Source organism: Pseudomonas halotolerans, assembly GCF_039581215.1.
GTDB lineage: Bacteria > Pseudomonadota > Gammaproteobacteria > Pseudomonadales > Pseudomonadaceae > Aquipseudomonas > Aquipseudomonas tehranensis.
Window position 1 is genome coordinate 113,631 of sequence record NZ_JBCNTJ010000010.1, and the last position, 96,415, is coordinate 210,045.

69 protein-coding genes and 2 pseudogenes are annotated in these 96,415 nt (G+C 60.5%); 20 read left to right on the top strand and 51 right to left on the bottom strand.

Annotated features, from left to right (window positions below):
• Positions 1-105: 105 nt before the first annotated feature.
• The 41 genes and pseudogenes from AAIS01_RS15485 to AAIS01_RS15685 form a co-directional block, all read right to left on the bottom strand.
• On the bottom strand, positions 106-1,479 hold the full coding sequence (locus AAIS01_RS15485) for a flagellar hook-length control protein FliK (protein WP_343469655.1): 1,374 nt from the start codon (positions 1,477-1,479) through the stop codon (positions 106-108).
• An 88-nt stretch (positions 1,480-1,567) separates the two neighbouring features.
• Positions 1,568-1,912, bottom strand: coding sequence for an Hpt domain-containing protein (locus tag AAIS01_RS15490; RefSeq protein WP_092458410.1), 345 nt, complete (start codon positions 1,910-1,912; stop codon positions 1,568-1,570).
• 31 nt (positions 1,913-1,943) lie between these two features.
• Positions 1,944-3,650 carry an ATP-binding SpoIIE family protein phosphatase gene (locus tag AAIS01_RS15495; protein WP_343469656.1) on the bottom strand — a complete coding sequence of 569 codons (1,707 nt, stop codon included), beginning with the start codon at positions 3,648-3,650 and terminating at the stop codon, positions 1,944-1,946.
• A 105-nt stretch (positions 3,651-3,755) separates the two neighbouring features.
• Positions 3,756-4,055, bottom strand: a pseudogene (locus tag AAIS01_RS15500) (STAS domain-containing protein); the annotation flags it as partial.
• 103 nt (positions 4,056-4,158) lie between these two features.
• A complete protein-coding gene (gene fliJ, locus AAIS01_RS15505) occupies positions 4,159-4,608 on the bottom strand; it encodes a flagellar export protein FliJ (protein WP_047226250.1) in 450 nt (149 codons plus the stop codon).
• Between the two features lie 6 nt (positions 4,609-4,614).
• Positions 4,615-5,973, bottom strand: a complete 1,359-nt coding sequence (gene fliI / locus AAIS01_RS15510; protein WP_256232217.1) for a flagellar protein export ATPase FliI — start codon at positions 5,971-5,973, stop codon at positions 4,615-4,617.
• On the bottom strand, positions 5,963-6,808 hold the full coding sequence (gene fliH / locus AAIS01_RS15515; RefSeq protein ID WP_343469657.1) for a flagellar assembly protein FliH: 846 nt from the start codon (positions 6,806-6,808) through the stop codon (positions 5,963-5,965). The genes fliI and fliH overlap by 11 nt, the downstream gene beginning before the upstream one ends.
• Before the next feature lie 7 nt (positions 6,809-6,815).
• A complete protein-coding gene (gene fliG / locus AAIS01_RS15520) occupies positions 6,816-7,835 on the bottom strand; it encodes a flagellar motor switch protein FliG (RefSeq protein ID WP_003199086.1) in 1,020 nt (339 codons plus the stop codon).
• On the bottom strand, positions 7,828-9,612 hold the full coding sequence (gene fliF, locus AAIS01_RS15525; protein WP_343469658.1) for a flagellar basal-body MS-ring/collar protein FliF: 1,785 nt from the start codon (positions 9,610-9,612) through the stop codon (positions 7,828-7,830). The genes fliG and fliF overlap by 8 nt, the downstream gene beginning before the upstream one ends.
• Positions 9,613-9,627: 15 nt before the next feature.
• Positions 9,628-9,954, bottom strand: a complete 327-nt coding sequence (gene fliE / locus AAIS01_RS15530) for a flagellar hook-basal body complex protein FliE (RefSeq protein ID WP_047226246.1) — start codon at positions 9,952-9,954, stop codon at positions 9,628-9,630.
• Between the two features lie 214 nt (positions 9,955-10,168).
• Positions 10,169-11,557: a sigma-54-dependent transcriptional regulator gene (locus AAIS01_RS15535; protein WP_343469659.1), complete on the bottom strand. Its 1,389-nt coding sequence runs from the start codon at positions 11,555-11,557 to the stop codon at positions 10,169-10,171.
• A gap of 5 nt (positions 11,558-11,562) precedes the next feature.
• A complete protein-coding gene (locus AAIS01_RS15540) occupies positions 11,563-12,771 on the bottom strand; it encodes a sensor histidine kinase (RefSeq protein ID WP_343469660.1) in 1,209 nt (402 codons plus the stop codon).
• 110 nt (positions 12,772-12,881) lie between these two features.
• Positions 12,882-14,357, bottom strand: coding sequence for a sigma-54 dependent transcriptional regulator (locus tag AAIS01_RS15545; RefSeq protein ID WP_047226243.1), 1,476 nt, complete (start codon positions 14,355-14,357; stop codon positions 12,882-12,884).
• 169 nt (positions 14,358-14,526) lie between these two features.
• A complete protein-coding gene (fliT, locus tag AAIS01_RS15550; RefSeq protein WP_047226242.1) occupies positions 14,527-14,823 on the bottom strand; it encodes a flagellar protein FliT in 297 nt (98 codons plus the stop codon).
• Between the two features lie 11 nt (positions 14,824-14,834).
• Positions 14,835-15,230, bottom strand: coding sequence for a flagellar export chaperone FliS (gene fliS / locus AAIS01_RS15555; protein WP_186654022.1), 396 nt, complete (start codon positions 15,228-15,230; stop codon positions 14,835-14,837).
• 133 nt (positions 15,231-15,363) lie between these two features.
• On the bottom strand, positions 15,364-16,797 hold the full coding sequence (gene fliD / locus AAIS01_RS15560) for a flagellar filament capping protein FliD (RefSeq protein WP_343469661.1): 1,434 nt from the start codon (positions 16,795-16,797) through the stop codon (positions 15,364-15,366).
• 82 nt (positions 16,798-16,879) lie between these two features.
• Positions 16,880-17,245 carry a flagellar protein FlaG gene (locus tag AAIS01_RS15565; RefSeq protein ID WP_343469662.1) on the bottom strand — a complete coding sequence of 122 codons (366 nt, stop codon included), beginning with the start codon at positions 17,243-17,245 and terminating at the stop codon, positions 16,880-16,882.
• 72 nt (positions 17,246-17,317) lie between these two features.
• On the bottom strand, positions 17,318-18,169 hold the full coding sequence (locus AAIS01_RS15570) for a flagellin domain-containing protein (RefSeq protein ID WP_343469663.1): 852 nt from the start codon (positions 18,167-18,169) through the stop codon (positions 17,318-17,320).
• A 254-nt stretch (positions 18,170-18,423) separates the two neighbouring features.
• Positions 18,424-18,693: a hypothetical protein gene (locus tag AAIS01_RS15575; protein ID WP_343469664.1), complete on the bottom strand. Its 270-nt coding sequence runs from the start codon at positions 18,691-18,693 to the stop codon at positions 18,424-18,426.
• Positions 18,690-19,982 (bottom strand): motility associated factor glycosyltransferase family protein, encoded by a 1,293-nt coding sequence (locus AAIS01_RS15580; protein ID WP_343469665.1) that lies wholly within the window; start codon positions 19,980-19,982, stop codon positions 18,690-18,692. The genes AAIS01_RS15575 and AAIS01_RS15580 overlap by 4 nt, the downstream gene beginning before the upstream one ends.
• An 83-nt stretch (positions 19,983-20,065) precedes the next feature.
• Entirely contained in the window at positions 20,066-20,992 is a 927-nt protein-coding gene (locus AAIS01_RS15585; RefSeq protein WP_343469666.1) for a ketoacyl-ACP synthase III, read from the bottom strand.
• A 231-nt stretch (positions 20,993-21,223) separates the two neighbouring features.
• Positions 21,224-24,157 (bottom strand): TIGR00180 family glycosyltransferase, encoded by a 2,934-nt coding sequence (locus AAIS01_RS15590; protein ID WP_343469667.1) that lies wholly within the window; start codon positions 24,155-24,157, stop codon positions 21,224-21,226.
• A gap of 50 nt (positions 24,158-24,207) precedes the next feature.
• Complete coding sequence (locus AAIS01_RS15595) at positions 24,208-24,945, bottom strand: cephalosporin hydroxylase family protein (RefSeq protein ID WP_343469668.1); 738 nt, start codon at positions 24,943-24,945, stop codon at positions 24,208-24,210.
• Between the two features lie 15 nt (positions 24,946-24,960).
• Positions 24,961-26,031 (bottom strand): class I SAM-dependent methyltransferase, encoded by a 1,071-nt coding sequence (locus AAIS01_RS15600; RefSeq protein WP_343469669.1) that lies wholly within the window; start codon positions 26,029-26,031, stop codon positions 24,961-24,963.
• On the bottom strand, positions 26,021-26,878 hold the full coding sequence (locus tag AAIS01_RS15605; protein WP_343469670.1) for an NAD-dependent epimerase/dehydratase family protein: 858 nt from the start codon (positions 26,876-26,878) through the stop codon (positions 26,021-26,023). Before AAIS01_RS15605 ends, AAIS01_RS15600 begins: the two co-directional genes overlap by 11 nt.
• Positions 26,875-28,101, bottom strand: a complete 1,227-nt coding sequence (locus AAIS01_RS15610) for a methyltransferase domain-containing protein (protein WP_343469671.1) — start codon at positions 28,099-28,101, stop codon at positions 26,875-26,877. Before AAIS01_RS15610 ends, AAIS01_RS15605 begins: the two co-directional genes overlap by 4 nt.
• The gene (locus AAIS01_RS15615) at positions 28,098-28,658 is read right to left on the bottom strand and encodes a dTDP-4-dehydrorhamnose 3,5-epimerase family protein (protein WP_214913130.1); all 561 of its coding nucleotides are present in this window, start codon (positions 28,656-28,658) and stop codon (positions 28,098-28,100) included. The genes AAIS01_RS15610 and AAIS01_RS15615 overlap by 4 nt, the downstream gene beginning before the upstream one ends.
• Positions 28,655-29,737: a CDP-glucose 4,6-dehydratase gene (rfbG, locus tag AAIS01_RS15620; protein ID WP_343469672.1), complete on the bottom strand. Its 1,083-nt coding sequence runs from the start codon at positions 29,735-29,737 to the stop codon at positions 28,655-28,657. Before rfbG ends, AAIS01_RS15615 begins: the two co-directional genes overlap by 4 nt.
• Positions 29,719-30,492 carry a glucose-1-phosphate cytidylyltransferase gene (gene rfbF / locus AAIS01_RS15625; RefSeq protein ID WP_076385852.1) on the bottom strand — a complete coding sequence of 258 codons (774 nt, stop codon included), beginning with the start codon at positions 30,490-30,492 and terminating at the stop codon, positions 29,719-29,721. Before rfbF ends, rfbG begins: the two co-directional genes overlap by 19 nt.
• 214 nt (positions 30,493-30,706) lie before the next feature.
• A complete protein-coding gene (locus AAIS01_RS15630; protein WP_343469673.1) occupies positions 30,707-32,017 on the bottom strand; it encodes an HlyD family type I secretion periplasmic adaptor subunit in 1,311 nt (436 codons plus the stop codon).
• Positions 32,017-33,756, bottom strand: coding sequence for a type I secretion system permease/ATPase (locus AAIS01_RS15635; RefSeq protein WP_343469674.1), 1,740 nt, complete (start codon positions 33,754-33,756; stop codon positions 32,017-32,019). Before AAIS01_RS15635 ends, AAIS01_RS15630 begins: the two co-directional genes overlap by 1 nt.
• A gap of 275 nt (positions 33,757-34,031) precedes the next feature.
• On the bottom strand, positions 34,032-38,888 hold the full coding sequence (locus tag AAIS01_RS15640) for a beta strand repeat-containing protein (RefSeq protein WP_343469675.1): 4,857 nt from the start codon (positions 38,886-38,888) through the stop codon (positions 34,032-34,034).
• Positions 38,889-39,053: 165 nt separating this feature from the next.
• Positions 39,054-42,620 (bottom strand): glycosyltransferase, encoded by a 3,567-nt coding sequence (locus AAIS01_RS15645; RefSeq protein WP_343469676.1) that lies wholly within the window; start codon positions 42,618-42,620, stop codon positions 39,054-39,056.
• Between the two features lie 93 nt (positions 42,621-42,713).
• Positions 42,714-44,279: a flagellar hook-associated protein 3 gene (locus AAIS01_RS15650; RefSeq protein WP_343469677.1), complete on the bottom strand. Its 1,566-nt coding sequence runs from the start codon at positions 44,277-44,279 to the stop codon at positions 42,714-42,716.
• Positions 44,280-44,292: 13 nt separating this feature from the next.
• Complete coding sequence (gene flgK / locus AAIS01_RS15655; RefSeq protein ID WP_343469678.1) at positions 44,293-46,359, bottom strand: flagellar hook-associated protein FlgK; 2,067 nt, start codon at positions 46,357-46,359, stop codon at positions 44,293-44,295.
• Positions 46,360-46,369: 10 nt separating this feature from the next.
• Positions 46,370-47,686: a flagellar assembly peptidoglycan hydrolase FlgJ gene (flgJ, locus tag AAIS01_RS15660; protein ID WP_343469679.1), complete on the bottom strand. Its 1,317-nt coding sequence runs from the start codon at positions 47,684-47,686 to the stop codon at positions 46,370-46,372.
• A 10-nt stretch (positions 47,687-47,696) separates the two neighbouring features.
• On the bottom strand, positions 47,697-48,782 hold the full coding sequence (locus tag AAIS01_RS15665) for a flagellar basal body P-ring protein FlgI (protein WP_177193342.1): 1,086 nt from the start codon (positions 48,780-48,782) through the stop codon (positions 47,697-47,699).
• Positions 48,783-48,827: 45 nt separating this feature from the next.
• Positions 48,828-49,523, bottom strand: coding sequence for a flagellar basal body L-ring protein FlgH (gene flgH / locus AAIS01_RS15670; protein WP_186654079.1), 696 nt, complete (start codon positions 49,521-49,523; stop codon positions 48,828-48,830).
• 51 nt (positions 49,524-49,574) lie between these two features.
• Positions 49,575-50,360, bottom strand: a complete 786-nt coding sequence (gene flgG, locus AAIS01_RS15675; RefSeq protein ID WP_024617478.1) for a flagellar basal-body rod protein FlgG — start codon at positions 50,358-50,360, stop codon at positions 49,575-49,577.
• 49 nt (positions 50,361-50,409) lie between these two features.
• The gene (locus AAIS01_RS15680; protein WP_047226216.1) at positions 50,410-51,147 is read right to left on the bottom strand and encodes a flagellar basal body rod protein FlgF; all 738 of its coding nucleotides are present in this window, start codon (positions 51,145-51,147) and stop codon (positions 50,410-50,412) included.
• Between the two features lie 353 nt (positions 51,148-51,500).
• Positions 51,501-53,063, bottom strand: coding sequence for a sigma-54-dependent transcriptional regulator (locus tag AAIS01_RS15685; protein ID WP_343469680.1), 1,563 nt, complete (start codon positions 53,061-53,063; stop codon positions 51,501-51,503).
• Positions 53,064-53,477: 414 nt separating this feature from the next.
• On the opposite strand from AAIS01_RS15685, the gene phhA reads away from it, so the two are divergent.
• The 3 genes from phhA (at position 53,478) to AAIS01_RS15700 (ending at position 55,912) form a co-directional block, all read left to right on the top strand.
• Positions 53,478-54,263, top strand: coding sequence for a phenylalanine 4-monooxygenase (gene phhA, locus AAIS01_RS15690; protein WP_047226214.1), 786 nt, complete (start codon positions 53,478-53,480; stop codon positions 54,261-54,263).
• Between the two features lie 99 nt (positions 54,264-54,362).
• A complete protein-coding gene (locus tag AAIS01_RS15695) occupies positions 54,363-54,719 on the top strand; it encodes a 4a-hydroxytetrahydrobiopterin dehydratase (protein ID WP_214913138.1) in 357 nt (118 codons plus the stop codon).
• On the top strand, positions 54,719-55,912 hold the full coding sequence (locus AAIS01_RS15700) for an amino acid aminotransferase (protein WP_343469681.1): 1,194 nt from the start codon (positions 54,719-54,721) through the stop codon (positions 55,910-55,912). The genes AAIS01_RS15695 and AAIS01_RS15700 overlap by 1 nt, the downstream gene beginning before the upstream one ends.
• 198 nt (positions 55,913-56,110) lie before the next feature.
• Here AAIS01_RS15700 and AAIS01_RS15705 read toward each other — a convergent pair whose 3' ends face one another.
• Positions 56,111-56,680, bottom strand: a complete 570-nt coding sequence (locus tag AAIS01_RS15705) for an NAD(P)H nitroreductase (RefSeq protein WP_343469682.1) — start codon at positions 56,678-56,680, stop codon at positions 56,111-56,113.
• Positions 56,681-56,863: 183 nt separating this feature from the next.
• On the opposite strand from AAIS01_RS15705, the gene AAIS01_RS15710 reads away from it, so the two are divergent.
• Positions 56,864-58,318 carry a TrkH family potassium uptake protein gene (locus AAIS01_RS15710; protein WP_092397485.1) on the top strand — a complete coding sequence of 485 codons (1,455 nt, stop codon included), beginning with the start codon at positions 56,864-56,866 and terminating at the stop codon, positions 58,316-58,318.
• Here AAIS01_RS15710 and AAIS01_RS15715 read toward each other — a convergent pair.
• Positions 58,275-59,331 (bottom strand): annotated as a pseudogene (locus tag AAIS01_RS15715) (AraC family transcriptional regulator). The gene AAIS01_RS15710 and the pseudogene AAIS01_RS15715 sit on opposite strands and share 44 nt — an antisense overlap.
• Positions 59,332-59,492: 161 nt before the next feature.
• On the opposite strand from AAIS01_RS15715, the gene AAIS01_RS15720 reads away from it, so the two are divergent.
• A complete protein-coding gene (locus tag AAIS01_RS15720) occupies positions 59,493-59,804 on the top strand; it encodes an Mpo1-like protein (protein WP_343469683.1) in 312 nt (103 codons plus the stop codon).
• Between the two features lie 20 nt (positions 59,805-59,824).
• Positions 59,825-60,409: an HD domain-containing protein gene (locus AAIS01_RS15725; protein ID WP_343469684.1), complete on the top strand. Its 585-nt coding sequence runs from the start codon at positions 59,825-59,827 to the stop codon at positions 60,407-60,409.
• Positions 60,410-60,707: 298 nt separating this feature from the next.
• Here the strand turns inward: AAIS01_RS15725 and AAIS01_RS15730 are convergent, their stop codons facing one another.
• Positions 60,708-61,526 (bottom strand): UDP-2,3-diacylglucosamine diphosphatase, encoded by an 819-nt coding sequence (locus AAIS01_RS15730; RefSeq protein ID WP_343469685.1) that lies wholly within the window; start codon positions 61,524-61,526, stop codon positions 60,708-60,710.
• A 134-nt stretch (positions 61,527-61,660) separates the two neighbouring features.
• Here AAIS01_RS15730 and AAIS01_RS15735 point away from each other — a divergent pair, with 134 nt between their 5' ends.
• Entirely contained in the window at positions 61,661-62,410 is a 750-nt protein-coding gene (locus tag AAIS01_RS15735; protein ID WP_092458354.1) for a helix-turn-helix transcriptional regulator, read from the top strand.
• Between the two features lie 92 nt (positions 62,411-62,502).
• Positions 62,503-63,396 (top strand): DMT family transporter, encoded by an 894-nt coding sequence (locus tag AAIS01_RS15740; protein WP_343469686.1) that lies wholly within the window; start codon positions 62,503-62,505, stop codon positions 63,394-63,396.
• Here AAIS01_RS15740 and AAIS01_RS15745 read toward each other — a convergent pair.
• Positions 63,390-63,677 carry an Rdx family protein gene (locus AAIS01_RS15745; RefSeq protein WP_092458348.1) on the bottom strand — a complete coding sequence of 96 codons (288 nt, stop codon included), beginning with the start codon at positions 63,675-63,677 and terminating at the stop codon, positions 63,390-63,392. The genes AAIS01_RS15740 and AAIS01_RS15745 overlap by 7 nt on opposite strands.
• A 71-nt stretch (positions 63,678-63,748) precedes the next feature.
• On the opposite strand from AAIS01_RS15745, the gene AAIS01_RS15750 reads away from it, so the two are divergent.
• Positions 63,749-65,938 (top strand): patatin-like phospholipase family protein, encoded by a 2,190-nt coding sequence (locus AAIS01_RS15750; RefSeq protein WP_343469687.1) that lies wholly within the window; start codon positions 63,749-63,751, stop codon positions 65,936-65,938.
• A gap of 248 nt (positions 65,939-66,186) precedes the next feature.
• Here AAIS01_RS15750 and AAIS01_RS15755 read toward each other — a convergent pair whose 3' ends face one another.
• The 3 genes from AAIS01_RS15755 to recQ form a co-directional block, all read right to left on the bottom strand.
• Positions 66,187-68,118, bottom strand: a complete 1,932-nt coding sequence (locus tag AAIS01_RS15755) for a motility hub landmark protein FimV (protein WP_343469688.1) — start codon at positions 68,116-68,118, stop codon at positions 66,187-66,189.
• Between the two features lie 93 nt (positions 68,119-68,211).
• On the bottom strand, positions 68,212-68,646 hold the full coding sequence (locus AAIS01_RS15760) for a MarR family transcriptional regulator (RefSeq protein ID WP_343469689.1): 435 nt from the start codon (positions 68,644-68,646) through the stop codon (positions 68,212-68,214).
• Between the two features lie 118 nt (positions 68,647-68,764).
• The gene (gene recQ / locus AAIS01_RS15765; RefSeq protein ID WP_343469690.1) at positions 68,765-70,891 is read right to left on the bottom strand and encodes a DNA helicase RecQ; all 2,127 of its coding nucleotides are present in this window, start codon (positions 70,889-70,891) and stop codon (positions 68,765-68,767) included.
• Between the two features lie 414 nt (positions 70,892-71,305).
• On the opposite strand from recQ, the gene AAIS01_RS15770 reads away from it, so the two are divergent.
• From AAIS01_RS15770 to AAIS01_RS15785, 4 genes are all read left to right on the top strand, one after another.
• On the top strand, positions 71,306-71,893 hold the full coding sequence (locus AAIS01_RS15770; RefSeq protein WP_343469691.1) for a UPF0149 family protein: 588 nt from the start codon (positions 71,306-71,308) through the stop codon (positions 71,891-71,893).
• 8 nt (positions 71,894-71,901) lie between these two features.
• Positions 71,902-72,297: a YbaN family protein gene (locus AAIS01_RS15775; RefSeq protein ID WP_343469692.1), complete on the top strand. Its 396-nt coding sequence runs from the start codon at positions 71,902-71,904 to the stop codon at positions 72,295-72,297.
• 187 nt (positions 72,298-72,484) lie between these two features.
• A complete protein-coding gene (locus AAIS01_RS15780) occupies positions 72,485-74,248 on the top strand; it encodes an Ig-like domain-containing protein (protein ID WP_343469693.1) in 1,764 nt (587 codons plus the stop codon).
• Positions 74,249-74,501: 253 nt separating this feature from the next.
• Entirely contained in the window at positions 74,502-76,262 is a 1,761-nt protein-coding gene (locus AAIS01_RS15785) for a hypothetical protein (RefSeq protein ID WP_343469694.1), read from the top strand.
• Positions 76,263-76,344: 82 nt separating this feature from the next.
• Here AAIS01_RS15785 and AAIS01_RS15790 read toward each other — a convergent pair whose 3' ends face one another.
• A complete protein-coding gene (locus AAIS01_RS15790; RefSeq protein WP_343469695.1) occupies positions 76,345-84,180 on the bottom strand; it encodes a retention module-containing protein in 7,836 nt (2,611 codons plus the stop codon).
• A gap of 452 nt (positions 84,181-84,632) precedes the next feature.
• Between AAIS01_RS15790 and AAIS01_RS15795 the strand changes: the two genes are divergently transcribed.
• The 3 genes from AAIS01_RS15795 (at position 84,633) to AAIS01_RS15805 (ending at position 89,736) form a co-directional block, all read left to right on the top strand.
• Positions 84,633-85,991: a TolC family outer membrane protein gene (locus AAIS01_RS15795; RefSeq protein WP_343469696.1), complete on the top strand. Its 1,359-nt coding sequence runs from the start codon at positions 84,633-84,635 to the stop codon at positions 85,989-85,991.
• A gap of 30 nt (positions 85,992-86,021) precedes the next feature.
• The gene (locus AAIS01_RS15800; protein ID WP_343469697.1) at positions 86,022-88,178 is read left to right on the top strand and encodes a type I secretion system permease/ATPase; all 2,157 of its coding nucleotides are present in this window, start codon (positions 86,022-86,024) and stop codon (positions 88,176-88,178) included.
• 193 nt (positions 88,179-88,371) lie between these two features.
• Positions 88,372-89,736, top strand: coding sequence for an HlyD family type I secretion periplasmic adaptor subunit (locus AAIS01_RS15805; protein ID WP_092397459.1), 1,365 nt, complete (start codon positions 88,372-88,374; stop codon positions 89,734-89,736).
• 148 nt (positions 89,737-89,884) lie between these two features.
• On the opposite strand, the gene AAIS01_RS15810 is transcribed toward AAIS01_RS15805, so the two are convergent.
• Complete coding sequence (locus tag AAIS01_RS15810; protein ID WP_343469698.1) at positions 89,885-90,481, bottom strand: tRNA-uridine aminocarboxypropyltransferase; 597 nt, start codon at positions 90,479-90,481, stop codon at positions 89,885-89,887.
• Between the two features lie 9 nt (positions 90,482-90,490).
• Positions 90,491-91,384 (bottom strand): LysR family transcriptional regulator, encoded by an 894-nt coding sequence (locus AAIS01_RS15815; RefSeq protein ID WP_186658658.1) that lies wholly within the window; start codon positions 91,382-91,384, stop codon positions 90,491-90,493.
• A gap of 332 nt (positions 91,385-91,716) precedes the next feature.
• Here AAIS01_RS15815 and speB point away from each other — a divergent pair, with 332 nt between their 5' ends.
• The 4 genes from speB (at position 91,717) to AAIS01_RS15835 (ending at position 96,223) form a co-directional block, all read left to right on the top strand.
• Entirely contained in the window at positions 91,717-92,667 is a 951-nt protein-coding gene (gene speB, locus AAIS01_RS15820; protein ID WP_214913156.1) for an agmatinase, read from the top strand.
• 9 nt (positions 92,668-92,676) lie between these two features.
• Complete coding sequence (locus AAIS01_RS15825; protein WP_343469699.1) at positions 92,677-93,102, top strand: YybH family protein; 426 nt, start codon at positions 92,677-92,679, stop codon at positions 93,100-93,102.
• A 52-nt stretch (positions 93,103-93,154) separates the two neighbouring features.
• On the top strand, positions 93,155-94,699 hold the full coding sequence (locus AAIS01_RS15830) for a purine-cytosine permease family protein (protein ID WP_343469706.1): 1,545 nt from the start codon (positions 93,155-93,157) through the stop codon (positions 94,697-94,699).
• A 135-nt stretch (positions 94,700-94,834) separates the two neighbouring features.
• Positions 94,835-96,223, top strand: a complete 1,389-nt coding sequence (locus AAIS01_RS15835) for a sodium:solute symporter family protein (RefSeq protein ID WP_343469700.1) — start codon at positions 94,835-94,837, stop codon at positions 96,221-96,223.
• Positions 96,224-96,415: the final 192 nt, after the last annotated feature.

Below are 96,415 nucleotides of genomic sequence, written 5' to 3' on the forward strand. Positions count from 1 at the left end.
TGGGAGCGGGCTTGCTCGCGAAGGCGCAGTGTCAGTCGACATTATTGCCGACTGACCCACCACCTTCGCGAGCAAGCCCGCTCCCACAGGGTTTTCAGCGTTTGGTCAGGCGTAGAAGTCGACCGCGCTGGTGCCGATCACGCTGGTGGCAGTGGCTGCTACTTCAGCGATACTGGCTGGCAGGTCTTCCTCTACCGAATCCACACGTCCACCGGACGATGTTGTACGCCCAGCCTGGGCCTGCTGCTGCGCTTGCTGATCCTGCCCCTGGGAGCCACGGGACTGGTCAGACACGCTGACATCGACCTGACCCATGCCCTGTTGGGCAAAACTGTCGCGCAGGCGATGCATCTGACCTTCGAGGGCTTCGCGAACGCCGGAGTGAGCACTCATGAATGTAACTTGGGTCTGCTGGTCCGGAACCATGTTCACGCGGATGTCCAGGCGACCGAGTTCGGCCGGCTGCAACTGGATATCGGCCGCCTTGAGGTTGACGCTCGACAGGTACATGACCCGGTTGACCACCTCTTCGGTCCAGCCGCTCTGATTCATGGCGATAGGCTGATTGACCGGTATCGCATTGGCGGTCTTTGGCGTGGCGGCCTGGGTCAGCGCTGCCAGACGGTTGGCAAAATCATCCACTCGGGTATCGCTGGAAGCGGCGGTCAGGTCTTTGAGGCCCTCAGTGATCAGGCCGCTGAATGCCTTGTCACCGCCCTGGCTGCCTGGGCCGGTGCTGTTCTGATCAGCCTGCACGGTGAGCATGCTTGCCATGCCGGCGGCAAAGGTTTGAGCAGATGTCGATTCACCGTCGAGCGATGCCGGCGCAGGAGTCTTGGACTGGGCCTGGCTGGCGGCGGAAACATGACCGCCCTGCTCCATCGCCAAGCGCAAGGCAGGTAATGCATCGAGCGGATCGGCCTGCGGATCGAATTCAGGGTCAACTGCAGATGCCGACGCCTGGGCTGGCGCGGCCGGCGCGGCCAGCGGGGCAACCGGAGCTGCAGCGGTTTGAGACACTGTCGTGACCACCTCGGGTGCTGGCTGCGCCTCAGTTGTGACGACCGGGACGACCATGTCCGGCTGCAAAGCGGGATCAACTGCGGGATCGCCAGAAGCAACTTCCGCCGCTGGGGCTTCAGTTGTATCGGCACCGTCATCACTGGCCACCTTGTCATCAGCCGTTGCCGGTTTGTCGGCGGGCAAGGATTTGCCGCTATCGGCAACCGTCGGCTCGGGGGCGGCAGCGGTCTCGTTGCCGTCGTCCTTTTTGAGGGTGTTATCTGATGCCTTATCGCGCACCGGTTTAGCCGATGGCTCGGGGGTTACCGATGATTTGGCAGGCGCCTGACGGGCGAAGACCTGGGCGAAGCTTGAGGCTTTATCCCCGAATTCCGGGGCCGCTGCCGGTGAATTGACAGCGGCCTGAGGCTTGGCCTGAACGGCGGCCTGAAGCAGTATATTGGGCGTTACGGGCATAAAAAGGTCTCCGCTGCACTGGAATCATAGGTACAGGCAAGACAGGACAATGCAAGGGCCGGGCCAATGTGTCGGCAATGTTTGAAGTTCAGCAGTGGAAGCCTTCACGCTCTTCCCGGCATAGCTTTCGAACGTGAGCGAACTCACTATCAATTTCACTGACCAGTTTCTCGATCCCGCCCAACGACGGCTGTTTGGCACGCTGCTCCAACTCACCACACAGCTCTGCCAGGCGGATGGCGCCCATGTTGCTGCTGCTGCCCTTGAAGCTGTGGGCCGTGGCACTGAGCTTCTCCGCGTCCCGAGCTTCATGCAGCACACGCAGGCGCGCTTCGGAATCGTTGAGAAAGGTATCCAGCAACTCCAGATACCCGTCCTCCATGACTTCCTTCAACGTACTCAGTACGTCGCGGTCCAGATGAATCTCACTCACTTGTTCGCTCCCTGATCAAGAATGGCGCCGATTATGCCAGAGCCTCCCAGAAAAATTCCACGTGCGCACTACGACCATCGTCGGACCAGCAGGCTTGATGGCTCAACTGCCGCACCAGGCCAACACCACGCCCCGACAGCCGGTTACAGTCCAAGGGGCGCGCCAGCACCCGGTCGACATCGAAGCCCTGACCACTGTCTTCGACTTCAATGACCAGGCGACCACCCTCACCGTGAGGCGTGACGTGAAAATGGACCCGCACATGCCCGGTATTCAATTCATCCAGGCGCCGATTGCGTTCGCTGTAATAACGGGCGAAGCCCGACGCATCACGCTTGATGCTCGAATCGAGCCCCAATACGCCATGCTCCAAAGCATTGGAGTAGAGCTCCGACAGCACGCTGTAAAGGGCGCCACTCTGAGCCCTGAGCCCATGAACCTCAAGCAACAACTGCAACAGGTACGGCATCGGGTTGAACCGCTTTAGCGTCTGCGCCCGGAACTCGAACGTCACCGACCAGTCCAGTGGACTGGACTGGCCGCTATCGGAATAGACCGGCGGCGGCGGGTTGAGTTGCGTCGGCGCGACCAGGCGCACCTCGACCATACTGAAGTCATCCCGTGGTTCGCCGCGAAAATCCCGCAGAGCCTGCTGGATGTCTTCGAAAAGGTATTCGGGTTCTCGATTGGCCGCAAATACCTGTTGTAACCGCTCCACGCCAAACAGCTGCTCACTGTCGTCAGCGGTGTCGATCACACCGTCGGACAACAGGAACACTCGATCACCCAGCGACATCGCGTGCACTTCAGTGCGGTCATCGAATAACTGGGGAGTGAGCACGCCCAGCGGCAAATGCCGCGCCGGCAATGGCGTACGCACGCCGCTGAGGCTGTCATGCAGGTAGCCATCGGGCATGCCGCCGTTCCAGACTTCCACCGTGCAGCGCTGGAAACTCAGGCACAACAGGGTCGCACAACAGAACATGTCCACCGGCAGGATTCGCTTGAGCTTGGCATTCATCTCCCGCAGGATCTGCGCCAAGCCGTACCCTTTGGCCGTCATCCCGTAGAACACCTCCGCCAGCGGCATCGCACCCACCGCGGCCGGCAAACCGTGCCCGGTGAAATCCCCCAGCAGGATGTGCATGTCGCCGGCCGGATTGAATGCGGCCAGCAGCAGATCGCCGTTGAACAGGGCGTAGGGGGATTGCAGGTAACGGATGTTCGGCGCGCTCAGGCAGCCGGAATGGGCGATCTTGTCAAACACCGCCTTGGCGACGCGCTGCTCGTTGAGCAGGTAATCATGGTGCCGGGCGATCTGGTCGCGCTGTTCCACGACGGTGGCCTGCAACCGACGCAAACGGTCCATGGCCTTGATCTTGGCGGCCAGGATGACCTGGTTATAGGGCTTGGCCAGAAAATCGTCACCCCCGGCTTCCAGGCAACGAGCCAAGGCTTCGCTTTCGGTCAACGAGGTGAGGAAAATGATCGGAACCAGTTGCTCCCCGGCCAGTTGCTTGATCTTTTGCGCCGCCTCGAAACCATCCATCACCGGCATCATTGCATCCATCAACACCAGGTGCGGACGCTGCTGGGTATAGAGGTCCACCGCCTCGGCGCCGTCAGCCGCGGTGAGCACGTGATGGCCCTGGCGACGGACAATAGTCGACAGCAGCAGTCGGTCAGCGGCACTGTCTTCGGCAATCAGGACCGTCAGCGGCTCGAGGTCAGGCAACATGGCTATGGGTCAGGCTTTGCCTGGATGCAACTTGTCCTGGGAATGACCCGCCTGTGGCTTGTCTTGCTCTGCGGCGCTGTCTTTCACAAGGCCTTCTTTCGGATAGATATCGAACAGCTTGTCGAAATTTGAGATCGCGAGGATTTTCTTGACGTCACTGTTGCTGTTCACGATCCGGATATCCGAATCTTCGCCACCGGCATAGTCGCGCAGCAGCAAGAGCATGCCCAAGGCTGAACTGTCGAGATAATTGACTTCTTTCAAATCCACCACGATGGAGGCGGGTATCGTGTTGAGCCGTTCGTAAGACTCGCGAAACTCCTGATGCCGCCCGAAATCGAAACGACCCTTGATCGAAATCGTCAGCTTCTGCCCATTGGGTGATACTTCGGTAACGACTGACATGTTCGGCTTCCTTGTCATGGACATACGTGTACAAGGTGTAGCACCTGGTAGAAGTCTGAGCAAGGTTTTGGATCACTCGCCCAATAAAATCCCGAACCGATGATCAATAGGGGTCCTGACGCGGTAGACGCTGGGACAGTTCATCCAGCAATTTTTGTTCGCGCCTGTCCTCCAATCGCCGCGCTTCGTCGATATACCGCTGTACGAGTTTGCGCAGGCCTTCAACCCGGGCGAAAGCTTCTTGCCAGCTCTGGCGGGCCTTTTCCAGGTTGTTCTGGTGCCAGACCAGACTCTGGCGCTGCTGGTCGATGGCGGTGCCCAGCTGCGCAAGAAAACCCTGGTAACCCAGCAACCATTGGCCGGAAACCCCATGACTGCCACGGGCGATCCATTGTTCCTGATATTCGAGGCGGAAGTTTTCCAGGTCCGCCAGTTTGCTTTCGGCGACTGCCACCTGGCCCTGGAAATAGGCCAGGCGCTGGACGGCAGTTTTTTCGGCCTTTTCCGCCATCTCCACCACGGGCGCCAGACGTGCCGCACGACTCGTGGCCATGGCCGGTTACCCGCCCGCGACCGGAGTGAAGATGCTCTGCAGGTGCGCTTCGCTGGCGCCCATGCCGATGTTGTCGTTCAGGCTCTGGCGCAGGTAAACCGCCATTGCCGGATAGAGATTGATGGCGGTATCGGTCTCACGATCACCGCCCGGCACGTAGGCACCGACACTGATCAGATCGCGGCTTTGCTGATAGCGCGACCAGTATTGCTTGAACTGTTGCGCACGTTTCATATGTTCGGCACTGATAACCGATGGCATGACCCGGCTGATGGACGCCTCGATGTCGATGGCCGGATAGTGTCCCTCTTCGGCCAGGCGCCGGGACAGCACGATGTGACCGTCGAGCACGCCACGGGCCGAGTCGGCAATGGGGTCTTGCTGGTCGTCGCCTTCGGACAGCACGGTATAGAACGCCGTGATCGAACCGCCGCCCTTCTCCGCATTACCCGCGCGTTCAACCAGCTTGGGCAACTTGGCAAATACCGAGGGGGGATAGCCCTTGGTGGCCGGCGGCTCGCCGATGGCCAAAGCGATTTCCCGCTGGGCCTGGGCGAAGCGGGTCAACGAGTCCATCAGCAGCAGGACATTTTTGCCCTTGTCGCGGAAATATTCGGCGATGCGCGTGCAGTACATGGCGGCCCGCAGACGCATCAATGGCGCATCATCGGCCGGCGAAGCCACCACCACTGATCGTTTGAGGCCCTCTTCACCGAGGATGTGCTCGATGAACTCCTTCACCTCACGCCCCCGCTCGCCGATCAACCCCACCACGATGATGTCCGCCTCGGTGAAGCGGGTCATCATGCCCAGCAGCACACTCTTGCCCACCCCGGTACCGGCAAACAGGCCCAAGCGCTGGCCGCGCCCGACCGTCAACAAACCGTTGATGCACCGGATGCCCACGTCCAGCGGTACGCTGATGGGGTCGCGTTTGAGGGGGTTGATCGTCGGGCCGTCCATCGGCACCCAATCTTCGGCCTTCATGCCGCCCTTGCCGTCGAGCGCTCGCCCGGCACCGTCCAGCACCCGTCCGAGCATGCTCATGCCCATGGGCAGCCGACCGGTGTCGGCCAAAGGCACCACCCGCGCCCCGGGTGCGATGCCGGCCACGCTGCCCACCGGCATCAGAAAGACCTTACTGCCGGAGAAGCCCATGACTTCAGCCTCGACCTGCACCGGGTGATAACTGTCGTCGTTGATCACCATGCAGCGACTGCCCATGGCGGCACGCAGCCCCTCGGCTTCGAGGGTCAGGCCGACCATGCGCAGCAAGCGTCCTTCCAGGATCGGCTGGCCGGCCAACTCGGTGGCCTCGGCGTAACTGCCCAGGCGCTTGCCGAAGCTGGTTCGCTCAAGGCGCATCGCGGCCGTCCAGTTCAGGCGTCGTGAGTTCAGGAGCATCCAGCCCTGCGGCGTCCGGGTCAATGCTGGTGACGACCTGGGGCTCGTCCGGCAATTCCAGGCTCAGGTCGGCAGCGGCCGGGTGCAGCGCCTGTTCGTGTAATTGGTCGAAGAGCTTGGCCATGAGCTGGCTGATGCGGGTTTCGATGGTCGCATCAATGCGGCTGTGCTCGGTTTCCACGCGACAACCGCCCGGCAGCAGGGATTCGTCCTCGACGATACGCCAGGTTTCCTCATGACGCTCTCGCAGGGCTTTGACCAGTTCGAAATCCTGAGGATTGATGTACAGCCGCACATTGCCCACGCCCAATGGCAAAAGCTTGAGAGCTTCACGCATGACGTGTTCGATCTGGCTCGAATCGATGGCCAGTTCGCGCTGAATCACCTGTCGAGTGATGTGCTGCACCAGCCCCACCAGGGATTTCTCGATCTGAGTGTCCTGCTCGGCGATCGGCTCGAACAGGTTGAGCATCAGCGACTCCAGCGCGCGGAGCTTGGCGGTCAGCGCGACGTCGGCTTCCTGGCGAACCTTGAGCGTGGTGCTATGGAAACCTTCTTTTTCACCAATGGCGAAGCCTTCGTTGTAGGCCTCCTGACGAATGCTTTCGACTTCTTCGAGGGTCAGTGGCTGGACTTCTTCCAGCGGCACCTCCTCCATTTCCGGCAGTTCTTCTTCGGGCTCAGGCTCAGGCTCGGGGACGTGGGGATCGAAGCTGGGCAGTGACCAGACGTCGAAGCCACCGACGTCCCGCGCACGGATCAGGTCGCTGGGTGAATCATCACTCTTGGCAGACATAACGACCTTAGATCATCTCTTCGCCGCCCTTGCCACCGAGCACGATCTCTCCGGCTTCGGCCATACGGCGGGCGATGGTGAGGATTTCCTTTTGTGCGGTTTCCACGTCGCTGACACGTACCGGGCCCTTGGCCTCGAGATCGTCGCGCAACAGTTCGGCCGCCCGTTTGGACATGTTCTTGAAGATCTTTTCCTTGACGCCTTCGTCCGACCCCTTGAGGGCCAATACCAGGACGTCGGAGGACACTTCGCGCAACAGTGCCTGAATGCCGCGATCGTCGACATCGGACAGGTTGTTGAACACGAACATGAGGTCTTCGATCTGACCGGACAGGTCTTCGTCGAACTCGCGGATCGAATCCATCAACTGACCTTCGATCGAACTGTCGAGGAAGTTCATGATGTCCGCCGCGCGCTTGATACCACCCAGAGTGGTGCGCGAGGCATTGGAGTTGCCCGAGAACTGTTTCTCGAGTATCTGGTTCAATTCTTTCAGGGCCGCCGGCTGCACGGTGTTGAGCGATGACACGCGCAAAATAATGTCCAGTCGTACCTTATGGTCGAAGTTGCCCAGCACTTCACCGGCCTGGTCCGGGTCGAGGTAAGCCACCACGATCGCCTGGATCTGCGGGTGCTCGTAGCGAATCACATCGGCCACCGCGCGCGGTTCCATCCACTTGAGGCTGTCCAGGCCGCTGGTGTTGCCACCCAGCAGAATCCGGTCGATCAAGCCATTGGCCTTGTCCTCGCCCAGCGCCTGGGTGAGCATTTTGCGCACGTAGTCGTCGGAGCCGACGCCCAGGCTGGTCTGGTCGCCGACGATGTCGACGAACTCACTCATCACCTGCTCGACCTGCTCACGGTGCACGTTGCCCATCTGCGCCATGGCCACGCCCACGCGCTGGACCTCCTTGGGCCCCATGTGACGCAACACTTGGGCGGCGTCGGTCGACCCCAGGGACAGCAGCAAAATCGCGGCTTTGTCGACCCGGGACAATTTGGCAACAGCGGCTCGATTATCACTCATCTGCGTTAATCCACTCTTTCACGACCTGGGCCACACGACCCGGGTCTTCTGCCACCAGACTCTTGATAGCGTTCAACTGAGCGTCATAGCCTTCGCTCGGGCTTGGCAGCAGAATGCTCTGCGGCCCGCCGAGGCTGACGCGATCATTGGCCAATTCGCCATCCAGGCCGCCCATGCCTCCCAGCTCTACATCACCCAAGCCCGCCAACTGCTTGCTCTTGCCACCACCGGTGATGTTGTTGAGCACCGGACGCAGCACGCCGAACACCAGGATCAGGATGAACAGCACACCCAATACTTGCTTGACCACATCCCAGAACCAGGGTTGCGAATAAAACGGAATGTCGGCGATCTCTTCGCCACGCTCCTGGGAGAACGGTACGTTGATCACGCTTACGCTGTCGCCACGGCTGGCGTCGAAACCCACGGCGTCCTGCACCAGGCGAGTGAAGCGCGCCAATTCGTCGGCGCTCCACGGGGCTCGGCTGGTTTCGCCATTGGCCGGGTTGATCTTGACCTGATCGTCCACCACCACCGCGACCGACAGGCGATTCAAACGGCCCTGTTGTTGCTTGGTGTGGCTGATGGAACGGTCGAGCTCGAAGTTCTTGGTCGATTGTTGGCGTTTGTCGGCCGGGTACGGCGCCAGCATTGGCTGGCCGGTGGCCGGGTCCATGATCTGTTGACCGTTGGCGTCGATCAGCGGCTGGCCTGGTTGCACCATGCCAGCGGCCGCAGTGGCACCACCGGTGGTCTGGGGCGCGCTGGCCGGCGACGGCGGCTGGTTGCTAAGCGCACCAGGCACACCTTGCGGGCCGTTGCTGGCGGTGCGCTGCTCGTTCACCGACTGTTCGCTGCGCAACGCCGGTTGATCGGGGTTGAACTGTTCCGAGGTCGATTCGACGGAGCTGAAATCCACATCGGCCGACACCTCGGCCTTGTAGCGGTCGTTACCCAGGATCGGTTGCAGAATATTGTGCACCCGCTGAGTCAGCATGCCTTCCATGCGACGGCTGTAATCGAATTGCTTGCCGGCCATGGTCAACGCGGAGTTCTCCGCCTGATCGGACAACAGGTTGCCTTTCTGGTCGACCACAGTGATCTGGGATTTGCTCAACTCGGGAACACTGGTTGCCACCAGATTGACGATGGCCACGACCTGACCAGGCTCCAGGGAGCGGCCGGAATACAGTTCTACCAGTACCGAAGCACTCGGCTTGCGCTCATCGCGCACAAACACCGAGCTTTTGGGAATCGCCAGGTGCACACGGGCACCCTTGACGTTGTTCAGGCTGGCAATGGTGCGCGCCAACTCGCCTTCAAGGCCACGGCGATAACGGGTCGCCTCCATGAACTGGCTGGTACCCAGGCCCTGGTCCTTGTCGAGGATTTCGAAACCGATATTGCCATCGGTGGGCGTGACGCCGGCAGCGGCGAGCTTGAGGCGCGCGCGAGCCACGTCGTCAGCCTTGACCAGCAAAGCGCCGGAATTGGGTTCGACGGTATAAGGAATGTCGGCAGCAGCCAGGGTCTCCATGACTTGCTTGGCGTCCATGCCCTCCAGGCTGCCGTACAAAGGACGGTAGTCCGGCTGCTGGGACCACAGCACCACGGCAAACCCGATCGCCACGCTCGCAGCCAGGCCGACCAACAGGCCCACCTGACGCAGCATGGTCATCTCGGAGAGGTTTTCCAGGAAGGACAGACCGAACAGCGGCGGTTTGCCGTCGGGCGGAGTGGCCTTGGCCGGAACGTTATCTACGACTGCTTCTGCCATGACTCAATAATTTCCTTAGACCGGCATCTGCATGATGTCTTGATAGGCTTGAACCAGCTTGTTGCGAACCTGGGTCAACGCCTGAAACGAGACACTGGCTTTCTGCGAAGAGATCATCACGTCCGTCAGGTCGACGCCACTTTTGCCAATCTCGAAAGCACTGGCCAACTGACTCGAGGCCTGCTGGGTATCGTTCACTTTATTGACGGCCTGACCGAGCATGTCGGAAAAACTGCTGGCGCCCACTTCCGGGACCGCGACCGACTTAGGCTGTGCCATGGCGTCCATTTGCATGGCCCGCATGTCCAGCATCAACCGATTAAATTCAATACCTTGGCTCATGGTCTACTCTCTCTGGCGGCCCGCATTTTTTTGACACTTACTCAACGGGTACTCAGGTATTAGCAACAAGGGTGCCAGCTCCGTGGCCGTAAAAAACAAATGCATGTGGGAGCGGGCTTGCTCGCGAAGGCGGTGGTTCAGTCAATGCAACGGCGACTGGTAAATCGCTTTCGCGAGCAAGCCCGCTCCCACAAGGGATATTCGGTCACATCACTCAACTGGCGAACAGGTAGGCCTCGACGTCCATTCCGGCGTCACGCATTTGCGCCAGCTTGTAGCGCAGGGTGCGGGGGCTGATCCCCAGGCGCTCAGCCGCTTCCTTGCGCCGGCCACGCTCGGCGCGCAGGGTGTCGATGATCATCTGGAATTCGCGACGACGCAGGTCGTCTCCCAAAGCTCCCGCCGATTCGCCCTCCACTTCCACCGGAGGGGCGAACGCTGGGACCGCTGTCACTGCGGGCAATGGCGCGCAGGCGACCGGACCGCTCAGACAGAAATCTTCCGGCTGGATCAATCCGCCCTGCTGCAGGATCAATGCCCGCTGAATGGCGTTGTCCAGCTCCCGAACATTGCCAGGCCAACGGTAGGCAATCAGAAAAGCCTGGGCGTCGGGGGACAGTCTGGCTGCCGCGTGCTTCATTTTATTGACGTGCTTGCTCAACAAACGCTCGGCCAGCGGCAGGATATCGGCGGTGCGCTCGCGCAACGGTCGCCAGGCCAGCGGAAACACGGACAGACGGTAATAAAGGTCTTCACGAAAGCGCCCCGCCGCCACTTCGCCGGCCAGGTCGCGGTTGGTGGTCGCCACCACGCGGATATCCAGATTGATCGGCTTGCGCGCACCGACCCGCTCCACTTCCCGCTCCTGCAACACCCGCAGCAGCTTGGCTTGCAGGCCGAGGGGCATCTCGGAGATTTCATCGAGCAGAATGGTGCCCCCGTCAGCCTGCTCAAACTTGCCGGCCTGGGCCGAGATGGCTCCCGTAAACGACCCCTTCTCGTGACCAAACAGCGTCGCTTCCAGCATATTGTCGGGAATCGCTGCACAGTTGATGGCAATGAACGGTTCGCTGGCGCGCCGGGATTGCTGGTGAATGTACCGCGCCAGCACCTCCTTGCCGGTGCCGGACTCGCCGGAAATCAAAACAGTGGAGTCACTGCGCGCCACCCGTGCGGCCAACTCCAGCAACTGCGCGCTGGCCGGCTCGATCGCTATCGGGCCTTCACCCTCGACGGCAGGGCTGCCCAAGGCATGACGAGCCACCAGGTCCAAAAGCGCCTTGGGCTCGAACGGTTTGACCAGATAATCCGCAGCCCCCTGGCGCATGGCCTCCACCGCGCGCTCGACGGCGCCGTGGGCGGTCATCAGCAGGACCGGCAATTGAGGTTGACGGGCGCGCAACAGGCCGAGCAGTTGATGACCATCCATGCCCGGCATGTTGACGTCACTGACCACCAGGCCGAAGGTCTCTTGAGCCACGGCCAGCAAGGCATCTTCCGCCGAACCGACAGCGGTGTAATCGTGCCCGGCCAGCACCAGGGTATCGGCCAGCGCCTCACGCAGGGCCCGGTCATCCTCAACCAGTAACACCTTGATCGCCATGACCTTCACTCCACTCCCGGCGTACTGGAAAACAATGGCAAAAGCACCAGCGCACAGGTGCCACGCCCCAGACGCGAGCGCAGTTGCAATTCGCCCTGATGGGCACGCGCCACAGCCTTGACTACGGTCAGGCCAAGGCCCGTGCCTGTGGTCTTGGTGGTAAAAAAGGGTTCACCCAAACGCGTCAGCACCGCCGGCTCGATGCCGCTACCACTGTCACTGACGCATAAGCGCAAGGTATTGCCCCGCGTATACAGGTGCACCTTGAGCCGGACATCGCCGCCGCTGGCCTGGACCGCGTTTTCGATAAGGTTCAACACCGCGCCCACCAGGGTGTCGCGATTACACAACACCTCGCCAGCATGGCTGTCGCATTGCCAGCGAATCGGCAGGTCCTGCACGTGGGTCAATGCGGCGGCCTGCAAGGATTGCAGCAAAGCCTTGGGGGTGACGCGATCCGTCAATGGCAACTCGCCACGGGCGAACACCAGCATGTCACGCACCTGATGCTCCAGTTCGTGCAGCCGCTCTTTCAGGCGCCCGGCGAAGCGCTGCTGGGTTTCCATCGGCAACTGCTGCTCGGTCAGATGACTGGCGTACAACAGGGCAGCCGACAGCGGCGTACGAATCTGATGAGCCAGCGAGGCCACCATTCGCCCCAGGGAAGACAGGCGTTCGTGGCGGGCCAGTTGATCTTGCAGGTGACGGGTTTCAGTCAAGTCATTGAGCAATACCAACTGCCCGGGCTCGGCGTCCAGCGAACGCGTGGAGATGGACAGGCGCCGACCGTCCTTGAGCGACACTTCATGGCCGTCGTCTTCACGCGGGGCGAAGCAGCGGGCGATGACGTGCCGCCACAACTCGCCCTCCAACGGCAGGCCGAGCAGCTCGCAGGCCGCCGGATTGGCTTCACGCACGCGCCCATGGGCATCGATGACGATAACGCCACCGGGCAACAGGTCGAGGAGATTTTGCAGCCGATTGGCCAGGCGTTCCTTTTCCGCCAGCTCCTGCATGCGCTGGGCACTGACCACTGCCAGCTCGCCCTTGAGCTCAGTGACGCGAGCTTCGAGCAGGCTGTAGGAATCGGTCAACCGGCTGGACATCTGGTCGAACAGCGAAAAGGCCTGCTCAAGTCCAACCCGGCTTGCCTGTTCGGCGGACGGCATGATCCCCGGCTCGGGGACAGGTGAGATCTGGGCGGCTTGGGTCATCGTGCTCTCTCGCTTGGCTGACCGTCAGTAAACGGAACGTTGCGAGGGATGTAGCAATACCCGTGCCGAAAAAAAACCGCCTGAAAAATCAGACGGTTGGAAAACAGGCGTCAATCATCCGCCTGTTCATCTCCTTCACGACGGCTCATGCCGTACTTGCGCATCTTCTCCACCAGGGTGGTACGACGAATGCGCAAACGTTCGGCGGCGCGGGCCACGATACCGTTGGCATCGTCCAGGGCCTGCTGGATAAGGCCCTGCTCCAGGCCTCCCAGATAATCCTTGAGGTCCAGGCCTTCCGGCGGCAGTAAGGCATTGGCGGTGAAGTCCGGTGTATGGCCGTTGATCGCCACCCGCTCTTCCAGATCGCTGCGCAGGCTGTCGACCATTTGCTCGTCTTCATCGTCGACATAGCGGAATTTCTTCGGCAGCTCGACTACGCCGATCACACCGTAAGGATGCATGATCGCCATGCGCTCGACCAGGTTGGCCAGCTCGCGGACGTTACCCGGCCAGCCGTGGCGGCACAGGGACATGATTGCCGCCGAGTTGAAGCGGATCGAACCGCGCTTCTCGTGCTCCATGCGCGAAATCAACTCGTTCATCAGCAGCGGAATGTCTTCGACCCGCTCACGCAGCGGTGCCATTTCAATCGGGAAAACATTGAGACGGTAATAGAGGTCTTCGCGGAAACTGCCGACCTCGATCATGCTCTCGAGGTTCTTGTGGGTCGCGGCGATGATTCGCACATCGACGCTCTGGGTCTTGTTGCTGCCCACGCGCTCGAAGGTGCGCTCCTGCAGGACGCGCAGCAACTTGACCTGCATCGGCAATGGCATATCACCGATTTCATCGAGAAACAGCGTGCCGCCGTTGGCCAGCTCGAACCGCCCGGCCCGGCTGGTGATAGCGCCGGTAAACGCGCCCTTCTCGTGCCCGAACAGTTCGCTTTCCAGCAATTCGGCCGGGATCGCGCCACAGTTGACCGGCACGAACGGCGCTTCGCGCCGCTTGGAATGGTAGTGCAGGTTGCGCGCCACCACTTCCTTGCCGGTGCCCGACTCACCCAGAATCAGCACACTGGCGTCCGTATCGGCGACCTGCTGCATCATCTGGCGAACATGTTGGATCGCCCGACTGGTGCCGACAAGGCTACGGAAAAGGTTGGGTTCGCGATGCCGACCGCGCTCACGCGCCTGGTCGTACATCTCGCGATAAACCTGGGCGCGGTGCAGCGAATCGAGCAACTTGCTGTAGCTGGGTGGCATTTCCAGCGTGGAAAGCACCCGGCGACGCTGGTCTTCAGGCAGGTCAACGGAAGAATTTTCGCCCATTAACAGAACCGGAAGGAACTCATCCCAGGTTGAGAGTGTCTTTAGCAAGCCCAAAAGTGTTGCGGGTGCGTTTACGGTCCCGATAAGGACGCAAATGACTTCACGACTGGACGACAAAGAGCCGACGGCCTGCTGCCAGTCATGGCTTCCGCAGGGTAAATTTTCTTCACCAAGAAAATTTAGGATCACCGCCAAATCGCGGCGGCGGACGCTATCGTCATCGATCAGGAGAATTTTGGTTTCACGCCACATGCAATAGCAACTTCCCTAGTCAACTCAATGCCCGGAATTTGGGGGCAAGCTAGACGCTTGCAGACTTGTCATGCCTGTAGACGCCTGAAATCTGTAAACAGCCACTAGTTAAGTCAAAAAACCGTGCACAGTCAAATTTATGGCGCACTTTGTTCGGATTAACTGAGCGTTAACCGAACAGATGGTAAACCTTTGCCGCGTTCTGTGCTTGATGGATCTGCGACATCTCGTCGACGATCGCCTGACGCTCGCCAGTCGCCGCTTCCAGCAGTTGCCGATAGACCCCCAGCAGCTCCTCAAGATTGCTCCGCAACGCCGCCTCGTCTACCTCGGGCTCGCTCAGAACGTCTTCCATGCAGGAACGGCACGCCAGGTCCAATTGACCGATGGCCTCCCAGTTGCGCTCGGCCAGGGCTCCGACCAGGGCATCACGGGTTTGTTCGATTCGCTGCAAGACAAGACTCATGAGCGTGCTCCTTAGAATTGCGGACCAGGGGCGGCGATGGCATCCCAACCTTCCTTGACCGTGCTCAGCAGATCGGCGACTTCGTCGAGGATCTTCGGGTCGGTCTTGGCATTGGCTTCGGCCAGGCGCTTCATCATGTAGGTATAGAGGCCATCCAGCTCGGTGACCGACTCAGCCTGGTTTTCCAGGTCCAGGCCTTCACGCAAGCCACCAATGATGCCGATGGCCTTGCTGATCAGTACGCCTTTGTTGGCGATATCCTTACGTTCCATCGCGCCCTTGGCCTGGGCGATGCGATCCAGCCCGCCCTCCATCAGCATCTGCACCAGACGATGGGGACTTGCTTCGGAGGTTTGCGCCTGGGCGCCAATCTTCTGGTATTGGCGAAGGGCTAACATCGGATTCATGTTCTACCTCATCAAAAAAACTTCGGTTCGTATGAACAGCGTATCGACGCCGCGTCAAAAAACTTTAGATCGAAAAAGCCGAAAGCCCGGAGCGCTGTCAAAACGCTGCCGGGCTTTTTTGTATCAGGTGAAATCAGCTGTTTTTCTGCTGAGCCGTCATCGCTTCGAACATGGAGGTGATATTGCTGGCGGTGGCTTTCAGCCTGCCTACCAGGGTATCCATGTCGTTGTACTTTTTGGTTAGCACCGCAGTGAGGGTTTCGATTCGGCGATCCAGAGCCAACTGATCTTCGCTCAGTTTCGTCTTGAGAACCTCCAGATTCTTGGTTCGAGCCATCAGAATGTTATCGACGGCCTTCCCATTCGCATCTTTCTTGCCGGTCTCCGTGTAGGGGTTGATTGCACTCTGCATGCGCTCAAGAAGACCATTTTCTCCCGTGAAGAGGGTCTGTACTTCCCCTCCCAACTGTTTATCGTTCACGGCAGTTGCGAATTTGATGCTGTCGAAATCCAGGGCTCCAGTCGTTTGGTTGGTGGTAATCCCCAACTGAGACAACACGGTCAACTTATCCCCGGCACCGGTTTCGGACAAAGGCGCACGAATGGCCGCCAACAGCGAACGCGGCAACGAGTCACCTGTCAATGCCGCTGGAACCGAATTACCGTCGGCATCCGTAGATGGCTTGGTCAGGGAAGTTACGGCCTTCGCAATAGCGTTATAGGCATCAACGAACTTCTGGATCGAAGCTTTCAGGCCGTCGGTGTTCGCGGCTACCGTAACGGTTGTGGGACCGGTGCCCGCGACGACTAACGTCATGTTCAAACCCGAGATCACGTTATCCAACTTGTTGGTTGGACTGGTCATCGATAACCCGTCAACTTTGAATACTGCATCTTGCGCAAGACCGATGGAGCCAGAGGACGTCGCACTGGGCGCCCCCATCAACACAGAGCCATCCGCTTCCAGACTGGCAATACCGCTGAGGGAAATATCGCTACCCGCACCAGTTTTGGTCGAGCCTACCACCAGACGCGAGCCGAAATTGTCGGTCACGATGTTGGCAGTCAGTCCGCTGGTGGAGTATTTGCTATTGATTGCGTCGCGAACCGACTGAAGCGTCGAATCGGCAGGGATATCAAGGGCGAAATCCTTACCGTCCTGGCTGATCGTCAGGGTACCAGCCTCCACCGCACTGGAAGGACCACCGGCGAAAGCGGCCGTCGCAACCTTTGAAGAGGTTGCTAACGCAGTGACCTCTACCGTGTAGGTGCCACTGACAGCCGAGTTACCCGCAGTCACCGTCAACGCACTGGTGTTGGCCGAAGTAGCGGCAACCCCGGTAAATTGAGGCGTGGTCGTGCTGCCCAAGGCCTTCAGCGAGGACTGGAAGGTAGCCAGCAGCGAAGTCAGGGTGCCGATCGCCGAAATATTGGCCGTATTGGTCTTGGTGGCGCGGTCAATCTGACCCTGCTTGGCTGCTTTGTCAGAATCCACCAACGCCTTGACGATAGCACCGGTATCAAGGCCAGAGCCTAAACCCAAGCCAGGTAGAATTGGACTTGCCATGTGGGACTCCCTTCAGTGTGTCGCCGGCCTTTTGACCTTTACAACGCTCAAAAGAACCCAACAACAAAATTCGTGCCAGCTGTCAGGCTTGTGCGCTGAACAACAGGCTGCTTGCATCATTCAAACTGTTCGCCAGTTTAAGCACTTCTTCGTTAGGGATCTGGCGAATCACTTCACCGGAACCACTGGCAATCACTTTGACGACCACTTTGCCTGAAGGCTCATCGATTGAGAACTCCAGGTTGCGCTTGACCGACTGAACGAAGGTTTCGATTTCCTGAACCGCCTTCTTCAGCTTCTCCTGCTCGACCGCTGCGTCTTTTGGCTCATCCTTGACCGGTACCACACTGGCAGCATCGGCTCGAGGCTTCTCCACTGGCTTGTCGGCAATTGTCGTCGCCGGCTTCGCAGCTGGATAAGACAAGTTCAGCTTCACGCTCATATCCATGTCCATCACCTCTTGAACGGAAAAAGCGAGAGAGTACGCAAGCGCACTCCCCCGCTAAAACTCATCCAGCTATTACTGAAGCAGCTTCAGTACAGCGGATGGCAGCTGGTTGGCCTGGGCCAGAACCGAAGTGGAAGCCTGTTGCAGAGTCTGCTGCTTGGTCAGCTGGGCAGTTTCAGCAGCGAAGTCGGTGTCTTGTACGCGACCCAGTGCAGCACTGGCGTTTTCGTTGACGTTCTGCAGGTTGGAGATGGTGCTGGTCAGACGGTTTTGTGCAGCACCGAGGTCAGCACGGCTGGCGTTGATAGTTGCCAGAGCCGCATCGATTGCATCGATTGCCGCCGAGGTGTTGGCTTCAGAGTCGGTGCTGTCGGAACCAACGATAGTGATGGTGGCAGAGTCAACGCTCAAGGTTGCAGCGTCGAAGCCGCTATCCAGGGTCAGAGTGATCTGGTTGGTAGCACCGGTGTTGGAACCGACCTGGAAAGTCATGGTACCAGCGGAGCCATCGATCAGGTTCTTACCGTTCAGGTTGGTCGACTCGGCGATACGGGTCAGCTCGTCCGACATCTGAGCAAATTCTTTGTTCAGAGCTTCACGGTCAGCAGTACCGTTGGAGTCGTTTCGCGACTGGACGGCCAGTTCACGCATACGCTGCAGAATGTTGGTGGATTCCTGCAGAGCGCCTTCAGCGGTCTGAGCGATGGAGATACCGTCGTTGGCGTTTTTGATCGCAACAGTCTGACCGCGAATTTGCGAGGTCATACGGGTAGCGATCTGCAGGCCGGCGGCGTCGTCTTTAGCGCTGTTGATTTTCAGGCCGGAAGACAGACGAGTCATCGAAGTGGACAGAGCATCGGAAGCCTTGTTCAGGTTCTTTTGAACGTTCAACGATGTGACGTTGGTGTTTACTGTTAAAGCCATGACGAATTCCTCGTTGGTTGGGTACTGCGGCTTCCGGCCCTGGCAACCGCCGGGTGTGGCCTAGAGAACCTTCGTAATAGTTATCGTCGTAATCGGAACTTGCTTTAGCGGTTTTTTCAAAAAATTTGCCATCAGGGTGCCACCCCTCGTAAATCAAGGACTTGGCAGCGTCCAGAAGGTTAAAAAATGACGTCAGGGAAATGCCGGGGCACCCTGCAATCAGGCAGCGGCCCAAAGCTAAGGGGGAAAAGGACTTAAACCGCCTGACCAGCGGTCAACAGGTCAACCAGCTCGTACTCAAGATAATCCGCCAGCGATAGCCAGTTCTGAGCCTGCTGATCGTTGAACATCAAGCCGAGCAAGCCGCCCCAGGATGACTGAACATCGCCAGGCATAAGCTCGACAAAAGGCTGCGCTGCCTCGATCACAGCAACCATCGCCAGCCCCGCCTCGACATCGCGACCAAGACGAAACAGTCGAGCACACCCGCGCGCGTCTTCGATCACAACCTTAAGACCGCTCATCGCACAAACTCCGGATGAAAAGCAGTCCCCATGATCATCGCCCCATCCCGACTGCTGTTATAGAAACGCACCTGAGGGTGCCCAGCGATAAAACGCTCCAGCTCACACAAATAGCTACGGAAGTTGAGCTGAGTCTTGACGCGCTGACCATGACCATCCAGCACCCAGTGTTTTGCCACGTCCAATCGTGGCCCCAGGTCGCCATCGCCCCAACCCGCATGGGTCTTGCCATGGGGAAAAGCGAAATCAGCTCCGAACAAGGTGACTTGCGCCGCGCCCATCCTGACGGCCAGGTCCACGGCTGGATGAATCACGCTGCCACCTACGTTCAGCTTGCCCCGAGGCAGTTGCTGGCGCATTTGATGATAGACAGGGCTGGCGGAATAACCGGCATAACGACGACCCTGCCAGGCTTCAATCACCGATGGATCCGCCATGGGCAGGTAAACCAGGGCAATGTCGCCCGTGTCTTCGGGCGGAAGGTGGCGTGCCGAAATGCGTTGATCGATGCTGACCACAATATCCGGCCGAACGCCGTGGTTGAGCAATGGTCTGTAGGCCGTATCGACACAGATCAACAACGGCCGCTCGGCTTGCTCATTCAGCACGCGCAGCCGCTCGAAATGTTGCTCGAGACTCGGCCCGGTGGCGATCACAAAAACTTCGCGTCCATTGAGGGTGCCAAACAGCTCGGCAACATCATGATCCCTTTGTACGAGACCGAAGGTGGCTTGCAAACGCTCGATGATCTCCGGGCTTCGGGGGTTAAATTCGCGGTTATTGAAGGCCAGATGGATTTCACTGATCAATCGATCGCGAATCTTCGCGTTGAAATCATCGGCCAGCACCAGTTCGGCAGGCAGGGCGAAAAACGGTAGCTGGATTTCCGCCAGATCGCCGGCATAAAGCACTTCGACCCGCGGGTCAGCAAGCCATGGCGACTGGTCCAGCAACTGCAACACAAGAGCGAACACTGAGCCATTGAGGATATGCACATGCAGGCGCTCGACCTCTACCCGCTCCAGCAGCAGGTTTTGCAGATCCCCCAGCCCGGTGCCGTAGACATGCACCGCGTTGGCGCCCTGCGGCAGGCTGGCCGCTTGCAAATCGGCTTCGGCGAGACGGTCATGTCGGCTGGTCAACTGGATGCCATTGATGCTCAGGGTCGAACCCAGGCCCTCCACCAGATCGGCTTGCAACTCACCGGTGTTCTCCAGCAGCAACCGCTGGGCCAGAGCCGGCCAACGTTGCTCGATCACCTGGAAATTGCGCTCAAAGAACTCGCTCATGGCGTCTCGCTTTTCCATCGGGCAAAAAAATAGCGTTCAAGGTTACACCTTGAACGCTATTTTTTGTGCCGGGCTTTAACGGCTCAAGGACGATAAATGATCGCCGAGCCCCAGGACAGACCCACGCCAAAACCACTTAACGCCACGCGTTTCCAGTCGGAATCGAGCACGTGCTTTTCCAGCAGCAATGGAATGCTCGACGACACGGTGTTCCCGGTCTCGACCATATCCTTGATGAACTTCTCCGGCTCGCCCTCGAAACGCCGCGCCACCGCATCGACAATCGCCGCACTGCCCTGGTGAATGCAAAAGGCATCAATGTCGCTGGCCTGCAGATCGGAATCGGCGAGCAATTCATGCAAATGGGCCGGCACCTTGATCAAGGCGAAATTGAACACCTGACGACCGTTCATGAAGAACACGCCGTCGCTGACCTTCAGGTGCGGTGCACCAGAACCGTCGGTGCCGAACTTGGCCTTGCCCAAATGCCAGGGTGCATCCTCGCCCATCCAGGTCGCGGTGGCGGCGTCGCCAAACAACATCGTGGTGTTGCGATCTTCCGGATCGACGATTTTCGAGTACGGGTCCGCCGTTATCAGCAGGCCATTTTTCAGGCCGGCGGCTTCCATGAAGCCCTTGATGGCGTAGAGGCCATAGACATAACCCGAGCAGCCCAGGGAGATATCAAACGCGGCGACAGTGGTTGGCAAACCGAGCTTGTCCTGAACGATGGCCGCCGTGTGAGGCAAGCCTTCTTCGTCGCCGTTCTGGGTAACGACGATCAGTACATCGACAGATTCGCGCTTCAGTCCGGGATTGTTGGCAAACAGCGCATTGGCCGCTTCTACACACAGGTCCGAGGTTTCCTGCCCGTCATCCTTGCGCGGCAAGAAGGCGGAACCGATCTTGCCCAGGATGAACTCTTCGTCCTTGTCAAACTTCGCACCTTGTGCGTAATTGTCCACGCCGGCTACAGGAACGTAGCTCGCAATGCCTTTTATGCCAATCATTACGGCTTCCCAATTAAAAACAGCCCAATACCACCGCTCGCAAGGATTCGAGGGGCGCCGACAAACGGGAAGTGTAAAGGGCTATCACTGGGCCTGATAAGGGCCAGGCGCCATCTTCCCGGTCAATACAATACAGTGAAGATGCGCGTTATGACTCACAGGTCACGCGATTTTACTGATTAAGCCTTTTTGAAAAGGCCTAATCAGCAACAACGAATGTAGTGACAGGCCCTATGCAAGCAACCGCGCCCAGTCCACCGCCGTGGCGGTGCCCAGCGCAAAGCCGGTACCGGTCAAGGCCAGGTTGGGGTTACGGGCCGGGTCGTGTTCGAAGCGCGCCTGCCATTTGTCCTGCAGGGCGCCGGCCGCCTGTGGCGCTTCGACAAATGTGCCGGGGTGCAGCATCTGAGCCTGAGGGGTCCAGACGGTGAGATAACCCGCATCGGCCGCTTTCAGGCACAGATCGACGTCGGCAAACGCATCAGCGAAGTGCTCCTCGTCCAGGCCATCCACAGCTTCGAACAGGTCCTTGCGAATCATCAGGCAAGCGCCCGACACCGCCGAGAAGCTTTGCTCCACCTGATGGCCGTTGAGGTAGCCCTTGGCGTCCTTGCGTTCGCCAACAAACACCGAGCCCACCTGGCCGTCGGGTTTCAGCACCAGCCCGGCCTGGGTGGTGACACCGCGGATGTCCATCTGCTTGCTGCCGACGATTCCCACTTCAGGCCGCTGGGCCTGGTTGAGCAGACTGTCGAGCCAGTTGGCATTGACCACTTGCACCTGGGCCGACAGCAGCACCAAATAGTCGCCTTTGGCCTGGCCACTGGCCCAGTTGTACAACGCCGACGCGCTCAGGCGTCGGTCGCTGCGCAGAATGCGAACCCGTTCGCCCTTGCCTTCCAGGCTGTCCAGCCACTGGACCAGTTCCTCGGATTGGCTGTGGTTGTCAGCGATCAGTATTTCATGACGCTGATAGCGGGTACGTTGCAGCACGCTGACCAACGCCTGTTGGACGTGTTCGAAGTTGTCGCAGCTCTCGAGGATGATCGACACCAGTGGCCGCTCGGCGTGCTGATAATCGATCTGGTAGGTCAGCGGCTGGGCCGAAGTGACCTGGGCGCGATAGCCCCGGGCAGTCAAGTGACGAGTCAGCACCTGACGCTCTTGAGGGTTTTCTTCCTGCGCCGGGGCGTTGCAGATCAACAACGGCTCGGCCAGATGCGCCAGGCCGTTGAGCCCTTCGTCCTCGATCAGGCGCAACAGCAGGTCCAGTTCCAGGGCCTGGGTGTATTGCGCGGTAAAGCCATGGGCCTGGGCCAGCACCTCACGGCGAATCAGCCAGTGCCGCGCCATCAACGAAGGCACCGATTGCAACAGATCGAGGTTGACCCCGGGGCGGAACACGTCGGTGAGGCCACCATCGGCCTTGCGCTGGATTTCATCCATGGCCACCGCGCGCACGCCGTCGGCGCCGATCAGTTCGAGGCTGGCGCGCAGCAGGCCACTTTGGGTGAACTGGTCACCGGCTTCGGCCAGCAACAGCCAGTCGGCAGTGGACTGCCCGACGATCTGATTGATGCGCTCGACGTAATTGGTGGTGCTGACTTTGACGAAGTGCACGGTGTCACGTGCGGTGGTGGTCGCCGGCAAGTCACCCGTGGTGAACACCACGACGTTGAATGCTTTGCAATGGCCATTGACCAGGCTGTCGAAGGTGGCCTGCAACTTGAACATGTCAGCGTCCAAGTCCAGCAGCAGGATGCCGAACCGCGGTCCGCCCTGATGTTCGGCCAGATGGGCGGCGATGGATTCGAGCTGTTGTGCATCGGGGTTTCGCGCCTCAAGCCAGCTCAACAAGCGGCCGGAGTGCATGTTCTCCAATAACCGGCGATCCTGCTGTCCCGGCACCGTGTCCAAGCGCTCGAGCCAGGCTTGCAACTTCACCGCCTCCTCAGGCTCGTCGCTGTTCTTCAACGACTCGGCCAGGCGTTTGACCACAGTACGGTTGAACGCGTAGAGGCCCTGGGCCTCCCACAAACGACTACGCACCGTGCGCTCGTTGTCATTGGGTTGCAGGCGCATCAGTTCGTGCTGTCGCAGCAGAATGCCCTCCAGTTGCTTGAGTTGCAGGCGGCCGGCCGGCATGGCATGCAGCAGGAATTCGAACTGGGTCAGCAGATCGAATACCCGCTGGTTGTAGAAAGGCATCTCGACAAACTGCTGCGGACCAAACGAACGCACCGGCTCACCGCCCGCCTGGGACCAGGCCGAACGAATGATCTGTGTACCCTTGAGTGAACGGCCCTGCTGCAAGCAGTCAGCCATGACCGCGAAGCTGTCCAGGGCGATCTGCTTGGCACGTCCCGGCGCTTGCTCGCGCAGCGGAGTTGGAAGGGACGCCAGGAACTCGGCGAATTGCTCGCGCTCGGCAACGCTTTTAGCGTCCTTGAAGGTGAGCACGGTCAGCACGTTAGTGTTGTGCTCTGAACCGCCGTAGTTGACTTCCCGAACCGCAAACGGAATCGGCAGGATCCGCGCCTTGGCGCACGCCAGCAAGTAAAAGGTATGACCGATTTCCTGCCATTCGAAACTGGTGCCTGGCGGCAGCATGCCGTACCACTGCTGCAGCAGGTCGGTGCGGGTCACGGCATAGAACGGCGGCAGGAACTGATCCATGAAGCGGATCACCCGGTCTTCCGACAGTTCGCTGTTGTAGTCCTCATGCACCTTGCGATCGCGACGGAAATAGTTCACTTCGGTCGCACAGGACAGGTACATGATCCCGTAGCCATGGCACAGGCCATAGTCAGGATTGGCTTCGAGGAACTCCACCGACTCGGTCAAGGCATCGTGCAGCAGGAAATCGTCATCGGCGGCGAACACCATGTAGGGCGTCGTGACCTGATTGACGCCGTACACCAACTTGTCTTGCAGCCCCTTGTAGGTGAACTGCGGCAAGTGCCGGTAGTCGACCGAGGGAAAGTCCCGGGCAATTTGCTCATCGCGCTCGACCGATGAATCGAGCACCAGCACCGAACACGGATAGCTGCTGTAGTAATGCAATGTCCGGCGCAGGAACGCGCTGCGGTTATGGGAGATCACCACCACCGTGAACCGCTCGTTCAGCGGTGCCACGTTGCTTTGAGCATTGTTTCGAACCTGCATATTTCCTGTCCCCACAACCTGCCAGACGCCAATGATTTGATACGGATGAATTAACGGACCCGACGCAGATAGCCATCCGGCGCCACGGTGATCAGCAGCTTGTTCTGCAACTGCCGGTCAATTTCGAAATCGCCACTTTCCTCGAGGTATTTCCACACCGCGGTTTTCGGGTTGTCGCCCGGGCCCCATGGACGATCCGGGAAAAAGTCCGCCGGCATGTCCTCGACCACGGTGTCCATCACCACGCAATAGCTGCCCACCGACACCAGCGGCGCGTAGAGGCGCAGTTCTTCGAGGACATGGTCGTGGGTGTGGTTGGAATCGAGCACCAGGATGACTTTCTTGCCTTTGGCCGCAGCATGGACCTGCTCGGCGATGGCCGCATCGATGCTCGAGCCCTCGATCATCGAAATGCGTTTGCTCATCGGGTGGCTTTCGATGGCTTCACGGTTATGCGGACGGATATCCAGATCGATGCCCAGCACTTCACCGTGGCCTTGCAGTTCCAGCAACGAGGCGTAATAGATGATCGAACCGCCGTGGGCGATGCCGCACTCGATGATCAGGTCGGGCTTGATCTGCCAGATCAGTTCCTGCATGGCCATCATGTCCTGCGGCAACTGGATGATCGGCCGGCCCATCCAGGAAAAATGGTAGCTGTACTTGTGGCGGGCCGATTCGTTGAAAAACTCCTTGGCCAGGCCCACGAGTTTCTGGTCTTGGCCTTGACCGGCGATTTCGGTCTGGCATTGGGCTTCGAAGGCTTTATGGATCGTGTTGTCGGTCATGTTCGAATCTCGTGGTTATTGGAACGAAGCACTGTCAACGGCGTGGTAGACGTAACGCCCCCCGGTCATCCGCTTGATCTCTTCAAGGTAATTGGAATTCATCACAAACACGTGCGCCCCTTCAGGCAAGGTGTCCATCGCCTCATTCGGTGAGCAGACGCGCGCGCCGCTCAAGGGCAGATACCGTCCTTGCTTGGCCGGGTTGATATCCACCACGCAGTCCACCGCCACACCCGCGCGTTGCAGGAACAGCGAATAGATCACACCTTTGGACGAAGCCCCCCAGATCGCCGAGCCCTGCTGCGGCGCAGCCTGGATAATCTGCACCGCGCGCCCGAGACTGGCAGTGAAGCCGTCCGGCAACGCAAGTTCCGCCGCGGGTTCTTCCGGCGTCAGGCGCAACGTAGCCAGGTCAGCCACGATGTACAGGTACTGGCCGCCGAACAGATGTCCGGCCTCATGTACCGTGCCGAACATTCGGCGCAGGTCATCGAGGCGGAAATAATTGACATGCTCGTAGAACAGGTCGAACCAGGCGCGATGCTCGAGAATCCAGTCCAGGCAAGGCACTTCGATGTAGATTTGTCCGCCCTGGTTGGCCGCTGCGATTTCGGCGAGAAAGCTCAGCGGGTCCTGGATGTGCTCAAGCACATGACGAAGTACCACCGCATCGGCCGACAGGCCCAGGTCCCGCGTGAACGGCGCCTTGATCACATCGGTGTTATCGCCCTCGTAGGCCGGGTCGATGCCCGTGATGGCGTAGCCACGCTGCTTGAGCAGCTCCAGGAAATAACCCTTGCCACAACCGACCTCGATCAGCTCCTGAGCGCAGAAATGCCGGGCAATGATGCCTTCCACTTCAGACAGATGCCGCTGGAACTGAGCCGAGTGGGCCTGTTCGTTCTGATAATCACTGTCGTAGCTGAGCTTGTCGGCATCGAATGCCTGGTTGAAGACCAACCCGCTCACTTCGTCCTGGACGAGTACCATATCGGCACACGCCGAAGCCTTGGCCGACAGCTCATCGGCAAAGGTCCGGTTTTGCAGCACCGGAAGACCGGTGGCCCGGTACAGCTCACGCGTCATGTGCGGCTCCCAATAAGGTTTGCAAACGGTCAGCCACGCCCCAGAACGCCATGGGTTCGTGAGTCGGATAAGGATAATGGCCAAGGTTCAGGCGAAGGGCGGCACCACGCTTGCGCAGATGTGCTTCCACCAGCGCGCGCACCGACACCGGTTCGCCGCTGGAACAATTGACCACGCCATTGAATCGGCGCTGCAGCAGCAGGCCAGCCAAATGGGCGGCCGCAGTCTCGATCGGCAGGTAATCGCGCAACTGCTCACCCCCGGACATATCGAATACCGCTGCTTGGGTATCGATGGCCCGGTCCAGCGCCGCCAGCAGGCTGTTGGGGTTCTGGCCAGCGCCGTGCAAGTAGAACAAGCGGGCCCACTGCAAGGTAAAGGGATGCTCGCGTTGCAGCTGTTCGAGAAACAGGCGCAAGGTATTTTTCGCCAATCCGTAAGGATTGGCCGGTTGCGGCGCAGTCTGCTCGTCGAGCGGCCCGCTTTGCAGGCCATATTCGAAACAGGTGCCAGTGACCAGCACCTGGGAAACGCCTGCCTCGACGGCCTTTTTGATGAGGCGATAATCAGCCATCAAGTTGTGTTCAAAATGAAACAGTGCCTGGTAATTCGGCAACCCAGGCCATGCCAGGTGCGCCAACGCATCGACCCCTTCGGCCAGCGCCGCGACGTCCAGCGCCTCATCGTGGACATCAGCCGCCACGAACTCGACCTGGTCGAACCAAGGCAATGCTCTTGCCGGTTCGACCCGACGGGCAACGGCCCTTACCTCACAGCCACGCGTCAGCAACGCCTGGACCAGATGACGGCCGACAAACCCCGAAGCGCCAGTCACCAAGACCTTCATAACACCGTCAACTCAGGCACGGCGATCACGAACTGCCCACCCCACTGGCGAACCTCGGCCAACTGCTGGCTGACTTCGCTCAACAGGTTCCAGGGCAGGACGAGGACGTAATCGGGTTTCTCCCGCGCGATACGCTCAGGCGACACCACAGGGATTCGGCTGCCCGGCAGGTACTTGCCCTGTTTGTGCGGATTGGCATCGGCTACCCAGGCCAGTAGGTCGGGTTTGACCCCGGCATAGTTGAGCAACGTATTACCTTTGGCGGCCGCGCCATAACCGACCACATGCTTGCCATCAGCCTTGGCCTGCAGCAGGAAGCGCAGCAAACCATGCTTGATGGCCTCCGCGGCCGGCGCCAAGGTGGCGTAATACGCAGAGGTTTTCACGCCAGCTGACAGCTCAGCCTGCAACTGCTGTTGCACCGTGGCCTGCACCGGACGACGCATGCCATCGGCACGCTGGACGAACACCCGCAACGAACCGCCGTGGGTCGACAGTGGGTTGACATCGAACACTTCCAGCCCGTTGCGCTCGCACAATGTTTGCACGGCCGTCAGCGACAGGTAGGAAAAATGTTCGTGATACAGAGTGTCGAACTGCTGCCCGGCCATTAGCGTGAGCAATTGCGGAAACTCAAACGTCGCTACGCCCGTCGGCTTCAGCAGCGTGGCGAAACCGGCGAGGAAATCATTGATGTCCGGCACATGGGCGAGCACGTTATTGGCCGCCATCAGGTCGGCTGCCCAACCCTCCCCCACGAGTTGCGACGCGGTGTCGCGGCCAAAGAACAGCTCGCGAATTTCCAGACCCTTTTCACGAGCCGCTACGGCGGTGCTGCGGGTCGGCTCGACGCCCAGGCACGCAATGCCGCGCTTGGCCACGTACTGCAACAGGTAACCGTCGTTGGCGGCAATCTCCACCACGCGGCTGTCCGGGGTCAAATCGAAGCGTTCGACCATCTCAGCCACATAGCGCTCGGCATGGGCCAGCCAGGTACTGGAGAACGAACTGAAATAGGCATAGTCGGCGTCGAACAGACTGTCGGCGCGGGTGTAATCCTCGGTCTGTACCAGCCAGCACTGCTGACATACAGCAACCTTGAGCGGCACCCACTGCTCGGCCTGCTCCAGTTGGTCGGCCCGCACGTAGGCGTTGGACGGCGGCGACGTGCCAAGGTCAATCAGTGGCAACACCAGGGCAGTCCCGCAACCTCGGCAATTCATACACGCACTCCAGCGAAATGCTCGTCGAGCAAGGGATGGCTGCTGTCCCGGATCGACAGATTATTGACAGGCAGCGGCCAGGCAATCGCCAGCCGCGGATCATTGACCGACACGCCACCCTCATGCTCCGGGGCGTAATCGGCACTGTGCAGATACAGGAGTTCGGCATCGTCAGTCAGAGTCTGGAACCCGTGGGCAAATCCGGCCGGGATCAACAGACTGCGTCCGTCACCCGCCGTTAAATGCTCGGCATGCCAGCGCAGAAACGTATCGGAATCAGGGCGCAAATCCACCGCCACATCCCAGACCTCACCGCGCAGGCAAGTGATCAATTTGGCCTCTGGCTGTACCGCGCTCTGGTAATGCAGACCCCGTACGCTACCTCGCTCGCGGGTGCAGGAATGGTTGATCTGGCGGATATGAAACGGTTGGCCGAACGCGCTCAGGCTGCCCTCGCAGAACAGCCGGGCAAAATGCCCGCGCTGGTCTTCGAAGCGTTTGTGCTGGACGCTGAACAGCCCGGCAAGAGGCAACGCCTTTAACAAAAACTCGCTCACAACGCGCCTCGATACAAGTTCAACTGGCCGAGGGTGACCTGGCGCATGTCATCGCCGTTCTGCCATGCCAAATGCCAATCGAGGGTCTGGGCCAGACACTGCTGCAACGACCAACGCGGCTGCCAACCCAACAACTGCCGGGCGCGGCTGCTGTCCAGGCGCAACAGGCCGGCTTCATGCAAATCGCTCGGCTCGATCCGCAGGCCTGGCGCCAGCGGCCAGCGCTCGGCGAGCAACTGAACGACTTCGCCGACGCTGCACATGTCAGCCTCGCCGGGGCCAAAGTTCCAGGCACCGGCGAACTCCGGGCCTTGCTCAAAGAGCCGCGCAGCCAATTGCAGGTAACCGGCCAGCGGCTCCAGGGCGTGCTGCCAGGGGCGTACGGCCTGGGGATAACGCAGCGTCACCGGTTCGTCTGCCGACCAGGCCTTGAGCACGTCCGGGATCAGCCGTTCAGGGGCGAAGTCACCGCCGCCCAGCACGTTTCCGGCCCGGGCCGTGGCCAGGGCCAGGCCGTGTTCGGCGTAACGATCGGCCGAAAAAAACGAGGCGGCATAAGACTGCGCCAGCAACTCGCAGCAGGCCTTGCTGCTGCTGTAAGGATCATGGCCACCCAGGGCTTCGTTTTCGCGGTAGGGCCACAGCCATTCCTGATTGGCATAGACCTTGTCGGTAGTGACCAGAACACAGGCTCGCACGCCGCCGATCTGACGGACCGCTTCAAGCAGGTTCAGGGTGCCCATGACGTTACTGGAATAAGTGCCCAGCGGATCGCGATAACCCTCGCGCACTAACGGTTGGGCCGCCAGGTGCAGGACGATCTGCGGCTGCACGTCGGCGAGCACCTCCAGCAAGGCACCGAGGTCGCGCAAGTCACCGCGCCGATCATCAATACCCTCGCCCACCCGCGCCAGCTCGAACAGGTTGGGGTCGGTGGCCGGATCCAGGGAAAAGCCGCTGACCCGGGCGCCCAGGCTTTGCAGCCACAGTGCCAGCCAACTGCCCTTGAAACCGGTGTGGCCAGTAACCAGCACCCGCTTGCCGCGCCAGAACTCCGGGCTCAACCCCATTGTTTCCATGGGGCCTCCCCGCTTTGCCACAGGGCCTCAAGATGATTTTTATCCCGCAGGGTGTCCATCGGGTGCCAGAAACCGTCGTGCTGGAACGCCTGCAGTTGCTGTTCGGTTGCCAACGCCGCCAGCGGCTCGGCCTCCCAGGAAGTCTGGTCGTCAGCGATATAAGGCAGGACCTTGGGCGAGAGTACAAAGAAACCGCCGTTGATCCAGCCACCGTCACCCCGAGGTTTTTCGGTGAAACCCAGGACGCTATCGCCGTCGCGCTCCAGCGCACCGTAACGTCCAGGAGGTTGGACCGCCGTGACCGTGGCGAGTTTGCCGTGCGCCAGATGAAAATCCACCAGCGCACCGATGTTGAGGTCCGAGACGCCGTCGCCATAGGTAAAGCAAAACGCCTCTTCGTTTTCCAGATAACGCGCCGCGCGCCGCAGCCGCCCTCCGGTCATGGTGTCTTCACCGGTGTCGATCAGGGTCACGCGCCACGGCTCGCTGTAGTTCTGGTGAACGTCCATGCGGTTGTTGCACATGTCGAACGTGACATCGGAGGTGTGCAGGAAGTAGTTGGCGAAGAAGTCCTTGATGGCGTAGCCCTTGTAGCCCAGGCAAATGACGAAGTCGTGGATTCCATGGGCGGAATACTGCTTCATGATGTGCCAAAGAATTGGCTTGCCACCGATCTCGATCATCGGCTTGGGCTTGAGGTGCGACTCCTCGCTGATCCGCGTGCCGAGACCACCTGCCAAGATAACTGCCTTCATCGTCTCCCCTCTTGTCCATCACCGGGCTCGGCCAAGCGTTGTTTCGCTTTGCGGGCGCGGGGATTACACCTTCAATGCCGATCCGGGCGCCGCGGCATGCCGCAAGCGCTCGTTTTATGGCGATATGAGGGGGGCTTGCAGGAAACGCGCCAGCAAATACTGGTATCTGAAGCTCTAGCGTTTATTACCTCGCCAAGCCATTCAGCATGAAGAACTAGCCCTCCCTGAATGCTCGTTGGGCATGGTCGCTGATCGGTTTAAGCAAATAAGACATGACGCTTCTGGAGCCGGTCTGAATCATCGACTCAACTGGCATTCCCGGCACGAGGGCTAGTCCTTGCAGTTTTGCCAATTCGCTTTGAGGAATCTTGATACCCGCCCGATAAAACCCTTCCCCGGTACGTTCGTCCGGAATCAGATCCGCCGATAATCGCACCACAGTCCCGGTCAATTCAGGGGTGGTACTGCGGTTGAACGCACTCAAGCGCAAGATTGCCGATTGCCCGACCGTTAGCTGGTCGATGTCTTGGGCGCTGATCTTCGCTTCCACCAGCAGTTCATCGTCAACAGGTACGATTTGCATCAGTCCCTCGGCGGGGGAAATGACCCCACCAATAGTATGCACCACCAACTGCTGCACCCGGCCAGCGATGGGCGAGGTGATGTCGATGCGTCTAAGCTGGTCGCTGGCAGTGATTTCCCGCTCGATCAATTCGCCCTGGCGAGCCAGCAAGTCCCGCAGTTCCTGGGATACTTCGCTGCGAAAAGTCTGGTCCACCTGGAGCCGCTGCAACTCGGTTTCGGCGATCTTGCCCCGGGCCTCGGCGATGGACGCCATCAACTGTCCCCGCTCTCCACGCAAGCGGGCAATACCTCGAGCCAGGGCGTTAACCCGGTCGAGGGTCATCATGCCTTTGTCGAACAGCTTTTTGACGGCTTGGTATTCGCTATCAATCAGTTCGATTTCCTCGAGCTTGGTTTTTTGCTGAAGGTCGTGGCCGGCGATGGTTTCGTGGAGTTGCTGAATCCGTTCGCGCAGTTGCTTCTTCTGGCCCTCCCGGGAAGCGCGGCGGTCGATGAACAGTTGTTGCTCGCTGGCCATAACTGCCTTGGCCTCTTCCACGCTCATTCGACTCAGCAACTCTTTTGGCACCGTCACTTTGCTGGCATTGTCCCGCTCGGCCTCCAGGCGAGCCAGGCGGGCCCAGGCCTGATTCAAAGACTTGCTTACGATGGCCTGACTAGCGGCTGGCAAGGTGGCATCAAGACGCAACAATACGTCCCCAGCCGCGACTGTCTCCCCTTCCTTGATCAGCAATTCGGCCACCACTCCCCCGGTAGGATGCTGGATGGTCTTGACACTGCCCTCCACGGCCACCACCCCCGAAGCGATGACTGCACCAGACAGGTTGGTCAACATCGCCCAAGCCAGACTTCCGCCGAGCAGCACCACCAATGACATCGCCCCCCAACGCAGATGACGGGATACAGAATCGGTCAGATTGGCTTCTTGATCGGCCTGCATCAGTTGGACACTCCCATTTCCACTACATGGTTGGCGGGCCGGGGAACTGGCGCAGGCGGCCTTTTAAGGACGACATCCTTGGGACCGAAAGCTGCCTGCATGCCGTTTTCGAGAATCAGCACATGGTCAATTACCGACAAAATACTGGTGCGATGGGCAATCACCACGACAATTGCGCCACGAGCTTTGACCGCCTGTATTGCCTTGGCCAGCGCCTGCTCGCCCTCGGCATCCAGATTGGAGTTAGGCTCGTCCAGCACCACCAGGAACGGATCACCGAACAAAGCCCTGGCCAGTGCCACCCGTTGTCGCTGACCGGCCGAGAGGTTGACCCCACCTTCTCCCACTTGGGTTTCATAGCCTTGGGGCAATTGCAGAATCAACTCATGAACGCCGGCCAATTGCGCGGCACTGACAATCGCGCTGTCCTGTGCCAAAGGGTCCAGTCGGGCAATGTTCTGGGCAACGGTTCCAGTGAACAGCCCAACGCTTTGCGGCAAATAACCGATCAATCTGCCTCGAGCCTGCTCAGTCAGCAGATCCAGTGGCGCACCATCGAGCCGGACATGCCCTCGCGCGGGCGTCCAGGCATTGACCAGCACGCGCGCCAGGGAAGACTTGCCCGATGCACTCGGTCCCACCACGCCGACGGCGGTACCCGCGGAAACCATGAAGGTTATGTTTTGCAAGGTCAGACGTTGTGCACCGGGCGGAGCGGCAAAGATACCCTCCACCTGCAAAGTGCTATGAGCAGCGGGCAATTCGGTCTTGCTCTGGGCATCCGGAAACAACGCGAACACTTCCAGCAACTTATTCCAGGCGATACGGGCACTCAGAAAACTGCGCCATGCGGCGATGACCTGCTCGGCCGGAGCAAGCGTTCGCGCCACAATGATCGAGGCTGCGATCATCGTACCTGCGCTCAAATCACCTTTGATCACCAACCAGGCACCCAGGGCCAGTGCAGCTGACTGAACGACATGACGTAGAGTTTTGGAAATGCCGCCGTAAAAACCGCCGATGTCGATGGAACGTCGTTGCAGGGTGGTAAAGGAGCTGTGGGTCTGCTGCCAAATAGCCGAGGTGTTGCCCAGCATGCCCATGGCTATCAGGGCTTCGGCGTTCTGGTGCGCTTGCTGTCCCAAATGATTGCGCTTGTTCAACGCATCAGCCGACGCCTGCATCAACTTTCGGGTTTGCCGGTCAGTGAGTACGGTCAGCGCGATGAGGATGATCATCAAGCCGGTGGTCAGCAGCCCAAACAGTGGATGAATGTAAAAGCAGACCGCGAGGTAAACCGGCATCCACGGCAAATCGAAAAACGCCACCAGACCTGGCCCACCAATAAAACTGCGGATCTGGTCCAGCTCCTGGGCCGGTTTCAAAGCGTCTCCGGTAATGGGCGCTTTCAGCGACGCACCGGCAATCACACTGAAGACCTTCGAAGACAACGCCAGATCCAGCGAGGAAGCAATTCGCACCATGATTCGAGAGCGAATGATATCCAGCAGGCCCGACAGCGCATAAACGCCCAGCGCCAGCAGGCCCAAGGCGATCAGAGTCGGGACACTCTGACTGGGAATGACCCGGTCATACACTTCCAGCATGAAAACCGGGCCAATCAGCGCCAGGATATTGATCACCCCGGAAAACAGCGCGGCACCTATCAGCCCCCGGCGCAGTGCCGTTTTCAATGGAGGCGCGACAACAGGCGCACTGACAGCGTTATGGGTTTTCAACTGTTATCCGTCCCTTGGTGTTCGTGAAATCCATGTCGCCAGTCGTTACTGACTTGATGAAAGAAGTCGTATGGAAACTTGACGCTCTTTGAGCGCTTTGCACTGGATCTGCAAGTTCCGCACCAGACAATCTGCTGGCGGCAGGACCCGCATCCGCAAGATTGCGCCCATGCTGGAGGCACATGAAAAAACGCCTTTGGATCAATAAGACCCAGAGGCGTTTCTGTAGCCCTGCCCTATATCGAGTTCCGCGGGCGAGGGGTCACGCGCAGGTATTAGGCAGGGATCGTAAAGACATCTCCATTGGACGTATGGAACTGCTCGATCGTGTTGAAGCCTGCATACCAATCTTGCAGCTTCACACCTGTGTCCGAGAGAGGCTGACCTGAATGGTAGCTGGAGGTATTGAAGATATAGGCGTCATTGCCACTGCGCACGGTCGTTATCGTGTCCATTGACGCCATTCCGTTAAGCAACACCCGGTCAACCCCTCCCGTACCGTCATCCTTGATCGTGACCTGGCCGTAGGTATCGATGACGTAGGTATCATCATCCTGGCCTCCATTGAGGAACCCCTGACCACCGTCGGCGACAGTCAACGTGTCATCTCCTGTTCCCCCCACTAAGCGGAAACCATCCCCTTTGCCCAACAAAATATCGTTGCCGGCGCCACCATCAGCAGTGCCGCTGAACACGGCAATGCCGTCGTTGCCTGCCTCTCCATAGGCCACTGCTCCGGTGTCCAGGTTGGCCGTGGTAAGCGCATCATTGCCGAGGCCACCATAGAGCTGATCGGCTTGGGCAACGTTGGTAGAGCTACCGGGAAACATCGGGCCTGTAGCCGTGTACAAGCCGCCATATATGTAATCGGCGCCATCGCCACCGTAGATGGTGTCATTGCCCAGCCCACCCTCCAACCAGTTTGCCAGGCTGTCTCCAGTCATTGAGTCATTGAACTGGCTGCCCATGACCCGCTCGATGTTAGTCAGCACATCGCCCTGGGCGTCGCCTCCCTGATTAATACCCGTCTGAAGGTTGATCTCCACAGCGGCAGCACTATTGATATACCAAGCCTGGTCCACACCCCCACGCCCATCGATGATATCGGCGCCCGCACCACCGATAAAAATGTCGGCTTTAGCAGAGCCCAACAAGGTGTCATCGAAGCCGGAACCTTGATAGATCTCGATCGCGGTAAACGTATCACCCGCAGCATCACCGGCGTTCACATTGGTCGTCAGGTCGATGGTCACCGCGCTGGAGGACTGTTCATAGCTGGCCAGATCCGTTCCCAACGCGCCATCCACGCCCATCGCTTGCGAACCGCCAATGAAGGTGTCGTTAAAGCCCGACCCGCGCAGCGTTTCAATCTCCTGATACGTATCACCGGTCGCAATACCGGAATGGATGCCTGTCGTCATATTGAGGGTAACTGCTACCCGGCTGTCACCATAGCTGGCAACATCCACGCCTGCGCCGCCGATGAGTTGATCCGCGCCCGCCGCGCCGAACAGCACGTCGTTGCCACCGCCACCGATGATGATGTTATCGCCGGTGTTGCCGTAGCCTGTGAAAGCAACCGTGCCAGTGTGAGTCATCTTCTCAATGAACGGGTCCATGGTGAAGATAGCCTGGCTGGTAAACACTTCGTCGAAGCCGCCATCGGCCTGCTCGATCGTCTTGTTTCCGCTGGTGTTGACAATGTAGACGTCGTCACCAAGCCCGCCCTCCAGCGCCACGGCCCCCCTGGCACTGGTAAACGTGTCATTGAACACGGTACCAATGACCTTTTCGACGTTCTGCAGTGTATCGCCCTGGGCGTCACCGCCAACGCCTGGCAAGCCTTCATAGAAGCGAATATCGACATTAATCGCTTCGGCCGAAGTGGAATAGTCCACCGTGTCGACACCCGCCCCGCCATCGAAGCCGATCGCTCGACCATCTGCGACAAACGTATCGTCGAAGCTTGAACCCCGGATTACTTCAATGTCGGTAAATGTATCACCCACTGCAATACCCGAATAAACCCCGGTCTTGAGGTTGATGTACATGGCCTCGTTACTGTCCGTATAACCGGCCACGTCCAACCCCGAGCCGCCGAAGAACTGATCGGCGCCGTCACCGCCGAACAGCACGTCATTGCCCACGCCGCCGACGATGATGTTGTCGGTCGCGTTGCCGTAAGCAGTGAAAGCCGCTGTGCCGGTGTAGGTCAGTTTCTCGATGAACGGGTTCAGGGTGAAGGTAGCCTGATTAGTGCGCACTTCGTCGTAGCCGCCATCAGCCAACTCGATCGTCTTGTTACCGCTGGAATTGACGGTATAGAGATCGTCCCCTGCCCCGCCTTCCATCGTCACAGCTCCCCAGGCACTGGTGAATGTGTCATTGAACGCCGTACCGATGACCTTTTCGATGCCTTCCAGCGTGTCGCCCTCGGCATCACCGCCGGTGCCTGGCAGGCCTTTGTAATTGCGGATATCGACATTGATCCCTGCGGTCGAAGTCGAATAATCCACCGTGTCGATCCCCACCCCGCCATCGAAACCGATCGCCCGACCGTCCGCCACGAAGGTGTCGTTGTAACTTGAGCCGCGGATCACTTCGATGTCCGTAAAGGTGTCGCCAGTGGCGATGCCTGAGTGAACACCCGTCTTGAGATTGATGTTCACCGCCACCTTGCTGTCGGTATAACCGGCCACGTCCAGCCCTTCACCGCCGAAGAGCTGATCGGCGCCATCACCGCCGAACAGCACGTCATTGCCCACGCCGCCGACGATGATGTTGTCGGTCACGCTACCGTAAGCAGTGAAAGCCGCTGTGCCGGTGTAGGTCAGTTTCTCGATGAACGGGTTCAGGGTGAAGGTGGCCTGATTAGTGCGCACTTCGTCGTAGCCGCCATCAGCCAACTCGATCGTCTTGTTACCGCTGGTATTGACGGTATAGAGATCGTCTCCGGCCCCGCCTTCCATCGTCACGGCTCCCCAGGCACTGGTGAACGTGTCATTGAATGCGGTGCCGATGACTTTTTCGATACCTTCCAGCGTGTCGCCCTCGGCATCACCGCCGGTGCCTGGCAGGCCTTTGTAATTGCGGATATCGACATTGATCCCTGCGGTCGAAGTCGAATAATCCACCGTGTCGATCCCCGCCCCGCCATCGAAACCGATCGCCCGACCGTCCGCCACGAAGGTGTCGTTGTAACTTGAGCCGCGGATCACTTCGATGCCCGTAAAGGTGTCGCCAGTGGCGATGCCTGAGTGAACGCCCGTCTTGAGGTTGATGTTCACCGCCACCTTGCTGTCGGTATAACCGGCCACGTCCAGCCCTTCACCGCCGAAGAGCTGATCGGCGCCGTCACCGCCGAACAACACGTCATTGCCCACGCCACCGATAATGATATTTTCGCTAGCGTTCCCATAGGCCGTGAAAGCGGCCGTGCCGGTGTAAGTCAGTTTCTCGATGAACGGATCCATCCGGTAGCTGGCCTGGTTAGTGCGCACTTCGTCATAGCCGCCATCAGCCAACTCGATCGTCTTGTTGCCGCTGGTATTGACGGTATAGAGATCGTCTCCGGCCCCGCCTTCCATCGTCACGGCTCCCCAGGCACTGGTGAACGTGTCATTGAATGCGGTGCCGATGACTTTTTCGATGCCTTCCAGCGTATCGCCCTCGGCATCACCGCCGGTACCTGGCAGGCCCTTGTAATTGCGGATATCAACATTGATCGCTTCGGTCGAAGTGGAATAGTCCACCGTGTCGACACCCGCACCGCCATCGAAGCCGATCGCCCGGCCATCCGCCACAAAGGTATCGTTCAAATTCGAACCACGGATCACTTCGATGTCGGTAAAGGTGTCGCCAGTGGCGATCCCTGAGTGAACCCCCGTCTTGAGGTTGATATTCACCGCCACCTTGCTGTCGGTATAACCGGCCACGTCCAGGCCTTCACCGCCGAAGAGCTGATCGGCGCCGTCACCCCCGAACAGCACGTCATTGCCTGTGCCGCCAATGATGATGTTGTCGGTGGCGCTACCGTAAGCGGTGAATGTGGCCGTGCCGGTGTAGGTCAGTTTCTCGATGAACGGGTTCAGGGTGAAGATGGCCTGATTGGTGCGCACTTCGTCATAACCGCCATCAGCTAACTCGATCGTCTTGTTGCCGCTGGTATTGACGGTATAGAGATCGTCTCCGGCCCCGCCTTCCATCGTCACGGCTCCCCAGGCACTGGTGAACGTGTCATTGAATGCGGTGCCGATGACTTTTTCGATACCTTCCAGCGTGTCGCCCTCGGCATCACCGCCGGTGCCTGGCAGGCCTTTGTAATTGCGGATATCGACATTGATCCCTGCGGTCGAAGTCGAATAATCCACCGTGTCGATCCCCGCCCCGCCATCGAAACCGATCGCCCGACCGTCCGCCACGAAGGTGTCGGCAGCACCTGTGCCACGAATCACTTCGATGTCGGTAAATGTATCGCCCGCTGCGATGCCCGAGTGAACACCGGTCTTGAGGTTGATGTTCACCGCCACCTTGCTGTCGGTATAACCAGCCACATCCAACCCCGCACCACCAAAGAACTGGTCGGCGCCGTCACCACCGAACAACAGGTCGTTGCCTGCGCCGCCCGTGATAATGTTGTCGCTGGAGTTGCCGTAGCCGGTGAAGTTGACAGTACCGGTGTAGGTCATTTTTTCGATGAAAGGATCCATGGTCATCAACGTCCAGCTGGTACGTAGTTCGTCGATGCCACCGTTGTCTTGCTCAATGATTTTCACGCCGCTGGTCGCAACGTTATAGATATCGTTGCCAGCACCACCTTCGAAGGTCAAATTACCGATCGTACTGGTGAAACTGTCATCAAAGGCCGTACCGATGACTTTTTCGACAGCGACCAGCGTATCGCCTTCCGCATCACCACCGACACCAGGCCGGCCTACACCGTTGCGAATATCGATGTCGATGGCAGCCGTCGAAGCGGAATAATCCACCGTATCGACCCCCGCCCCCCCATCCAGTCTGTCCGCGCCAGCGCTGCCCAGGAGTACATCATTGGAGGCCAATCCATAGACCTCGTCGTCATCGCTGCTCCCGGCCAGCGTATCCGCGCCGCTCGTTCCATTTATCACTGCCATTTGCTTCTTCCTTGCTCTGTTGAGAAACCGGATATCTTTTCAAGCCGCGTGGATACAACTGCTCGTGACCAAAAGAACTCATCTGCCTGTATCGGCCTGCGGGCATGGAGATTGAGACGGCAAAAAGGCGACTAAAGCCGCCATTATTCCAATGCATTGTCAGGGCTAGTCCGGCAACCACCCCCACAACCAATGCTGCAAGTTGTCGCCACTGAGCATGAAATCACGAAGCACCGCTTCGCGCAGTTCATCACCCATGCGGTAGCTGGCGTCAGGATCGGCCAGGTGCATGCGGATCGCCGCGATCCATTCCTCGGTGCTGTTGCTGCGTACCTTGGTACAGGGCAGGAAACCGTCGTAAGCCTTGGTATCGGTGCAGATCACCGGGTAGCCACAGGCGCCGTATTCCAGCAAGCGCAGGTTGCTCTTGCAATCGTTGAAAATGTGGAACTCCAGCGGCGCCAGTGCCAGGTCGAGGTTCAGGCTGGCCAGTTTGAACGGGTAAGTCTGCAACCCGACAGAGGCGTGGAACTCATGAATGTAGGGACGCAACACTTCCGGGCACATCCCGAAGAACACCCACTCCACCTCATTGGCCAGCTCACGGACGACGTCGGCAATGATCTCCAGATCGCCGCTGTGGCTGGTCCCACCGCCCCAGCCAACCCGAGGCTTAGAGGATGTTCCGCGCCGGCTGGTCAACCGGGCCCATGGCTCGGGGCGCAACATGTTAGGCACCACACGGATCTCGTTGTGCATGCAGGATAAGGCATCGGCCAGCGGCTGAGTCGTCACCACCACGCGATCACACAACGCGATACCCTCGCGCAACATCTGCTCGGTGTTGACGGGTTTGTTGCGCGTGTGGGTGTTTTTCTTGGGCGCGCTTACTATGTAGTCGTCGAGTTCAAAAATCCTCAAAGCGCCGGAATATTTCTTCATCCGTAGAATGTCCCCAGCAGCACCTTCGCTGTAGCGCCCCTGCAACACGATGGTATCTGGAGAAAGCCGCTCGATTTCGACGGTCGAAGGTGACTCATAGGCCACCCGGGCAATCACCCGCCCGCTCGCTTCGAGTTCGGCCAGCGGGGCTGTAACACGATAGTGGCCTACTGCGGTAGCGTTGACCGGCAACCCGAGGACCAAGGGCAACGCACGGGTGTAAAAGGGATTCCAGTTATTGCGTAGCGATGGTTCAAGTCCAAAGCTCGACGCCCCCAAGCTCAAGGAAGGACTGTAAGCCGGATCACGCGCAATCTGCGGCAACCATTTGCGATAGAAAACTTCGCGTTCGCGCTCCTGCAACACTTCTTCCAGTTGGGCTGACGATTGCCCGGTCGCTTGTATGACGCTGGCGTAAGGTGTCCAGACCACCAAGTAGCCATCCTTACCTGCTCGCAGGCACAAATCGACGTCACTGAGGCCCTGGGTGAACGTCGTGTCATCGAGGCAACCCAACTCTTCAAACACTTGCCTGCGTACCATCAGGCAGTCGCTGCTGACCGAACTCCAGTTCTGGGTCGTGTGCAGACGCTGCATGTAGCCACGAGAGGTCGCGGGCTCACCGTAAAATGGTGATCCAACCGGCCCGGCCAAGCCGAGAATCTGCCCAGCGCCGACAACTGTGCCCTGGGGGCTGAGTATCCTTGCGCCGACCACCGCGACTTCCGGGCGCAGCGCATGATTGATCATCTCGTCCAACCAATCTCTGTCGCCTATGACCATCTGCGGGCTCAGCAGCAACAGGTAGTCGCCCCGGGCCTGGCTCGCGGCAAAGTTACGCACTGAGGCGTCATTGTCGTCACCGGCGTAACGCAGCACGCGTAGCATGCTCGCGCCCAACTGAGCCATGTCGGCCAGCCAGCCGAGCATGGCCGGGTCCCGCACGCCGCTGTCCACGATCAGGATTTCATAGTGCGTATAGGCAGTACGCTCGATCAGGCTTTCGCAGCAGCGCTGCAAGGCTACCAGTGAATCACCCGTGCGCAGGATGATCGACACCAACGGACGGATGTCGTAGCGGTAGTCGATGCGATTGATCAGCGGCAACACACCCTGGCGAATCTCATGAGGTGCGCCAATGCGCTCCAGGTGAGCGCCAACCATAGGGGCGTTGCCCTCGATCACCTCGGGCCACGACAACCATTGAGCAAAACTCAGTGTGGACTCCACCTGGATCTCGGCAATGTGCTCGATGGTTTGCGGGCCGGCCTCTTCCACCAGCCGCCAGAGCAGGTCGTGAGGCGCCAGCTCACCGCGGGCCGGGTCGAACCCGCCCAGGGTCATGAAACGCTCGCGTTCAAAGGCCAGGGCCCGACCGACGTAGGGATAAGCGCGCATCAGGTCGAGGTTGAAATCAGGCTTGAACACCGGCTCGATGGACTCACCGTTTACCAGTGCGCCTTCGTCGCTGTAAGCGCAGAGAATTCCGGTCTTGCCCGCCACGCGTTCGGCCAGGATCAACAACGCTGAATCACGGAGGCTATCGCCAGCGCGCAGAAGATAGAACCAATGTGCGCCCTCCAACTGCGCAACAATGGCATTGAGTTGCCGCGCCCAGTCGGGCTGATAAGGCAACTGCAACACCCGGTCATTGGCCTCGCAACGGGCGTCGGAAAGCACCACGACAGCCTGGGCCGGATAGAGCTGGCCCTCTATGCTGTTCAGCGTGGTCGCCAAGGCCACCTCGTCCCCAGCAGCGTCGATGACAATCGGCACGATGTTCGGACGCAATGGCCAACTGTCGATGCGCGCAGGCATGACACGCTGCTCAACCTCGCTAAAGCGGCGAACCGACAGCCACTCGCGGTAGAACTCGGCATAACTCTCGCTCTGGGCACCTACCCGGCCATTGACGACCGTATTGCGATTGCCCAGCACACGGGTCACACACAGTTCCTGCCAGGCGTGGGGCTGATCGGTGACTTTGTCCAGATCAACGCAGCGCACCCAGCCAGAGGCCGGCGCCGCTTCACCGTTACGCGCGGCGAGCATCTGCGCCAACCACTGCCATTCCACTTTTGCAGCCTTGAGCATCTCCGGGGTCTTGCTTAAACGCTCCGGGTACAAGCGCTCGACACTCAATACTGTGTTGAGCGTGGCCAGATTCCCCCGGCGCATCAGGCAGACAAACAAGGCAAAGTCGAGGGTGGCAACGAAACCGGCTCCGCCCTGGACCAGCGCTGGCAGCAGCTCTAGCACATCCGTCCGGCGCATCAGGGCGGAACTGAAATTACCGACGAAATTGGTCGGCGTGCTCTCGAAAATCGCCAGCATGTCATCGCCCTTGAGCAGGGCATCGTTCGGCGAGAACCGGCAATTGTCGATTCGCGGAGGGAGAATAAAATTACCCGCATCACACAACAACCGAAGGGCAAATACCACGCTGACATCGGCGTGATCAATCAGCACCTGAGCTTGCTTGCCAATGCTCGGCGCAAACAGCCGATCATCGTCGCACAGCACTTTGATGAACTCGCCCCGAGCCTCCTCGACACAGCGCAACAGGTTGCCCTGAAGCCCCAGTCGCTGCGGATTTCGTAGATAGCGGATCGGATGAGAGGGTTCGGCAAAGGAGTCGACAATCTGGCGAATTTCATCGCCAGACGAATCGTCGCAAACAACGATTTCGATCTGTTCGTAAGTCTGAGCCAGGGCACTGAGCAGTGCCTGGTCGAAAAACCGGGGGTTGTACGCGGGAATGACAATGCTGACGAGGGGAAGTGGCTTCACGGCAAAAACTCTCGAGCGGCGGGCGCCGGCCTTTTCAGGCCGGCGCCCCGGAACCGCTTAAAAAAGACGGTTGGCGGCTCGGTCGATACCGGCTCAGATCTTGTTGAACAGGCCCAGTTGGGCGATCTTGCTGAAAGCCAGTTGCGAAGCCTGCAACATGGTCTGCTGCAAGGTCAGACGCGTCATCACTTCAGCCGCATCGGAATCGCGAATCGACGATTGGGTCTGGGTATTAGCCAACACCAGGCTCTGGTTCGTGTCGCTTTGGGTATCCAGAGCCTGACCCCGTCCACCTACCGAACTCAAGGCGCTGGACAACTGATCGGTGCCGCTGGCCAGGTTGCCGATGCCGGAGGCCAGCGAAGCCTGCAGCTTTTGCAGCGCAATCGGATCGTCGTTGGTCGGCGTGCTCAACGCGGTTTTCAACTGGTTCACGGTGTCCAGAATGTTCTGGGTTTCGTGAGTGTTGACCGCGATGCTGAACTGATCGTCCGCAGCGGGCGTACCGTCCAGAGTGAAGCTCACGCCGGAGGCGGTGGCCACGTTGCCGGCCAGGGTGCCGCTGGACACTGGTTGGCTGTTGGCGGTCAACGGCGCGGCGTACAGATCGAAATCGGTGGCGCTGGTGAACTTCAGCACGGCAGAGCCGGTCGGGAAACTGGCGTGATACGCCACCGGGTCGGTAATCTCGCTGCCGGTGACCTGGACAGCGGTCGGGTTGCCCGGGCTGCGGGTCGCGGCAAAGGTGTCCGGCTTGGCGGCCAGGGTAAAGGTATGGCCTGGCAGCACGGTATTGGCATCATCACCGGTTTGCAGATTGATGTTCAGGGTCAGTTCCAAGCCACGGAACTGCACTGCCTGACCGCTTTTGCTGGCGGGGTCAAAAGCGCCGCCCTGGCTGGCTTCGGCGGTGACGTCGTTGCCGCCGGAGTCGGTGATTCTCAGCTGCGTGCCGCTGGTGAATTCAACGGTATACGGCTCGCCGCTGCGGAATTTGCTGTTGTAGCTGACACTGGACGAGACCTGACCGTTGGACAGCACTACGCGACCATCGTCCACCGCCGGCGCAGTCATGGTGACCTGGCTGCGACTGGTGTTGACGGCCTGCTGGAACACTTCCCAGCCGGTGCTGTTGGTGGCCATCGACATGGTGTCGCCGACCGGCAGGTCGAGGGTTACCTGGTCACCGTTGTAGCTGTAGCTGCCATCAGTGTTGCGGGTGAACGGGATGGTATCGCCCTTGGAGCCGGCGAAAATGTATTTGCCGTTTTCGTCCTTGCTGTTCATCAGGCTGAGCAACTGCTCTTCGATCTGCGCCAGCTCAGAAGCGTTGGCCTGGCGGTCGGCGTCGGTGTAGCCAGCGTTGCCGGCACCGACGGCCAATTCCTTGGCGCGCTGCAGGACGTTGCCAATGCTGGTCATCACCGCTTCAGTGGTGCCCAGGGTGGCCTTGATGGTGTTGGCGTTGGTTTCGTACTGGGCCAGCATCGAGGCCTGCGTGCCCAATTGCAGCAGACGCGAAGCCCCTACCGGGTCATCGGCGGCGGTATTGATGCGCACCAGGCTGCTGGCCTCTTCGCTGGTCTTGACCACATTGGCGAAGTTTTTCTGATAGTTCGCAGCCGTGGATTCGTAAAACTGGGCGGTAGAAATTCGCATGGGCTACGACTCCTTAAAGACTGTTGATCAATGTGCTGAAGATTTCCTGCGCAGCCTTGATGATCTGCGAAGACGCGGTGTAGTACTGCTGATACTTGACCAGGTTGCCGGTTTCCTCGTCCAGGTCCACGCCTGACAGCGAGTCACGCGCGCCCTTGGCGTTGTCCAGGATCGCACCGGTGGCGGCGCTGTCGAGTTTGCCCTGGGCGGCCTTGGAACCTACGCCCTCCACCAGCTTGCCGTAGGCATCGCCCAGGGAAATACCCTTGCTGGCGGAACCAGTGTCCACGGTCTTGGCGGTCTGCAAACCGGCCAGGACAGTGCCGTTACGGTTGTCCAGGCTGCCGGCCTGGCTGACGCTCACATCGATCGCGGCACCGTTGGACGGCGCGCCAGCAATCGACATGTCGAAGGTGACGGTACGCTGCACCGGCGGTGCGGAAGAATCCATGATCGGGTTGCCGCTGGCATCCTTGAGCGGAACGCTCAGGCTCAAGGTATTGCTCTGGCCGGGCTTGATCGTGCCATTGCTGATCTCGACGCCCGTGGCATCGAGCAACTGATAAGCCTGGCTGGTGCCGTCGGCGGACGTCGCGCCGAAGACCACCTTGACTGGCATCGAGGTCTTGATGCCGTTCTGGATGATGGTGGTGGTGGCTTCGTCATAGATATCCAGCTGCGACGTCATGGTCGGCTGGCCGCTGGCCGGAATGGTCAGCGTACCGCTGCCGCCCGGCACGATGGCGGCGCCCAGCGGCGCGGCAATCGCCAGCCGCTTGGAGTCGGTCATCTCGGTCTTGATACTGGTCGCTGCGTTGCGGGTCGGGGTGATCTTGAACGAATCACCAGCGGCAGCGGTGCCATTGGCAAAGGTCATCGAGAAACCGTCGATCACCGGCGGCGGCGTCGTCGCGGTATTGAACGAACCCATCGAAGTGCCGTCGGGCAGGCGCTGGACCGTGTAGTCGGTGCCGCTGGTGAACGTCACCTTGTAATCGTTGGTGGTCAGCGCGCCGGTGTCTTTGATGGCCACGTTGAAGTTGCCGGAGCCGGCACTGTTGTCCAGCGCGGCAATGCTGCGCTGGCTCATCTGCGCGGCACTGTTGATGTTGGTGAACAGGTTGGAACCGAAGGCGCCGTTCTTGTCGATGCCCGAGGCCTGGATCGCGTTCATCTGGTCGGCGACCACCAGGGCCACGCGGCCCAACTCGTTCATGGCCGGGTCGAGCACAGTGCTGCGATAGCGCATCAGGCCGCCGATCTCGCCACCGGTGAGTACCTGGGTGAGGTCCATGACGCTGGAGCCGCTATTGAGCTGGATCCCCAGGCGCCCTGGATCGTTCTTGTCCGGCACGGTTTCCAGAGTGTTGACGGTATTGCCCATCACCAGCGGCTGGCCGGAACCCAGGTAGATGTCCAGGCTGCTGCCGTTCTCCACAACCTGAGTACCGGTGAACGCCGAGAGCTGGAGAATGGTCTGGTTGCGGGCGTCGAGCAAGTCGTTGGGAGCACCGCCGGAGTTGGAGACTTCGGCGATTTTCTTGTTCAACTGAGCAACGGTGGTGGCCAATTTGTTGACCTGATCGACCATGCTCGTCAGGTTGCCGTTGATGTTCTGGTTCTGCTCCGTCAACTGGCTGGCGACCGAATTGAAACGGTTGCTCAAGGCTTGCGCATCACTGAGCAGCAACTGGCGGGACGCATCGTCACCCGGCTTGGCATTGACGTTCTGCACTGATGCGAAAAACTTGGTCAGCGCGCCGTTGAGGCCCGTGCCGGTGTCCGACAGCAAGGCATCGAGCGGGGTGATCTGCCCTTGATAGGCCGCCGCATCGCTGTTGAGCGAGGTCGTGGTCTTCAACTGCGCTTCAAGATAGGAATTATAGACCCGCCGCACATCGGCCAGGGTGGTGCCGGAGCCGATGAACACGTTGCCGTATTGATTGGATGCCTTGGTGGTCTGCACCGTCTGCTGACGCGAATAACCGGCGGTATCAACGTTGGCAATGTTGTTACCCGTGGTCACCAATGAGGTCTGACTTGCGGACAGACCCGACATCCCGATGTTGAGCAAACTCATGGTTCAGACCTTATAAAGTCGTAGTGGCGCCAGCCGAAGCGTAGTTTTGGTAACTGGTCATCTGCCGGGCTATATTCGAAATCTTGCTGGCGTAGTTCGGGTCGGTGGCGTAACCGGCCTTCTGCAACTCACGCACAAACTGTTCCGGGTTATCGGCCGACTTCAGAACATCTTGATAGCGACTGTTGCTTTGCAGCAGATTGACCAGGTCATGAAAACTGTCGCGATACGAAGCGTAGGAACGGAACTGGGCCGTCTCCTTGACCATCTCGCCATTGCGGAATTCGCTGGTGATGGCCCGCGCCGAATCGCCCGTCCAATTCTTGCTGGCCTTGATACCGAACAGGTTGTGGCTGCTGCTGCCATCGGGCTGACGCATGACCGATTTGCCCCAACCGGTTTCCAGGGCCGCCTGGGCCACCAGATAACGCGGGTCTACGCCAATACGGTCCGCGGCTTCCTTGGCCATTGGCAGCATGGCATCGACAAACTCGTCAGCATCGCGGAAGGCCTTGCGAGCAGGAGCCAGGGGTGGCTGCGCCACGGCGCGACCGTACACCTGCATGGACTCGCTCGGTTCTGCTGCCTTGAGCGCGGCCAGCCAGTCGCCATTGGCCAGTTCGCCGGTGGCAGGCTTGACGGCGGCCACGGCGCGATCCGGCAACATGTTCTGCACCCTGGCTTCAGGCGCGGTCGTAGGTGTGGCCGCAGCCGAAGGCACCAGCCCGGCAAGCAGACGGTCGGCCAGTTTCGGCGGCAAAGCCAGGCGGCGCTGGTTGAGCAATTCCATGTCGTTGCGGTGAACGCCCTCGCCCGCCCCTTGCGGCGCACTCACGGCCCGCGAAGCCCACAGCGGCCGCTGGCCGTTGGAGCGTGACAATGGTCCGTCAGGCAATGTGCCGGCGGCAATGGGCGTCGGCACCGGGGCCTTGACGGCCTCGTCCAACGCTTGCTCCTGCTTGCCGGCGGACAGTGTTGCCGCCTCGCCTGACACCAGGGGTTTGTTCTTGGACATCTGGCGCAGCAGCACGTCGGCCAGGCCGATACCGCCGCCCTCGCGAGACATGGAAACGGCCAACTGCTGGTCGTACATTTCCTGATACTGCTTGGCTTCAGCAGTATTGAGCGGGTTGTCCTTGCCCATCGACTCGGTGGCCGCACGCATGGACTTGAGCATTTCACCGATGAACAGCGACTCGAATTCCTGCGCCACTTTGCGCAGGTTGCCGTCACTGTTCTTGTCGCCGACCTTGAGCTGGTTCAGGCGATTGAGATCCGAGTAAGAACCCGAATCCCCGCTGATCAAAGCGCCCTTGCGCATATCCATGGCTCGTTCCTTAAATCACGATCAGGTCGGCTTGCAACGCGCCGGCCTGCTTCAAGGCTTCGAGAATCGCCATCAAGTCGCCCGGCGCCGCGCCGACCTGGTTCACCGCCCGGACAATTTCATCCAGGGTAGTGCCCGGGCCGAACTTGAACATCGGCTTGGCTTCCTGCTCGGCATTGACCCGCGAACGGGGCACCACGGCGGTCTGGCCATTGGACAAAGGCCCTGGCTGGCTGACGATCGGGTCTTCGGTAATGGTCACGGTCAGGCTGCCATGGGTCACCGCAGCGGGTGAAACCTTGACGTTCTGGCCGATCACGATGGTACCGGTGCGCGAGTTGATGATGACTTTCGCCACCGCCTGGCCCGGATCGACTTCGAGGTTTTCCAGGATCGACAAATAGTCGACCCGCTGACTCGGATCCAGCGGCGCAGTGACGCGCACCGAACCGCCGTCGATGGCCTGAGCCACGCCTGGGCCAAGCATGTCGTTGATCTTGTCGACGATGCGCTTGGCGGTAGTGAAGTCGTAACGGTTGAGGTTCAGGGTCAGGCTGTTGCCCTGGTTGAAACCGCTCGGTACCGCACGTTCCACCGACGCACCGCCAGGAATGCGGCCAGCCGACGGAACGTTGACGGTAATCTTCGAACCGTCACGACCCTCGGCATCGAAACCGCCCACCACCAGGTTGCCCTGGGCGACAGCGTAGACGTTGCCGTCGATGCCCTTGAGCGGCGTCAGCAACAGGGTGCCGCCGCGAAGGCTCTTGGAGTTACCGATGGACGAAACAGTGATATCCACCTGTTGCCCGGGCTTGGCGAACGCCGGCAGGTCGGCACTGACCGACACCGCCGCGACGTTTTTCAACTGCACGTTGCCCGAACCCGCCGGCACCTTGATACCAAACTGCGACAACATATTGTTGAAGGTTTGCAGGGTGAATGGGGTCTGGGTGGTCTGGTCACCCGTACCGTTGAGCCCCACAACCAGGCCATAGCCGATCAACTGGTTGGAACGCACGCCGGAAATGCTCGCGATATCCTTCAGACGCTCGGCTTGAGCGGTGAAGGCCGCCGTCATCAGCAATGCGCCCATCAACAGCTGCTTGAGATTCAACCGCTTAAGATTCAACTGGGCCACCTAGAAAGGGAACTTCGGGCTGAGGAAGAAACGGTCGAACCAGCCTGGCTGACTCGCATCGGCAAAGGCGCCAGTGCCCGAGTAGGTGATGCGCGCATCGGCCACACGAGTCGACGGAACAGTGTTGTCGGTGGAGATGTCATCAGCACGGACCATACCGGCAATGCGCACCAGTTCGTCCCCGGTGTTGAGGGTCAGCCACTTCTCACCCCGCACGGCGATGATGCCGTTGGGCAACACATCGGCGACGGTCACGGTGATCGAACCGGTCAGGCTGTTGCTCTGCCCGGACTGGCTGTCGCCGCTGCTCGAACGGTCGGAACCGTAGCCGGCATTGAGGCTCAGGTCACCGCCACCGATGGGATTGTTGGTGGTCAGGCTGGAGCCGAACAAGGACGTCAGGCCGACGCTGGTCTCGCTGCTCTTGTCGATCTGCGAGTTGGCGTTCTTGCTGGCCTGGGTGCGCTCGTTCAGGGTGATGGTGATGATGTCACCGACCCGGAACGCCTTGCGATCGCTGTACAGGTTCTGCTCAAAACCGGCCTGGTAGATCGAACCATTGTTGGCGGCAGCCGGCAACGGCGTGCGCGGCAACACCGGAGCGTAATACGGGTCATTGGGCTTGGGCGGTGGCGCGACACAGCCCGCGAGCGCGGTAATCCCACTCAGTGCCAGAACAGATACGAAGCGATTCATGACCCTACCTCTTGGTGTTGCAGGCGGCCTCAGGCCGCCCTATAGACGTGATTACAGATTCTGCGTAACGAACGAGAGCATCTGGTCGGCGGTGGAGATCACCTTGGAGTTCATCTCGTAGGCGCGCTGGGTGGTGATCATGTTGACCATCTCCTCCACGGTGCTCACGTTGGACGTTTCCAGGGTGTTCTGCAGCGTGGTACCGAAGCCGTTCAGGCCTGGCGTGCCGACTTGTGGCGCGCCGCTGGCCGCGGTTTCCAGGAACAGGTTGTTACCCACCGCTTGCAGGCCGGCCGGGTTGATGAAGTCGGCCGTCTGCAGGTTGCCGATCACCTGGGAGGCAGGGTTGCCCGCTACAGTGATGGACACGGTGCCGTCGCGGCCCACGGTGAAGGTCTGGGCATCGTTGGGAATGACGATGGCCGGCTCCAGGGCGAAACCGCTGGCATTGACGATCTGGCCGTTGGAATCGAGGTGGAACGTACCGTCACGGGTGTAGGACGTGGTGCCATCGGGTTGCAGGATCTGGAAGAAACCGCGACCGTCGATGGCCATGTCCAGCGGCTGCTCGGTGGTTTGCAGGCTGCCGGCGTTGAAGTTTTTCTGAGTGCCGACGATACGCACACCGGTACCCACTTGCAGGCCCGACGGCAGTTCGCTGTCCTGGGTCGATTGGGCGCCTGGCTGGCGTTTGACCTGGTACAGCAGGTCCTGAAACTCGGCGCGATCACGCTTGAAACCCGTGGTCGACACGTTCGCCAGGTTGTTGGAAATAGTAGAAAGGTTGGTGTCCTGGGCGGACAGACCTGTTTTGGCAACCCAAAGAGCCGGAAGCATTCGATTCTCCTCGTACGCCTGTTTTTCGGCGCGACGCTGTAATTAATGATTAGATCTGCAAGACCCGAGCCATGGCTTCGTCGCCTTCTTTGGCGGTGTTCATCATCTTGACGTGAAGCTCGAACTGCTTGGCCAGGGCCAGCACCGACGTCATCTCGTCCACGGCATTGACGTTGCTCGCTTCCTGGAACCCCGACACCAACTGCACGTTGGCATCAATGACAGCCGGCTGGCCGTCCTTGGTACGGATGGTGCCGTCCAGGCCCTTGGTCATGTTGCGAAGATCCGGGTTGACCAGCTTGATGCGGTCGACTTCAGCCATCACGCGCGGGCCTTCGCCCATGGCGCGGATGCTGATGGTGCCGTCCTGGCCGATCTCGATTTTCTGCTCTGGCGGCACGGCGATCGGACCACCGTTGCCCATTACCGGCATACCGTTGCCGGCCCGCAGCACGCCCAGGGCGTCAACGTTGAGGCTGCCGGTGCGCACGTAGCTTTCACCGCCTTCAGGGTTCTGCACAGCCATCCAGCCCGGCCCGCTGACTGCCACGTCGAGGTCACGGCCGGTTTCCACCAGCGCGCCAGGGGTGAAGTCGGTGGCGGGACGCTCGGACATGGCAAATGCCCGCGCCGGAAAGCTGTCACCAAACACTGGCATCGAACGGGCCTGCTCCAGGTCTTTCTGAAAACCGTTGGTGGAGATGTTCGCCAGGTTGTTGGCATGGGCCCGCTGCGCCAGTGCGTTCTGGCTGGCGCCGGTCATTGCCACATAAAGGTACTTGTCCACAGTCGTTCCTCTGCATGCCGGACGTTTGCCGTCCACTGCTGTACTGCTGAGCACTAAGCAATTTGCAGACCAACTTTTTTCTGGCGCCGTAGAGCCGCACAAACAAAGGGTTTGCGGGTTCTTGAAGGGATTTAGGGAAATGTATCGAAGACGAAAAACCGGCGGTGTCATGCCGCTGCAAGGCAAAGGATGACCGGATGGGCAGGCTCACGAATACTTGTGGCGAGGGGATTTATCCCCGCTGGGCTGCGAAGCGGCCCCAAACTGTGCCTGCTTGCGCGGTGTGTCAGACAGGATATCGGGGGCCGCTTCGCGCCCCAGCGGGGATAAATCCCCTCGCCACAAATAACGGATTACATCCCAGGTTCCTTACCGACCTCATACTCACGCAACTTATTGGCGATGGTGGTATGGGAAACCCCCAGCCGCTTGCCCAGTTGTCGGCTGCTGGGGTGTTCGGAGTACAGCCGCTCAAGCACGGCTTTCTCGAATCGCCCGACGATGTCGTCCAGTCCGCCCTCCAGGGAAAAGTCCCCCAGGGGCTGACGCACGCCGTAGTCCGGCAGGCGGATATGCTCGGCTTTCACCGTTGCGCCATCACACAGGGAAACAGCCTGGAACAGCACGTTTTCCAACTGACGGACGTTGCCCGGCCAGTGATAGTGGCTGAGGCGGTCCATCGCCGCCGGCGCCAGTTTAGGCAATGGACAGCCAATCTGCCGACTGGCCTGATCAAGGAAATGCTCCACCAGCGGGGTCAGGCCGTCGAGGCACTCGCGCAATGGCGGGATATGCAGCGAAAGAACGTTCAAGCGGTGGTACAGATCCTGACGGAATTCCCCTCGGGCGCAGAGTTCGGACAAATCCACCTGGGTCGCACAGATCACCCTGACATCCAGGTACACCTCTTCATCGCTGCCGACACGACGGAAGCAACCGTCCTGCAAAAAGCGTAGCAATTTCACTTGCAGGCGCGGGCTCATTTCCCCCACTCCGTCGAGGAATAACGTGCCTCCGGCGGTCAGCTCGAGCAACCCGAGCTTGCCTTCGGCCCGGGCGCCCTCGAAAGCACCGGGGCCGTAGCCGAACAGTTCAGTCTCGGCCATGGATTCCGGCAACCCCGCGCAATTGAGCGCCATCAACGGAGACTGCCCGCGCGGACTCGCCAGGTGACAAGCGCGAGCCAGCAACTCCTTGCCGGTACCCGTTTCGCCTTCTATCAGCAGCGGCGCATCCAACGGCGCCATGCGCCGGGCCTCGCGCACCACCGCAGCCATCACCTTGGAACTCTGAAAGATACTGTCGAAGCCACGCAGCTCCTGTTTACGCACGTTATAAATGCGCTCGCCGACCCGGTCCGCCCGATGCAGCGTCAGCACCGCACCGGCCATGGCCTCGCTGTCGTCATGCTCCGATTGCAGCGGCGCGATGTCCGCCAGAAACACATCCCCCCTGACCTTGACTCGCAAGCCGTTGATGCGAGACTGATTGGCGCGCACCAGCTCCGGCAGGTCAAAATCCTCGGCGTACCGGGACAGGGGGATTCCTGGCACTTCGTCCACTCGCACCCCGAGCAACTGCGCCGCTGCCCGGTTGGCGGCGACGATGGAGCCTGCCATGTCGATGGACAGCACCGGAAATTCCAGGGCGCCGAGCAGCGCGTTGAGCTCCATGTGCCGGCGCTCACTGGGCATCAACCCGACGCGCTTGACGCCGAAGACCCCGGCAATGCCTTCGAATTTCGGACGCAGCGCCTGAAACTGGATGTTGATCAGATTCGGGCAGTGCAGATAAATCGCATTGCCGTGCTCACCGCCCACTTCCCCGCGGGCGACGTTGATGCCGTACTCCACCAGCAGGTTGAGAATGTCCCGCAGGATGCCGATGCGGTTCTGGCAATGGACTTTGATGCGCATAAAAAGACCCGATGTGGATTAGGAATTCGTGGCGAGGGCACTCGCTCCCGCTTGTAGGAGCTACCGAGCGAAGCGAGGCTGCGATCTTTTCCAAAACACTTGAGCCCCAAAAGATCGCAGCCTTCGGCACAGCCCCCAGCGGGAGCAAGCTCCCCGCCCAGAGATTTTCTGCAGTGGCGCGCAAATAGTCGTCAAGATTATGTGACAGTTGTAGGCCGATTCCCACTCGAAAACCTCCAGCATATCGCCACGCCAGCCGATACGTAACGAAAACTTTACGATATTAGCCTTTATTGAAAACTGATCTCTCTATCTCGCCGCTGCGCCGACGCCTGCTTCGGGTTATCTCTAATGCATCGCTGGACATAACAACAAACAAGCCGTCCCCCAGAGGGAAATCAGCAGGAGAGCAGCATGAAGCAGACGCAGTACGTGGCCCGCGAGCCCGATGCGCAAGGTTTTATCCACTACACCGCTGAGGAACATGCGGTGTGGAATACGCTGATCACCCGCCAGCTCAAAGTCATTGAAGGCCGTGCGTGCCAGGAGTACCTGGACGGTATCGACAAGCTGGGCCTGCCCCACGACCGTATTCCGCAATTGGGTGAAATCAACAAGGTGTTGGGCGAAACCACCGGCTGGCAAGTCGCCCGGGTACCGGCGCTGATCCCCTTCCAGACCTTTTTTGAATTGCTCGCCAGCAAACAGTTTCCGGTCGCGACGTTTATTCGTACCCGCGAAGAACTGGATTACCTGCAAGAGCCGGACATTTTCCACGAGATCTTTGGTCACTGCCCGCTGCTGACCAACCCCTGGTTTGCCGAATTTACCCACACCTACGGCAAACTCGGCCTGCAGGCGTCCAAGGAAGAACGCGTCTACCTGGCGCGCCTGTACTGGATGACCATTGAGTTCGGCCTGGTGCAAACCCCGCAAGGCCGGCGCATCTACGGTGGCGGCATCCTGTCTTCGCCCAAAGAAACCGTTTACTGCTTGTCGGACGAGCCGGAGCATCAAGCCTTCGATCCGCTGGAAGCCATGCGCACGCCCTATCGCATCGACATCCTGCAGCCGGTGTATTTCGTGCTCCCCGAGCTCAAGCGACTGTTCGACCTGGCCCACGAAGACATCATGGGCATGGTCAAGCGCGGTCGCGAACTGGGCTTGCACGCCCCGAAATTTCCCCCAAAAGCTGCGTGAACCGCGTCTTTTAATCTCAATTGAGTCTGTTGCACAACGCGGCTTTGCTTTAGCGTGGGTGCATCGACGTTTTTCAAATATTCGATACAGGAACACACCATGAACACTCTGAACCAAGCCCATTGCGAAGCCTGCCGCGCCGACGCTCCACACGTCAGCGACGAAGAACTGCCGGTACTGATCAAGCAGATCCCGGACTGGAACATCGAAGTGCGCGACGGCGTGATGCAACTGGAAAAAGTCTTCCTGTTCAAGAATTTCAAGCATGCCCTGGCCTTCACCAACGCCGTCGGGGAAATCTCCGAGGCCGAAGGTCATCACCCGGGTCTGCTCACCGAATGGGGCAAAGTCACCGTGACCTGGTGGAGCCACTCCATCAAGGGTTTGCACCGCAATGACTTCATCATGGCCGCCCGCACCGATGACGTGGCCAAGACCGCCGAGGGCCGCAAGTAATGCATTTCGATGCCATCGGCCGGGTGCCCGGCGACCCGATCCTCGGCCTGATGGAGGCTTACGCGGCGGACAGCAACCCGGGCAAGTTCGACTTGGGCGTGGGTGTCTATAAAGACGCCCAAGGCCTGACGCCGATTCTTGCGGCAGTCAAACAGGCCGAGCAGCACCTGGTGGACCGCCAGAGCACCAAGACCTACATCGGCGGTCATGGCGACGCCACGTTCGGCCAGTTGATCAATGAACTGGTGCTGGGCGCCGACTCGACGCTGATCAAGGACAATCGCGCCGGAGCTACCCAGACGCCGGGCGGCACCGGCGCCCTGCGCCTGAGTGCCGACTTTATTGCCCAATGCCTGCCGGGCCGCGGCGTATGGTTGAGCAACCCGACCTGGCCGATTCACGAAACCATCTTCGCCACTGCCGGGGTCAAGACCAGCCATTACCCCTACGTGGGCACCGACAATCGCCTGGATTTCGAAGCGATGCTGGCGACCCTCAGCCAGGCACCCAAGGGCGATGTGGTGTTGCTGCATGCCTGCTGCCATAACCCCACCGGCTTCGACCTGACCCAGGAACAATGGCGCCAGGTACTGGAGGTGATGCGCAGCCGCAACCTGCTGCCGTTGATCGACTTCGCTTATCAAGGTTTCGGCGATGGGCTGGAGCAGGATGCCTGGGCCGTGCGGCTGTTTGCTCAAGGCTTGCCTGAAGTCCTGATCACCAGTTCCTGTTCGAAGAACTTCGGCCTGTACCGCGACCGCACTGGCGCGCTGATCGTCTGCGCCGGCGATGCCGACAAACTGGTGGACATCCGCAGCCAACTGGCGAACATCGCCCGCAACCTATGGTCAACGCCGCCGGATCATGGCGCAGCCGTCGTGGCGACGATCCTGGGCAACCCAGACCTCAAAAGCCTGTGGGCCGACGAAGTGCAGACCATGCGCCTGCGCATTGCGCAGTTGCGCAGCGGCCTGCTGGAAGCGCTCGAGCCCCACGGCTTGCGTGAGCGCTTCGCTCATATCGGCGTACAACGCGGGATGTTTTCCTACACCGGCCTGACACCGGAACAGGTCAAGAACCTGCGCGAACGCCACAGCGTGTACATGGTCGGCACAGGTCGGGCCAACGTGGCCGGCATTGATGCCACGCGCCTGGATTTGCTGGCGGAGGCGATTGCTGACGTGTGCAAGTAACCAGCCTTTAATAGCTGAACACATCCCCTTGTGGCGAGGGGATTTATCCCCGCTGGGCTGCGCAGCAGCCCCAAAACCTCCGATACAAGGCAGCCTGACTCTGCGAGGTGACGCATTTAAGAGCTGCTGCGCAGCCCAACGGGGATAAATCCCCTCGCCACAGATAAGTCCTCTTAACCACAGAAGCTGCGCCAGACGTTAGACCGGCAGGCCTGTCCACTCGCTGACAAACTCTGCCGTTTCCACCTTCGGCGCCGTGCGCGCTTCTTTCTGCGGCGTCCCCAGGTAAAGAAAACCGATCACCTCTTCACCGTCCTCAAGACCCAGACCCTTGGCCACATGAGGTGAATACGCCAGCTCACCCGTACGCCAGACTCCGCCAACCCCTTGGGCATAAGCCGCCAGCAGGATTGCATGGGCCGCGCAGCCGGCCGCCAGCATTTGTTCGGACTTGGGGATTTTGAAATGGTCCTGCAACCGTGCGATCACCACCACGACCAGCGGCGCGCGTAGCGGGCCGTTGAGCGCCTTCTCCACGACGGCTTCGGCGACCAGCGGATCATTGAACCGCGCCGCGTCGGCCAGGAGCTCGCCCATGCGCTGACGCGCCGGCCCTTCGACCGTCAGAAAACGCCATGGCCGCAACTGACCGTGATCCGGTGCCCGCATCGCAGCGGCGAACATGACCTCGCGCTGTTCGGCGGTAGGCGCCGGGTCCACCAGACGCGGGACGGAAACACGGTTGAGCAAAGCGTCGAGAGCCTGCATCGGCCACCTCCTGAAAAATGTCCCGCTATTCTAGTGGCTTGTACGGGGAGTTCGTTAGCTCAAATTCCGAGATCAAAAAGTCCATTGCGCAGGCCGCTGGCCTCGTGCGCCACGGGTGCCGGTTTACATGCCGCTTGTCGCGGGTAGAATGACGCCCTTCCCTTTTCAGCCCGAGCGGACTTCATGGCGTTGCCGACCCTGCGGATCATTGGTTTCATCATCGGCATCTTCCTGATCACCCTGGCGATCTCCATGGTCGTGCCCATGGCCACCTTGCTGATCTTCGAGCGCACCAACGACCTGCCGTCGTTCCTCTGGTCGAGCATGATCACTTTTGTCGCCGGCCTGGCCCTGGTCCTGCCCGGACGCCCGGAACACGTACATCTGCGCCCCAGGGACATGTACCTGCTGACCGTCAGCAGTTGGCTGGTGGTGTGTATCTTTGCCGCGTTGCCCTTCCTGCTGACCCAGCACATCAGCTACACCGACTCGTTCTTCGAAAGCATGTCCGGGATCACCGCCACTGGCGCTACGGTCCTGAGCGGCCTGGACAACATGTCCCCCGGCATTCTGATGTGGCGGTCACTCTTGCACTGGCTAGGCGGGATCGGCTTCATCGCGATGGCGGTGGCGATCCTGCCACTGTTGCGCATCGGTGGCATGCGGCTGTTCCAGACCGAATCCTCCGACCGCTCGGAGAAAGTCATGCCGCGCTCCCACATGGTGGCGCGGCTGATCGTAGCGTCCTATGTAGGCATCACCATTCTCGGCACCCTGGCGCTCTGGTGGGCGGGGATGAGCCTGTTCGACGCCATCAACCATGCAATGTCGGCGATTTCCACCGGCGGATTCTCGACGTCGGACAAATCCCTGGCCAAATGGACCGAACCGGCGGTGCATTGGGTCATTATCGTCATCATGATTCTCGGCAGCCTGCCGTTTGCCTTGTACGTCTCGACGCTGCGGGGCAACCGCCGGGCGCTGATCAAGGACCAGCAGGTTCAAGGCCTGCTGGCGGTGCTGCTGGTGACCTGGGTGGTGCTGGGCACCTGGTACTGGGCAACTACCGACCTGCACTGGCTGGAGGCCCTGCGGCACGTGGCGATGAACGTGACGTCGATCGTCACCACCACCGGGTTCGCCTTGGGGGACTACAGCCTGTGGGGCAATTTCTCGCTGATGTTGTTTTTTTACCTGGGGTTCATCGGTGGCTGTTCAGGTTCGACGGCCGGCGGGATCAAGATCTTCCGCTTCCAGGTCGCCTACATTCTGCTCAGGGCCAACCTCAAGCAACTGATTCACCCGCGCGCGGTGATCAAACAGAAGTACAACGGCCACCGCCTCGACGAAGAAATCGTGCGGTCGATTCTCACCTTCTCGTTCTTCTTCGCCATCACCATCTGCGTGATTGCCTTGCTGCTCTCGCTATTGGGCGTGGAATGGATGACGGCCCTGACCGGCGCGGCCAGTACCGTGTCCGGCGTTGGCCCAGGGCTTGGCGAGACCATCGGCCCGGCCGGCAATTTTGCCCCGCTGCCGGATGCGGCCAAATGGATTCTGTCGGCAGGCATGCTGCTGGGCCGACTGGAGATCATCACCGTGTTCGTGCTGTGCATCCCGGCGTTCTGGCGTCACTGATCGACCCGGCCGTTTGACCGCGCCCGGTATTCGCCGGGCGTCGTGTCGAACCAGCGTCGAAAGGCCCGGAAAAAATTGCTCGGGTCGGCGAACCCCAACAGATAGGCGATTTCCAGCAGGGTCAGGGTCGGCTGCGCCAGGTACTGTTCGGCCAGTTCGCGGCGGGTGTCATCCAGCAGGCTCTGGAAACTGGTGCCCTCTTCCTGCAAGCGCCGCTGCAAGGTGCGCTGGGACAGGTGCAGCGTCTGCGCCACCACGTCACGCTTGGGCTCGCCCCGTGGCAGCAGTCGGCACAATACCTGGCGCGTCTGGTGGGTCACGCGGCTTTCGGAAAAACGCGCCAGGTACTCACCGGCAAACCGGTCGTGGAGCTGCGCCATGGCTTCGTTGGCGGTGGGTAACGGTGCCTCCATGTCGCTGCGTTCGAAGATCAACGCGTCGTAGGGCGCACCGAATACCAGCGGCGCAGGAAACGCCTGCTGATAAGGTGCCAGATCAACAGGCTCGACGCCCTGGAACAGCACCTTCATCGGGTGCAGCGTGCGCCCGGTCAACCAGTTGCACATGGCCAGCGCACAGGCCAGGGAAGCCTCGGCGCTTTGACGGGTGGGCGGGAGGTGATCGCCATGCACCGTCAGCACCAATGCGTAGCCTCCCTCCATCTGACGAAAGCTCAGGTCGGCGCTTTCAGCGATGATCCGCTGATAACGCACGAGCCGCTGGAACCCCTCGACCAGCGTGCGGCTGGACATCAAGGCATACCCGACCACGTGAAACGACGCCGGGCGCACCACTTTCCCCATGTTCAAGGCGATGGCCGGGTTGCCCGACAACTCCACGGCGCGTTGCCAGAGTCGGGTCATCGAATCCTGGGGGAACCGCGCATCCGGATCTTCCAGCGCGTCATAGTCCAGCCCCAGCTGTTTGAACAACCTCCGACAATCCAGGCCGTCCATTTCCAGTGCCTTGACAATCCCCATCGCCCAGCTTGAAGAAGTCGTTCGTTCGCTCATGACGTTTTACTTGCATGACGAGCCGCAGGGTACGGCTGGATTTGCGAAGGATACTAAAGTGGCGCCCATTGTCACTGGTCGTTGCAGATGATCACTCTAGACTTCAAGCAAACCGTTGGATGCACTGAGTCAACAGAACAATAACCACAGAGCCGACAGTCGTGGAAAACACCAGACGCTTCAATACGTTCGCTGAGTTCTACCCCTATTACCTCAGCGAACACAGCAACAGCACCTGCCGGCGCTTGCACTTTATCGGCACCTCCCTGGTCATCCTGATTTTCGCCCTGGCTCTGATCGTCGGCAACGGCTGGTGGCTGATCATGCTGCCCATTGCCGGCTACGGCTTTGCCTGGGTTGGGCATTTCTTCTTTGAAAAGAACCGTCCCGCCACGTTCCAGCATCCGTTGTACAGCCTGCTCGGCGATTTCGTCATGTACCGCGACATGCTGCGGGGCAAGGTTGCGTTCTAGCCACGCTCAAAGGACTGCCCATGAACTCCCAAGCGCGTTTTACCCACATGAAGGACGGTACTGAGGAAGACTGGGCAATCATCGCCGCCGACTTCAGCGCCTATGCCCGGCAATTACCAGGTCGGATCCTGACCCATTTGAAGTTGCTGGACGGCGATTTCGGCGGTTTCCCGGTGGATCGCCTGACTCATTCCCTGCAAACCGCCACCCGCGCCTATCGTGATGGGCGGGACGAGGAATATGTGATCTGCGCCTTGCTTCACGACATCGGCGACACCTTGGGCAGCTACAACCACCCGGACATTGCCGCCGCCATCCTCAAGCCGTTCGTCAGCGCCGAAAACCTGTGGATGGTGGAAAAACACGGGATATTCCAGGGCTATTATTTCTTCCACCACCTGGGCATGGACCGGCATCTGCGCGAGCAATTCGAAGCGCACCCCCAATACCAGGCGACCATTGATTTCTGCGCCCGATACGACGCCGCGGCGTTCGATGCCGAGTACGACACCCTGCCGTTGAGTTTCTTCGAGCCGATGCTCGAAAGGGTGTTTGCTGTGCCGAAGCAGTCGATCTACAAGGCGGCGATGGCTGAACAGGTTTAAGCCTGACTGATTGCTGGGGACCGCTGCGCGGTCCATCGCGGGCAAGCCTTGCTCCCACAGGTATTCACAGCCTGTGAGAGCAAGCACCTCCTGTGGGAGCAAGGCTGCTTCCACAGGCATTCACAGCCTGCGAGTGCAAGCACCTCCTGTGGGAGCAAGGCTGCTTCCACAGGCATTCACAGCCTGCGAGTGCAAGCACCTCCTGTGGCAGCAAGGCTGCTCCCACAGGTATTCACAGCCTGTGAGAGCAAGCACCTCCTGTGGGAGCAAGGCTTGCCCGCGATGGCGTCAGACCGGCTTACACCGGCTCGGCCACTTTCAACTCAGCCTTGAGCAGCGCTTCCCGCGCCTGGGCATCGGCCAACCGATACAACTCGATCGACCCGTCCCAGTGCTCGATCAGCGCCGTACACGACTCGACCCAATCGCCACAATTGAGATACTCCACCTCGCCCACCCTGCGCATCTCGGCATGGTGGATGTGCCCGCATACCACGCCGTGCAGCTCACGCTTCACACATTCATGGGCGATGGCTTCTTCAAAATCACTGATAAAGCTGACCGCCGTCTTGACCTTGTGCTTGAGGTACGCCGACAACGACCAGTAACCGTAGCCATAACGGGCCCGCCAATGGTTGAGCCAGCGATTCAGGGTCAGGGTGAACTCGTAGGCCGAATCGCCCAGGAATGCCAGCCAACGGTGGTACCGGGTGATGACATCGAACTGATCGCCATGGATCACCAGCAAATGCCGGCCGTCTGCGGTGACGTGCACGGCTTCGTCCACCAGTTGGATGTTGCCCAGGATCAGCTTGGAGTAACGCCGCAGGAACTCGTCATGGTTGCCGGTGACGTAGATCACCTCGGTGCCGCGCTTGCTCATGGTCAGCAAGCGACGAATGACGTTGGTGTGGGCCTGTGGCCAGTACATGCCGCCGCGCAGCTTCCAGCCGTCGATGATGTCACCCACCAGGTAGATCTTGTCGGTATGGTAGCCCTTGAGGAACTGCGACAAATGCTCGGCCTGGCAGTCCCGGGTGCCCAGATGCACATCGGAAATCCATAGGGTGCGAACACGCTGTTTGCGGCTGGGTCTGGCGAGCTCGGCGCTGGTCATGGGCAACCCTCTGATCGTTTTAGCCACTGTGCCTGCCTGCGGTTAATACCCCATGACAAACACAAGTCCGTTACATGACAGCGCGAAGCGCCGTGGCCTCGGTGTATGCTGACGGCCTGCCCCGGGAGACCGAGATGAGACCGATCCTCACGCTACGCCAGTACAGCCACGACCTGATTGTCCACAGCCACGACCACGCCCAACTGGTGTTCGGGTTGTCCGGCCTGTTGGATTTCGAGGTCGAAGGTTGTGGCAGCCAGGTCGTGCAGCAGAGCTTCGTGGTGATACCGGCCGGCGCCCATCACGCCTGCGGCAGCCCCCGTGGCAGCCGTTGCCTGGTATTGGATGTGCCGGGCGATGACTGGATCGGGCAAGCCTTGGGTGATCACGCCGACGCCAGCCGCCGATTGCTCGACAATACCGCTCGCAGGCCCCTGGATGCGGGGCAAAGCCAGTTGGTCAACTGGTTGGCGGGCAGCCCGGTGGACGACCCACTGATTGCCCAACAAGGGGCGGTGCTGCTCCTGGCCAGCCTCAATGGCTCTGGTCAGGACACAATCGGTGGCCGGCGCCTGCCCTATGCGGCGCTCAACGCCCACATTGACCAGTACGCCGCTTATCCGCTGCAAGTGGCGGACCTGGCCCAGGTCGCCGGGCTCTCCAGTGCCCGCTTGCATGCACGCTTCGTCGCCGAATGCGGGCAAACCCCGATGGACTACATCCGCAGCCGCCGTCTGCACAAGGCGGTAGGGCTGCTGCGTGACTCACAACTGCCTATCGGTGAAATCGCCCATCGGGTCGGTTATAGCTCGCAAAGTGCGTTTGCCGCCGCAGTGCTGCGCGAATTCGGCGCTTCACCGGGCAAGCTGCGGCGCCAGCGCTAGCTTCGCGCTAAAAAACGCGAGGATCGCGACAGACAGAAACGGCCGGTAACGGGTTCAATACCCTGACGCTCAACCGTTGGACAAGGATCGCAATGACTCCCCGTACCGCCCTCGGCGCCCTGCACATTGGCGCACTCATGTTTGGCCTGACCGGTGTGTTCGGCAAGCTCGCCGCCGCCTCGCCAGCGGTCATCGTGTTCGGTCGTGCCGTATTCGCGGTGCTGGCCCTGGCAGTTTTTGCCCGTTTCGCCAGCAGCGCCCGCTGGCACAAACTCCACGCACAGGACGTTCGACGCTTGCTGCTGGGTGGGCTATTGCTCGCCGGCCATTGGGTGAGCTTCTTCATAGCGGTGAAAGTCGCCGGCGTGGCGATCGCCACGTTGGGCTTTACCAGTTTCCCGGCCTTCACGGTGCTGCTCGAAGGGGTGATTTTCCGCGAGCGGATCCGCGTCAATGAAATCCTGCTGGTGATATTGGTGAGCATCGGCCTGGTGCTGGTCACGCCACACTTCGACCTGGCCAGCGGCGCCACCACCGGCCTGCTGTGGGCCGTGCTTTCGGGCTTGCTGTTCTCCCTGCTTTCGCTGGTCAACCGCGCCGGTTCCACACGGGTGCCGCCGGTACAGGCCGCGTTGTGCCAGAACCTGGTGGTCGGGTTTTGCCTGTTGCCCATGGCGGCGCCACAACTGATTGACGTGCGCCCTGTCGACTGGCTGTGGATCGCCCTGCTGGGGGTGTTCTGCACCGGCCTGGCCCACAGCCTGTTCGTCGCCAGCCTGGCGGTGATCAAGGCCCGCACGGCGGCGGTGGTGTTTGCCATGGAGCCGGTCTATGGCATCACCATGGCCTGGTTGCTATTCGATGAAAATCCCACGTTGCGCATGCTGCTGGGCGGCGCGCTGATCATCGTTGCGATCGTAGTGTCGAGCCAACTCAGTGGCGGCACAAAGAAACCGGGTGTAGGCGCCCAAGCCGCGTCTCACTGAACCCGGTCGTTATGGCCCAGGTCCCGCTCCGGGTCGATGCGGTCGCGAACCCGCTGCTTGAGAACCTTGGCCTCGGGAAAACCACCATCGGCCTTGCGCTCCCAGATCTGCGTGCCGTCGCAACTGATGTGAAACACCCCACCGGTGCCTGGCACCAAAGATACTTTGCCCAAATCGTCGCTAAACGTGCTGAGCAGCTCCTGAGCCAGCCAGGCGGCGCGCAGCAGCCACTGACATTGAGTGCAATAGGTAATGACGACTTCCGGTTTGTGTGCGGTCATTGCGGGGGAACTCCTGGGGGCAAAGGCATCGCTATAATACCTGCCTTTGATCGCCCGCCCCGAGATTGACGATGCGCCGCCTGCTGCCTTGCCTGCTTCTGTTACTGCTGCCCTTGTTCGCCGACGCCGCTCAGGCACCGCGTCCGAAAATCGGCCTGGTACTGTCCGGCGGCGCCGCCCGGGGCCTGGCCCACATCGGTGTACTCAAGGCCTTGGAAGAACAAGGCATCCAGATTGACGCCATCGCCGGCACCAGCATGGGCGCCGTGATTGGCGGGCTGTATGCCTCGGGCTACAAAATCGACGAACTGGAAAAACTCGCCTTGGGCATCGATTGGCAACAGGCCCTGTCCGACGCCCCGCCGCGCAAGGACGTGCCGTTCCGGCGCAAGCAGGATGACCGCGACTTTCTGGTGAAACAGAAACTGAGTTTTCGCGACGACGGCAGCCTCGGCCTACCCTTGGGCGTCATCCAGGGACAGAACCTGGCCCTGCTGCTCGAAAGCCTGCTGGCCCACGCCAGCGACACCCGGGATTTCGACAAACTGCCAATCCCGTTTCGCGCCGTGGCGACCGACATCGCCAGCGGCGAGAAAGTGGTGTTTCGCAAGGGCCACCTGCCCAAGGTGATCCGCGCCAGCATGTCGATCCCGGCGGTCTTCGCGCCGGTGGAACTGGACGGCCGATTGCTGGTAGATGGCGGCATGACCGACAACATCCCGCTGGATGTGGCCCGGGAAATGGGCGTGGACAGGGCCATCGTGGTGGACATCGGCACCCCGCTGAGCACCCGCAAGCAATTGGTCACGGTGATCGACGTCCTGAACCAGTCGACGACCTTGATGACCCGGCGCAACTCCGAAGAACAATTGGCAACGCTGAAAAAAGACGATGTGCTGATCCAGCCGGCCCTGGCGAGCTTCGGCGCCACAGACTTTGGCCGTGCCCAGGAGATGATCGACGCCGGTTACCGTGCCACCCAAATACTCGAGGCTCGCCTGGCATACCTGCGCCCCACGGAACCGGCCGACCCCGAACTCATGGCGGCGCGCACCCCGAGTGAGCGCACACCGGTCATCACCGCCATTCGCGTGGAGAACGACTCGAAAGTCGGCGACGATGTGATTCGCTATTACGTTCGCCAGCAAGTCGGCGAGCCACTGGACCTGGGTCGTTTGCAGACCGATATGGGCACGTTGTACGGGCTGGACTACTTCGAGCAGGTGCAATACCGCGTCGTACACAAGGCCCCGGACCATACGCTGGTCATCAGTGCCCGAGGCAAACGCACCGGCACCGATTACCTGCGGCTGGGGTTGAGCCTGTCGGACGACATGCGCGGCGACAGCGCTTACAACCTCGGCGCCAGCTATCGGGTCAACGGCATCAACCGCTTGGGCGCCGAGTGGCTGACCCGGGCGCAGATTGGCGGCAAGCAGGAACTGTACAGCGAGTTCTACCAGCCGCTGGATGTCGGTTCGCGCTACTTCATCGCCCCCTATGGGCAATTCGAATCCCGGAACGTGGAGTCCATCCTGGACAACGACCCGGTGGCCCAGTACCGCGTCGAGCGTTATGGCTTTGGCTTGAACCTGGGCCGGCAAATCGGCAACAGCGGCGAAATCCGTTTCGGTGTCGGCCAGGCCTGGGGCGAGGCAGATGTGCGCATTGGCGATCACGACCAGCCCAGCGAAAGCTTCAATGAAGGCTTCTACGAGCTGAAATACTCATTCGATTCCTTCGACAATGTGTACTTCCCCCATGAAGGTGAAGACATCGGCCTGACCTGGCGCCAGTATGAGCCAGGATTGGGTTCCGACCAGCGTTACCGCCAATGGGAGCTCAATCTGGACAAGGCGCTGAGCCGCGGCCCGGACACCTTCATTTTCGGTGGGCGTTACGGGCGCACCCTGGACACCGCCGAAGTGGTGACTTCAAGCTTTGTACTCGGCGGTGCGCGGCAACTGTCGGGCTTTCGCGAAGACGGCATATCCGGGCAGAACATGAGCCTGATGCGCGCCGTGTATTACCGAAGGCTCACACCACGAGCCTATCTGCCACTGGATTTCCCGCTGTACATCGGCGGCTCCCTGGAACGGGGCCGGGCGTGGAACAATGACAATGAGTTCGACAGCGGCTACATCAATGCCGCCAGTATTTTCCTGGGGTTTGATACGCCACTGGGGCCACTGAATTTCAGTTATGGGTTTAACGATGATGATGAACAGGCGGTGTATCTGAATCTGGGGCAGACGTTTTGATGGCCATGCAACAAACCAAGGGGAGGCGTAGACACATCCCTGTATCCGCAACAGCTACTGTGTGGGAGCGAGCCTGCTCGCGATCGCGGTGGTTCAGTTGCAATGATGTCGACTGTGCTGCCGCTATCGCGAGCAGGCTCGCTCCCACATTGGTTTCGTGTCGGGCGCAGCATTGGCGTTCACCGTCCCCCCCTGTGGGAGCGGGCCTGCTCGCGAAGGGGCCGGTAGGCTCACATCAATAAAGGACTTCAGCGAATCCCCGCCAGCAGCACCCGCGCGGTTTGCTTGAGGGGTTCGTTGCCCTCTTCGAGCAACTGCTCAAGCAGTGCGACGGCGGTTTTCAGATCGCCATCGTCGATGCAATTCTGCGCCTGCTCCAGCTTGTCGGAGTGTTCCGCTACCTGAGGCGCTTGGTGGACCGGTTCGAGGGCCATCGGCTCCAGTTCCAGCGACTGTTCTTCATCGGCAAACCCGTCGAGAAATGCATCGTCCAGCGATTCGGTTTCCGAGGGTGCGCTCCACTGCAGCTCTGGCTCATCAAAACCTGAAAGTGACAACTCCCCAAAGCCTTCGGGCGCAACGGGTGTTTTTTCAGTGGCACTGTCCGGGGGCTCGGCAAGGTCCCAGCTGGTTTCCATGGACAGCGCTTCCAGATTGAGCTCGAACTCGTCACGGGGCACAGGTGTGGCGTCGGGCAGAGGAGCCGGCGGCTGAGGTTCTGCCATCACGGGCGCGGCTACCGCAGCGACCTTCGGATAACGCCCGCGGATCTCCTCAAGTGTCCGGACGTCAACGCCCTGCGCCAACAAATGATGTTCCTGGGCCTGGAAACCGATGGTGTCGCCCTGCTTGCCGAGCACTTCCAGCAACTTGAGGCCCAGGTCGGTACGCGCGGGCTCGGTCAGCAACGCGGCGCGCAGCAATCCCGCCGCTTCGGTGAAACGACCGTAGGTCAGGTAAATCCCGACTCCTTCCAGCACGTCCCCCAAAGGAGCATCACCGTTGCTGAACGATGTGGCGGCCTCGGGCTGTTCCGTATCGGCGGTCGAAGCATAGGTTGGGCTGTCGTCTTCAAGCATCGTTTCAGGACGCTCGGGTATGGGCTCCATTTCGGCCTGTTCTTGCTGCCGTCGACGAAGGAACAGCAATAGCCCGAGCAACCCCAACAGCCCCACCAGCGCCGTCATCCACAACCAGTTGATGCCTTCCTCTGGTTCCGAGACCGGTTCTGTGACGGGTTGTGCTTGGTCTGCCGGCGCGGGGGATGCTACAGGCACCGACTCCGGCTGGGCAGATGCCGCAGGGGCTGGCGTGACCTCGGCCAGTTGCGCCTGCAATTGGCTGATCTGCTCGCGCTGACCGGCGATTTCTTCGTCCTGGGATTGGAGCAACGCCTGCAGTTGCTCGATGGTTTTTTGTTGCTGCTCGGTCTGCAGAACGCTGGCGGCCAGTTGTTCGTCGGACTCGGCGGCGGCCGGGGCGGCAGCCGTTTCAACCGAGGATGGCAGCACCGCAGAATCGGGCAGCAATAAACGCTGGCCCACGGAGAGCCGCTCGCTGCCGGGGTTCAGGGCCTGGATGCCCTGCATCAGCTCATTGACCGAAGCGTTGCTGCCGGCGTCATGCAAGCGCTTGGCGATGGACCAGGGGTTGTCCCCCTGCACGACGGTATAGCGCTTGCCTTGAGTGGCCGCGGGCGGCTTGATCGCAGGCGTTGCCTGGGCCACGGCGGAGGGCTCGTCCCGGGCCGGCACGATACCCGGGGTGCCCGGTGGGTCGATCAGCACGGTGTATTCGCGCAGCAGACGCCCGTTAGGCTGATTGAGTTGCACCAGGAAATTGAGGAAGGGTTCTTCCACCGGTTTGCTGGAGGTCACCCGAATGTAACTGCGCGCGCCGCGCAGCACGGGCGTGAAGCGCAGGCTATTGAGAAAAAACACCCGCTCCACGCCGGCACGACTGAAATCGTCAGGGCTCGCCAGGCTGGCCGCCAAATCGCCTTCACTCACCCCCGCCACATCGACCAGGGCAATATCAGCGCGCAACGGCTGATTCAGAGCGGAATGGAGGGTGATCTCCCCAAGCCCCAGCGCCGATGCAAACGCCGGATACCCCATGGCTGCCACGACGACCAACACGTTGACCCAACTGCGCAACGTGGACTGCAAACTAACAAGCATGGGCATCCCTTTTGATTACCAGACTGAGCGCCTAAGTACTGGTTATAGTTCGCGAACCGCCGAATCTCAAAAGTCTGACCCGCAGGATATGCCTCAGGATTTTTCCAGATTGGCCAGAATCGTGCTGTGGACCCGCATGCACACGCGCATGTCGGCTTCATCGACCCCCTCGAACAACTCCCGCCGCAGTTGCGTGGCAATGGTTTCGATCTGTTCGATCAACGGCAGCGCCGGTGCGCATAGCACGATTTTTTTGGCACGACGATCCTCGGCCACGGCCTGACGCTGCACCAGGCCCTGAGCTTCCAGGCTGTCGAGCAACCGGGCCAGGGTCGGACCTTCGACAGCGACACTTTGAGCCAGTTCACGCTGGGTCGGCGCCTGTTCGAAACGGGCCAGGTGCAGCAGCACCAGCCAGCGCGCCTGAGAAAGCCCCAGCCCGGCCAGGCGACGATCCAGTTCGGCACGCCAGCCTCGAGACATCTGCGCCAACTGCATGCCAAAACGGTGTTGATCGGTTAACGGCATAATAAAACTCATCAGATCTGAAATAGAGAAAAACTAATTATTAGTCAGCTAAGCATGAGCTTTGGATTCAGGCAAGGTTTCCCCTGTAGTGAATCGTTAAAGGGTCGTAACTCACTGATCAGACTTCAAATTCCGACTGCAACGCAGCTCTGACACAATACAGGACGCCCTCTGGGACCCGACCGACAAACAACGCAGAAATTTCCGACACCGGCGGTAACTCGCCTTCGCCATCCAGAAACGCGTCCTGCACTTCGCCCATCAGCTCCTCGGGCAAGTCCAAGGCCTGCTCCAAAGACAACTGCTGCTTGCCGATGGCCTCGGCCAGCATCGTATACACGTTCTTTTCCGAGCATTGCAGTTGCCCGGCGATCTGCAACGGGGTCATGCCGGCGCGGGCCAGGGTGATCAATTCGTGCCGAACATCGGCCACCGCTTTGGGCGCCTCGACCTCGCCGCCCAGTACCTGGAGGAAGGCTTCGCCGTAACGCTCCAGCTTGCGCGCCCCCACGCCACTGACCCGGGCCATTTCCGCCAGGGAGCTGGGTTGGCTGCGAAGCATTTCCAGCAGCGTCGAGTCGGGAAAGATGACGTACGGCGGCACGCCGTGTTCTTCGGCCAACTTGCGGCGCAAGGCGCGCAAGGCTTCCCACTGGTCGCGCTCTTCGCCGCGCACCAGCTGGCTGGCCTGGCTCTTGCTGCTCTTGATCGCCGTTGCCGGCTTTAGATCACGGCGCAGCTCGAGGGAGACCTCGCCTTTGAGCAAGGGACGGCAGCTGGCACTCAAGCGCAGGCCGCCGTAGCCTTCCAGGTCGATATCGGCCAGACCACGGGCCACAAGCTGGCGGAACAATGAACGCCATTCACTCTCCGTACGTGCCTTGCCCACACCGAACACTGAAAGATGCTGGTGGCCAAAGCTGCGCACCTTTTCGTTGTCCTTGCCCAGCAACACGTCCACCAGATGCCCCACGCCATAGCGCTGGCCGGTGCGATAAATCGCCGACAACGCCTGGCGCGCCGGTTCGGTGGCATCCCAGGTTTCCACGCCGTCGACGCAGTTGTCGCAATGTCCGCAAGGCTGGGGCATGTCTTCGTCGAAATAGGCCAGCAAGGTCTGGCGCCGGCAACGGGTCTCTTCGCACAGCGAAAGCATGGCGTCGAGCTTGTGCTGCTCCAGACGCTTGTGACGCTCATCGCCTTCGGAGTTCTGCAGCATCTGCTTGAGCATCACCACGTCTTGCAGGCCGTAGGCCATCCACGCGTCGGCCGGCAAACCATCACGGCCGGCGCGGCCGGTTTCCTGGTAATACGCCTCAAGGGATTTGGGCAGGTCCAGGTGCGCGACGAAACGCACGTTGGGCTTGTCGATGCCCATGCCGAATGCCACGGTGGCCACCATGATCAAGCCTTCCTCATTGAGAAAGCGCTTCTGATGGTAGGCCCGCAGGTCATTGGGCAGGCCGGCGTGATACGGCAATGCCGGAAAGCCTTGCTCGCAGAGAAACGCTGCCACTTCATCGACCTTTTTGCGCGACAGGCAATAAACGATGCCGGCGTCGCTGCGCCGTTCGGCAATAAACGCCAGCAACTGCTTGCGCGGCTGTTCCTTGGGCACGATGCGGTAGAAAATGTTGGGTCGGTCGAAGCTGGAGAGAAACCGCTCGGCGTTCTGCAAGTGCAGGCGTTCGACGATTTCTTCGCGGGTGCGTTTGTCGGCGGTGGCGGTCAGGGCGATGCGTGGCACGTCGGGAAACAGTTCGGCCAGTTGCCCCAGTTGCAGGTACTCGCGACGGAAGTCGTGGCCCCATTGGGACACACAGTGGGCTTCGTCGATGGCAAACAGGGCGATTTCCAGGCTCTGCAGGAACGCCAGCATGCGCGGCTGCACCAAGCGTTCAGGGGCCAGGTAGAGCATTTTTATTTCACCGCGCTTGATTCGCGCCGCCAGGTCCCGCTGCTGCTCGGCGCTAAGGGTCGAGTTCAGCGAAGCGGCGGCAACCCCCAGCTCTTCAAGGGTCGCCACCTGGTCGTCCATCAACGCAATCAGCGGCGAGACCACCACCGCCAGCCCGTTGCGCAACAGCGCCGGCACCTGGAAGCACAAGGATTTGCCACCGCCGGTGGGCATCAGCACCAGGGCATCGCCCCCGCTGGCCACGCGCTCAATAATGGCACCCTGGCGGCCACGGAAACTGTCGTAGCCGAAGATGTCCTTGAGGACGCGTTGAGCCTGTTCGAGCATAAAAACTCCAAAAATCACCGAAACATCCCTGCAAGGCTGGTTCAGAATCAAAAACGCTGCACCGGCAAATCGTAAGTGCGCGTTTCGAAACGCCAGGATGCCGCAGGGCATCACAAAACGCGGCAGTATACCCGAGGCCTTCACGGCAAAGGGCGCTGCTGACAAGAGGTGCTTACTACGCGTGCTGGATGTGACCCCGAACCTGTGGCGAGGGAGCTTGCTCCCGCTGGACGGCGAAGCCGTCCCCAAAAAACAGGGCCGCTACGCGCCCCAGCGGGAGCAAGCTCCCTCGCCACAGCGGGTATGTGTCTTGGCGTTGGGGCAAGCCGGCAAGGCAAATACACCACGCGGCTGGCCTGGGCGCTCAAGAAGGCCTAGAATTCCCGCATTGTTTATTCCCCAAGGTAGCCTGTAATGTCCTTCGCTGAGCAACTGACCCGCCTGCAAGTCTTCCTCGACGCCGATGAGCTGCACGAAGAAGCGCTGGATTACGTGGCCGCTCATGGCTATCTGACCGCCCTGTCCATCTGCGCCGAAACGGTGCCGGAACGTGAGTGGATCGACGCGCTGTTCGCCGAAGAGCCGCATTACGCCGACGAAGCCCAGCGCGCCGAAATCGAAGCCACGCTGGTTGGCCTCAAGGCTCACATCGCTCGTCAACTGGCCTCCGACGAAGAATTCGAGCTGCCGTGCGAGCTGGACCTGGGCGATGATCCGGACGATTCGGAACTGCGTGGCTGGTGCATCGGCTTCATGGAAGGCGTGTTCCTGCGTGAAGCCGCCTGGTTCGAAACCGCCGAAGACGAAGTCAGCGAAATGCTCCTGCCGATCATGGTCGGTTCCGGCCTGTTCGACGAGCAACCGGAGTTTTCCGACATCGCCGCCGACGCGAACCTGATGGACGACATGGTCGTACAGATCCCGGAAGCCCTCACTGCCCTGTACCTGCTGTGCAACGCACCCGACGAGAAACCGGCGATCCTCAAGCCGCGCCACCACTGAGCCACCGGGTGCCCACGCCCAGCGGCAACCGCCCGCTGATCCTGCGTTACGCTCTACTGGCCATCGGCTGGCTGAGCGTAGTGTTGGGGGTCATCGGCATCTTCATTCCCGTATTGCCCACCACCCCTTTCCTGCTGCTGGCTGCTGCCTGCTTCGCCCGCAGCTCGCCGCGCTTCTATCAGTGGCTGGTAGGGCATCCCCGACTCGGCCCGTGGATCAGCGACTACCTCAGCGGGAACGGCATCCCGCTCAAGGGCAAGGTCTATGCGATCGGGCTGATGTGGGCGAGCATCCTCTTGTCCTGTTACCTGGTGCCGCTGCCGTGGGCACGGGCGTTCATGCTGACCAGTGCGGTGCTCGTGACGGTGTACATCCTGAGGCAGAAAACCCTGCGCAAACCTTGAAAAGTTGCCCGCGGTATCCACGGCGAATTACCGTCTACGGCAGATTTTCACGCTCAATCGACAGCCTCTACCATTCGTCCTAAACCTGCCCTCACCTGTAAGTTCTGACAGTAGGCAATTACCTCGGCCTGGCGTGTGATAACCCTACCCAGGAGGCTCGCCTCCCATCACCTGCCAGGAGAACCCGATGGACATCCAATCCTCTGCCCTAGACGATTTGTTCGTCCTGTACCCTGTGATCATTCCGGGTTGGGTCAATCCGGTGAAACCTGCCGGCCTCGCTGATGGAGGCATCCCTAAAAGCCTTTACGATGGCGAGCCTCAGGGGCTTCTCTGCGTGATTGATCCGTGGACGGAACTCGAGCGTCAATCCTGGACAATGGCGGCCTATGATCGTGCTGACCTGTACGTCAATGATGATCCCACTCCCGTCGCCGGCAAGACTGTATATCCGGGGGAAGAGCAGGATCGCATACCCTTGCGCATCCCCCACGGGCAGTTGATTCATGGGGTCAACAGACTGCATTACAAAGTGACCCGTCCCGGTGAAAACGCAGCGTCCTCCAGGGACCTGCATGTGCTGTATCACCTGCGGGCACCCGGTGAGCCGGCACCGACAGGCCTGGATCTGGTGATCCCGGCCGATGTTGTCCGCGATGGGGTCAGTGCCGAGCGCGCGGCGCAGGGCGTGGAGTTCGGCTTCGACTACACCAACCGGCGAGACTACGACCGTATTCGCTTTCTGCTGGGCAATGCGACGGTTGAATGGGAAGTCACCGACAGTTCGATGCCGGTGGTGAAAACCCTGTTCACCGACACCTTTCAACAGGCGGGCGACAACCCCAACACGCTGGCGGAGTTCGTGGTTTTCGATCAGTTGGGCAACTCCAACCAGTCGCCCACCAAACGTTTGGATATTCATCTTGGCTCTGCGCTGATCCCCCCTACCCTCGACAGTGTCCAGGACGCCAACGAGGTGGAGATCCCGGACGGTACCACCACCGTCAGCACCACCTTGAAACTGTCGGGCCAAGCCAGCAAAGGCCGGAGAGTCGAAATTTTCGAAGGCAATGACCCCAACCCTGTCTCCAAGGGTGAGGCAACCGCTGATAACGTGTCCGGCATTTGGGAACTCGAGATAACGGTCGAGCTCGGCCCTCGCCGACTGTATGCAAAGTCGCTCTATCACAGTGGCAACGTCTACTCCAACGTGCGTACCCTGAAGGTGGTGAAGCCCATCAGCCTTGACCCCAGCACAATGGTCCTTGATGGTACGGAAGTCTTCGCCCCCGCGTCGTATCAGTGGACGCAAACCAATCTTCACGGCCCGGGAAACAGCCGTACTCGCACCCCGACTGACGGCACCCCACCGTATCAGTACGTGTCGGCGAACGCTCAGATAGCGACGGTGGGAAGTACCGATGGCAATGTGATCGGCCAGCGCAACGGACAAACCTTGATCACCGTGACCGACGCCCATGGTCAAGTGGCCTCCTATCAGGTACACGTCTCGAACAAATGGGACATTGAGAAACGGGACGAATACGCCAATGGTCAAACGCTATGGGGTTGGTCAGCAGGACAAGTGCCCGCAGTGGAACCAAGGCCTTCATTTGTTTCGGGGCTGCGGGAGGCGATCATCCGCAGGCTGCCCAATCCAGCGCAGTACTTTCATCCTATCTGGGATTCCAATCTGGGGATCATCGCCCACGGTCGGGTGAGTGGCCACGGCGATTGGCCACCGGGTGACGGCGAAGTAGCGCTGCACTTCTATAACTCGGATGGCTCGATTGGTGTGACCACGCGGCGAGCCTCAGAGATTGGTATAGCAGCAGGATGGGGCTTCCGCCCCCGCCATACGCTTCAGTTGGCAACAGACATTACGGCGCTGTACAGCGCTGTTGTCAAAGCGGGTGCCCGGTCTGCCTTAAACGCGAGTCAAAAAAAGTGAGGCCGTTATACCGTTCATTTACGCCAACTCGTCGATTGTCGGCAAACCCGACACCGGAAGACCTTGATACTTTTGCGTGGCGAGGGAACAAGTTCCCTCGCCACGGGGTTTGCCGAACAGAACATAAGTCCGCCCCAACCGCTCATCATAAACCCCATCTAACCTGTTAGTTCTGACAGTTGCCAACCCTCTCAACCTGGAGTGTGATGAGCGTGCCCAGAAGGTCATGATCACCCTCTGCCAGGAGAACACGATGGACATCCAATCCGCTGCCCTAGACGATTTGTTCGTGCTGTACCCCGTCATTATTCCGGGTTGGATCACTCCGGTGAGACCGGCCGGCCTCGCCGATGGTGGCATCCCCCACAGGATTTACGATGACCAGGCGCTCGGCCTTGAATGCCTGATCGATCCCTGGACAGAACTCAAGCGTCAATGCTGGACGATGGCTGCTGATGACCGCGTAGACCTGTACGTCAATAATGATCCGACGCCGGTTGCCGGCAAGACCGTGAACCCGGGGGAGGAACAAGACCGTATTCGCCTGTACATCCCTCGTGGGCTTTTGATTCAAGGCGTTAACAGGCTGCATTACAAGGTGACCCGTCCCAGTGAAAACTCTGAGGATTCGAGGCCATTAACCGTGCTGTATCACCTGCGGGCACCGGGTGACCCGGCACCAGAAGGCCTGGATCTGTTGATCCCAGCCGATGTTGTCCGCGATGGGGTCAGTGCCGAGCGGGCGGCGCAGGGCGTGGAGTTTGGCTTCGACTACACCAACCGCCGAGACTACGACCGTATTCGCTTTCTGCTGGGCAATGCGACGGTTGAATGGGAAATCACCGACAGTTCGATACCGGTGGTGAAAACCCTGTTCACCGACACCTTTCAACAGGCGGGTGACAACTCCAATACGCTGGCGGAGTTCGTGGTTTTCGATCAGTTGGGCAACTTCAACCAGTCGCCTACCAAACGTTTGGATATTCATCTTGGCTCTGCGCTGATCCCCCCTACCCTCGACAGTGTCCAGGACGCCAACGAGGTGGAGATCCCGGACGGTACCACCACCGTCAGCACGACCTTGAAACTGTCGGGCCAAGCCAGCAAAGGCCGGAGAGTCGAAATTTTCGAAGGCAATGACCCCAACCCTGTCTCCAAGGGTGAGGCAACCGCTGATAACGTGTCCGGCATTTGGGAACTCGAGATAACGGTCGAGTTGGGCCCGCGTCGACTGTATGCAAAGTCGCTCTATCACAGTGGCAACGTCTACTCCAACGCACGCACCCTCACTGTGGTGGAAGCCATCAGAGTAGTCTCGCTGACCGCTTCGCCTCGTGGTGCAGAGTATTCGTTCGCGCCCGATAGCGGCTTCCCGACGACAGGCTTCAATGGCGCACGCTTCAAAATAAACGTGGCAGGAGGACGGCCTCCTTATTTGTTTTCTGCATCGAATTCCGCCTGGGCGTCCATCCATGCAGAAACCGGTGAAGTGACAAGAGTCACTTATCATGAAGTTACCTTTACGGTGACGGACGCTGCACAACCGACCCCTAACCGTGCCACCTTTCTAATGAAACAAGCGGCATTATGGTTCACAGGACTTTATGGCTACGAGACATGGTCCGTCGCCGCAGGCCGTGGCAGATTGCCTGCGCCGGGGCATTTAACTTCAGGACAGGGCGTGCGGGGGATAGGGACCCTGTTTGGGGAATGGGGGGATATGCAACAGGGGTATAACTGGACGCTGGGTGGCACAAACGAAAGCGGTGTTCCCGACCCCAACCTATCGGAATATTGGACGCATCAAAATTCAGGAGACGGAAGCTATTACACGGTCAGCATCAAATACGGCTATGTCTATAAGCGCCCTCACAACTGGTTTATTCCTCATGTTGGAGTTGAATCCTTAGGACCTGCCCCACTGTTCCTGGACACCTTCGGATTTCCTCCGGGATTGCGCCCTCCCAAGGATTACCCCGATACCCGCGAGCTGGAAAAAGGCTCACCGACCTGAGACCCCAGGGAGCCAGGTCCTATCGTGCTCCTACCCGCCATCTCCAGTATGGACATGGCGGGTTTTGTCGTTCCAGCTCAGCTCACACCGTGTCCACCTTCAACGAGTGATCATTCAACATTCCGTTGATGATGGTCGCGGTATCCGCGCCCGCGATCATGCCGTCCACGCCCGGCGTGACGCCGTAGTAACTGGCGAGGTTGACGCCGGCCAGGTCGATGGTCTGGTTCGGCGCGGCGCCGGCCGTGGAGCTGACGTCGATGCTGGTGATGACCGACGCGCCGCTCCCGGTGACGCTGAAGTGCAGGTAATCATCCAGAGATGCGCTGCTGCCATTCTCCCCCAGCAATAGTTGCGACAGGTCGAGTTTGTCCAGGCCTGGGGTGAAGTCCGTGACCAAATCATGGCCGCTGTTGCCCGCCTGCCATTGAAAGGTATCGGCGCCGCTGCCACCGGTCAGGGTGTTGTTGCCCAGGCCACCGATCAACACGTCATCGCCGCCACCGCCATTGAGCACATCATCGCCCAGGCCGCCGTTGATGCGGTTGCTGGCGCCATCCCCGGTGAGGGTGTCGTTGAAGTTCGAGCCGACCAGGTTCTCGATGCCCGTCAACGTGTCGATACCGGCGCCCAAGGTGTTCTGCGCCGCCAACAGGCCCAGATTCACCGTGACGCCGGCACTGGCGTGGGCATAGCTGGCGGTGTCGTTGCCAGTGCCACCGTCGAGCAGGTCGTTGCCGGCGCCGCTGTAGAGCAAGTCGTTGCCCGCCTCGCCATGCAAGGCGTTGTTGCCCGAACCGGCGCTGAGGATGTCATTGCCATCGCCCGCGTTGAGGATGTTGTCGCCCTCACCGGCTATCAGCACGTCGTCTCCGGTCGTGCCCGTCAGGGTGTGGCCGGCCTGATAGCTGATGCCGACCGCCGCGCCGTCGCTGCCGCCGTGGTTGTCGCTGGCGGTGTAGCTGCCGTGGTAGTCCGGCGTGCTGTCTTGGGCGGCGGCGTAGTTGACGGTCAAGGTCAGTTGGTAGTTTTCCGCGCCGTTGGGGTTGCCGCCGCTGGCATTGGCGATGTTGGTGACGCGGATCTGGTAGTTGCCATCCGCCGCCGCAGTGAATGAGGCGCCGTCATTGATCGCAATGAAAGGCCCGCCGTTGAGCGAATACTCCATCGCAATCCGACCGGCCGAAAGGTTGTGATCCAGGGTGAGGGTTTCGCCTTGCTTGAGGCTGATATTGAGCCGGTCTTCATCGTTGGCGTTGTGGTTGGACACCATCCCCAGTGCACCGCTGGCCACCAGTACCGCGGTCATGGTCGCGGCATTGGCGACAAAGGCACCGCGGTTGAGGTTGATCGACTGCACATTGTTGCCGGTGAAGCTGGCCGTGCCGGTGCTGCCGGTAAAATCCCCGCCTTTGGCTGTCCATCCGGTATTGAAACTTGTGGGTGAGGCGGTGAGCGGATCACCGTTGGCATCACTGTCGTTGCCCAGCAGCATTTCTCCCGGGATCACGATGTTGCCCGACAGGACGTTGGTGATGATGTTGTCGTCGGCCGCCACGGGCGGGCTGTTGGGGAGAACCTTGACCACCAGGCTGGAACTGGCCAGGTCGCCGTCGTTGTCGCTGACGGTGTAGCCGATGGTCTCGGTGATCAATGTGCTGGTGGCGGTCTGGGAGGTGTAGCTGTACTCGCCGGTGTCGAGATTCACCAGCAGCGTGCCGTCGTGGTCGGTGGCGATGCTCAGGGTGTTGTCAGCAGTGTTGAAGGTGCCATGGTTGGCCCCGCCGCTGGCGGTCAGCGCACCCTGGCCACCGTTGGCGGTCGGGTCGTAGCTGTAGGTGGTGCCATCGACCACCAGGCTTTTGACAAACCCGCCGTCGGCGCCGAACGAGCCGCCCTCGCCCAGCAGGCTGCCAGTGACGGGCACACCTTGCACGGTGCCGGAGAGCACCGAGTTGAGCTGGTTCAGGTCGGTGACCAGCACCGCGTCGGTGTCGGTATGGGTACTGCCGTCGTAGGCCAGCGGGTCGAGGTGAGTGTCACTGACCCCGCCGCCCAGGCCGATGGCGTAGTTCTTGATGCCATTGGCGTCGAGAAACGCTTTCCACGCCGCTTCGTCCGCCGCATCGATCCCCTGGCCCGTAGTGGGCTTGCCGTCGGAGAAGAAGTAGCCAATGTTCTGTGCTCCGGTCAGTTGCCCCGAGGTGACAAACGCGGTCTTGGCCGCCGCCACCGCCGCATCGTAGTTGGTCCCTCCGCCCGCCGACAGGCCGGTGAGGAGCGACTTGGCGGTCGCCACGTCCACCCACACGGAAGTCTGGTCGGTGGCGCTGCTGCTGAAGGTCACGAGCTGGACTTTCACGTCCCCCAGATCATCGTATTTATCGAGCAAGGCACTGATGGCCTGTTTCGCCAGGTCCAGTTGCGAGAGCCCCGGCACACCAGAGGGGTCGACCATGCTCCCGGACACGTCGAGCACGATCAGCAGATTCGAGTCGATCTCCACCGCCGTCACCGAACGCTCGGACGCAACGGCCGTGGGCACGTCGTCGACGATGCTCACCACCAGGTTGCCGGTGACACTGTTGCCGAGGGCATCGGTGGCTTTATAGGTGAAGTTTTCGCTCAGAACGTTCGCGCCGTCGTTGGCGGCGGGCGCCGTCGTGACGGGCGACGTCAGGGTGTAGGTGTACGAGCCGTCAGGGTTGAGCAACAACTGGCCGTAGGCGCCGGTGGCGTTGCCCACCAGACTGAACGTCAGCGCACCACTGGCACCGGTCACCGAACCGACCAGGCTACCGCTGGCGGTTTCGCTGGTGGCGCTCGGGTCGCTGCCAGTGACGGTGCCGGGCGCCAGGTCCTGGCCGTCCTGCTTCAGGTCCAGGGCTTTTTCGTAGACGGTGATGTCCTGATCGGTTTCAGCGACGAGGCAGCTGTTGTAGACATCGATGGTGATGGTGGTAGTGCTTTCATCGCCGTCGGCATCGCGCACGGTGTAGGTGAATACGTCGGTGGCGCCCGGCGCGCCGACGGCGTCCGGGTTACTGTGGTAAACGGCGTTGCCATTGGTGTCCAGGGTCAGGTAGCCGTAGGTGCCATTGATCTGGGTGTTGAGACCACCCATTGCCGGGTTTGAGGTGTCGTTGCCGGCCCGTACGCCGATCACCGCGCCACCGTCGGCGCCAAGCACGTCGTTATCCAGCACGTTGCCGCTGACCGTGCCGCCCTCCACCACCGAGGCAGTATCACAATGAGCGCTGGGCACGTCGTCGACGATGTTGATGACGATGGTGCTGGTGACGGTATTACCCAGGGAATCGGTGGCCTGATAGGTGAAGCTCTCGCTCAACACGTTCGCGCCGTCGTTGGCGGCGGGCGCACTCGTGGCGGGCGAAGTCAGGGTGTAGGTGTACGAGCCGTCAGGGTTGAGCAACAACTGACCGTAGGCGCCGGTCGCGTTGCCCACCAGCGCAAACGTCACAGCGCCGACGGCACCGCTGACCGAGCCGACAAGGCTGCCCGTGGCTGTTTCGCCGGTGGCATTCGGCGCACTGCCAGTGACCGTGCCGGGGGCCAGGTCCTGGCCGTCCTGATTCAGGTCCAGGGCTTTCTCATAAACGCTGATTTCATCATCCGGTGTGGCGGTGAGGCAGCTGTTGTAGACATCGATGGTGATGGTGGTGGTGCTTTCATCGCCGTCAGCATCGCGCACGGTGTAGGTGAACACGTCGGTCGCACCGGGTTCACTGACGCTGTTCGGATGACTGTGGTAAACGGCATTGCCATTGGCGTCCAGCGTGAGATAGCCGTAGGTGCCGTTGATCTGGGTGTTGAGGCCACCTATGGCAGGGTTTGAGGTGTCGCCGCCGGCACGTACGCCGATCACCGCGCCACCGTCAGCGCCGAGCACGTCGTTGTCCAGCACATTGCCGTTGACCGTGCCGCCCTCCACTACCGAAGCCAAATCGGCGTGGGCGGTGGGTACGTCGTCAACGATGTTGATGACGATGGTGCTGGTGACGGTATTGCCCAGGGAATCGGTGGCTTGATAGGTAAAGCTTTCACTCAGGATATTCGGACCATCGTTGGCCGAAGGTGCGGTGGTGGCTGGCGAAGTCAGGGTGTAGGTGTACGAACCATCGGGGTTGAGCAGCAGTTGGCCGTAGGCCCCCGTAGCGTTGCCCACCAGAGCGAAGGTGACGGCGCCGATCGCACCTGTGACCGAACCGACCAGGCTACCGCTGGCGGTTTCAGTGCTAGCGTTCGGCGCACTGCCGGTGACGGTGCCAGGGGCCAGGTCCTGGCCGTCCTGATTCAGGTCGAGGGCTTTCTCGTAAACGCTGACTTCCTCGTCCGGTGTGGCGACAAGGCAGCTTTCGTAGACGTCGATGGTGATGGTGGTGGTGCTTTCATCGCCGTCGGCATCGCGCACGGTGTAGGTGAACACATCGGTGGCGCCCGGCGCACTGACGGTATTGGGGTTGCTGTGGTAAACGGCGTTGCCATTGGCGTCCAGGGTCAGGTAGCCGTAGGTGCCGTTAATCTGGGTGTTAAGCCCACCCACCGCCGAGGTTGACGTGTCGCTGCCAGCACGCACACCGATCACCGCGCCGCTTGCGGCGGGTCCGTCAGCACCGCCCACATCGTTGTTCAGGACGTTGCCGCTGACCGTTCCGCCTTCATCCACCGAGGCGGAGTCAGCATGGGCGGTGGGCAGATCATCAACGATGTTCACATCCAGGTTGCCGTTGGCCGTGGTGCCGTTGTCATCGGTGACCACCACGGCAAATTGCTCGCTCAGGCTGTTGGCGCCGTTGGCGTTTGCGTGGGCTTCGTTGTCCAGCAAGGTGTAGCTGTAGCTCACCACACCCGTGGCGGCGTTGAAGCCGGTGATGGTCAGCGTGTTGCCCAGCGCGGTGGTGATCGATTGCGGGAAGCCGGCGGCAACGCCACCCGTGACCACGTTGATACCGCCGACGCTCAAGGTCTGCACACCGTCCAGTGCGGTGATGGTGAAGGTGCCGCTTTGGGTCAGCGCCGGAGCATCCGGGCTGGTGCCGTCGCTGAGGTTTTTCTCCTGCAGATTCAGCTCGCCGCCTTCGGTGTCCAGGCCTTCGATGATCACCGGATCGTCGTTGTTGTGAACCTGCAATACCAGGTTGGCGGTGCTGGTATCGCCGTCGGCGTCGGTCAGGGTGTAGGTGAAGGTTTCAGTGCCGCTTCCGCCGCCGTTCAGGCCTTTGAAATCGGCGTCGGCGGTGTTCAGCGTGTAGGTGTAGGAGCCGTCAGCGTTGAGAACCAGCGTGCCGTAAGTGCCGGTAAACGTACCGGGCGTGATCGGGCCGGACGCCACCCGATCCGCGCCTTCGGTGTCGTTGGTCAGCACGCTGCCGGTCAGGGTCAGGCTGGTTTCCGAGGCGGTGCCGGCGTTGCTGTCGTCCACGGCTTGGGGCACATCATCAACGATGTTCACGTCCAGGTTGCCGTTGGCCGTGGTGCCGTTGTCATCGGTGACCACCACGGCAAATTGCTCGCTCAAGCTGTTGGCGCCGTTGGCGTTTGCGTGGGCTTCGTTGTCCAGCAAGGTGTAGCTGTAGCTCACCACACCCGTGGCGGCGTTGAAGCCGGTGATGGTCAGCGTGTTGCCCAGCGCGGTGGTGATCGATTGTGGGAAGCCGGCGGCAACGCCACCCGTGACCACGTTGATACCGCCGACGCTCAAGGTCTGCACACCGTCCAGTGCGGTGATGGTGAAGGTGCCGCTTTGGGTCAGCGCCGGAGCATCCGGGCTGGTGCCGTCGCTGAGGTTTTTCTCCTGCAGATTCAGCTCGCCACCTTCGGTGTCCAGGCCTTCGATGATCACCGGATCGTCGTTGTTGTGAACCTGTAATACCAGGTTGGCGGTGCTGGTGTCGCCGTCGGCGTCGGTCAGGGTGTAGGTGAAGGTTTCAGTGCCGTTGCCACCGCCGTTCAGGCCTTTGAAATCGGCGTCGGCGGTGTTCAGCGTGTAGGTGTAGGAGCCGTCAGCGTTGAGAACCAGCGTGCCGTAAGTGCCGGTAAACGTACCGGGCGTGATCGGCCCGGACGCCACCCGATCCGCGCCTTCGGTGTCGTTGGTCAGCACGCTGCCGGTCAGGGTCAGGCTGGTTTCCGAAGCGGTGCCGGCGTTGCTGTCGTCCACGGCTTGGGGCACATCATCAACGATGTTCACGTCCAGGTTGCCGTTGGCCGTGGTGCCGTTGTCATCGGTGACCATCACGGCAAATTGCTCGCTCAAGCTGTTGGCGCCGTTGGCGTTTGCGTGGGCTTCGTTGTCCAGCAAGGTGTAGCTGTAGCTCACCACACCCGTGGCGGCGTTGAAGCCGGTGATGGTCAGTGTGTTGCCCAAAGCGGTGGTGATCGATTGCGGGAAACCGGCGGCAACACCACCGCTGACGACGTTGATACCGCCGACGCTCAAGGTCTGCACACCGTCCAGTGCGGTGATGGTGAAGGTGCCGCTTTGGGTCAGCGCCGGAGCATCCGGGCTGGTGCCGTCGCTGAGGTTTTTCTCCTGCAGATTCAGCTCGCCGCCTTCGGTGTCCAGGCCTTCGATGATCACCGGATCGTCGTTGTTGTGCACCTGCAACACTAGGTTGGCGGTGCTGGTGTCGCCGTCGGCGTCGGTCAGGGTGTAGGTGAAGGTTTCAGTGCCACTTCCGCCGCCGTGCAACGCTATGAATTGCGGGTCACTGGTGTTGAGGGTGTAGGTGTACGTGCCGTTGGGGTTCAGCACCAGGGTGCCGTAAGTGCCGGTGAACGTACCGCCAATGATCGGCCCGCTGTCAGGACCGGTGGGGATGCGGTCGGCGCCTTGGTGATCGTTGGGCAAGACGTTGCCGGTGAGCGTGACAAGACTTTCCGATGCGGTACTGGCGTGGCTGTCGTCAATCGCCTGGGGCACATCGTCGGTGATGTTGACGTCCAGAGTCCCCGTGGCTGTGTCGCCATCGGTATCAATGGCCACGACCGGGAACTGCTCGCTGATGGTATTGGCCCCACCACCGGCGGGATGGGTTTCGTTGTCTGTCAGGGTATAGCTGTAGCTGACCACACCGGTCGCCGGGTTGTAACCGGTGATGGTCAACGTGTTGCCCAGCGCCGAGGTGATGGATTGGGGAAAGCCAGCGGGCACGCCGCCGGTGATCACACTGATGCCGCCGATGCTCAGGCTGCTCAATCCATCGGGCGCGGAAATGGTAAAGCTGCCGCTTTGCACCAGCGCGCCAGGATTGCTGGCGGAACCGTCAGACAGGTTCGCCTCATTGGCGGTCAATTCACCGCCATCCACGGTCAAGCCATCAAGGGTGACCGGGTTGTCCGGGGTTTCAGGGTCTACCGGTGGCACGATTGCATCGTCGCCGCCGTCATCCGCATCACCGGCCAGACGCAGTTCTGGAAACTCGGGTATCCCGTTGAACCCGGCGGTGGGGAAACCGATCAGCGGGTCAACCTCCCCGCCGACTTCTTCCAGCAACACAAAACTGTGCCCGCCGCCCACGCCCCCCGGATTACCGCCCTCGGCACCTGCCGCCGTGGCTTCGCCGGTCTGGGTCGGGTCGGCGCCGGCGGCGATGGCTTGTTGCAGTTTTTGTACATCGGTCAGTTGCGCATCGCTGGGGGTAGTCGCCTCAGGCGTGTCGCCAGCAGAGGCCTGGTTGGCGAGCAATTGCGGGCTCAGCGTCAGGTCACTTCCGCGGCCCAAGGTCAATTCCTTGCCGTTTTGCAACTGCACAGCCACCGCCCCTTCGGCCCCGGTGATCAGGTGCTCGCCGGCATAGAGCCGATCACCTTCAACCAGAGGTCGCCGCAGACCGCCGACGGCTTCTGCGAAAACCTGTCCTACCACCTTGCTGACGGTACCGATGAGCGCTGCCATGTGCATTCCTCCGTTGCCAACCGCAGTCGGCACCTGTTTGGGTGAAGAGTTGGCGCTCCGGTTGGCAGCCAGGAAATCTGGAAAATCTGCCAGCTTTGGTGGACGCAAAAGGCGCTAGCTATTCGCCACAATGACAAAAAACCGTCACTTAAAACCGCCTTGCAAATCGTCCTTTTCAGCACCTCTTCACATCGTTTCAAATTGATGATGGAACTTTATTGACGCCCAAAATCCGTCAGGACCCGCAGATTCAAAGGCTTTCGCTTTGAACAATGTGCTGCTTTTTTCCAAGCACATAAGTTTTTTTTGGCATAAGCGTTATGAGAAATTCTTCTTAGGTTTTGCGCAGGATGTTCTTAGCTGTGTTGTTACAAGCTTGAAACGGTTTTGATCTTAAATACGTCAATATATTGGCGACAGCGAAGTACAACAGACCTCAGGAGATGCACCCCATGCGCGTTCTTTCCCCCCTCTGCAGCGCGGTTTTGCTGGCCATGGCCTGCTCTTCTTCTGCGCAGGCCATGTCGTTGACCGAAGCGATCCAGAGCACCATTGCGACTCACCCGGAATTGGCACAACGGGTCGATAGCCGTCTGTCGGCCAACGAAGACGTCAAAGTCGCCAGAGGAGGGTTCTTCCCCTCGGTGGATTTGAATGCCGGCTACGGGCGGGGCTACAGCGACAACACCAATACCCGAGCGCTGGGCAATCACCGCACCAATATCCTGACTTACACCCAGTCGGAACTGCGCCTGCGGCAGATGCTGTTTGACGGGTTCAACACCGCCAATGAAGTGGAACGCACCAAAGGCGTGGTCAATTCCCGGGCCTACTACGCCCAAGGCACCGCCCAGGATCTGGCGCTGCGCACCATTGAGGTTTACCTGGAAGTGCTCAAGCGTCGCGAGCTGGTGACCCTGGCCAAGAACAACTTGCAGGCCCACCTGCGGGTCAACGACCAGATCGGCCTGCGTACCGAGCGTGGCGTGGGCAGTACCGCCGACTCCGATCAGTCCAATGCTCGCCGGGCCCTGGCGGAAAACAATTACGACACCGCCCAGGTCGACCTGGCCGACGCCGAGGCCAACTTCTACAGCGTGGTCGGGCGCATGCCCGATGAGCTGGAAACCCCGCCCTCGACCAAAGGCGAGATGCCCGCTGACCTGCGCGAAGCCCAGCAAAGCATGGTGGATAACAACCCCTACCTGAAATCGGCCCAGGCCGACGTGCAGTCCGCCGAAAGCCAGTATGAAGTGGCCAAGTCGCCGTTCTATCCGCGTTTCGACGCCGAGGCGGCGGTGGGCGCCAATAACAACCTCGGTGGCGAAGAAGGCCACGACAACAACTGGCGGGTCGGTGTGGTGATGAACTACAACCTGTTCCGCGGCGGCAGCGACAAGGCGCGGTTGGCGTCCAATGCTCACCAGATCAACCAGGCCATGGACATCCGCAACAACGCCCTGCGCCAGCTCAACGAAGACACGCGCCTGGCCTGGAACGCGATGCTCAACGCCCGCAAGCAGACCCCGACCGCCCGGGAATACGCCGAAACCACCTCCCGTGTACGCGCCGCCTATCAAGATCAGTTCGGTCTCGGCCAGCGGACCCTGCTCGATGTGCTCGACAGCGAAAACGAGTTGTACAACGCCAACCGTCGCTACACCGAAGTGCGCTACACCGAGGAATACTCGATGTATCGGGTATTGGCGAACATGGGCCAGTTGTTGAGCAAACAGCGGGTGGTGCTGCCGGCCGACGCGGTCGCCCAGACCGAAGTCAAAAACGAAGCGCGGCTGCCCGAACTGAAGTAGGCCCCCTCCAAAAAAATGGGAGCGATCAATGTGACCACGATGGAACCGGTAATCCCCGCCGATCCGCGGCTGAATTTCGATGATCCGTTGCTGGACGGTCTGTTGATCCTCTGCAAACTCCATGGCGCGACAGTCAGCCGCGCCAGCCTTGGCGCCGGGCTTCCAATGGCGCACCAACGCTTGAGCCTGGACCTGCTGCCACGCGCAGCGGCCCGGGCCAGTTTGCAGGCGCGTCTGCTACGCCGCGACCTGGCCGATATTTCGCCACTCAACCTGCCGGTGATGCTGATTCTGGCCGGTGGCCGCTGCGCCGTGTTGCGACGCTGGGGCGAGGACGGCCAGGCGCTGATCCTGCCCAGCGAAGCCGATGGCGGCGAGCAGTGGGTCAGCCGCGACGAACTGAGCGCCGTCTACAGCGGCCAGGCGTTGTTCGCCCGGCCGCGCCATGAACTCGAAGACCTGCGCGCGCCCTTGGTTCCACGGGTCGAAGCGTGGTTTCGCGACACCTTGAAACTGTCGCGCTGGTTGTACAGCGACGCGATCCTGGCGAGTTTCCTGATCAACCTGCTGGGGCTGATGGTGCCGCTGTTCGTCATGCAGACCTACGACCGCGTGGTGCCGAACCAGGCCACGTCGACTTTGTGGGTGCTGGCCGTGGGGCTGTTGATCGGCACCGGTTTCGAACTGGTGTTGCGCGTGGTGCGCGCCCATCTGCTGGACACCGCCGGCAAGAAGACCGACGTGATCCTCTCCGCCACCCTGTTCGAACGCATCACCGGCATGGCGATGAAGGCCAAACCGGTCACCATCGGCGGCTTCGCCCAAAGCATCCATGATTTCCAGGGACTGCGCGAATTCCTCACCGCCGTCACCCTCACCAGCCTGATCGACCTGCCCTTCGCCGTGCTGATGCTGGTGGTGATCGGCCTGCTGGGCGGCTGGCTGGTGGTGATTCCGGTGGTGGCTTTTCCGCTCACCATTATTTTCGCAATGATCATCCAGGCACGCCTGCGCGACACCGTGCAAAAAAGCCTGGCATTGGGCGCCCAGCGTCAGGCATTGCTGATTGAAACCCTCGGCGGCCTGGAAACCCTCAAGGCCTGCAGTGCCGAGAGCGAGCGCCAGCATCAATGGGAAAGCACCCACGGTGCCCTCACCCGCCTGGACAGCCACGCGCGCAGCCTCTCGGCGCTGGCCACCAACGGCACGCTGTTCCTGCAACAACTGGCCGGCATGGCGACCATCGTCGCCGGGGTCTACAGCATCATCGCCGGCAACCTCAGCGTCGGCGCGCTGGTGGCGACCTACATGCTCGGCAGCCGGGTGCTGGCGCCGCTGGGGCAGATCGCCGGGCTGATCACCCGTTACCAGCAAGCCCAGCTCACCATGCGCAGCACCGATGCGCTGATGGCGCTGCCCCAGGAGCGCGATGCCAAACAACGGCCGCTGGATCGCACCCAGTTGCAGGGCGCGCTGGACGTCAGCGGCGTGACCTTCCATTACGACGGCCAAAACGCCCCGGCGCTGGCAAAGGTGAGTTTCAGCCTCAAGCCCGGCGAACGGGTCGGGATCATCGGTCGCAGTGGCTCGGGCAAAAGCACCCTGGCGCGCCTGGTGATGGGGTTTTATGAGCCGCAGGAAGGTCAGTTGCTGCTCGATGGGCTGGACCTGCGGCAACTGGACGTGGCGGACCTGCGCCAGCAGATCGGCTATGTCGCCCATGACCTGCCGCTGCTGGCCGGCAGCCTGCGCGACAACCTCACCCTCGGCGCCCGCTACATCAGCGATGCACGCATGCTGGAAGTGGCGGAACTGACCGGCGTCACCGAACTGGCCCGCCAGCATCCCCAGGGCTTCGACCGCCCGGTAGGCGAACGCGGGCAGTTGCTCTCCGGTGGGCAGCGCCAGGCCGTGCTACTGGCCCGCGCCCTGTTGCTCGACCCGCCGATCCTGCTGCTGGACGAACCCACCAGCGCCATGGACAACAGCAGCGAAGACGTGTTGCGGCAAAAGCTCCATACCCATGTGCAGGGCAAGACGGTGCTGCTGGTGACCCACCGCACGTCGATGCTCAGCCTGGTGGATCGGTTGGTGGTGCTGGATAACGGCCGGATTGTGGCCGATGGGCCGAAGGAAGCGGTGATTGACGCACTGCGCAAAGGGCGGGTGGGGTCTGCTGCGGTTTAACAGCCCACACAACACCTGTGGCGAGGGGATTTATCCCCGCTGGGCTGCGAAGCAGCCCTAACCCTGACACCTCGGTGTATCAGACAGATTGAGTTGACTGTCTTGGGGCCGCTTCGCAGCCCAGCGGGGATAAATCCCCTCGCCACAAAAGCAGCACCTAGCTCTATTTCACTTAACCGACGGGTATCGCATCATGTCTGCTCAAACACCCGATTCAGCGGCCCGAAGCTATTTCGGCAGTTTCAGCAAAAGCGCTGAAAGCGAGTTCATGCCGGAAACCGCCGGTGCCGCGCTGCAGGATTCACCACGGCGCTCGCGGGTCACCGTGTGGCTGGCGGCCGGGTTGATCATCACCGCACTGGTGTGGGCCAAGCTGGCAGTCTTGCAGGAAGTCACCACCGGCGAAGGCAAGGCCATTCCCTCGAGCAAGATTCAAGTGATCCAGAACCTGGAGGGCGGCATCGTCACCGAGATTTTCGTGCGCGAAGGCCAGATGGTGAACAAGGGCGACACCCTGCTGCGCCTGGACGACACGCGGTTTCTATCGAACAAGGGCGAAAGCGAGGCTGATCGTTATGCGCTGACCGCCCAGGTCGAACGCTTGTCGGCCGAAGCCGAAGGCCGGCCTTTCCAGCTTTCCGCTGAAGTCATCAGCAAGGCCCCGCAAGTGGCCGAGGACGAACGCTCGCTGTATGAACAACGGCAGCGGCGCCTGGCCAGCGAACAGCGGACGCTGACTGAACAGCTGCGGCAGAAAACCCAGGAACTGGCGGAGTTTCGCTCCAAGCAGGGCCAGTTCAGTTCCAGCCTGGCCTTGCTGCAAGAGGAGATGAACATGTCAGCGCCGCTGGTGCGCACCGGGGCCGTGTCGCCGGTGGAAATCCTGCGGCTCAAACGCAGCGCGGTGGAAATCCGTGGCTCGCTCAACGCCACGACCCTGGCGATTCCTCGGGCCGAATCGGCGATCAACGAGATCAAGAGCAAGATCGACGAATCGGAACAATCCTTCCGCTCCGAAGCGGCCAAGGAGCTCAATGAGAAACGCACGGAGTTGTCAAAAATCACCGCTTCGAGCATTGCCATCGACGACCGCGTGACCCGCACCACCGTGGTCTCGCCGGTACATGGGGTGATCAAGCAACTCAAGGTCAACACCATCGGCGGCGTAGTGCAGCCGGGCAGCGACATGGCCGAAATCGTGCCGCTGGAAGACAACCTGCTGATCGAAGCCAAGGTCCGCCCCCAAGACGTAGCCTTCCTGCATCCGGGCCAGAAAGCCATGGTCAAGTTCAGCGCCTACGATTACACGATCTACGGCGGAATGAGCGCCAGGCTCGAACTGATCGGCGCCGACACCATCACCGATGACAAGGGCAACAGCTTCTATCTGATCCAGGTGCGCACCGATAAAAACCACTTGGGCGGCGATGCCAAACCGTTGTTGATCATTCCAGGGATGGTGGCGACGGTGGACATCATTACCGGGGAGAAGAGTGTGCTGGATTACTTGCTCAAGCCGGTGTTGAAAGCGCGGACTGAGGCGATGCGCGAGCGCTGATTTTTGCTGGGATATGCGGTGATTGAGCGGCCGTCTTCGCGAGCAAGCCCGCTCCCACAATGGATCTGTGACGAATACAAATTTCGCGGCCGCAGGAGATCACCTGTGGGAGCGGGCTTGCTCGCGAAGAGGCCAGCGAAGACACCCCTTATTTCTGAGCATGGTTACGCTGGAAGGTCTGCTCCCCCATCGCCGCAATCTGCCCCTCGATCAACGCCTCGAACGGCCTCAGCAACGGCTCAAAGCTTGTCGGCGCCTCAAGGGTCTGCAGCGCCTGGACAACCGCTTCCACGGTCGACAACGCCCCCGGCCCTGGTGCCTTGCGCAAGCGGTAGCGGGACACGCCGTCCGCAGCCAGCGTCACCCTCGGCAGCGCCGCCAACAGAGGGTTGAGGTGCAGCAACTTGCGCGCCTTGCGCCAGGTGCCGTCCGGCACGACCAACAGCAGCGGATCGTCAGACGGCGCATACGCGTGCATGGGCTGCGCCTCTTCACCGGGAAACAACAGCCGCGCCTGATAACCCGGTTGATTGAGCAACCCAGGCAAATCCTCGAACACCTCCCCCACGATCAACTCGGCATTATTGAGCCCCAGCACCGCCAGTCGCGCGGTGTTCAGGGCATGATTCACCTCGCTGGGATGCTGCAACAACAGCACCCGGGTGCGGCTGTCGAGGCTGGGGATCAGCGGGCACAGGCAATGGCTTTGCGGCCTGTGGCAGCGCGGACAATGAATTCTGGACATGACGGCACCTCAGGCCTGGTTGAGCTGCGCTTTGAGCAGGTCACGAAACGTCTGGATCAGCGGCTCTCGGCTGCGGCCACGGCGCACGATCATCGAAAACGGTGCCTGATAACCAAAAGTGGCCGGCAGCAACACGCGCAAATCGCCCTTGTCCACCCAGGCCTGAGCGTAGTGTTCGGGCAGATAGCCGACGTAGGCGCCGGACAATACCAGGATCAACTGCGCCTCCATGCTCTCCACCGTCGCCGCGCTGTGCTTGAAGCCGTGGCGGGCCAGTTCGGCCTGGCTCCAGTAACCGCGTCCGACCATGCGTTGTTGGGTGATGACTTGCTCGGGAATACGCCGTTCGTTGAACAATGGGTGACGATTGCTGCAGTACAACCAGTGCTGCTCACGGTACAGCGGCATGTAGACCAACCCGCTCATGCGCGTGGAAAACGCGCCGATGGCCAGGTCCAGGCGGTTGTCCTGCACACCGAGTTGCAGCTCGTACGGGCTCATGACCGACAGGTGCAGGTGCACCGCCGGATGCTCCTGGCTGTAGGCACCGATGGCTTCGGCGAACGGCAGGGCTGTGTCGCTGACAGTGGAGTCGATCACCCCCAGGTTCAGCGTGCCGCGCAACTCGCCCTTCAGCGCCGCGGCGTATTGCTCGAACCCTTCAAGCTCGCCCAACAGACGCAGGGTCTCCTGGTGGAACAACTCACCCTTGCTGGTCAGGCTGAACCCACCCCGCCCACGATGACACAGCACCAGGCCCAGGGCTGATTCGAGCTGGCTCATGTAGGTGCTGATGGCCGACGTGGAGAGGTTGAGCTCATGCTGGGCATTGGCGAACCCCTGGTGCCGAACCACGCTGACGAAAATGCGCAGCAGTTTCAGGTCGGGTAGAGCGTTGGCCATTGGGGGTCTCCATACAGGCGGGTCACTGCACATTTGTGGCGAGGGGATTTATCCCCGCTGGGCTGCGAAGCAGCCCCAATATCATTTTCCTGACACACCGGGCTTTCAAATTTTAGGGCCGCTTCGCGCCCCAGCGGGGATAAATCCCCTCGCCACAGGGGCCACTACTTCCCAATCCAAACAGGGGGACTGCGCTGACGCGAAGTCTATCGCCCCGCCCGCCATTAGTTTAGAAAAATCTGAACTAAGTATTTGCCCCCAGCGATTCTTCACGCCAGCGGCTTTTCGCAGAATCGGCCCCTGACAAATAAAACAACGATGAGGCCCTACCCGTGGACAAGATTCTTCACCAACCACTGGGCGGCAACGAAATGCCGCGCTTCGGCGGCATCGCCACCATGATGCGACTCCCCCATCTGCCCACGGCTGCCGGCCTGGACGCTGCTTTCGTCGGCGTGCCGCTGGACATCGGCACCTCTCTGCGCGCCGGCACCCGTTTCGGGCCCCGCGAGATCCGCGCTGAATCGGTGATGATCCGTCCCTACAACATGGCCACCGGTGCCGCGCCGTTCGACTCGTTGTCGGTGGCCGATATCGGTGATGTGCCGATCAACACCTTCAATCTGCTGGACGCCGTGCGGATCATCGAAGAGTCGTACCACAAGATTCTGGAACACAATGTTATTCCTCTGACCCTGGGCGGCGATCACACCATCACCCTGCCAATCCTGCGGGCCATCCACAAGAAACACGGCAAGGTCGGCCTGGTGCACATCGACGCCCATGCCGATGTGAACGATCACATGTTCGGTGAGAAAATCGCCCACGGCACCACCTTCCGCCGCGCCGTGGAAGAAGGCTTGCTCGATTGCGACCGCGTGGTGCAAATCGGCCTGCGGGCCCAGGGCTACACCGCCGATGACTTCAACTGGAGCCGCAACCAGGGTTTCCGCGTCGTCCAGGCCGAAGAGTGCTGGCACAAATCCCTCGCACCGTTGATGGCTGAAGTGCGCGAGAAAGTTGGCGGCGGCCCGGTGTACCTGAGCTTCGACATCGATGGCATCGACCCGGCTTGGGCGCCCGGGACCGGCACCCCGGAAATCGGCGGCCTGACCACCATCCAAGCCATCGAAATCGTGCGTGGCTGCCAGGGCCTGGACCTGGTCGGTTGCGATCTGGTAGAAGTCTCGCCGCCTTACGACACCACCGGCAACACCTCGCTGCTGGGCGCCAATCTGCTGTACGAGATGCTCTGCGTACTGCCCGGCGTGGTTCATCGCTGAGGCGCGGTCATGAACGATCAGGATCAAGTGCTCAAGGCCGTTGCCAACCTGGTGTCGGCCTTCGCCCGCAATGACCGTGACGCCTACTTCGGCGCCTTCACACCCGACGCGAGTTTCGTGTTCTACACCCTCGAACAGCCTCTGCTGTCGCGCGATGCCTACCAGGCGTTGTGGGATCGCTGGCGGTCCGAGGATGGCTTCGAGGTGCTGTCGTGTACCTCGAGCAACGCCTTCGTCAGCCTGCAAGGAGACGTGGCGATTTTCATCCATGACGTGGCCACCGAGTTGCGCATGCAAGGGGAGCGACACTTTAGCCAGGAGCGCGAAACCATCCTGTTGCGCAAACAGGACGGACGCACACAAGAACAACAGGGCCTATGGCTGGCCTGCCATGAACATTTGTCCGCGATGCCGGAAGGGCTGCCACCCCCTTAGCCAAACAGGCGACGCCTCACACTCGATGAGCGCGCCTTTATGATCGGAGCAGATCATGCATAACAATAACGACAACAGCCTTACGCAAATCGAAACCAACGGGGTCGAACAGATCCCGGACCATGAACGGACCGCTGGCCCGACGGATCTGTTTCGCCTGATCTTCGGCGGTGCCAATACCTTCGCCACCGCCGTGCTCGGCAGTTTCCCGGTGCTGTTCGGCCTCTCGTTCCAGGCCGGGGTCTGGGCGATTGTGCTGGGGGTGGTAGTCGGTTCGATCATCCTCGCGCCCATGGGGCTGTTCGGCCCGCTCAACGGCACCAACAACGCGGTGTCCTCCGGGGCGCATTTCGGCGTACACGGGCGGATCGTTGGCTCGTTCCTGTCGCTGCTGACGGCCATTGCGTTCTTCTCCCTGTCGGTGTGGAGTTCGGGCGATGCGTTGATCGGTGGCGCCAAGCGCTTGATCGGTCTGCCGGAAACCGACCTAAGCCTGGGCCTGGCCTACGGCCTGTTCGCCCTGCTGGTATTGACGGTGTGCATCTACGGCTTTCGCTTCATGTTGTGGGTCAACCGCATCGCCGTTTGGGCCGCCAGCCTGTTGTTTCTGCTCGGTATCTTTGCCTTTGCACCCAACTTCGACAGCCAGTTCGCCGGCACCGTCGGCCTCGGCCAGCCAGGTTTCTGGGCGGCGTTCATCGGCGCGGCACTGGTGGCCATGAGCAACCCGATTTCCTTCGGCGCGTTCCTGGGTGACTGGTCGCGCTACATTCCGCGCAGCACGCCCAAGCGGCGCATCATGCTGGCGGTGATCGCCGCGCAACTGGCGACGCTGATCCCGTTCCTGTTCGGCCTTGCCACGGCCACCATCGTGGCGATCAAGGCACCGGACTACATCGCGGCCAACAACTACGTGGGCGGCCTGCTGGCGGTTTCGCCGGGCTGGTTCTTCCTGCCGGTGTGCCTGATCGCGGTGATCGGCGGCATGTCCACTGGCACCACGTCGCTGTATGGCACCGGGCTGGACATGTCCAGCGTGTTCCCTCGAGTTCTGTCGCGGGTCAAGGCAACGCTGCTGATCGGCGTGCTGTCGATTGCCTTCATCTTCATCGGGCGCTTCGCCGCCAACCTGGTGCAAAGCGTATCGACCTTCGCCGTGCTGATCATCACCTGCACCACGCCATGGATGGTGATCATGATCATCGGCCTGCTGGTGCGCCGCGGCTTCTACTGCCCGGATGACCTGCAAGTGTTCACCCGTGGTGAAACCGGCGGGCGCTACTGGTTCAGCCACGGTTGGAACTGGCGCGGCCTGGGGGCCTGGATTCCCAGCGCGCTGGTGGGGCTGTGCTTCGTCAACCTGCCCGGGCAGTTCGTCGGACCGCTGGGTGAGCTGGCCGGCGGCATCGACATCGGCCTGCCGGTGACCCTGGGCCTGGCCTCGGTGATTTACCTGGTGCTGCTTGGGTTGTTTCCGGAGCCGGCGACGGTGTATGGGCCGGATGATCCGCGTAGCAAGGGTTCGGTCTCACCGAGCGCTGAACCTGTGGCGAGGGGATTTATTCCCGCCGGAGCGCGCAGCGCTCCCAAACCCTGACACCTCGGTGTGCCAGCCAGATTGAGTTGACTATTTTGGGGCTGCTTCGCAGCCCAACGGGGATGAATCCCCTCGCCACAAGGGCATCACTCATCCCGACCTCACTATAAAAAAGACAATCGGAGACACGCCATCATGGCTTTGGATTTAATCGTCGTTCTCATCTATGCCACCGGCATGATCGCTCTGGGCTGGTACGGCATGCGTCGCGCCAAGACCCGTGACGACTACCTGGTCGCCGGGCGCAACCTCGGCCCGGGCTTTTACCTGGGCACGATGGCGGCCACCGTCCTGGGCGGTGCCTCCACCATCGGCACCGTGCGCCTGGGCTACGTCCATGGTATTTCCGGTTTCTGGCTGTGCGGCGCCATCGGCCTGGGCATCGTCGGCTTGAGCCTGTTTCTCGCCAAGCCGTTGCTCAAACTCAAGATCTACACCGTGACCCAAGTGCTGGAGCGCCGCTACAACCCGGCCGCGCGCCACGCCAGTGCGCTGATCATGCTGGTTTATGCGTTGATGATCGGTGCGACCTCGACCATCGCCATTGGCACGGTGATGCAGGTGTTGTTCGGCCTGCCGTTCTGGGCCTCGATCCTGGTGGGCGGCGGCGTGGTGGTGCTGTATTCCACCATCGGCGGCATGTGGTCGCTGACCCTCACCGACATCGTGCAGTTCTTGATCATGACCGTCGGCCTGGTGTTCCTGCTGATGCCGATGTCCATCAGCGATGCAGGCGGCTGGGACGCGATGGTGGCGGCCTTGCCGGCCAGCTATTTCGATTTCACCGCGATTGGCTGGGACACCATCCTCACCTACTTCCTGATCTACTTCTTCGGCATCTTCATTGGCCAGGATATCTGGCAGCGGGTGTTCACCGCCCGTAGCGAAGGCGTGGCGAAAGTGGCCGGTACCGCCGCGGGTCTGTACTGCGTGCTGTACGGTCTGGCCGGGGCATTGATCGGCATGGCCGCCAAGGTATTGCTGCCGGACCTGGACAATGTCAACAACGCCTTTGCCAGCGTCGTTCAGACCAGCCTGCCCAACGGCATTCGCGGGCTGGTGATCGCCGCGGCCCTGGCAGCCTTGATGTCCACCGCTGCGGCCGGCCTGCTGGCAGCCTCCACCACCGTGGTCCAGGACCTGCTGCCGCGTCTGCGCCAGGGCCGTGAAGGCGGCAATGGCGATGTCCACGAGAACCGCATCGCGACCCTGCTGCTGGGCGTAGTGGTGTTGGGCATCGCCCTGGTGGTGAGCGATGTGATCAGTGCCCTGACCCTGGCCTACAACCTGTTGGTGGGCGGCATGTTGATCCCGCTGATCGGCGCCATCTACTGGAAACGCGCCACCACGGCCGGCGCGATCACCAGCATGTCTCTGGGCTTTCTCACTGCGCTGTTCTTCATGATCAAGGACGGCCTGGATGCCAACACGCCGATCTACTACAGCCTGAGCGTGGCGCTGGTGAGTTTTGTGCTGGTGAGTCTGTTGTCGCCACGGTCGAAGGTGATGGCCAAGGCGGTCTGAAAGCAGTTTTTCTTCGAGGGTGTGGCGTCGGTGGCCACACCTTTTTTTGCCCTTTTGTATCGCTCAGTTCCGGACGATGAAAACCCTGTGGGAGCGAGCCTGCTCGCGATAGCGGTGTATCAGTCAATATTAATGGCCTACCACACCCTGGAACACACCAGCCGCCAACTGCAATCCCCGCTCTGGGGCCTG

Excerpts from the sequence above, each read along its gene's own strand:
- AAIS01_RS15700 (WP_343469681.1), top strand. The coding sequence starts at position 54,719 with ATGCATTTCGATGCCATCGGCCGGGTGCCCGGCGACCCGATCCTCGGC.
- AAIS01_RS15730 (WP_343469685.1), bottom strand. The coding sequence starts at position 61,526 with ATGACCAGCGCCGAGCTCGCCAGACCCAGCCGCAAACAGCGTGTTCGC.
- fliE (WP_047226246.1), bottom strand. The coding sequence starts at position 9,954 with ATGAGCCAAGGTATTGAATTTAATCGGTTGATGCTGGACATGCGGGCC.
- AAIS01_RS15535 (WP_343469659.1), bottom strand. The coding sequence starts at position 11,557 with ATGGCGATCAAGGTGTTACTGGTTGAGGATGACCGGGCCCTGCGTGAG.
- flgH (WP_186654079.1), bottom strand. The coding sequence starts at position 49,523 with ATGAATCGCTTCGTATCTGTTCTGGCACTGAGTGGGATTACCGCGCTC.
- AAIS01_RS15825 (WP_343469699.1), top strand. The coding sequence starts at position 92,677 with ATGAACGATCAGGATCAAGTGCTCAAGGCCGTTGCCAACCTGGTGTCG.
- AAIS01_RS15630 (WP_343469673.1), bottom strand. The coding sequence starts at position 32,017 with ATGCAGGCCGATCAAGAAGCCAATCTGACCGATTCTGTATCCCGTCAT.
- AAIS01_RS15695 (WP_214913138.1), top strand. The coding sequence starts at position 54,363 with ATGAACACTCTGAACCAAGCCCATTGCGAAGCCTGCCGCGCCGACGCT.
- AAIS01_RS15710 (WP_092397485.1), top strand. The coding sequence starts at position 56,864 with ATGGCGTTGCCGACCCTGCGGATCATTGGTTTCATCATCGGCATCTTC.
- fliF (WP_343469658.1), bottom strand. The coding sequence starts at position 9,612 with ATGGCAGAAGCAGTCGTAGATAACGTTCCGGCCAAGGCCACTCCGCCC.
- AAIS01_RS15780 (WP_343469693.1), top strand. The coding sequence starts at position 72,485 with ATGGACATCCAATCCTCTGCCCTAGACGATTTGTTCGTCCTGTACCCT.
- AAIS01_RS15570 (WP_343469663.1), bottom strand. The coding sequence starts at position 18,169 with ATGGCTTTAACAGTAAACACCAACGTCACATCGTTGAACGTTCAAAAG.
- AAIS01_RS15725 (WP_343469684.1), top strand. The coding sequence starts at position 59,825 with ATGAACTCCCAAGCGCGTTTTACCCACATGAAGGACGGTACTGAGGAA.
- AAIS01_RS15605 (WP_343469670.1), bottom strand. The coding sequence starts at position 26,878 with ATGAAGGTCTTGGTGACTGGCGCTTCGGGGTTTGTCGGCCGTCATCTG.
- AAIS01_RS15755 (WP_343469688.1), bottom strand. The coding sequence starts at position 68,118 with ATGCTTGTTAGTTTGCAGTCCACGTTGCGCAGTTGGGTCAACGTGTTG.
- AAIS01_RS15740 (WP_343469686.1), top strand. The coding sequence starts at position 62,503 with ATGACTCCCCGTACCGCCCTCGGCGCCCTGCACATTGGCGCACTCATG.
- AAIS01_RS15760 (WP_343469689.1), bottom strand. The coding sequence starts at position 68,646 with ATGCCGTTAACCGATCAACACCGTTTTGGCATGCAGTTGGCGCAGATG.
- AAIS01_RS15545 (WP_047226243.1), bottom strand. The coding sequence starts at position 14,357 with ATGTGGCGTGAAACCAAAATTCTCCTGATCGATGACGATAGCGTCCGC.
- AAIS01_RS15600 (WP_343469669.1), bottom strand. The coding sequence starts at position 26,031 with ATGACGCGTGAGCTGTACCGGGCCACCGGTCTTCCGGTGCTGCAAAAC.
- AAIS01_RS15835 (WP_343469700.1), top strand. The coding sequence starts at position 94,835 with ATGGCTTTGGATTTAATCGTCGTTCTCATCTATGCCACCGGCATGATC.
- AAIS01_RS15810 (WP_343469698.1), bottom strand. The coding sequence starts at position 90,481 with ATGTCCAGAATTCATTGTCCGCGCTGCCACAGGCCGCAAAGCCATTGC.
- fliH (WP_343469657.1), bottom strand. The coding sequence starts at position 6,808 with ATGTCTGCCAAGAGTGATGATTCACCCAGCGACCTGATCCGTGCGCGG.
- AAIS01_RS15750 (WP_343469687.1), top strand. The coding sequence starts at position 63,749 with ATGCGCCGCCTGCTGCCTTGCCTGCTTCTGTTACTGCTGCCCTTGTTC.
- AAIS01_RS15735 (WP_092458354.1), top strand. The coding sequence starts at position 61,661 with ATGAGACCGATCCTCACGCTACGCCAGTACAGCCACGACCTGATTGTC.
- AAIS01_RS15650 (WP_343469677.1), bottom strand. The coding sequence starts at position 44,279 with ATGCGAATTTCTACCGCCCAGTTTTACGAATCCACGGCTGCGAACTAT.
- AAIS01_RS15495 (WP_343469656.1), bottom strand. The coding sequence starts at position 3,650 with ATGTTGCCTGACCTCGAGCCGCTGACGGTCCTGATTGCCGAAGACAGT.
- phhA (WP_047226214.1), top strand. The coding sequence starts at position 53,478 with ATGAAGCAGACGCAGTACGTGGCCCGCGAGCCCGATGCGCAAGGTTTT.
- AAIS01_RS15705 (WP_343469682.1), bottom strand. The coding sequence starts at position 56,680 with ATGCAGGCTCTCGACGCTTTGCTCAACCGTGTTTCCGTCCCGCGTCTG.
- AAIS01_RS15540 (WP_343469660.1), bottom strand. The coding sequence starts at position 12,771 with ATGACCCAAGCCGCCCAGATCTCACCTGTCCCCGAGCCGGGGATCATG.
- AAIS01_RS15575 (WP_343469664.1), bottom strand. The coding sequence starts at position 18,693 with ATGAGCGGTCTTAAGGTTGTGATCGAAGACGCGCGCGGGTGTGCTCGA.
- fliS (WP_186654022.1), bottom strand. The coding sequence starts at position 15,230 with ATGAATCCGATGTTAGCCCTTCGCCAATACCAGAAGATTGGCGCCCAG.
- AAIS01_RS15685 (WP_343469680.1), bottom strand. The coding sequence starts at position 53,063 with ATGCGCATCAAAGTCCATTGCCAGAACCGCATCGGCATCCTGCGGGAC.
- fliJ (WP_047226250.1), bottom strand. The coding sequence starts at position 4,608 with ATGGCCACGAGTCGTGCGGCACGTCTGGCGCCCGTGGTGGAGATGGCG.
- AAIS01_RS15585 (WP_343469666.1), bottom strand. The coding sequence starts at position 20,992 with ATGATTGGCATAAAAGGCATTGCGAGCTACGTTCCTGTAGCCGGCGTG.
- recQ (WP_343469690.1), bottom strand. The coding sequence starts at position 70,891 with ATGCTCGAACAGGCTCAACGCGTCCTCAAGGACATCTTCGGCTACGAC.
- flgK (WP_343469678.1), bottom strand. The coding sequence starts at position 46,359 with ATGAGTTTGCTCAACATCGGGATGTCGGGTCTGTCCGCAAGTCAGACC.
- AAIS01_RS15485 (WP_343469655.1), bottom strand. The coding sequence starts at position 1,479 with ATGCCCGTAACGCCCAATATACTGCTTCAGGCCGCCGTTCAGGCCAAG.
- AAIS01_RS15745 (WP_092458348.1), bottom strand. The coding sequence starts at position 63,677 with ATGACCGCACACAAACCGGAAGTCGTCATTACCTATTGCACTCAATGT.
- AAIS01_RS15665 (WP_177193342.1), bottom strand. The coding sequence starts at position 48,782 with ATGGGCGCATTGCTGATGACGGCGGCCTTCACCGCTCAAGCCGAGCGT.
- fliI (WP_256232217.1), bottom strand. The coding sequence starts at position 5,973 with ATGCGCCTTGAGCGAACCAGCTTCGGCAAGCGCCTGGGCAGTTACGCC.
- fliD (WP_343469661.1), bottom strand. The coding sequence starts at position 16,797 with ATGGCAAGTCCAATTCTACCTGGCTTGGGTTTAGGCTCTGGCCTTGAT.
- AAIS01_RS15565 (WP_343469662.1), bottom strand. The coding sequence starts at position 17,245 with ATGGATATGAGCGTGAAGCTGAACTTGTCTTATCCAGCTGCGAAGCCG.
- AAIS01_RS15795 (WP_343469696.1), top strand. The coding sequence starts at position 84,633 with ATGCGCGTTCTTTCCCCCCTCTGCAGCGCGGTTTTGCTGGCCATGGCC.
- AAIS01_RS15815 (WP_186658658.1), bottom strand. The coding sequence starts at position 91,384 with ATGGCCAACGCTCTACCCGACCTGAAACTGCTGCGCATTTTCGTCAGC.
- AAIS01_RS15580 (WP_343469665.1), bottom strand. The coding sequence starts at position 19,982 with ATGAGCGAGTTCTTTGAGCGCAATTTCCAGGTGATCGAGCAACGTTGG.
- AAIS01_RS15770 (WP_343469691.1), top strand. The coding sequence starts at position 71,306 with ATGTCCTTCGCTGAGCAACTGACCCGCCTGCAAGTCTTCCTCGACGCC.
- flgJ (WP_343469679.1), bottom strand. The coding sequence starts at position 47,686 with ATGGATATGCGCAAGGGCGCTTTGATCAGCGGGGATTCGGGTTCTTAC.
- fliT (WP_047226242.1), bottom strand. The coding sequence starts at position 14,823 with ATGAGTCTTGTCTTGCAGCGAATCGAACAAACCCGTGATGCCCTGGTC.
- AAIS01_RS15640 (WP_343469675.1), bottom strand. The coding sequence starts at position 38,888 with ATGGCAGTGATAAATGGAACGAGCGGCGCGGATACGCTGGCCGGGAGC.
- flgG (WP_024617478.1), bottom strand. The coding sequence starts at position 50,360 with ATGCTTCCGGCTCTTTGGGTTGCCAAAACAGGTCTGTCCGCCCAGGAC.
- AAIS01_RS15790 (WP_343469695.1), bottom strand. The coding sequence starts at position 84,180 with ATGGCAGCGCTCATCGGTACCGTCAGCAAGGTGGTAGGACAGGTTTTC.
- rfbG (WP_343469672.1), bottom strand. The coding sequence starts at position 29,737 with ATGGAAACAATGGGGTTGAGCCCGGAGTTCTGGCGCGGCAAGCGGGTG.
- AAIS01_RS15595 (WP_343469668.1), bottom strand. The coding sequence starts at position 24,945 with ATGACCGACAACACGATCCATAAAGCCTTCGAAGCCCAATGCCAGACC.
- rfbF (WP_076385852.1), bottom strand. The coding sequence starts at position 30,492 with ATGAAGGCAGTTATCTTGGCAGGTGGTCTCGGCACGCGGATCAGCGAG.
- AAIS01_RS15610 (WP_343469671.1), bottom strand. The coding sequence starts at position 28,101 with ATGAATTGCCGAGGTTGCGGGACTGCCCTGGTGTTGCCACTGATTGAC.
- AAIS01_RS15805 (WP_092397459.1), top strand. The coding sequence starts at position 88,372 with ATGTCTGCTCAAACACCCGATTCAGCGGCCCGAAGCTATTTCGGCAGT.
- fliG (WP_003199086.1), bottom strand. The coding sequence starts at position 7,835 with ATGAGTGATAATCGAGCCGCTGTTGCCAAATTGTCCCGGGTCGACAAA.
- AAIS01_RS15785 (WP_343469694.1), top strand. The coding sequence starts at position 74,502 with ATGGACATCCAATCCGCTGCCCTAGACGATTTGTTCGTGCTGTACCCC.
- AAIS01_RS15590 (WP_343469667.1), bottom strand. The coding sequence starts at position 24,157 with ATGCAGGTTCGAAACAATGCTCAAAGCAACGTGGCACCGCTGAACGAG.